This window comes from Variovorax sp. GW821-FHT09D05 (genome assembly GCF_059416325.1).
In genome coordinates, this window is sequence record NZ_JBWKOZ010000005.1 from 240,989 (window position 1) to 352,018 (window position 111,030).

Here is a 111,030-nt window from a genome sequence, read left to right on the forward strand (position 1 = left end):
GCGTGTTTTTTTACCCCCCCCCCCCCCCCCCCCCCTTGATTTCAAGAATCGAAGCATCCTATTCGATGTATGTAAGGATTAGGGCTGGTTTGATTCAAATGATTCACGGATCGTTCTACATATTTCCCAAGGGTAATGAGTTTGCTTTGTTGGTGAATAATGGGAAGTACGCAATGGTTGCTGGGCCCCGTTTTTTGTAGAAGCGATTCTGAAAGATAGCGTAGAGGCTTCCTGGAATTCGGTTCGAGTTGATGATCAAATTGATCAACTATGGCTTTATTTTTTGTGGCGAGCGATGATTGCGTACGGAATGAAGTAAAGCGGTAATGGCTTTAGGTTTGCCATCGGCAGCCGCAGCTTCCACAAATTGATGAAAACTGAACGTCCTGCTCCACCGCCTCTCGTTGAGCCGCTGCGATCCTGGTCTAGCCTAAATCGCTATCTCGCGAATGGCACTGAGTATTAGAAAATCCATAGTGATAACCAGAGTACGTGGTCACGGGACAAATTTCATATGTCTCTCCGAAGACTGGTGGGGGCTAAAGCGCCGTGACCGCGATAGCGATAGCAGGTTGCTAAAGCGCAACCAGTTCAATGCAGCTCCAACACCGCATCAGCCACCGCCTCGATCCCCTGATCCGACAAGTCCTCCGCCACCACGCTCCGGCGCTGCACCCAGGCCCTGAAGTGCAGCTCCTGCGACTTCTGGTAATGCGGGTCGTAATGCAACGCCATCAGCTCCGCAAACAGATGCGGCAGATCGGCCTCATGCGCCCACTGCTGCCAGCGCGCCACCGTCTCCTTCCCCTGCATTTCCTTCAGCACGCCCATCTTGTCGGCCAGTGCCTCGCGGTCGTCGCCGAGGTAGGCGTAGTCGCGCAGCAGATAAGCCAGCCGCGCCTCGGGCGTGGCTGCCACCTCGATGCACGGCGCCGCCCGCATCCGCGCCACCAGCGACAACGGCAGCGACAGCCGCCCGATGCGGATGCTCTCTCCCTCCACATACAGCGGGCGCGAGAGATCGACGGTTTCGAGTACCGCTGCGATCAGCGTCTCGAAGTGCTTCTGCGAAGGCTGCGCCACACCCGGCAGCGAGCCGAGCAGCGAGCCCTTGTGGCTGGCGAAATCTTCCAAATCGAGCACCTGCGCGCCGCGCGCGGCCAGCGCGTGCAGCACGCGCGTCTTTGCGCTGCCGGTAGCGCCGCAGATCACGCGCAGGTCGAGCTTTGGGGTAAGCGTGTCGATCTGCGAGATCACGTGCCGGCGAAAGCTCTTGTAGCCGCCGGCGAGCTGCTGCGCGTCCCAGCCGACGAGGCGCAGCCAGGTGACCATCGAGCCGCTGCGCATGCCGCCGCGCCAGCAGTAGACCAGCGGCTTCCAGTTCTCGGGCCGGTCGGCCAGCGTGTCGCGCAGATGCCGTGCGATGTTGGCCGCGACCATCGCGCCGCCGATGCGCCGGGCTTCGAAGGCGCCGGTCTGAACGTAGACAGTGCCGACGATGCGGCGCTCGTCGTCGTCGAGCACGGGGCAGTTGATGGCGCCGGGGATGTGGTCGAGCGCGAACTCGGCCGGGGAGCGGGCGTCGACCAGCGTGTCGAAGGCGTGGCGGTCGCCGACCCGCACGGGCTGGCGATGACTCATGGCAGGAACCTCATGCCCCGATTGTCGGGTACTCAGGCGTATGCAGGTCCAAGGCCACGGCGCAAGCGAGCGCTCGCAAAGTCCACCAGCGTGACCAGCACGAACATCGCGATCAGCACCGTCATCGCCTGCTGCTGCTGGAAGATCGACAGGTGGAAGTACAGCAGCTGCCCCAGCCCGCCGCCGCCCACGAAGCCCAGCACGGCTGCCATGCGGATGTTCATCTCCCAGCGGTAGAGCGCGTAGGCCACCCACTGCGGCAGCACGATGGGCAGGCTGGCGTAGCTGAAGGCGGTGACGGGGTTGGCGCCCGAGAGCGTCAGCGCGTGCTCGGGTTCGCGCGGGGCGTTTTCCAGCGCTTCGGCAAACAGGCGGCCCAGCACGCCGGTGGTGTGCAGCGACAGTGCCAGCGCGCCAGCGAAAGGGCCGATGCCGGCGGCGAGCACCATCAGCGCGGCCCACACGAGTTCGGGCACGCTGCGCAAGAAGTTCAGAACGAAGCGCGCCACATGGCGCGGCAGCCAGCCGGCGCGGCCCGAGGCTGGCAACGCGAGCACCGCGCCCGCGATGGCCGCCAGCACTGTGCCAAGGGCGGACACGGCCAGCGTCTGCAACGCGCCGTTGCCGACCTTGGAGAGAAACTCGGGCGACACATCGGGCGGGAAGAACTCGGCGATGAACTTGCCCATGAGCCGCAGCGACTCCGACGAGCCCAGCGCGCGATAGTCGATGCCCAGATACACAAAGCTCGCAATCACCGCCACACCGATCAGCAACAGGGCAATGCGGCAACGCCAGCAAGGCGGCGGGCGTGGGGGCAGCATCGTCGTCATGCCAGCAGCCTCCGCAACGCATTGCTCAGCAGGTCGGCCAGCAGCACGAGCGCCAGGAACACCAGCAGGATGCTGCTGGCCTCGCCGCCGTTGAGCATCTTCATCGACTGGTCCATCAACTGCCCCAGTCCGCCTGCGCCGACGAAGCCCATCACCACCGACGCACGCACCGCGCATTCCCAGCGGTACACGGTGTACGAGGCCAGTTCCTGCGCCGTGTTCGGCAGCAGCCCATAGCAGAGCGCCGAGAGCCGGCCGCTGCCGCTTTCGAGCAGGGCTCGCGCGGGGCGTGTGTCGGTCGATTCGAGGATCTCGGCGTAGACCTTGCCCAGCATGCCGCCGTAGGTGATGGCCAGCGCCAGCACGCCCGCGGCGGGACCGAGCCCGAGCGCGCGCACGAAGAGCAGTGCCCAGACAATTTCGGGAATCGCCCGCAGCACCATCAGCAGCCAGCGCGCGGCCTGCCGCACGATGCCCGCCTGCACGCGGCCGGGGCCTGGGCCAATGCGCGAGATGGAGAGAGCGCGTGTCGTCACGAAGCCCAGTGGCGCGCCGATCAGCAACGCCAGCGCGGTGCCGGCCGTGGCCATCGCCAGCGTTTCGAGCGTGGCCTTGAAGAGCAGCGCGAGAAAGGCGGCCGAGCCGTCGGGTGGAAAGAAGCCCGCCAGGAAGCCGCCGATGACCGCGAGGTTGCCGCCGGCGAACAGCGCCCACGGCTTGAATTCGGACAGCGCCAACATCGGCCATGCGATGACGAGCGCGGCGACGCATCCAGCCAGCCGGCGCGCGGCGTGCGGGTCGCGGTGGGCGATGGCGGTGCTCGTCAAGGGCAGTCCGGCCGATGGAAAGCCGCTTCCATTGCCGCACTTGCCGGCTGCGGCCGCTGCGTTGCGATGCCGCCTTCGCTCGCATAGAGCGCGTCGAGCATCGCGGCTGTTACTTGCGCGGCGGGCAGATCGAACATCACCTGCCCGTTGCGCATGCCGACGATGCGCGGAAACCAGCGCAGCGCGAGGTCCACCGCATGCAGCGAGGCCATCAGCGTGGCGCCCGTCGATTCGCTTTGCGCGACAAGCTGGCCGATGGCGGCGTCGGCCAGTGTGGGGTCGAGTGCGGACACAGGCTCATCGGCCAGCAGCAGGGCGGGGCGCTGATACAGGGCCCGCGCAATGCCCACGCGCTGCAGCTGGCCGCCCGAAAGGCGGTCGCAGCGGTCGAACAGGCGGTCTTCCAGCGACAGGCGCGACAGCACTTCGTGCGCACCGGCAATGTCCGAGGGATGGAAGAGCGAGCCCAGCGCGCGCAGTGTCGACCACTCGCCGAGCCGACCCGCGAGCACGGCTGTGACCACGCGCAGGCGCGGCGCAATCGGCGGCGACTGGTGCACGGTGCCGATGCGGGCGCGCAGCTTCTTCAGTGCCGCGGCTGGCAATTGCCAAGGCCTGGCGCCCAAGGCTTGAACCTCGCCCTCCGTGGGCCGCAGCGCCGCGCCGAGCACGCGCAGCAGCGTGGTCTTGCCGGCGCCCGAGGGCCCGATGACGGCGATGCGTTCGCCGTCGTGCGCGGCCAGCGTCACCCCGGCCAGCGCTCGCTGGCCATTGGGGTGCACGACACCCGCGCCTTCCAGCGAAAAACTCATCCGCGCAAACTCACTTGATCAGGCCAGCCGACTTGCCCGCCGTCTCGATGCCGTCGTAGTTCGACGACTTGGTCGGAATGAACTTGCTAGCCCGCTGCAGCGCCATGATTTCCTTCTGCGCCGGGTTGGCCGGGTCGAGCTTCAGGAACGCGTCGGTCAGCTTCTTGGTAATGGCCGCATCGAGCCCCGGGCGCACCGTCCAGTTGTAGTCGTAGTAGGTCGGCGTGGTTGCCAACACGCGCACCTTGGCGGCGTTGGGGTTCTTCGACTCGACCAGCTTGTCCCACACCGATGCGTTGAGCACGCCTGCCTCGGCGCGCGATGCGGCCACGAAGGCCACCGTGGCGTCATGCGCGCCCGAGAAGGCGACCGTCTTGAAGTCCTTCTCGGGGTTGATGCCGGCCTGCAGCAGGAAGTAGCGCGGCATCAGGCTGCCCGAGGTGGACGAGGGCGCGCCGAAGGCGAAGGTCTTGCCCTTCAGGTCGGCCAGCGTCTTGGCGGTGCTGTCGACCGGCACGATGAACTTGCTGGTGAACACCTCGTCTTCCGCGCGCTGCACGATCGGTACCGCGCCGCCGTTGGTGCGAATGCGTGCCTGCACGAAGGTGAAGCCGCCGAGCCAGGCCAGGTCGATCTTGTTGGTGGCCAGGCCTTCGACCACGGCGGCATAGTCAGTCACGGGCGTGAACTGCACGTCCATGCCGGTTTCCTTCTTGAGGTAGTCGCCCAGCGGTGTGAACTTGCGCTGCAGCTCGGTGGGGGCTTCGTCGGGAATGGCCGAGACGCGCAGCACGCCCTGGGCGAGGGCGCCGAAGCTGGCGACGGAAAAGGCCAGCGCGAGCGCCACCTGGGTGAGAGTCTTCTTCATGGATGTGCCTCGAAAACGTGCAGCGGGTGTGGGAGAGGAAAGGACGGGATTGTAGAAAGCAGGGCCGCTTCGATAATCGGCCCATGAACCCAACGCTCATGAACCCGCTCGCGCCTTTGCGCCTCACGAGCTTTTCGCATGGTGGCGGCTGCGGCTGCAAGATCGCGCCCGGCGTGCTGTCGCAGATCCTCAAGAACCATGCGGGCAGCATGATCCCGCCCGAGCTCATGGTGGGCATCGAGACCGCCGACGACGCGGCGGTCTACAGGCTCAACGACCAGCAGGCGCTGATCGCCACCACCGACTTCTTCATGCCCATCGTGGACGACCCCTACGAGTTCGGCCGCATCGCCGCGACCAACGCGATCAGCGACGTGTACGCGATGGGCGGGCGCCCGATCATGGCGTTGGCCCTGGTGGCCATGCCGATCAACCAGCTGCCGGTGGAAGTGATCGCCGAGATCGTGCGCGGCGGGCAGGACGTGTGCCGCGCAGCCGGCATCCCGATTGCCGGCGGCCACACCATCGACTCGGTCGAACCGATCTACGGGCTCGTCGCCATGGGCCTCGTGCACCCCGACCGCGTGCGGCGCAATGCCGATGCGAAGGCGGGCGACGTGCTGGTGCTGGGCAAGCCGCTGGGCGTTGGCGTGCTGTCGGCCGCGCTCAAGAAAGAAAAGCTCTCCGAGACCGGCTATCGCCAGCTGATCGAGAACACGACGAAGCTCAACACGCCCGGCATCGCGCTCGCGGCGCTCGACGGCGTGCATGCGCTGACCGACGTGACGGGTTTCGGCCTCGCTGGCCACACGCTCGAACTGGCGCGCGGCGCGAAGCTCAAGGCGGTGATCGAATGGTCGAAGGTGCCGCTGCTCGACAACGTGGTGGTGATGGCCGCCGAGGGCATGGTCACCGGTGCCTCGGGGCGCAACTGGGCCGGCTACGGCGCCGACGTGGAGCTGGCCGCCGGCCTGCACGCCACCACACAAAACCTGCTGAGCGATCCGCAGACCTCGGGCGGCCTGCTCGTGAGCTGCGCGCCTGAAGCGGTCGATGCCGTGCTGAAGATCTTCCGCGACGAAGGCTTTGCGCAAGCGGCGGTCATCGGTCGTGTAGAGGCCGGTGAGCCCTCGCTGCGCGTGGTGCCCTGACAGAGCGGTCCTATGCCGACTCGTCGAATGCCCGCTCGACGGCGGAAGGGGGAAGGAGTCGAACCTTCCCGGCGACGACTGGCGCCACCCACTGGGTTTGAAGCCCAGCCGCCCCACCAGGGACGATCCCCTCCCATGACTCTTGTCGTTCACGGCCTCGCCCCGAACAACGTCGTATCGGGCCGCAGCAAGTGCGTGTCCTTCACGCGCCGCGTATAGCCCACACGGTCAAAAAATTCGAGCAACTGGATTGCGCGCTTGCGTCCCAATCCCGTCGCATCGCGAAAACTCGCGGCCTGCAAGCCTTCAGGGCCATCGAGGCAATCGCGTGCCAACGCCGCCAACCGCTCGATGGTTGCCAACGGATAGTACAAGTCCTTCACCACCTGAAAGGTCTCGCCACGCCGCGCGAGACTCGCGAGCGTCTGCCGCACCATCGGCTCGCCCACCGCGCAGTCCTTCGCAAGATCGCGCACCCATGGCGGATCGAAGCCGCCATCGGCCAGCCTGGGCAATAGCTTCTGTGCGAGCTTCTGTTCGGCTTCACCGAGGCGCGCCGCGTGATCGGGCAGATGCAGCCAGGTGCCGCTGCGCACCAGCGCACCGCGCGCGACCAGCGCATCGAGCGCATGGCGCCACAGCGAGTCGTCCGCGCGTGGACCGGCCAGCCGCTTGAGGCGGCGCGCATCGGGTCCGACTTCGTCTGGCGCGGTGCGATGGAAGTCCGCGAGGCGCCCGGTGATCTGTTCTTCAAGCGTGTCCAGATGCGTCTGCGCGATGGCCGTGTGGTCGATGCGCACGGCATCGCCAGGCAGCGGCATCGCACCTTCATCGGCCAGCGAGAGAGCGCGCGCTGTTCGCGCGGTGTCGACGCCCAGCGGCGTGTTGTGCAGCAGCGCGGCCACGCGGGCATCGCGGTCGTCGATGGCCCAGGCCGCCAGCGTGCGCAGGCGCTCGGGCGTGCGGCGGTAGCGCACTGGCGCGAACGGATCGAGCACGCGCACGCCGGCCACGGTGCGCGTGGCAGAGGCATCGCGCAGCACGCCGCGGTCGCCATGCCATGCGCCGACTGCTTCCCGCAGCACCAGCTGTGCAAAGGCCGTTTCGCCGGGCGCGAGTGCATCGCGGTCGAGCAGCGCGACAGACGCCATCACATCGCTCGCGCCGAGGTGCGCGTGCACCGTCGCGCCTGAGCGCAGAGGCTTGGCCTCGTCGGGCCACAGCGTGAGGAGCACGTCGATGCGGTCGGTGGCAAGCGCGATGGACGGTGTGCAGACCCAGTCGCCGCGATGCATCTCGTCCTTGGTGACGCCGGCCAGTGCCAGCGCACAGCGCTGGCCCGCGCGCGCCGATTCGGCCTTCTGGTTCTGCGCATGGATGCCGCGCACGCGCACCGTGCGGTCGCCAGGCACCACGCGCAGTTCGTCCCCGATGCGCACCGTGCCGCTGAAGACCGTTCCCGTGACCACGGTGCCGACGCCCGACAGCGTGAAGGCGCGATCGACGGCGAGGCGAAACGCCAGGTCGTCTTCGCGCGCGTGCTCCTGGCGCGCCACGTCGAGCAGCCGCTCCCGCAACGCATCGATGCCTTCGCCGGTCGTCGCCGACACCGCCAGCATGGGCGCCTGCGCAAGCGGCGTGGGCGCGAGCAGCGTGGCGATGTCCGCGCGTACCTCGGCGAGCCGCGCTTCGCGTACGGCCTCGTCAATGCGGTCGATCTTGGTGATGGCCACAGTCGCCTCGCGAACGCCCAGCAGCGCCACCACCGCCAGATGCTCGCGCGTCTGTGGCATCACACCGTCGTCGGCAGCCACCACCAGCAGTGCGTGGTCGATGCCCGTGGCACCGGCCAGCATGGTGTGCAGCAGGCGCTCGTGGCCGGGCACGTCGACGAAGCCGAGCGACACGCCATCGGGCGCATGCAGGTAGGCGTAGCCCAGCTCGATGGAAATGCCGCGGCGCTTTTCCTCGGGCAGCCGGTCGGTGTCGACGCCGGTGAGCGCGCGCACCAGCGTGGTCTTGCCGTGGTCGATGTGGCCTGCGGTGCCGATGATCATCGTGGGGGCGTCGTCACATGAAGTTGCGGGTGTGCAGCTCGGACAGCCGCTGCGCCTCGTCACGGTCGAAGCCCAGCCGCGCGAGACGCGAGCGCCGTCCGGCTGCCATGTCGCGCTGCAGCTGCTGCACGGCCGCGTGGCCACGCGCGACGGCAGTGGGCGAGAGTTCGCCGGCCGCCAGCAGCACCAGCGCGTCGAACACCTCCTCGTTGAGGCCCGCCGTGCTGGCCAGCGTGTCGTAGCGCACCTCGATGGCGTTGCGCAGCCGCGCCTGGTAGTCGGGCTGCACCGAGAGCCGGTATTCGAGATGCGCCATGCCGAAGGCGACGTGGCGTGCCTCGTCGCGCGCCGTGAGCCGCGCGATCTGCCGCGTCACCGGGTCGGGCGCATGCGCATGCAAAAAGTTGAGCAGGTTCACGAAGCTGCCCTCGCCGAGCACGGCCAGCAGGAAGGTGGCGACGGAGAAATCGGGCGCATCGAACAGCGTGCGCAGCGAGGCCTGACCGCCGGCGGTCGACAGCGCAGGCTGGTGGCCGCGCAACGTGGCGCGGCGCGTGAAGACTTCGACGTGCCGCGCCTCGTCCGCGCATTGCAGCGCGAGCAACTGCAGCACCTCGCGGAAATGCGGATGGATCTGCCCGAGGTGGCGCGCCGGCACCAGCAGCGCGGCGTTCTCGTTTTCGATGAGATAGGTCATCACCTGCACGACCGCTGCTTCCACGGCGGGCGACAGGTCGAAGGGCGCGTCCCAGTCGATGGCCGTGCCCGGGTCCCATTGGGCTGCTGCTGCCTGCCGGTAGAGCTCGCCCGCCGTCGCCGCCCACACTTCGTCGCGGCGGTGCAGGGCGAAGAAGAAGGGCGGGCTGCCGGCCTCCACCGTGGCACCGCGCGCGGCCAGGCCCCAGCCGGGCGCGGCGTCTTCGGCGGGCGCACCGTTGGCGTCGCCCTGCGCAGCGCCGGTCGATTGCGCGCCGAGCCAGCGGCCCTCGGCATGCGGGCCGCGCGTGACCAAAGCCTCCTCCGCCGTCTCGAAGCGCAGCGGATGCCCCTGGCTGCGGCACCAGGCTTCCAGGTGCATCTGCCAGTCCGGCGATTGCCCGCGCACGCGCAGCTCGCCGCCCACCGGCCTTTCAGCCAGCGCGCGGCGAATGAGCAGCAGGGCGCCTTGGTCGAGGCCCAGCGACTCAATATCGATAGTCGGGGTTGGTGATGCGGCCATCGCCGTCGTAGAAATGCTCGTCGTCCACCGCGCGCTCGAGCAGCGCGTAGCCGCTGGTGCGTCCGGCGCGCCATTCGCGCAGGCCTTCGAGTTCGAGCAGTGGGCGCACCTGCGGGTCGTCCCAGCGCATCGCCATCAGCAGCGACACGAAGCTGTCGATCAACGTGGCCGGCGCGCCGGGGCTGGTGGTGAAGTTGCAGTGGTCGTACGCGCCGGTGCGCGCCAGCACGCGCGTGCTGCCCGAAGGCAGCGTGCCGTCGAGGCCGAAGGCCAGGTGGTTGCCGTCGATCAGGCAGCAGGCGTCGACCTCGCCGGCCATCAGCGCGATGGCCGCATCGCGCTCGCCGCCGATGTGGTCGCCATGCTTGCCGCCGAGCACGTCGAAGTAGCGCACCTGGAAGTCACGCGACTTCACCAGGCCTTCGGTGCGCAGGTGGTCGAGCGGAATCAGCGTGGCCTGCGGCGAATCGAGCGCACCCAGCCCGACGGTCTTGCCGCGCAGATCGGCCAGCGACTGCACCGGGCTGTCGGCCCGCACGACGATGGCCGAGCGCAGGTCGCAGTCGGTGTCGCGCATCGCCACGGCCTGCACCTGCTGGCCGCGGCTGCGCGCGATGCGGTCGGCCCGCACCCACGCCAGCGGCGAATTCCACGCCAGGTGCAGCGTGCCGTCGAACTGCGCCTCGACCTGGCTTTCGTAGTTCGAATACAGCACGTAGTCGAAGGGCAGGCCGTTCTTCACGAAGAAGGTCTTGAAGCCCTCCCAGATGGTGACGACCTTGGGCGCGTAGGCCACGGCGCCCATGATCAGCGTCGACTCGGACATGGCGCGGTTCCTCAAAACAGCGGCAGGCCGGTGATGGCCTTGCCGATGAAGTCGTACAGCACGTCGGAGGTCGGTGCCATCACGCTCGATGCGCGCGCATCGCGGAACAGCCGCTCGATGCCTGCCTCCTTGCGGAAGGCCGCGCCACCGCATACGCGCATGGCGATGTCGGTGACTTCGAGCGCGGCTTCGGCGGCGGCCGCCTTCACTTCGAGCACGCGCAGCATGGTGTCGGGGCGGCTCGCGCCGATGGCCGCCACGGTGTCGTCGAGCAGCGCCTGCACCATGTCGGTCTTGATGCGCGCACGTGCCAGGTAGGCGCGAATGGTCGGGAGGTCGGCCAGCGACGAATCGAGGTGCACGTGCTTCGTCTGGCTCACATGGCCGATGGCACGGCTCAGGGCGCCTTCCATCAGGCCCGTCGAGCAGGCGGCGCTGAGCACCGAGAACCATGGCAGCACCACGCCCATCATGGCGTCGAAGCCCTTGCCGTCTTCGCCGAGCCGGGCGCTGGCCGCGATGCGCACATCCTTCGCGGTGATCGGCGTGGAGGCGTTGCCGCGCAGCCCCAGTCCGTCGAAGCGGCCGGGCTGGCTCAGGCCGTCGGACTTCGCATCGACCAGCCACAGCGTGCTGGCGCCTTCGGCCGCGAGCGGCTTGCTCGACCACACATAGCTGTCGGCCTCGAAGGCGGAGGTGACCCAGCTCTTGCGGGCATCGAGCACCACGTTCGCGCCATCTGCGCGGGCGGTGCCGGTGGGGGCCCAGAAGTGGCTGCGCGAATCGGCTTCCGAAAAGGCCAGCGTGCTCAGGTGCTTACCCTCGGCAATCGCGCGGCGCGTGGCCTCGGGGCCGAACTGTTCGAGCACGGCGGTGGCGCAGTAGTGCATGCACACGACCATCGCGGTGGACGGGCAGGTCTGCGCGATGCGAGAGACCACCTGCGCGGCTTCCTTCAGGCCCAGGCCCTGGCCGCCGACCGACGTGGCCGAGACAAGCCCGAGCAGGCCGGCCTGGCCCAGCGCCTGGATCGTCTCTCGTGGAAAGCGTCCCTCGCTGTCGGTGCGCTGGGCCGAGGGCTGCAGCGTTTGCGTTTCGATACCGGCGAGCACTTCGAGGGGATTCATCGCTTTTTCCTGGAGTACGGGTTGAGGGAGTCGGTCTATTGCAGCCGCTCGCGCAGGGCATCGAGCTGGGCCGTGAAGGGCGCGCTGTCTTCCAGGCAGCGCAGGTCGAGCAGCAGGCGGTCTTCCGCGATGCGGCCAATCACCGGCAGCGGCAGGCCACGCAGCGCGGTGGCGAGGGCGTCGAGCGCGGTGCCCGTGCCCTTCTTCGACGTGCCGGCCGGCGCGAGCGCCAGCCCGGCCGAGGGCAGGCGTTCGACCGGCAGCGAGCCGGAGCCGATCTGCCCGAGCAGCGGCACGACTTCGACGGTGAAGCGCGGCGACACCGCTGCCTGCACGGGCGCCTTCAACGCCTCGGCCATCTCGCGGATCGCATCGGCGGGCCGCGTGAGCAGCCGCAGCGTCGGCAGGTCTTGCGCAAGACGCTCGGGCCGCAGGTACAGCGACAGCGTGGCTTCGAGCGCGGCCAGCGGCAGCTTGCTCATGCGCAGCGCGCGCTTCATCGGGAACTTGCGGATGCGGCCCACGGCGGCCTTGCTGCCGACGATCAGCCCGGCCTGCGGACCGCCCAGCAGCTTGTCGCCCGAGAAGGTGACCACGTCGCAGCCGGCTGCAAGCATCTCCTGCGGCAGCGGCTCGCGCGGCAGGCCGTAGTGCGCGAGGTCGACCAGCGAGCCGCTGCCCAGGTCGGTCGCCAGCGGCACGCCGCGCGCATGCGCGATGCCGGCGAGCGTGGCTTCGTCGACTGCGGCGGTAAAGCCCTGCACGGCGTAGTTGCTGGTGTGCACCTTCATCACCAGCGCGGTGTGTTCGTTGATGGCGCGCTCGTAGTCCTGCGGATGCGTGCGGTTGGTGGTGCCGACCTCGACCATGCGCGCGCCCGCGCTGGCCATCACGTCGGGCATGCGGAAGGCGCCGCCGATCTCCACCAGCTCGCCGCGCGAGACGATCACTTCGCGATCGCGTGCCAGTGCCGCGATGGTGAGCAGCACGGCGGCCGCGTTGTTGTTGACCACCGTGGCGGCCTCGGCGCCGGTGATGCTGCACAGCAGTTCTTCGACCAGCGAGTCGCGATCGCCGCGGCTGCCGGTGGCGAGGTCGTATTCGAGGTTGTTGGGCGATGTCATCACCGCCAGCAGCCGCTGCAGCGCCGCGTCGGCCAGCAGTGCGCGGCCGAGGTTGGTGTGGATGACGGTGCCGGTGAGATTCAGCACGGCGCACATGCGTGGTGCGAGGCGGGCCTGGATGCGCGCTGCAAGCGCATCGCCGAGTGCGTCGTGCCGCACCTCGGCGGCCATCAGCTTGCCCGCCACAGCCCGCGCGCGAAGCCCTTCGAGCAGCGCACGGGCCTCTTTCACCACCAGCGTATGGCCGTGCTCGGCCAGCAATGCGCCCGGCACGGCGAGGCGCAGCAGTTGATCGACAGAAGGCAGATCCTGGGGCCTTGCCGTCGAGCCGTGGACCACGGACTCTTCGGGCGCTGCCATCAGCCGCCTCCGCCGTCGTCGGGGATTTCGGGGTCGCCGAACAGCAGCATCAAATTGTGGCCGCTGCGTTGATGGCCGGCTTCGGACACCAGCAGGTCGAGCGTGACGCTGGCGAGGTCGTCGGCGACGGGCTCGACCTCGGGGTCTTTCTCCATCGCGATCTGCTTGAGGTAGTGGCCGCAGCTGTCGCAGCACTCGGCCTTCACTGCGCCTTCGCGCGCGCCGGTGGCCGGCAGCTCCACGCCGGGTTGCGGGGAGAGCGATTCGAAGTGAATGCCCTTGGTGCTCTCGCAGTGCGTGCACTTGATGCGCACGTAGTGCCACTCGGTGCTGCACAGCGAACAGTGCAGGTAGCGGAAGCCCGCTTCGTCGGCACCGATGCGCGTGATGCTCACGGTGGGCACGCTGCCGCAGCAGGGGCATTCGTTGCCGGGATCGGTGCGGCCGAAGATGTTCTCGCCTTCGCGGTCGGCCACCTGCAGCACGAGCTGAGCCCAGTAGGCCTGCAGCCCCGCGGCAATCAGTGGCGCGGCTGCGAGGTCGAGGCCGAACATGATGCGGCGCGAGAGCCGGTCGGCCTGCTCGTTGATCCACGCATCGTCGGCCGCCACCACGCGGTCGAGCGTGTCGCGTGCAGGGCCTTCGGGCAGCCGTGCGCGGAAGAGGTCGAGCAGACGGCGAAGCTCCTGCAGCCACACCGGATCGCGCGTCCAGCCGAAAGCGGGCATCGGCGGTTTCAGCACCTTCGATGCGGCTTCGAGTGAATCGGATTCAGGCAACGTGACCGGTGCGTAGTCCTGCAGCACCTGGTGCTGTGCCTGCGCAAGATCGGCGATGAAGATCAGGTACTCCCGCATCGAATGCGAAGCCGCGAGCTGGCGCAGCCGCAATTGCCGGTCGGAGAACACGAGGGACCGAACCGGCAAACGCAGGAACGGCATCTGCCGTCCGGCCTGCATCGCGATCTGTTCAGGATCGAGGATGCGGGTGGTCCGGATCGGCGGTGGGCTGCCGGTGGAACTCGTCATCGGGGCAGTATCACTCACCTCGCGTCATTTTGCGATGCCACAGGGGATGGTTGAGCTTGGCCCAGCCTTCCGTGACCGTGCCGCGCGTCATCGCGCGCAGCGTGCCCTTGACCCAGATGGCCGCGTAGATGTGCGTGATGACCGAAATGATCAGCACCACGGCCGACACCGAATGCACTACCACCGCGATGCGCCGCAGGAGGATCGGGAAGAACCCGACGAACCACGGGCTCCAGAACATGAAGCCCGTCACCAGCAACAGCAGCAGGCTGACACCGAAGGCCCAGAACACCAGCTTCTGCCCCGCGTTGTACTTGCCCACCGGCGGCATGCTCGACTTGTCGCCCTTGAGCATCTTCGGCGCGTTGGCGATCCACTCGCGGTCGCCGCGGTCGAGGATGTTCTCGCGCCACATCGCGCCGAACAGGAACACGAAGCCCAGCACCATCAGCAGCCCCATGAACGGATGCAGGATGCGCGTCCACGGCCCGCCGCCGAACAGCGTGCTCAAAAAGAACAGGCTCGGGTGGAAGAAGGCCAGGCCCGAGAGCGCGGCCGCGAAGAACATGATCGCGACGAACCAGTGGTTCATGCGCGTGGCGTCGCGGTAGCGGCGAAGGTAATAGCGTGTCATCGCGTTCTCCTCATGCACGGGGCGCGGTGGATGGTGCGGGGGGTGACGCAGGCGGCTCTTCGATCACCACCACGTCGTCGGGCTTGCCATCGCGGTCGGCATCCGGATGCTCGTCCTTCGGCTCGATGGGGCCGGTCTTCATGTAGTGGAAGAAGCTGCCCACCACGGCGCCGATCATGGCGACCATCGCGAGCGGCTTGGCCACGCCCTTCCACAGCGACACCAGCGGGCTGATGTGCGGGTCCTTCGGCAGGTCGGCGTACAGGCCTGGCCGGTCGGCGTGCTGCAGCACGTACATCACGTGCGTGCCGCCCACGCCGGCAGGGTCGTACACGCCGGCGTTGGAAAAGCCGCGCTCCTTCAGGTCGACGATGCGCTCCGAGGCGTACTCGTGCATGTCTTCCTTGGTGCCGAAATGCAGCGCGCCCGTGGGGCAGGCCTTGACGCAGGCCGGCTCCAGGCCCACGCCCACGCGATCTGAGCACAGCGAGCACTTGTAGGCCTTGTTGTCGGCCTTGCTGATGCGCGGCACGTCGAAGGGGCAGCCGGTCACGCAGTTGCCGCAGCCCACGCAGTGCTCGCTGATGAAGTCGACGATGCCGTTGCTGTACTTGACGATGGCACCCGGCGCCGGACACGACTTCAGGCAGCCCGGGTCGTCGCAGTGCATGCAGCCGTCCTTGCGGATCAGCCATTCGAGCTTGCCGGCCTCGGGTTCGACTTCGGAGAACTTCATCACCGTCCATGAGGAAGGCGTGAGATCGACCGGGTTGTCGTAGGTGCCGTGCATGGTGCCCACGTCGTCGCGCAGGTCGTTCCACTGCATGCATGCGACCTGGCAGGCCTTGCAGCCGATGCAGGTCGACACGTCGATCAGCTTGGCCACCTGCTGCACCTGCGGGCGGTTGCGGATGTCGGGCGACGGCGTGGTCGTGGCCGATCGGGCAGCGATGTCCAGGGTTTGAAGGGAAGACATCGCTCAGGCCTTTTCGATGTTCACGGTGAACGACTTGTACTCGGGCGTCTGTGTGTTCGCGTCGCCCACGAAAGGCGTGAGCGTGTTCACCAGATACCCCGGCTTGGCCACGCCGACGAAGCCCCAGTGGTTCGGCAGCCCCACCGTGTGAACGGTACGGCCATCGACCTGCAGCCCGACGATGCGCTTGGTGACCAGCGCCACGGCCTTGATGAAGCCGCGCTTGCTCGACACCTTCACCATGTCGCCATTGGCGATGCCTTTGTCCTTGGCAAGCTCCTCGCCAATCTCGACGAACTGCTGCGGCTGGATGATGGCCGAGGTGCGCACGTTCTTGGTCCAGTAGTGAAAGTGCTCGGTGAGCCGGTAGCTGGTCGCCACGTACGGGAAGTCCTTCGGCACGCCGAGACGCTCGAGGTCGCCCTTGAAGATGCGTGCCGCGGGGTTGGCGCGCGCCTTCTCGTTGTTCGGGTGCATCAGGTTGTTGACCAGCGGCGACTCGAAGGGCTCGTAGTGCTCGGGCAGCGGTCCTTCGGCCATGCCCGTCGGCGCGAAGAGCCGGGCCACGCCCTCGGCTGTCATGATGAACGGGCGCACCGCGTCGGCTTCCGTCGGGTTCGCATCGGGCCGGATGTCGGGAACGTCGGCGCCGGTCCACTGCTTGCCGTTCCACGCGATGAGGCCGCGCTTGGCGATCCACGGCTTTCCGGTGGCCGGATCGGTCGAGGCTCCGTTGTACAGAATGCGCCGGTTCGCGGGCCAGGCCCACGCCCAGTTCTGCACCATGCCGATGCCGTACGGGTCGGCGTTGTCGCGCCGTGCCATCTGGTTGCCGGCCTGTGTCCATGCGCCGCTGTAGATCCAGCAGCCGCTGGCGGTGCTGCCGTCGTCGCGCAGCAGGCCGAAGCCCGAGAGCTGCTCGCCGGCTTTGACCGTTGGCGGCTTGGTCGGGTCCTTCGGGTCGAGCAGGTCGGTCAGCGCGCGGCCGTTGTATTCCATCGCCAGTTCCTGTGCGGAAGGCGAGTGCGGAATCTTGTAGGGCCAGGTGAGGTTGACGATCGGGTCGGGATACGCACCGCCGTCCTTCGCGTAGGCCGTGCGAATGCGGTTGAAGATGCCCGCGATGATCTCGATATCGCCCCTGGCCTCGCCCGGCGGCTCCGCGCCCTTCCAGTGCCACTGCAGCCAGCGGCTGGAGTTGGTGAGCGAGCCGTCTTCCTCCGCGAAGCAGGTCGATGGCAGGCGGAACACCGTGGTCTGGATGTCGGTGGTCTTGACGTCGTTGAACTCGCCGAAGTTGCGCCAGAACTCGCTGGTCTCGGTCATCAGCGGATCGATGGTGACGAGGAACTTGAGCTTGGACAGCCCATCGACGATCTTCTTCTTGTCCGGGAACGAGCCCACCGGGTTGAAGCCCTGGCAGATGTAGCCGTTGAGCTTGCCCTGGTTCATGAGCTCGAAGGCCTGCAGGATGTCGTAGAGCTTGTCGATCTTCGGCAGGTAGTGGAAGGCCCACTCGTTCTCCGCCGTGGCCGCGTTGCCCCACCACGCCTTCTGCATGCTGACGAAGAACTTCGGGTAGTTCTGCCAGTAGCTCATCTGGTTGGGACGCAGCGGCTTCAGCGCGCGGGTCTTGTAGTAGACGTCCAGCGTCTGCTCGCTGTCACGCGCCAGCGACATGTAGCCGGGCAGGGAGTTCGACAGCAGCCCCAGGTCGGTCAGGCCCTGGATGTTGCTGTGGCCGCGCAGCGCGTTCATGCCGCCGCCGGGCACGCCGATGTTGCCCAGCAGCAGCTGCACGATGGCGCCGGTGCGGATCATCTGCGAGCCCTGGCTGTGCTGCGTCCAGCCCAGTGCGTACATGATGGTCATGGTGCGCGTGGACGTGCTGGTGCTCGCGATGTACTCGCACACCTTCAGGAACTTGTCCTGCGGCGTGCCGGTGATGCGGCTCACCAGCTCGGGCGTGTAGCGCGAGTAGTGCCGCTTCATCACCTGCAGCACGCACTGCGGGTCCTGCATGGTCATGTCGACCTTGGCCATGCCCTGCTCGTCGAGCGCGTAGCCCCACGACTTGGGGTCGTAGTTGCGCTTCTCGGCGTTGTAGCCGCTGAACAGGCCGTCCTCGAACTTGTAGTCAGGCCCGACGATGAACGGCGCGTTGGTGTAGTTGCGCACGTACTCCGTCTGGATCTTGTCGTTGCCCAGCAGGTAGTTGATGACCCCTGCGAGGAACGCGATGTCCGAGCCCGCGCGTATCGGGGCGTAGTAGTCGGCCATGGCGGCCGAGCGCGTGAAGCGCGGGTCGACCACGACAAGGCGCGCTTTGTTCTGCTTCTTGGCCTCGATGACCCACTTGAAGCCGCACGGATGCGCCTCCGCGGCATTGCCGCCCATGATCAGCACGACATCCGCGTTCTGGATGTCCTGCCAATGGTTGGTCATCGCGCCTCGTCCGAACGTCGGGGCCAGACTGGCCACCGTAGGTCCGTGTCAAACGCGTGCCTGGTTGTCGAACACCAGCATTCCGGTCGAGCGGAATGCCTTGTGCGTGATGTAGCCCGTTTCGTTGGACGAGGCCGAGGCGCAGAGCATGCCGCTGCTGGTCCAGCGGTTCACGGTCTTGCCCTCGGCGTTGGTGGTCTGGAAGTTGGCGTCGCGGTCGGCCTTGAGCAGCTTGGCGATGCGGTCGAGCGCCTCGTTCCAGCCGATGCGCTTCCATTCGGTGCTGCCGGCCTCGCGCACCTCGGGGTACTTCAGGCGGTTGGGGCTGTGCACGAAGTCGAGCAGGCCCGCGCCCTTGGGGCACAGCGTGCCGCGGTTCACGGGGTGGTCGGCATCGCCCTCTATATGGAGGATGTCGGACACCACGTTCTTCGCCTTGTCGCCAAGGCTGTACATGATGAGCCCGCAGCCCACCGAGCAGTACGGGCAGGTGTTGCGGGTCTCGGTGGTGCGCGCGAGCTTGAAGTTGCGGGCCTCGGCCAGCGCGGCGGTCGGCGAGAAGCCGAGCGCCACGATGCTGGAGCCGACCAGCCCCGCACTGCTGACGCGGAAGAATTGCCGGCGGTTCATGTCCATGACGTGACCTCCTGCAGCGGTGAAGTGGGGTGTTTCATCGTGATCTTCTTTTTGCCGGGAAACTTGATTGAATGAATCAGTCGGGCCGCGCTACTTGGGCGCCGCAGTGCCGTCGCCACCGCTCGGCGCGGGCGCCGCGCCGCCGGAAGAGCCGCCACCGCCCGGGCCGCTCATGCCGCCGATGGCTGTGCCGCCTTCGGACGGGCCTTTGTGGGAAGCGGAGGATTCGACCTTGTCGCCGGACTCGGCGGGCTTGATGCCCGTCGGGCTCGCGCCGGTGGTGCCGCCTTCGGCCTTCGGCGTGGGGACCTTGGGATCGCAGGCACTCGCCAGCATGCCTGCGACAAGGCACAGGCCGACGATCTGCAAACGCTGACATCGGGGCATCGACACTCCTTGGGAAGGACGGGTCTGACAACGGGCTGTTTTTATGGCCTCGTTTTTCGCTTGCCGGGAGTGCCCGGTTTGCGACAAACGGGATACGTTTGTCGCATCATGCGACAGCATCCTGTCGGGATCAAGGGCCGAAAGGGCGCAATAACCCTTGAATCCAGCCGTGCCCCTGACCGTCGGCTATCGTTCGCGCCATGAATGCCTCCCTCCGCCTGGGTTGGCGCACGCTCTGGCGCGACCTGCGCGCCGGCGAACTGCGCCTGTTGATCGTTGCCGTGGTGCTGGCCGTGGCCGCGCTCACGGCTGTCGGTTTCTTCGCCGACCGCCTGCAGGGCGGGCTCAAGCGCGACGCGCGCCAGCTGCTGGGCGGCGACGCAGTGATCGTCAGCGACAACCCGACGCCCGAGGCCTTCGTGGCGCAGGCGAAATCGCTGGGCCTGGAAGGCAGCGGCACCTACGGCTTTCCGACCATGGCGCGGGCCGGGGACGCGCAGGGCGGCGCCAGCAAGCTGGTGGCGCTGAAGGCCGTGGCCGCTGGTTACCCACTGCGTGGCAACCTGCAGACCTCCACCACCGTCGACGGGCCGGGCGCCATCACGCGCGACATCCCGCCGCCGGGCGAGGTGTGGGTCGATGCCTCGCTGCTCGACTCGCTCGCGCTCAAGGTCGGCGACACGATGCTGCTGGGCGACACCGGCCTGCGCGTCGGCCGCGTCATCACGCTGGAGCCCGACCGTGGCGCCGGCTTCATGAGCTTCTCTCCGCGCGTGATGCTCAACCAGGCCGACGTGCCGCGCACCGGGCTCGTGCAGCCCGCCAGCCGCGTCGGCTATCGCTACGCGGTGGCGGGCGGCGACGCGGCGGTGAAACGCTTCAGTGACTGGGCCGACGCCACCATCAAGAAGGGCGAGCTGCGCGGCGTGCGGCTCGATTCCTTCGAGGGCGGCCGCCCCGAGATGCGCCAGACGCTGGACCGCGCCGAGAAATTCCTGAGCCTGGTCGCGCTGCTCGCGGCGCTGCTGTCGGCCGTGGCGGTGGCGCTGGCCGCGCGCGGCTTCGCGGCCAGCCACCTCGACGACTGCGCGATGCTGCGGGTGCTGGGCCAGAGCCAGCGCACCATCGCCGTGGCCTATTCCTTCGAGTTCGCTGTGATCGGCATCGTGGCCAGCGGGCTGGGCGTGGCGATCGGCTTCGCGGTGCATTACGTGTTCGTGCTGCTGCTGGCGGGGCTGGTCGAAACCGCGCTGCCCGCGGCTACCTTGTGGCCCGTCGCCTTCGGGCTCGGCATGGGGCTCACGCTGCTGTTCGCCTTCGGCCTGCCGCCTGTGCTGCAACTGGCCCGAGTGCCGCCACTGCGCGTGATCCGGCGCGACGTGGGCGGGCTCAAGCCGGCATCGCTCGCGGTGCTGGGCGTTGGCGTGGCGGGCTTCGCGGCGCTGCTGATGGCGGCCAGCAGCGACATCAAGCTGGGGCTGATCGCGGTCGGCGGCTTCGCGGGTGCGGTGGCGGTGTTCGCGCTGCTGAGCTGGCTGGCGGTGAAGGTGCTGCGACGCAGCGTCAACGAAACGACGGCGCCGCGCTGGCTGGTGCTGGCCACGCGGCAGATTTCGGCGCGGCCGGCGTACGCGGTGGTGCAGGTCAGTGCGCTGTCGGTCGGCCTGCTGGCGCTGGTGCTGCTGGTGCTGCTGCGCACCGATCTCGTCGCGAGCTGGCGCCAGGCCACGCCGCCCGATGCGCCGAACCGCTTCGTCATCAACGTCATGCCCGACCAGAGCGACGCCTTCCAGAAGTCGCTGCGCGACGCGGGCGTGGGCAAGTTCGACTGGTACCCGATGATCCGCGGCCGGCTGATTGCCATCAACGACAAGCCCGTGACGCCCGACGACTACGCCGAAGACCGCGCCAAGCGCCTGGTGGACCGCGAGTTCAACCTGAGCAACAGCGTGAATGCGCCCGCGCACAACACCATCACCTTGGGCAAGTGGACGCCCGATGCGACGGGCGAAGTGAGCGTGGAAGAGGGCTTGGCCGAGACGCTGGGCCTCAAGCTCGGCGACATGCTGCGCTTCGACATCGGCGGCATGCAGAACGAGGCTCGCATCACCTCGCTGCGCAAGGTCGACTGGGGCTCGATGCACGCCAATTTCTTCGTGATGTACACGGTGGCCTCGCTGGCCGACGTGCCTACCACCTACATGGGCGCCTTCCGCGCGCCCGAGACCCGGGGCTTCGACAACGCACTGGTGCGCAGCTACCCGAACGTGACCAACGTCGACATGAGCGCCACCATCAACCAGGTGCAGCGCGTGCTCGACCAGGTGATCCGCGCGGTCGAGTTCCTGTTCGGCTTCACGCTCGCGGCCGGGCTGGTGGTGCTGTTCGCGGCGGTGACGGCCACGCGCGAGGAGCGGGCGCGCGAATTCGCGGTGATGCGCGCGGTGGGCGCGCGCGCCAGCCTGCTGCGGCAGGTGCAGCGCGCCGAGCTCGTGGGCGTCGGGCTGCTTGCGGGCTTTCTCGCGAGCATCGTGGCTTCGGTGATCGGCTGGGCCCTGGCGCGCTTTGTGTTCGAGTTCACCTGGACTGCTTCGCCGATCGTGCCGGTGGCGGGCGCACTGGCCGGCGCGGTGCTGGCGCTGGGTGCGGGATGGTGGGGCCTGCGCGACGTGCTGCGCCGCCCGGTGGTCGACACGTTGCGACGCGCTGCCGAGTAGCCATCTTTTTCTTCGGGGTCGAGCCGAACGGGGTCGTGGAATGCAATACATTCCCCGACCCCGTATTCAATTCACTCGGAAGAATCTTTCTACATGCGCTTGGCGTCATTCCAGATCACCAACTTTCGCTCGATCAACGACAGCGGCCTCATCGACTCCACACAGATCACGGCGATCCTCGGTCGAAATGACAGCGGCAAATCGAACCTGCTGCGCGCACTCCACAGCCTGAACCCCGCAGAGGGCCTGGCCGAACTCAGCCCCATCAAGGACTTTCCCCGCCACCGGCGCCTGGAAGAGTGCACCGGTGACACCCCCGTCGTCTTCACACGCTGGAGCCTGGACGAGAGCGAGCAGGCAGAGCTGGCCGCGATCCTGCCGCGCGCGGCAGGCGTGCGCCACGTTACCGCGGCCCGCGGCTATGGCACGGCGCGCCAGGCCGGGCTCGAAGGGCTCACGGCGCTGTCGCTCGACGTGAGCGACATCAAGGGCAAGGTCCGCAAGATCGTGCCGGCCGTGAAGGCCGCCGCCGAAAAGGTAGCCGAGGAAGCGAAGGCCACGCTCGAGCAGGAGGCCGACACCTTCGACGCCGCGATGATCATGAGCCCCGACTACATCAAGTGGTCGGCCGGCGCGGTCAAGGCGGCGCAGGCCCTGCGCAAGGCGCTGGCCGTGGCGGGCGCCGAACTCAGCGACAAGCAGGAGCAGATGCTGGCCGAGCTGGAAGACATGGCCCTGTCCATCTCCAACGACACGCCCGCGCTCGCCCGCGCGCAGGCCTGGGTGATCGGGAAGCTGCCGCGCTTCGTCTATGTCGACGAATACCCGGCACTGCCCGGCCGCCAGAACATTGCCGAGTACCTGGGGCGTCAGGGCTGGGGCCAGCTCACACCCGAGCAGCAGAGCTTCGGCAAGCTGTGCAAGGTCGCGGGGCTCGATCCGCAGCAGCTGCAAAACCTGCTCGAAAAGAACGACCAGGCCACGCGCAACCAGCTCGTCAACCGTGCCGGCTCGGTGGTGACGGCAGAGATCCGCCGCCTCTGGAAAGATCGTCCGCTGAAAGTGCGCTTCAACCTCGATGGCCAGTACCTCGACACGCTGGTGTCCGACCCTAACGGCACCTACGAGGTCGAAGTGAACCTCGACGAGCGCAGCCGCGGCTTCCAGTGGTTCTTCTCGTTCTACATCGCGTTCTTCGCAGACACGAAGGGTGGGCGCGCGGAAGACGCGGTGCTGCTGCTGGACGAACCCGGCCTGCACCTGCATCCGCACTCGCAGGCCGACCTGCTGGCTCACTTCGAGAAAGACTTCGGCAACCAGATCATCTACACCACGCACTCGCCGTTCATGGTGCCTGCGCATCGGCTCGACTCGGTGCGCACGGCCAGCCTCGGCGAGACCAGCGGCACCACTGTGAGCAATGCCGCGGAGGGCGACGAGCGCACGCTGTTCCCGCTGAAGGCTGCACTGGCACTGAGCCGGCTTGGGAGCGAGCCGGTGGCTGTGAAGGCGGAGCCGACGAAGCCGGCGGCTGCAAAAACGGTGACTGCAGAGGGCGTGAAGCCTGTCAGGGCGGCCAAGCCCGCGGAGGTGATGCCTGCCGCCGTGGCCGCGCCTGCCGAAGTGGCGCCCGTTGCCGCAGTCGTTGAGCCTGTCGCCGAACCGGTCGTCGCGCCGGTCGCGGTGCCACCCATCAACGTGGCTGCGACTCCTGTGCCGATGGCTGCGCCTGCCGAGGCGGTCGCCGAGCAGGTGGAACCGGGCTGATCATCCGCGCGTGGCCTGCCTCGTGACCGGGGTGGGCGGGACTTCGTCGCCCTCCTTGAACATCCGCTCCCCCGCAAAGTCCACAAACGCCCGCACCTTCGGCGACAACTGCCGGCTCGACGGCCACAGCGCCGAGAACTGCCCCTGCCGCACGAGGTGCGTGGCCAGCACGCGCTGAAGCTCGCCTCGGTACAGCGAATCGCGCGCCAGGAAGTCAGGCATGTAGGCCACGCCGAGTCCGGCCACGGCCGCGCCCAGCATGGCTTCCATGTTGTTGCACAGCAGGCCGGGCGGCAGTTGCGCGGGCAGCCCGGGCAGGTCCCATTCCTCGACCTTGCCGCCGGTCACGAACTTGTAGCGCAGGCAGGCGTGCTGTATCAGGTCGGCCGGCACCTGCGGCACGCCGTGGCGTTCGAGATAAGCCGGTGACGCCACCAGCACGAACTGGAACGGGCCGAGCCGCCGCGCCACCAGTTGCGAATCGACCAGGTCGCCGCTGCGGATCGCCACGTCGACGCCCTCGGCGATCACGTCGACCAGCCGGTCGTTGAAGTCGAGGTCGAGCTCGATCTCGGGGTAGCGCGCCTTGAAGTCCGGCAGGATCGGCAGCAGGAAGCGGTAGCCGATGGTCGGCAGGCTCACGCGCAGCCGGCCGCGCGGGGCGGCGACGGCGTCTTGCATCATGGCGCGCGCATCGTCCAGCTCGTCGAGGATGCGGCGGCAGCGTTCGTGGAAGAGCGCGCCTTCCTGCGTCAGCCGCGTGTGGCGCGTGGTGCGGTTGAAAAGGCGCACGCCGAGCTGCTGCTCGAGCCGTGCGACGTTCTTGCCCACCGCCGAAGCCGAGATGCCCAGCTGCCGGCCGGCCTTGGCAAAGCTCAGCTGGTCGGCCGCACGCACGAAGGATTCGAGTCCGCTGAAGCTGTCCATGGATTAGCAACCCTGGGTTGGGAGTGTGAGGATCAATAGCGCCATTTTCATTCCATTGATTCCTTTCTATCTTCTGTGGCTTCCTTTCTCCTGCGTGAAAGCCTTCGATGTCCACGTCTTCTCCCAACAAGAACTGGCTGCTGGCCGCCGTCTGCCTGGCAGCGCTGGGCATGCCGCTGAGCTTCACCGGCCCGGCGGTGGTGCTGCCCGCGATCCGCGATGCGCTGGGCGGCAGCCCGGTGCAGCTCAACTGGGTGACCAACGCCTTCATGCTGAGCTTCGGCGCCACGCTGATGGCGGCCGGGGCGCTGGCCGATGCCTATGGGCGCAAGCGCGTGTTCCTGCTGGGGCTCGCGGTGGTGGCGCTGAGCAGCTCGCTGCTGACGCTGGCCCCCGGCATCGTCGCCTTCGATCTGGCGCGGGCCCTGCAGGGGCTGGGCTCGGCCGCGGCCTTTGCGGCGGGCACGGCCGCGCTGGCGCAGGTGTTCGACGGCGCGGCGCGCACGCGGGCCTTCAGCCTGATCGGCACTTCGTTCGGCGTGGGGCTGTCGTGCGGCTCCATCCTCTCGGGCTGGCTTGCCGAGAGCTTCGGCTGGCAGGCGGTGATGCTGAGCCCCGGCGCGGTCAGCCTCGTGGCGCTGTGCATCGCCGCGCCGAGCATGCGCGAGTCGCGTAATCCTGATGCCATGGGGCTCGACATGCCGGGCACGGCGACTTTCACCGCCGCGCTGAGCCTGCTGACGCTCGGCGTACTGCAGGCGCCCGACAGCGGCTGGGGCAGCCCGTGGGTGCTTTGCGCGCTGGCGGGCGCGGCGCTGATGGGCACGGCTTTCATCGCCATCGAGCGGCGCGTGGCGCATCCCATGCTCGATCTGTCGCTGTTCCGTTTTCCGCGCTTCGTGGGCGTGCAACTGCTGGCTGCCGCGCCGGCCTATGGCTTCGTCGTACTGCTGGTGCTGCTGCCGATCCGCTTCATCGGGCTCGAAGGGCGCAGCGCGATCGAGGCGGGGACTTTCATGTTCGCGCTCTCGGGGCCGATCCTCGTCGTGCCGACGCTGGCGGCATCGCTCGCGCACCGGTTCTCGGCGGGCGTGATTTCGGCCGTGGGGCTGCTGGTGTGCGCGGCGGGGCTGTTCTGGCTCAGTCGTTGCGCGCCGGGCACGCCGCTGCACGACATCGTGTGGCCGCTGTTGTTGATCGGCGCCGGCATCGGCCTGCCCTGGGGCCTGATGGACGGGTTGGCCGTGAGTGTGGTGCCGCGCGAGCGGGCGGGCATGGCATCGGGCATCTTTAACACCGTGCGGGTGGCGGGGGAGGGGATTGCGCTGGCGCTGGTGGGGGCCGGACTGACGGCACTTGTGACGGCGCAACTGGGGCATGCCGCCGCCGCATCGCAGGCGGCGCAGCGCGTCACGACCGGGGACTTGTCCCAGGCGCTGGCCCTGCTGCCCGGCATGGACCGCGCGGCGCTGCTGCATGCCTACGGTGCCGCATTCGGCACGCTGCTGTGCGTGCTGGCAGGCGTGACGGTGGTGACGGCGCTGGTGGTGTTTGCGTTCCTGCGTGGCGAGACTCACGCTGAGGCTGGTGCCGTGGCGCTGGAGTCGACGGCCTGTTGAGACCTGCTCAGGTTTGCGCTGCCGCTTCGAAGATGTCGCGCAGCCACTGCGTGAACACTCGCACCCGCGACGACAGCTGCCGGTTCTGCGCATAGAGCACCGAAACCGGCATCGGCGGTGGCGCGAAGCCGGGCAGCAGCACCTTCAGTCGCCCGTCTGCAAGTTCGCTGGCCACGCGATAGCGCGGCACCTGCACCAGTCCCAGGCCCGCGACGGCCGAGCCGGTGTACAGGTCGGCGCCCGTCACCGAGACGATGCCGCCGAGCTGCACGGTCGTCACCTGGCCGTCGACCGTGAATTCGAGCGGCACCGCCTTGCCCGTGGCGCTGGAGATGTAGTGGATGGCGCGGTGCACCGACAGCGCTTCCACGCTCTCGGGCTCGCCGCGCTGCGCCAGGTAGGCCGGGCTCGCGACCGTGACCTGCGGCAGCAGCGCCACGCGCCGCCCGACCATCGATGAATCTTGCAGCGTGCCCGCGCGCAGGACGCAGTCGACGCCTTCGCGTACCAGGTCGACCAGCCGGTCGTCCTCGCCGATGTGCAGTTCCAGGTCGGGATATCGCGCCAGGAACGCCGGCAGCGCGGGCACCACGAAATGCCGCGCCAGCGTGCCCTGCAGGTTCACGCGCAGCAGCCCCTTGGGCGCCTCGTCGCGGAACAGGCCTTCGGCCTCTTCGACGTCGGCCAGCAGCCGAACGCAGCGGCGGTAGTAGGCCTCGCCGTCCTGCGTGAGGCGCACGGTGCGGGTGGTGCGCTCCAGCAGCCGGGTGCCCAGGCGCTGCTCCACGCGCTTGATGAGGTTGGTGACGGTGGCGCGCGGAATCTGCAGGTCTTCGGACGCCTGCGTGAAGCTCTGGCGCTCGGCGATGCGCACGAAGGCCAGCATTTCCTGGAAGCGGTCCATGGCCGGGCTCCGAATCTATTGTTGAAGTAAATGGAATGGTAATGGCGATTCAAGGCTGATTATCTTTGGATGGGAACGATCGATCATTCGTCTCACCAACCAACCACTGCAAAGGAAACAGCCATGAACAAGCCCTCCAACTCCAAAGTCGCCCTCGTCACCGGCGCATCGCGCGGCATCGGCGCCGCCATTGCGCGGCGGCTCGCCAAGGACGGCTTCGCGGTCGCCGTCAACTACGCGTCGAGTCCGGCGCAGGCCGACGCCCTCGTCGCCGAACTGCAGGCCGCTGGCGGCAAGGCCTTCGCGGTCAAGGCCGACGTGGCCAGCGCCGGCGAAGTGCGCGCCATGTTCGACGCAGTCGAGGCGCAGCTCGGCAAGGTCGACGTGCTGGTCAACAACGCCGGCGTGCTCAAGACCGTGCCGCTGGCCGAGCACACGGACGCGCTCTACGACCAGACCTTCGACATCAACGTGCGCGGTACCTTCAACACGCTGCGCGAAGCTGCCACGCGCCTCAACGAGGGCGGGCGCGTCGTCAACTTCTCGAGCACCACGCTCGCGCTGAACATGCCCGGCTATGCGATCTACAACGCCACCAAGGCGGCGGTCGAGGCCTTCACGCACGTCTTCGCCAAGGAGCTGCGCGGCCGAAACATCACGGTGAACGCCGTGGCGCCGGGCCCGATCGCCACCTCGCTGTTCCTCGACGGCAAGACCGAAGAACAGATCCAGACCTTCGCGAAGATGCCGCCGCTGCAGCGCCTCGGCCAGCCCGAGGACATCGCTTCGGTGGTGGCCTTCCTCGCCGGCCCGGACGCGGGCTGGGTCAACGGGCAGGTCCTGCGCGCCAACGGCGGCGTGGCCTGAGCCATTCGCTTTCTCGGATCAACCCAACCCATACGGAGAAACCTCATGCAAAAGCAGATCATCCTGGTCACCGGTGCTGGCACCGGCATTGGCAAGCTCAGCGCGCAATCGCTGGCCGAAGCCGGCCACGTCGTCTACGCGTCGATGCGCGACATCGCGGGCCGCAATGCCGGCCGCGCCGCCGAACTGCGCTCGCTCGCTGCGGCGAAGAACATTCAGCTCCACCCACTCGAACTCGACGTGCTCTCGCAGGACTCGGCCGATGCCGCCGCCGCGACCATCGTGCGCGAGCAGGGCCACCTCGACGTGGTGATGCAGAACGCCGGCCACCTCGTGGTCGGTCCGACCGAGGCCTTCACGCCCGAGGAGATCGTGAAGGTGTTCGACACCAACGTGCTCGGCGCGCAGCGCGTGAACCGCGCGGTGCTGCCGTACCTGCGCAGGCAGGAGTCGGGGCTGATGCTGTGGATCAGCAGCACCACCACCAAGGGCGGCTTTCCGCCGTTCATGGGCCCTTATGGCGCGGCCAAGGCGGCGATGGATTCGCTGGCGGTCACGCTGGCCTACGAGATCGCTCGCTTCGGCATCGAGACTTCCATCGTCGTGCCGGGCGCCTTCACCAGGGGCACCGACCATTTCCCGAGCGCGGGCAAGCCGGCCGATGCCGCGACCGCCGCCGCCTACAGCCGCTACGACGGCGTGATGGACCAGATCGGCGAACGCCTCTCGGCGCTGACGCCCGACAACGCCGACCCGCAGGCCGTGGCCGACGAGATCGTGCGCATCGTGGGCCTGCCCGCCGGCACACGGCCGATGCGCTCGCTGATCGACTTCGTGGGCGACGGTGCGACGGAGGTGTTCGAGGTGTCGGAGCGTGTGCGCATCGAGTTCGCGAAGCGCATCGGCATGGGCGATCTGCTCGAAGCGAAGGTACGGCGCTAAGAGGCCAGGAGGAGGCTAAGGGAAGCGTCATAAAAGGTGGGTCGGTCTTCCTGTCCAATAGCGGCATGGAAAACCCACCCCACGACCTCGCGGAACGCGTGACCGAGCTCGAGATCAAGTCGAGCTACGCCGAAGACCTGCTCGACCAGCTGAACATGACGATCTACCGCCAGCAGCAGCAGATCGACCGGCTGATCCTGCAGGTGACGCAACTCAAGGAGCAGGCGCAAAGCGCGGGTCAGGACGGCGCTGCGCGCAACCCGCGCGACGAGCTACCGCCGCATTACTGAGTCAGGAAGATCAGCCGTGCGAGTGCCAGAGCACGGCGAAGAAATGGCAGGTGCTGCCCGCCAGCACGAACAGGTGCCACACCGAATGCGCGAAGCGCACCTTGTTGTCGAACAGGAACACCACGGCGCCCGCCGTATAGAAGAGCCCACCGGCCACGAGCCAACCCAGCCCTGCCGGTGACATGCGCTCGTACAGCGGTACCGCAGCCATCAGCGCCATCCACCCCATCGCCACATAGAGCCCGGTCGACCACAGCGGATGCTGCAGCCGGTTGAACAGCTTGGCGCTCACGCCCAGCACGGCCGCCGCGCAGATGGCGCCGAACAGTGTCCACCCCAGCGGCCCGCGCAGCACGCCGAAGAGAAAGGGCATGTAGCTGCCCGCGATGAAAAGGTAGATGGCCGCGTGGTCCAGCCGGTTGAACCAGGCCTTGGCCCGGCCCATGGGCAGTGCGTGGTACAGCGTGGAGATCAGGTACAGCACGATGGCCGTGCCCGCGAAAAGACAGGCGCCGACCACGCCCGCGGCCTGCCCCTTCTGCACCGCGTTGTAGACCAGGATGGGGAGCGCGGCGATGGCCAGCGCCAGGCCCAGGCCGTGGCTCAGGGCATTGAAGAGTTCTTCCATCGCCGTCTGGTCGCGGGCTGCCAGCACGGAGGTGCGCTGCGAGGGTTGCGTCTGGGAGGGAGCTGTCGTCATCGGAACCTCATGCAGATGGAGGGATGTAGTGGTTGCCTACTTGACCTGCTGCTTGCCCAGCTTGCGCGCCAGCGTACGCCGGTGCATGCCGAGCCTGCGCGCGGTCTCCGAGATGTTGAAGCCGGTTTCGGCCAGCGTCTCGTGGATGCGCTCCCATTCGAGCGTCTTGATCGAGGTCGAGCGGTTGGTCAGCTCGACCTCCGTGGTGCCGGCGGCGCGGCCGAAGGCGGCCTCGATGTCGTCGGTGTTCGACGGCTTGGCCAGGTAGTGGCAGGCGCCGAGCTTGATGGCTTCCACGGCGGTGGCGATGCTGGCGAAGCCCGTCAGCACCACGATCAGCATCTTGGGGTTGTGCCGGTGCAGCATCTGCACGGCGGCCAGGCCCGAGGCCTCGCCGTTGAGCTTCAGGTCGACCACCGCGTAGCCGGGCGAGGCGGTGGCCAGCAGGGCGTCGACTTCCGCGAGGTTGCCTGCCTGCGTGACGGCATAGCCGCGGCGCTCGAAGGAGCGGCCGAGCGCGCGCGCGAAGGCATCGTCGTCCTCGACGATCAGCAACTGGCGCTCAGCTTCGGTTTCGGTCATTGCCTTCCACTTCGATGGTCTCGCCGTCGAGGACCTTTTCGTCGTCCTCTTCCGCCTCTTCTTCCAGCACGATGGCCGCGAGCGGCAGCGTGATCTTCACGATGGCGCCGCCCTCGGGCCGGTTGGCCGCCGCGACGCGGCCGCCGACAGTGCGCGCCACGTTCACGACCAGGAACAGCCCGAGCCCACCGCCGGGGCGGCCCTTGCTCGACTGATAGGGTTTGCCGAACTCCTTCAGGATGGCCGGCAGGAAGCCGGGGCCTGCGTCCGTGACCGTGATCGTCAGCGCGTCGGCGTCGTGCGCCGCCTCAAGGCGCAGCCAGTGCGGCGACGCCTCCAGCGCATTGTCGAGCACGTTGCAGATCATCTGCTTGAGGGCCGAGTCGGAGACCATGGGCAGGTCCCGGCCAAAGCGGTTGTCGTACTCGAAGTCTTCCACGGGGCGGGTGGTGCGCCACTCTTCGATCAGGTCGTCGAGGAAGGTGCTGACCGTGGTTTCTTCCGACGATTCGCCGCGCGCCTCGCCGGCCGACAGCAGGATGCCGCTCACGATGCTCTTGCAGCGCTGGATCTGCAGCTCCATCTCGGCCACCTCGGTCAGCAGCTCGGGGTCGGAGCTGAAATGCGGCAGCCGGCGCCAGTCGCCCAGGATCACCGCCAGCGTGGCCAGCGGCGTGCCCAGCTCGTGCGCCGCGCCCGAAGCCAGCAGGCCCATGCGCACGATGTGTTCTTCTTCCGAGGCGCGCTGGCGCAGGTCGGCCAGCCGGGCGTCGCGCGCGCGCAGGTTGCGGCCGATGCGGGTGATGAAGATCACGAGCAGCGCCGCGTTCAGCGCGAAGCACACCAGCATGCCCTGGATGTAGGGGCTCCACAGGCCGCGGTTGTGGTCCAGCGGCAGCGCGAGCGGACGCGAGAACAGCGCCAGCCCGGCGAAGCAGATGCTGGTGATGACCACGATGGTCCAGGTCGACCAGGGCTTCAGCAGCACCGCGCCGAGCGTCACCTGCAGCAGGAACAAAAACACGAAGGGGTTGGTCGCGCCGCCGCTCAGGTAGAGCTGCGCCGTGAGCGTGGCCACGTCGACCAGCAGCGCGAGGAACAGTTCGCCGTTGGTCACGCGCCGGTGGCTGCGCGAACGCAGCAGGCTCACCATGTTGAAGAGCGCGAGGCAGGTCAGCACCTGCAGCATGTGGTCCAGCGGCAACCGGATCGCGAAGCCGTAGTGCACCACCAGGATGGTGACGACCTGCCCGACCACGGCGAACCAGCGCAGCTGGATCAGCTGCTGCATGTTCTGGTGGCCGGTGGCGTTGTCGAGGCTCGCGACGCCGGCGCGGGGGGCGTGCAGTTCGCCCGCGACCGCGGCGGTGTCAGTCGTCGCGGCGAGCATCTTGGGCGGGGCGGGCTTCGGCATGGGCCGCATTTTCGTCGCTGCGCCGCACGAACCAGGCCGCGACCAGCACCATCAGGGCGAGGCCGTACCACGTAAGGGCATAAACCAGGTGGCTGTTGGGAAAGGCGATGACCGTGAGGCCGGCGGCGGGCCATGCGGGGGTGTCGATGGTGGCCGTGGCTTGCGCGGGTGCGGCCTCGGCATCGACGAAGTAGGGCGCGACGTCGTTCAGGCCGCGCGCCGCGGCAATGGCCTGCACGTCGCGCGAGAACCAGCGATCGGCGGCCGCGTCGTTCTTGCGCAGGAAGCCGCCCTTGGGCTCGGTGAGGCGCAGCAGGCCGGCCACGGTGGTCTCGCCCTGCGGCTCTGGCGCGGTGCGGGCCGGGCGTTCGCGTGCTTCAGGCGGCACGAACCCGCGATTGACGAGCACCACGGTGCCGTCCGCGCTGCGCAGCGGGGTCAGCACCCAGAAGCCGGCGCCGAGCTTGGTGCTGGCTTGCACCAGCGTCTCTTTGTCGTGGAGAAAAGTGCCGGCAAGGCGGACATGCCGATATTCATCGTTGGCCGCGTTGACCGTGGGCCATTCGGTTCGCCCGGGCGCCGCGGCAGCCGGGGCATGCACGCGCTGTTCGACGCGGGCGATGAGATCGAGCTTCCAGGCCCTGCGCTCGACCTGCCAGGTGCCGAGCGCGAAGAAGCCGGCAAAGGCGAGGGCTGCGCCGACCGCCAGCGCCACCCGCGCGGCGGTGGAACGCTGGCGGACCGCTGCCGCCATCAGGGCATGTTCTTCATGTCGTGCATCGAGGCCGGCATCATGTTGGTGTTCATGTGGTACATGACCCACAGCGAACCGGCCAGCGTGATGACCACGAGCACGAGCGTGAAGATCAGCGCCAGCATGTTCCAGCCGCCTTCGGACTTGGCGTCCATGTGCAGGAAGTACACCATGTGCACCACGATCTGCACCACGGCGAAGGCCAGGATGACGAGGGCGGTGGTGTTGGGCTTGTCGAAGACCTTGGCCATCACGAGCCAGAACGGAATGGCGGTGAGGATCACGGCCAGCACGAAGCCGGTCATGTAGCCCTTGAAGGTGCTGTGGCTCACAGGGCCATCGTCGTGGCTGTCATGGCCATGTGCGCCGTGGCCGGCGGTTTCGGTGTGCGCGCTCATTGCAGCGATCCCATCAGATACACGAAGGTGAAGACGCCGATCCAGACCACGTCCAGAAAGTGCCAGAACATCGACAGGCACATCAGGCGGCGGCGGTTGGCGGCGGTGAAGCCGTGCTTGGGCAGCTGGATCATCAGCACGATGAGCCAGACGATGCCGAAGGTCACGTGCAGGCCGTGGGTGCCCACCAGTGCGAAGAACGACGACAGGAAGGCGCTGCGCTGCGGGCCCGCGCCTTCGTGGATCAGGTGCGCGAACTCGTACAGCTCCAGGCCGATGAAGCCCGCGCCCAGCAGGCCGGTGATGGCCAGCCAGACCAGCACGGCGCCCATGCGGCGCTTCTGCATCTCGAGCACGGCAAAGCCGTACGTGATGGACGACAGCAGCAGCAGCGAGGTGTTGATTGCCACCAGCGGCAGGTCGAACAGGTCGGCGCCCGAGGGGCCGGCCGCGTAGCTGCGGCCCAGCACGCCGTACACCGCGAACAGGCACGCGAAGATGAGGCAGTCGCTCATCAGGTAGAGCCAGAAGCCCAGCAGCGTGCCGTTCTCGGGGTGGTGGTCTTCGTTGCGGACGTTGAAGACCTCGAACGCGGGCGCGTTCGACGCTTGGCCGGCGCTGCCGGCGGAAAGAGCGGTGGTGTTAGACATGGGCAGCTAGCAGGCGCGTGCGCGCGTCTTCGGTGCTGACGACTTCTTCCGTGGGGATGTGATAGTCGCGCTTGTAGTTGAACGTGTGGATGATCACTGCGGCGAGCATGGCGACGAAGCCGATGCCGGCCACGAGCCACATCTGCCAGATCATTGCGAAGCCGCCCACCGCGGCCAGCGCCGCGATGATGAAGCCGGCGGCCGTGTTCTTGGGCATGTGGATCGGGCTGAAGCCTTCCAGCGGACGCTGGTAGCCGCGGGCCTTCATGTCGGACCAGGCGTCGTTGTCATGCACGCGCGGCGTGAACGCGAAGTTGTAGGCCGGCGGGGGCGACGAGGTCGACCATTCGAGCGTGCGGCCGTTCCACGGGTCGCCCGTGGTGTCGCGCAGCGATTCGCGGCGAATGAAGCTCACCACCAGCTGGATGATGAACGAGGCAATGCCCAGCGCGATCAGCACGGCGCCGAAGGCGGCAACCTGGAACCAGATCTGCAGCGACATGTCCTGGAAGTGGTTCATGCGGCGGGTGACGCCCATCAGGCCCAGGATGTACAGCGGCATGAAGGCGAACCAGAAGCCGACGATCCAGAACCAGAACGAGCACTTGCCCCAGAACGGGTCGAGCTTGTAGCCGAAGGCCTTCGGGAACCAGTAGGTGATGCCCGCCAGCATGCCGAACAGCACGCCGCCGATGATCACGTTGTGGAAGTGGGCGATCAGGAAGAGGCTGTTGTGCAGCACGAAGTCGGCCGGGGGAACGGCCAGCAGCACGCCGGTCATGCCGCCGATCACGAAGGTGATCATGAAGCCGATGGTCCACATCATGGGCAGCTCGAAACGGATGCGGCCGCGGTACATGGTGAAGAGCCAGTTGAAGATCTTCGCGCCCGTCGGGATCGAGATGATCATCGTCGTGATGCCGAAGAACGAGTTCACGCTGGCACCGGAGCCCATGGTGAAGAAGTGGTGCAGCCAGACGAGGTACGACAGGATGGTGATCACGACCGTGGCGTACACCATCGAGGCGTAGCCGAAGAGGCGCTTGCCGGAGAAGGTGGAGACCACTTCCGAGAAGATGCCGAAGGCCGGCAGGATCAGGATGTACACCTCGGGGTGGCCCCAGATCCAGATCAGGTTCACGTACATCATGGCGTTGCCGCCGAGGTCGTTCGTGAAGAAGTTGGTGCCGACGTAGCGGTCGAGCGACAGCAGGGCCAGCACGGCGGTCAGCACCGGGAAGGCTGCAACGATCAGAACGTTGGTGCAGAGCGCGGTCCAGGTGAACACGGGCATCTTCATCATCGTCATGCCGGGCGCGCGCATCTTCACGATGGTCGCCAGCAGGTTCACGCCGGATAGCAATGTGCCCACCCCCGCTATCTGCAATGACCATATGTAGTAGTCGACCCCCACGTCGGGGCTGAAGAGAATGCCCGACAGCGGCGGGTAGGCCAGCCAGCCGGTCTTGGCGAATTCACCGACGAACAGCGACGCCATCACGAGGCCGGCGCCGAAGGTGGTCATCCAGAAGCTGAAGTTGTTCAGGAACGGGAAGGCCACGTCGCGCGCGCCGATCTGCAGCGGCACCACGAAGTTCATGAGGCCCGTGACCAGCGGCATCGCCACGAAGAAGATCATGATCACGCCGTGGGCGGTGAAGACTTGGTCGTAGTGGTGCGGCGGAAGGAAGCCGGCGTTATCGCCGAAGGCCATCGCCTGCTGGGCCCGCATCATCAGCGCGTCGGCGAAGCCGCGCAGCAGCATCACCAGGCCCAGGATGATGTACATGATGCCGATCTTCTTGTGGTCGATGCTGGTGATCCAGTCGCGCCACAGCATGCCCCACAGCTTGAAGTAGGTCAGTGCGCCGAGGACGGCGATGCCGCCCAGCACCACGCCCGCAAAGGTCGCGAGCAGGATCGGTTCGTGGAAGGGAATCGCCTCCCATGAGAGGCGGCCGAAGACGAGCTTCGTCAGGTCTAGGTTCTGCAACATCTTATTCTTCGGTGGTGCACATCGCGGTGACGTACTTGCGCTTGGGCGTGTCGAGTGAATCGACCTGCCAGGCTTGCTTGGTGGCAACGTTGAAGGCGCCGGGCTTGCCCATGCCGCCGTCGGCGTCGATGGCCATCATTTCCTTCATGCACATCTTGTTGCGGTCCACGCACAGGTTGAGGATGGCGTCGTACAGGGCAGGGTCCACGGCGGCGTAGTGGCGCACGGGCTCGCGCTCGCTGGGCACTTCAAGCTTCTTGTAGAGATCGCGCGTGAGTTCGCCGTCCTTGCCGGCCTTGACCTTCTGGACCCACTGGTCGAAGTCGCCGTTGCTGAGGCCGTGGAACTTGAAGCGCATGCCCGAGAAGCCGGCGCCGCTGTAGTTGGCGGAGAAGCCTTCGAACTCGCCCGGCTTGTTGATCACCGCGTGCAGCTTGGTTTCCATGCCCGGCATGGCGTAGATCTGGCCGGCCAGCGCGGGGATGAAGAACGAGTTCATTACCGAAGAAGCCGTGATCTTGAAGCTGATCGGGCGGTCCACCGGGGCGGCCAGCTCGTTCACCGTGGCGATGCCCTGCTCGGGGTAGATGAAGAGCCACTTCCAGTCGAGTGCCACCACTTCGACCACCAGCGGCTTGGTTTCGGCCGGAATCGCGCGCTGGGCGTCGAGGCGGCGCAGCGGCTGGTAGGGGTCGAGCGTGTGGGTGCTGATCCAGGTGATGGCGCCCAGCGCGATGATGATGAGCAGCGGCGCCGCCCAGATCGCCAGTTCGAGCTGGGTCGAGTGGTCCCAGTCGGGGCTGTAGGTGGCCTCTTTGTTGGATTGGCGATAGCGCCAGGCAAAGAAGATGGTCAGGGCGATCACCGGGATGATGATGATCAGCATCAGCACGGTGGAGACGACGATGAGGCGTCCCTGCTGATTGGCGATGTCGCCGGATGGGTTCATCAGCACCGTGTTGCAGCCCGCCAGGAGCATGGCGGAAAGCAACAGGAGTGATCGGCGAAGGTTCTTGAGGATGTGCATGCCGAAGGAAAAGAGGTGCAGGGGCGACGCAAAAAGACCCCACAATCTACGCCTGAAGACGGGTTTCGCCTATTGGACGTTTTGTCCTATGGCGGTAAATGTGATTCGGTGCGACGCTCTGGGATCTCCATGGTCTTATGGTGTCGCGCCCCGGCGTGACACCTGAATTACAGCAAGCAATGACGACGTCCAGCATCAGTCCGCAAGGCGCACAGCCGCTGCCGAACTCGCCCGAGCACGGCGGCGCCCGGCAGGGCGACGACCACTCGCACATCGCCCCCGGCGAGATCGCGGTCGGCGTGATCATCGGCCGCGCCTCCGAATATTTCGACTTCTTCGTCTACGGCATCGCCTCGGTGCTGGTGTTCCCGGCGGTCTTCTTTCCGTTCGAGCAGCACCTCGAGGGCGTTCTCTATTCGTTCCTGATCTTTTCCTTCGCCTTCATCGCGCGTCCGTTCGGAACTGTCATCTCGATGGTCATCCAGCGACGATTCGGGCGAGAGGCCAAGCTCACGTCGGCACTTTTCGTGCTGGGCACCTCCACCGCCGGCATCGCCTTCCTGCCGGGCTATGCGAGCCTGGGCTTCACGGCGATCGTGCTGCTGTCGGTGTTCCGTTTCGGCCAAGGCCTGGCGCTGGGCGCTTCCTGGGACGGCCTGCCGTCGCTGCTTGCACTGAATGCCCCGGCCAACCGCCGCGGCTGGTACGCCATGCTGGGCCAGCTGGGTGCGCCCATCGGCTTCTTCATTGCCAGCGCGCTGTTCGCTTACCTGTATTCGAGCCTGCCGTCCGAGGACTTCCTCGACTGGGGCTGGCGCTACAGCTTCTACGTGGCCTTCGCGATCAACGTGGTGGCGCTGTTCGCCCGCCTGCGCCTGGTGGCCACCGACGAATACTCGCGCCTGCTCGAAGAGCGTGAACTGGAGCCCACCAGCGTGAGCGAACTGGTTCGCTCTCAGGGCGCCAACCTGCTGATCGGCGCCTTCGCCGCGCTGGCCAGCTATGCGCTGTTCCACCTGATCACGGTGTTCCCGCTGTCGTGGATCACGCTGTATTCCGACCAGTCGGTCACCGAATTCCTGATCGTGCAGATGATCGGCGCGGTGCTCGGCGCCGCCGGCATCGTGGCCTCGGGCCTGCTGGCTGACCGCATCGGCCGACGCTTCACGCTGGGCGGCCTGGCTGCCGTGATCGCGGCTTTCAGTGGTTTCGCCCCCACGCTGCTCGATGGCGGCCGCGTCGGGCAGGACATCTTCATCCTGCTGGGCTTCGTGATCCTGGGCCTGTCGTACGGCCAGGCGGCCGGCGCCGTGACCTCGAACTTCGCACCCAAGTACCGCTACGTTGGCGCGGCACTCACGGCCGACCTGGCCTGGCTGATCGGTGCGGCGTTCGCGCCACTGGTTGCCCTCGGCCTGTCGGCCCACTTCGGTCTGGCCTACGTCAGCATCTACCTGCTGTCGGGTGCCATCGCCACGCTGGGCGCGCTGGGGCTGAACCGGGCACTGGCGCGGGACTGACGACTTGCACAAGGCAGCCAACTGCCGCCGTTTCTTTCAAAAGGGGCCGTTTCGGCCCCTTTTTCATTAGGATGCCCCGATGTTCGCCGCCGCAATCTTCGACATGGACGGGCTGCTGATCGATTCGGAGCGGCCCATCATGGCCGCCTGGATCGAGGCCGCCCGCACGCTCGACATCGAGCTTTCGCACAGCCAGTACCTGCAGGTCGTCGGGCTGGCCATGACCGAGTCCGAACACATCCTCGCGTCGCTGCTGGGCGGTGCGGATGCCTACAACCACGCCGTGGCTCATGTCCGCCAGCGCCTGCAGCTGGAGCGCTCTGACGGTGCGCCCCTGTTTCCCATCAAGCCCGGCGCGGCCGAATTCCTGAGCGCGCTGCGCGAACGCGGCACGCGCTGCGCCGTGGCCTCGTCATCGACCAGCGGGCAGATCCAGGCCTGCCTTGGCAGCCTGGGCGTGCTGCACCATTTCTCGGCTTTTGCGGGCGGCGACGAGGTTGCGCGCGCCAAGCCCGATCCGGCGCTCTACCTGCTCGCGGCCGAACGGCTGGGCGTGGACCCGGCGGAATGCATCGCCTTCGAGGACAGCGAGAACGGCGCCAAGGCGGCGCTCGCGGCGGGCATGCGTGTCGTGGTCGTGCCCGACCTCAAGCACCCGCCCGCATCCATCATCGAGCGGGCCTTCCATGTGCTCGAGTCGCTGCACGAAGCGGTGCCGCACCTGCCGCGCTGGTTTCCCGCCGAGGCAGCAGCAAGGCCCTCATGATCAAGATCGGCACGCTCTGCCATGTGGTCGACAGCTGCCTGGCGTCGCCCTTCACGGAGCGTGCGGTGGGCCGGATCGTTGAAGTGGTCTCGCCGCCCTACGAGGCGCCGAGCGAGCGCTACCTGCCCGGCACGTACTACGACGTGCTGTTCGAGGGCTGGACCTTTTATTGCCGCAGCGACAAGCTCGTACCCATTTCCGACCCCGATGCCGAGATCGAACGCTGGGAAGACGCCTTCCTCGACGAGCCTTCGCCAGCCGTTCAGAGCACTTCGTCGCGCAACTGCGGGAACACCTTCGACACCTTCGCGAGCAGGTAGTCGCCATAGCGCCCGCTGAAGGCGTGCACGTTGGCGCGGTCCCAGCGCTCGGCGCTGTCGTCGCGCGCCTCGGCGCCTGCGAGGCCTTCGATGCGCTGCACGCGCGCCTCGAAGTTCGGATCGAAGAACAGCGGAAACGACAGCCGGTCGCGCCCCGAAGTGTTGCGCTTCACCCGGTGCGGCGTCGACTTGTAGAGCCCGCCGGTCATGCGGTCGAGCATGTCGCCGATGTTGCAGACGAACGAACCCGCCACGGGCGGCGCGTCGATCCAGCCACCTGGCGTGTGCACCGCGAGGCCGCCGATCTGGTCCTGGTGCAGGATCGTGAGCAGCCCGTAGTCGGTGTGCTCGCCCACGCCCCACTGCACGTCGAGGCCTTCGGGCACGGCCTGCGTCGGATAGTTGAAGAGGCGGAACAGGATCAGCGGGTCGGCCGTGTAGCGTTCGGCGAAGTAGTCCGCGTCCAGGCCGAGGCTCAGCGCGATGCCTTCCATCAGCCGGTGACCCAGCTGCGTGACAGCCGCCATGTAGTCGAGGATGGTCTCGCGAAAGCCCGGCACGTCGGGAAACAGGTTTGGCCCGTGCACTGGCGTTTTCGCCTGCACCAGTGGGTGCGTGGCGGGCAGTTCGGTGCCGAGGTAGAGGCCTTCCTTCCAGTCGGGCCGGCCCGAGGTCAGCTCGCCGCCGAGCGGGAAGAAGCCGCGCCAGGCGCGTCCGCCGAGGGCCATGCGCCACTGCATCTTGGTTTCTTCGGGCAGCTCGAAGAAGCGGTGGCTCAGCTCTTCGAGCCGCTTCACCAGCGCCGCATCGACGCCGTGGCCCGTCACGTAGAAGAAGCCGTGGGCGCGGCAGGCGGCGCCGATCTGCGCGGCGACGGCGTCGCGCCCGGGTGTGCCGGCAACGAGCGGCGCGACGTCGATGAGGGGGAGGGTGGTGTCGGTCATGCGTCTCTCGCGAAAGGCGATCGGATGTCGGACAGGAACTGCTGCGCACGCGGATGCTGTGGCCGGTTGAAGAAGTCGTCCGGCGTGGCGCGCTCCAGCACCTTGCCTTCGTCCATGAACAGCACGCGGTCGGCCACCTCGCGCGCGAAGCCCATTTCGTGCGTCACGCAGACCATCGTCATGCCGTCGCGTGTCAGGTCGCGCATCACCAGCAGTACCTCGCCGACCATTTCGGGGTCGAGCGCGCTGGTGGGCTCGTCGAACAGCATCAGCGGCGGCTGCATCGCGAGCGCGCGTGCAATTGCCACGCGCTGCTGCTGGCCGCCCGACAGTTCGCTTGGCCATGCGTTGGCCTTGTTCGACAGGCCCACGCGATGCAGCAGCGCCATCGCGCGCTCATCGGCCTCCTTGCGCGTGAGGCCGCGCAGCTGCATCGGCGCCATCGTGCAGTTCTGCAACACCGTGAGATGCGGGAACAGGTTGAACTGCTGAAAGACAAAGCCGATGCGCGAGCGGAAGGCGTTCACGTCCAGGCCCGGCGCATGGATGTCCTGCCCGTCGACGACGATGCGGCCCGATTGAATGGGCTCCAGCCGGTTGAAGGTGCGGATCAGCGTCGACTTACCCGAGCCCGAGGGTCCGCACACCACGACGACTTCGCCCTTGTGGATGGTCTCGCTGATGTCGACCAGCGCGTGGTAGCTGCCGTACCACTTGTTGACTTTTTCGAGTTCGATCATGCGGACACCTTGGCGGTGGCTGTAGAGATGCCGCGGCGCGCGAGCCGGCGTTCCAGCCAGTAGGCGAAGCGAGACAGGCCGAAGCAGAGAATGAAATACGTCCCGCCCAATATCAGGTAGATCTGCGCGGGCTTGGTGAACACCTGCGTGTTGATCTGCGTCGCGATGAACGACACCTCGGCCAGCCCGATGATGTAGCCCAGCGAGGTTTCCTTGATGGTCGAGACGAACTGGTTCACCAGCGAGGGCAGCATGCTGCGCAGCGCCTGTGGGAGCACCACGAGCCGCATCGCGCGGCCATAGCCCAGGCCCAGTGCGCGGGCCGTTTCCATCTGCCCGCGCGGCAGGCCCTGGATGCCGGCGCGCACGATCTCGGCGAGGTAGGCGGCATCGAACACCACGAGCGCGATCAGCATGGTGGTGAACTGGTCGGTCTTCACGCCCGTGACGCTGGGCAGGAAGAAGTAGGCCCAGAAGATCACCATCAGCAGCGGCAGCCCGCGCACCACGAACACGAAGCCCGTGACCGGCCAGCGCAGCCAGCGCCACGGGCTCACGCGCGCCAGCCCGAGCACGATGCCCAGCGGCAGTGCGAGCACCAGCCCGCAGGAGGCCAGCAGCAGCGTGAGCACCAGCCCGCCGAGCGGGCCGTTGGGGTACTGCCCGATGAGGAAGTAGACCCAGTAGTCGTTGATGATCTGCAACATCGCGTTGGCGCCCTCAGATGGTCCGCACCGGGTAACGGTGGTGGTACCAGGTCGCCAGCCCGGTGATGGCCAGCGACACCGTCAGGTACGCCGCGCTCGCGAACGCAAAAGACTCGAAGCTGCGGAAGGTCGCGCTCTCGACCTGGCCCGCCTGGTACATCAGCTCGGCCACGCCGATCACTGTGGCGATGGAGGTGTTCTTCCAGAGGCTCAGCGTCTGCGAAATGAGCGGCGGAATGGTCACGCGCAGCGCCTGCGGCAGCACCACGCGGCGCATGGTGGCCAGGTAGCTGAAGCCCATTGCGCGGCCGGCTTCGAACTGCACCGAAGGAATCGCGCGGATGCCGCTGCGGATGTCTTCCGCCATGAAGGCCGCCGTGTACAGCGCCAGCGCAATCACCGCGCTGTAGGCCTCGATATGCCCCGCGTAGAGCCATTGCTTGATGCCCTCGGGCAGCAGCTCGGGTGCGCCGAAGTACCAGAACAGCATGTGCGCGAGCAGCGGGATGTTGCGGATCGACTCCACGTACGCAAAGCCGAGCCAGCGCAGCGGCGCGAAGGGCGACAGCCGCAGGAGCGCCACCACCAGTGCGATGGGCAGCGCCAGCACCAGCGCGGCCGCGAGCAGCTGCAGCGACAGCAGCAGGCCCGCGATGAGCATGTCGTGGTACTTGCCGGTCAGCAGCAAGGAATAGTCGAACAGGGGCATGGGGGGCGACAGTATCACCGCCGCGAAGGGCCGGGGCCGCGTGCCCCCATCCCGGCCTTCCCCCGGCGGGGGAAGGAGAAACGCGGGCTCAGTCGATCTTGTCGGAGTCGAGCTTGAAGTCGCGCGTCTGGAAGCCAGAAGCCGTCGTCGGGCCGTACCACTTGATGAAGATCTTCTGCGCTTCGCCCGACTTCTCGAGCTCGCGCAGCGTGTCGTCCACCACGGCCTTCAGGCCGGTCTCGCCCTTCTTGATGCCGATGGCCAGCGCCTCGGTGCTCAGGTTCTGCTTGAGCACCACGTACTGCGCCTTCTGCGGGCCCAACTTGGCGTAGCTGCGCAGCAGCGCGGCCTCGTCGTCCACATAGCCCACGCCCTTGCCCTGCTGCAGCGCCTGGAAGGCCTGCTGGCTCGTGTCGAAGGTCACGACCTCGACGTTGGGCACGGCCTTGCGGATGTTGGGCTCCTGCGTGCCACCGCGGATGGTCAGCACCTTCTTGCCTGCGAGCTGCGGCACTTCGCTGATGCCGCTGTCTTTCTTCACGATGGCCTTCTGGCCGGTGACGAAGGTGGTGAGAGAGAAGTCGATCTGCGCCTCGCGCTCCTTATTGTGCGTGAGGCCGGCTGCCACCAGGTCAACGTGGCCCTGCTGCAGCTCCGGAATGCGCGCGGCCACAGCGATCTGCTTGAGCACCGGCTTCACGCCGATCTTCTTGGCGATGGCGTTCACCAGGTCGACTTCGTAGCCGACGATCTGACGCGTCTTCGGATCGACGAAGGTCGCGGGCTCGTCGGTGCCGAGCACGCCGACGACCAGTTCGCCCTTTTTCTTGATGTCGGCCAGCTGGTCGGCGTGGGCGACGGTGCCGAGCAGGAAGGTGGAAGCGGCGACGGCCGCGGCGAGCAGGGTGTGGCGCATAGGTTGTCTCTCTCCTAAAGGAAATTCAGGGTCGAACCATATCAATAAAACCCCTGATTATTAAATCGTCAATCGACATATGCATATGGACAAGCTGAAGGCGGTTATTACGGCCTGGGTTAAATTCGCGGCGCCAAAAACGCGCTCCCGCCGTTTTCTTCCCGCATCTCTCATCCAGCGAGATCCTCATGATCATCAAACCCCGCGTGCGCGGCTTCATCTGCGTCACGACCCATCCCACCGGCTGTGAAGCCAACGTCAGGCAGCAGATCGACTACGTCAAGGCCCAGGGGCCCATTGCGGGCGGCCCGAAGAAGGTGCTGGTGATCGGCGCATCGACCGGCTACGGCCTGGCCGCGCGCATCACCGCCGCTTTCGGCAGCGGTGCCGACACGCTCGGCGCGTTCTTCGAACGCCCGGGCAGCGAAACCAAGCCCGGCTCGCCCGGCTGGTACAACACCGCCGCTTTCCATCGCGCCGCGACAGCCGAAGGCCACTACGCGAAGAGCATCAACGGCGATGGCTTCTCCGACGCGGTGAAGCAGCAGGTCATCGACACCATCCGCGCCGACCTCGGCCAGGTCGACCTCGTCGTCTACAGCCTGGCAGCGCCGCGACGCACGCATCCGAAGACCGGCCAGGTCTTCAACTCGGTGCTCAAGCCCATCGGCAAGTCGGTGAACCTGCGCGGCCTCGACACCGACAGCGGGGCCGTGAAGGAAACGGTGCTCGAACCCGCGACGCAGGAAGAAATCGACAACACCGTGGCCGTGATGGGCGGTGAAGACTGGCAGATGTGGATCGACGCGCTGCAGCAGGCCGGCGTGCTGGCCGACGGTGCGAAGACCACGGCGTTTACCTACCTGGGCGAGCAGATCACGCACGACATCTACTGGAACGGCTCCATCGGCGCCGCCAAGAAGGACTTGGACCAGAAGGTGCTGGGCATCCGCGCGCAGCTGGCCGCCAAGGGCGGCGATGCGCGCGTGTCGGTGCTGAAGGCGGTCGTCACGCAGGCCAGCTCGGCCATTCCGATGATGCCGCTGTACCTGTCGCTGCTGTTCAAGGTGATGAAGGCGCAGGGCACGCATGAGGGCTGCATCGAGCAGGTGCACGGGCTCTTTGCCGAAAGCCTCTACGGCAGCACACCGCACATCGACGAGGACGGCCGCCTGCGCGCGGACTACAAGGAACTGGCGCCGCAGGTGCAGGCTCGCGTGCTGGAGCTCTGGCCGCAGGTGACCGGCGACAACCTCGACGAGCTCACCGATTTCGCCGGCTACAAGACCGAGTTCCTGCGCCTCTTCGGCTTCTCGGTGGAGGGCGTGGACTACGAGGCCGACGTGAACCCCGACGTGGCCATTCCCGGCCTCGTGCAGCTCTAGCAAGCGCCCGGAGGGATACTCCAGCCCATGCAGATTCAAGAAAAGCCGCCCGCCGGCACGCCGTTCGACTGGATCGGCGGCGAACCGAAGGTAGAGGCGCTGGTCGAGCGCTTCTACGACCTGATGGACCTCGAGCCCGCCTATGCGCAGTTGCGCGCCGTCCACGGCACCAGCCTCGACAACGCGCGCCAGCGCCTGTTCTGGTTCCTGTGCGGCTGGCTCGGCGGCCCGCAGCACTACACCGACCGTTTCGGCCATCCGATGCTGCGGGCGCGCCACCTGCCGCAGAGCATCGGCGGCCACACCATCGGCATCAAGGAGCGCGACCAGTGGCTGGCCTGCATGGACCAGGCCATGGGCGAGACGGGCGTGCCGGAAGACTTGCGCGAGCGCCTGCGCGACTCCTTCTTCAAGACCGCCGACTGGATGCGCAACCGCGGCGAGTGACTGACCGATCACACAACGATTTCGAAAGACACTTCTCTCATGAATTCCATCGTCATCATCGGCGGCGGCCATGCCGCGGCCCAGCTCTGCGCCGGCCTTGCCGAAGCAGGGCAGGGCGCGCGCGTGCACTTGGTCTGCGAAGAGGCCTGCGAGCCGTATCACCGCCCGCCGCTGTCCAAGGCCTTTCTCAAGAGCGCGGAAGAAACCACGCAGCCGCACAAGGCCGCCGACTGGTACCGCGAAGCGGGTATCACGCTGCACCTGGGCGATGCCGCCGTTGCCATCGACCGCGAGGCGCACACCGTCACTCTGCGTTCGGGCGCGATCCTGCCGTGGCAGCAACTGGTGCTGGCCACCGGCACCCGCGCGCGCCAGATGCCGGATCTGAAGCCGGGCCTGGAAAACGTCGCGAGCCTGCGCGCGGCCGACGAAGCGCATCGCCTGCGCACGCGGCTCGCGGCGGCCGAACATGTGACGGTGCTCGGCGGCGGCTTCATCGGGCTCGAAGTGGCGGCCACTGCCAAGGCGCTCGGCAAGTCGGTGCAGGTGATCGAGAGCGCGCCGCGGCTGCTGGGGCGCGCGGTGTCGCCCGAGCTGTCGGCGCACGTGCTCGCCACGCACCGCGCGGCCGGCATCGACATCGTGCTCGGCGCGCAGACCGGCGCGTTCGAAGTCGAAGGCGACCGGCTGGTGTCGGTGCAGGTCAACGGCGTGAAGCAGCCTGTCGACCTGCTGCTGCTCGGCATCGGCGCAGTGCCCGAGACCGCGCTCGCGCAAGCGGCCGGCATCGAATGCGCGGACGGCATCGTGGTCGACGGCCACATGCAGACCAGCGCGGCCGACGTGCTCGCGGTGGGCGACTGCACGCGCTTCCCAGACCGCCGCGCGGGTCGCGCGCTGCGGCTCGAATCCGTGCAGAACGCCAACGACCAGGCGCGCACCGCAGTGGCCACGCTGACCGGCGCGGCGCGCGCGCACGACGCGGTCGCGTGGTTCTGGTCCGACCAGGGCGGCATGCGCCTGCAGATGGTCGGCCTGATGCCGGCCGAAGGCACGCCGGGCCTGAGCAGCGTGCGCCGCGCGGGGCCGAAGCCCGATGCGTTCTCGCTGTTCCATTACGTCGACGGGCAGCTCGTGTGCGTGGAGTCGGTGAATGCGCCGGTCGATCACATGATGAGCCGCAAGCTGCTCGAAGCGGGGCGCAGCCCCGATGCGGCGGCAGTGGCGGATGCGTCGGTACCACTAAAGAATCACCTGTCGTGAACCTGTCGTAAGAGTGCCGCAGGTCAGGCCCGGTTCACTGGCCTGTCACTCGGCTTTCAGAGACTGGTCTTCCTCTAATTTGCAGGGAGACCTCTCGATGAAGAACGATGCAGCGGCCACGTCGCTTTCGCGTTTTGTCCCCATGACCACCTGTGCCGCCGTCCTGGCCGCCGCGCTCACCGCCTGTGGCGGCGGCAACGTCGTCATTCCGCCGGTGACGTCGAACCCCACGCCCACCACGCCCGCACCGGTGGCCAAGGGCACGCGCACCACGGTGGCCCTGCTCGAAACCACCGACCTGCACTTCAACGTGCTGAGCTTCGACTACTTCAAGGTTGCCGAAGACAAGTCGTACGGCTACGAGCGCGCGTCCACGCTGATCAACGCGGCGCGCAAGGAGTTCGCCAACACGATGCTGTTCGACAGCGGCGACACCATCCAGGGCACGGCGCTGGCCGACTATGAGGCGCTGATCAACCGCATTCCGTGCACGCAGCCGCTGTCGATGTACAAGGCGATGAACGCCACGGGCTTCGATGCCGGCACGCTCGGCAACCACGAGTTCAACTACGGCCTGGAGTTTCTCAATCAGGCAATCGGCGGCGGGCTCGATGTCGATGGCGTGGACGCCACCAAGAAGTGCGTCGGGCCGAGCTTTCCGCTGGTGCTGGCGAACGTGCAGAGCGTGAAGACCGGCAAGCCGCTGCTCGCGCCGTACGTCATCCTGAACAAGCAGTTCACCGCGACCGGGCCCGACGGCAAGAGCGTTACGGTGCCGCTGAAGGTTGGCGTGATCGGCTTCACCACGCCCGGCATCATGAACTGGGACAAGCGCTACCTCGAAGGCAAGCTGCGCACTGAGGGCACGGTGGAAGCGGCAACCCGGTACATCCCCGAACTGCGCGCCAAGGGCGCCGACATCGTGGTCGCGCTGCAGCACGGCGGGATCGACGGATCGGCCTACTCGCCGACGATGGAGAACTCGGCCCTGTACCTCGCTAAGGTGCCGGGCATCGACGCGCTGATGATGGGCCACCAGCACGCCGTTTTCCCCGACCGCAGCGCCAAGCCCGGCTTCACGCAGGCTGGCGTGGACAACACGGCCGGCACCGTCAACGGTGTGCCGGCGGTGATGGCTTCGTCGTGGGGCAAGTCGCTGGGCCTCATCAAGCTGGAGCTGGAGTACGACGGCAAGGCCTGGAGCGTGGACAAGAGCAAGACCGTGGTCGACGCGCGCTCCACGCAGACAGGCAAGGACAGCGCCAACAAGGCCGTGTACGTCGATGCCGACCCTGCGATCGCTCCGCTGGTCGATACGCAGCACAAGGCCGCGATCACCTACGTGAAGACGCCTATCGGCAGTACCGACTTCCGCATGAACACCTTCTTCGCGGACGTGGGCGACCCGGGTGCGATCCAGATCGTGAACCAGGCGCAGGCCGACTACGTGAAGGCCTACATCCAGGCCAACCTGTCGCAGTACGCGAGCCTGCCGGTGCTGTCGGTGAGCGCGCCCTTCAAGTCGGGCTACGAAGGCGGTCGCGACTACACCGACGTGGCCGTGGGCAACCTGGCGATCTTCAATGCGGCCGACCTGTACCTGTACCCGAACACGGTGTATGCGGTGAAGGTGACGGGCGCGGAAATCAAGAGCTGGCTCGAAGCAGCGGCCAAGCGCTTCAACAAGATCAGCCTGACGGCCACGGCCGACCAGCAGCTCATCAGCACCTTTCCGGGCTACAACTTCGACATGTTCACCACGCCCGACGTGCAGTACGAGATCGACGTGACGCAGGACGTGGGCAGCAGGATCAAGAACCTGACGTACCTGGGCGCTGCGATCGACCCGGCGAAGGAGTTCGTCATCGCGACGAACAACTACCGTGCGACGAGCGGTGCGAGCTTCATCCCCGCGCTGGACGGGCGCGCGACGATCTATGCATCGCCGGATGCGAACCGCGACGTGTTGATCGACTACATCAAGGCCAAGAAGACCATCACGCGTGCAACCAACGGTGCGGCGCGCAGCTGGCGTTTCACGCAAGTGACGACGGCGGGGAATGTGGTGTTCACGTCGGGGCAGGGCCAACTGAGCGCTGCGACGGATGCCGGATTGACGAACATCTCGCTGCTGACGGCCGATGACGGCAGCGGCAAGGGCCGCTCGGTCTACAAGCTCGATCTGAGCCAGTAAGGCAAAAGAGAAACCGGCGTCCCGTGCGGCTCAGCGCCGCGCGGGCGCCAGCAGCACGACGAGGGCGCCGGCCCCGCCTTCAGCAGGCTTGGCCTGTACGAAGGCGATCACTTCGTTCTTCTGGATCAGCCAGCGCTGGGTCTTGGTCTTCAGCACCGGCTGCTTGCCCGGCGAACCCAGCCCCTTGCCGTGCACCACGCGCACGCAGCGCAACCCTTGCTTGTAGGCCGTGCGGATGAAGCCGCCGAGCGCCTCCCGCGCCTCGTCGCTGCGCAGCCCGTGCAGGTCGACCTGCGCCTGGATCGCCCAGTCGCCCTTGCGCAGCCGCGCCGTCACATCGGTGCCGATGCCGGGGCGGCGGAAGCTCATGGCGTCGTCCACATCGAGCAGCGTGGTCACGTCGAACTCGTCGGAGAGCGACTCGCGCAGCACGCGCTGCTCGTCGAGCTGGTGCTGCACAGGGATGGGCGCGGGCGGCTCCGGTGCGAGCGGCACGGCGGCTTTGCGGCGCAATGGTTCGGTGGCGCCGATGGCCCGGGCGAACAGGTCTTTCTCGGCGGCGCGCTTGCGTTCTGCCGCTGCCTTGGCGGCCGCCTCGGCGGCTTCGCGCTCGCGGGTTTCGGCGAGCGCGCGCTGCACCTGCTTGAGGTCGGCGAGGTTCTTGAGCGAGGGAGCGCGCGAGCCCATCAGAGCAGCCCTCTCTCGGCCATCGAAAAACTCTGCCCGGGGCTCACGATGATGTGGTCGAGCACCCGCACGTCCACCAGCGCCAGGGCGGCTCGCAGCGTTTGCGTGAGCGACTCGTCGGCACGCGAGGGCTCGATGTTGCCGCTCGGGTGGTTGTGCGCCAGCACCACGGCTGCGGCCTGGTGGTGGATGGTGCGCGTGACGACCTCGCGCGGGTAGACGCTGGTCTGCGTGAGCGTGCCGCGGAACATTTCTTCCAGCGCGATCATGCGGTGCTGCACGTCGAGGAAAACCACCGCGAAAACTTCGTAGGAGCAGGAGCCGATGTGCAACTGCAGGTATTGCTTCACTGCGCCGGGCGAGTCGAACACCGTGCGCTCCTTGAGCCTTTCGCCCATGGCACGGCGTGCCAGTTCGAGCACGGCGATCAGCTCGGAGCGCTTGGCGCTGCCGCCCATGCCCTTGACGGCCTTGAGGTCTTCGGCGCCGGTGTGCAGCAACCCCGAGAGCCCGCCGAAGCGCTCGAGCAGTTGCTGTGCCAGCTGCAGCACGTTCTTGCCCGCAACTCCGGTGCGCAGCAGCAGGGCCAGCAGCTCGGCATCGGCCAGCGCGGACGCTCCCCGCGAGATGAGTTTTTCGCGGGGACGGGCGTCTAGGGGGAGATCCTTGAATGACATGAAACCCTGGGGGTGAAACCTTGGCGGAGCCGGGTGGAAGCCCCGGTCCTTAAAATGAGGCCCAGTTTATCGGGACACCCACCTTGTCTTTGCCCACCTCCGCTGCCCCCATGTCCCAAGTCGTGACTTCCGGCTCCTTTCTGACCCTGCATTACCGGCTGGCCGGCCCGGCGGGCGACATCATCAATACTTTCGCCGACAAACCCGCGACCCTGTCTCTCGGCACCGGCGAGCTTTCTCCTGCCATGGAGCAGCGCCTGATGGGCCTGGAAGAGGGCACGCACGCCACCTTCGAGCTGCCCGCCGGCGAGGCTTTCGGCGACCGCAACCCCGACATGCAGCAGTGGGTGGCCAGGAAGCTGCTCGCGCAGATGGGCGACCCCGACGAGCAGTACGCCGTTGGCGACGTCGTGCAGTTCCCCACGCCCGACGGCACCGGCAGCTACGCCGGCGCGGTGATCGAGTCGAACGAGACCGGTGTGCGCTTCGACTTCAATCATCCGCTGGCCGGCCAGCCCGTCACTTTCGAAGTGAAGCTGATCGGGGTGCTATGAACTCCGAGATCTCAGAAGTCATCCTGGCCGAGCCGCGCGGCTTCTGCGCGGGTGTCGACCGCGCCATCGAGATCGTCGAGCGCGCCATCGCCAAGTTCGGCGCGCCGATCTACGTGCGCCACGAGATCGTGCACAACACCTATGTGGTGAACGAGCTCAAGGCCAAGGGCGCGATCTTCATCGAGGAACTGTCCGACGTGCCTCCCGGCGCCACGCTGGTGTTCAGCGCGCACGGCGTGAGCAAGGCCGTGGAGCAGGAGGCGCGCGACCGCGGCTTCGAGATCTTCGACGCCACCTGCCCGCTGGTGACCAAGGTGCACGTCGAGGTGGCCAAGCTCGCGAAAGAGGGCTACGAGTTCATCATGATCGGCCACAAGGGGCACCCTGAGGTCGAAGGTACGATGGGCCAGCTGTCGAGCGGCATCCACCTTGTAGAGGACGTGGGTGACGTGGCGAAGGTCTCGCCAACGCAGACCTCCAGGCTGGCGGTAGTCACCCAGACCACGCTGAGCGTGGACGACGCCGCCGAGATCGCCGCCGCGGTGCGCGCGCGCTTTCCCGAGGTGCGTGAGCCCAAGCAGCAGGACATCTGCTACGCCACCCAGAACCGCCAGGACGCGGTGAAGATCATGAGCCCGCAGGTCGACCTCGTGATCGTGGTCGGCAGCCCCACCAGCTCCAACAGCAACCGGCTGCGCGAACTGGCGCAGCGGCTGGGCACCCAGAGCTACATGGTCGATTCGGCCGAAGAGCTGAAACCCGAGTGGTTCGAGGGCAAGACGCGCATCGGCCTCACGGCTGGCGCCTCGGCCCCCGAAGTGCTGGTGCGCGAGGTGATCGACCGCGTGCGCGCGTTCGGCGCGGTGTCGGTCCGCAAGATGGACGGCATCGAGGAAACCATCAAGTTTCCGCTCCCCAAGGGCCTCAAGCTCGACGACATTCCGCCTCCAGGACACATCTCTTGAACGATACGAAAACAACCGACTGGCGCTCTGAAATAGACAGCGCCGCCCGAAGGCTGAGCGAACGCGCCGGCCACTTCCTGCGCGAAACCCCGCTGTGGAAGCTGCCGGCAAGCGCCTTCGGCATTGAGGTGCCGGGCGCGGAGATCTGGCTCAAGCTCGAGCACATGCAGGTCAGCGGCAGCTTCAAGGCGCGCGGCATGATGAACCGGCTGCTGGCCAACGACATTCCGCAAAGCGGCGTGGTCGTGGCCTCGGGTGGCAATGCGGGCATTGCCACGGCTGCCGCTGCGCGCGCGCTGGGTGTGCCTTGCCAGGTGTTCCTGCCCGGCGTGTCGCCCGAAGCCAAGCGCGCGCGCCTGCGTGCGCTGGGGGCCGAAGTGGTCGTGGTCGGCGAGCTGTACCCCGATGCGCTGGCCGCCTGCCTGACGCGCCAGAAGGAATCCGGCGCCTTGCTCACGCACGCCTACGACCAGCCCGAAGTGGTGGCCGGCGCGGGCACGCTGGGCCGCGAGATCGAGCAGCAGGGCGGTCTGCCCGATTCGGTGCTCGTGAGCGTGGGCGGTGGCGGCCTGATCGGCGGCCTTGCCGGCTGGTTCGAGAAGCGCGCCCGCGTGGTGGCGCTCGAACCCGAGAAAGCGCCCACGCTGTTCCGTGCCCGCGAAGCCGGCGAGCCGGTCGACGTGGAAGTGGGCGGCATCGCGGCCGATTCGCTCGGCGCACGCCGCATCGGTGCCATTTCCTGGGAGATCACGCAGCAGCAGGTGCAAGACGCGCTGCTGCTGTCCGACGAATCCATCCGCGCAGCCCAGCAGTGGCTCTGGAAAGAGCTGAAGCTGGCGGTGGAGCCGGCCGCCGCGCTGCCGCTCGCTGCACTACAGACCGGCGCCTACGTGCCGCGCGAAGGCGAGAAGGTGTGCCTGATCGTCTGCGGGGCGAACGTCGATCCTGCGACGGTTGCCTGATCGGTTCTTACTTCTCGCAGTTCACCATCCAGGCGACGCCAAATTTGTCGGTGAGCATGCCGAAGCCCGTGGCCCAGAACTGCGGGCCGTAAGGCATCGTCACTTTGCCGCCTTCGGCCAGCGCGTCGAACAGCTTCTTGCCTTCGTCGACGTTGTCGGCTTGCACCGATAGAGAGAAGCCCTTGTAGCCCTCGAAAGGCCACTCGGGTGGCGCATCGGAGGCCATCAGCTTGTGGCCGCGGGCCTCGAGCGTGGCGTGCATGATCTTGTCCTTGTAGGAGGCCGGCGTCTGGGCCCCCGCCGGGCTTTCGCCGAAGGTCATGCTGAAGACGACCTTGCCGTCCAGCGCCTTGGCATAGAACGCGAGCGCTTCGGCGGCATTGCCGTTGAATGTCAGATAGGCTTCCATCGTTTTTCCCTTCGAGGTGGGTGGGACCGCGATGCTACGCCCACCTAAAATCACCCCATGCTTGACATCACCCTGCTCCGCAAAGACCTGGCCTCCGCTGTGGCTGGCCTCGAAAAACGCAAGAAGAACCAGCCGTACCTCGACGTGTCGGCGTTCACCGCGCTCGAGGCCGAACGCAAGACGCTGCAAACCCGCACCGAGGAAATCCAGGCGCGCCGCAACACGCTGAACAAGCAGATCGGCCCGCTCAAGGCCAAGGGCGAGTCGGTCGATGCGCTGATGGCCGAGGTCAATGCGCTGAAGGCCGAGCAAGAGTCGCAATCGAAGCGCCTCGAAGAAATCCAGCCCGAATTGCACTCGCTGCTGCTCGCCGTGCCCAACCTGCCGCACGCCAGCGTGCCGGTCGGCGAGGACGAGACAGGCAACGTCGAAATGCGCCGCTGGAGCCCGCAAGGCGGCGCCGGCGCCAATGCCACGTCGCTGGCCTTCGCGCCGAAGGACCACGTCGACCTGGGCGCGCCGCTGGGCCTCGACTTCGAAATGGGCGCCAAGCTCGCGGGTTCGCGCTTCACCGTCATGAAGGGCCCGATCGCCCGCCTGCACCGCGCGCTCGCGCAGTTCATGCTCGACATCCAGACCGAGAAGCACGGCTACAGCGAGTGCTACGTGCCCTACATCGTCAACGCTGCCACGCTCAGCGGCACCGGCCAGCTGCCCAAGTTCGAAGGCGACCTGTTCGCCGCGAAGAAGGGCGGCCAGGACGGCGAACCCGCGCCCGACCATTCGGCGCTGTACCTCATTCCCACCAGCGAAGTGCCGCTGACCAACTTCGTGCGCGACGAGGTGGTGGCCGAGTCGCAACTGCCGATCAAGCTGACGGCCCACACGCCGTGCTTCCGCTCCGAGGCCGGCAGCGCGGGCCGCGACACGCGCGGCATGATCCGCCAGCACCAGTTCGACAAGGTCGAAATGGTGCAGATCGTGCACCCCGAGAAGAGCTACGACGCGCTCGAACAGATGACCGGCCATGCCGAAGCCGTGCTGCAGGCGCTGGAGCTGCCGTACCGCGTCGTGCTGCTGTGCACCGGGGACATGGGCTTTGGCTCCACCAAGACCTACGACCTTGAAGTCTGGCTGCCGGCGCAGGACACCTACCGCGAGATCAGCTCCGTCTCGAACTGCGAGGCCTTCCAGGCGCGCCGCCTGCAAGCACGTTTCAAGAACGCGCAGGGCAAGAACGAGCTCGTGCACACGCTCAACGGCTCCGGCCTCGCTGTGGGCCGCACGCTGGTGGCCGTGCTGGAAAACCACCAGAACGAGGACGGCTCGATCAACGTGCCTGCGGCGTTGCGTCCGTACCTCGGCGGGCTTGAAGTTCTGCGCGGTTGATCGCAGGGAGCTTCAAAAGCCCAATTTTTGTCTGCTATAATCGCAGGCTCGACAGCACCGGAGAGGTGGCAGAGTGGTCGAATGTACCTGACTCGAAATCAGGCGTACTAGCGATAGTACCGAGGGTTCGAATCCCTCCCTCTCCTCCAAATACGCTTGCAAGCGGTTGATTGCTGAAAGCCTTCTGGCCTTTCATTCTTCTGCTGGCAAAGCCACTATCAAAAGCCGCAGTGATTTTTCACTGCGGCTTTTTTCTTGCAGCTGACCCGATCAGAAGTTGTGCGAAATGCCCAACTGCAGCCCGCGCGCTGCGCGTCCCGGCGTGCTGGCCGGCGCCGAGTCGGCAACGGTGTAGGCCGCATTGCCGCGGTTGCGGACGAGCGAGTAGGTGCCGTACAGCGCGGTGCGCTTGCTGAGGTAGTGCACGTAGCCGACGGCATATTGCGTCGCGTCGTCGCTGTCGATGCCCGGTCCGGAGCGGTTGGAGCGTGCCACCGAGGCCTTGATCACGCCCGGGCCGACCGGCACGCTCAGGCCCAGCATCACGTTGACCTGCTTGTCGCCCTCGGTCTTTTGCCGGTAGTAGTTCGCGTAGAGCTTTGCCAGCCCGAAGTCGTAAGTGCCGCCCAGGCTCGCCACGCTGTAGTCGTTGGGGCCGACCGGTGTCACGCCGTAGGCAGCCGCGACATCGACCGTGCCGTTGGTCCAGCCCAGCCGCCCGCCGCGGTAGCGGGCGCCGTCCTCGCCTTCGGGCAGGGCGTACATCGCCTGGCCGTAGAAGCCGCCCAGGTTTTTGGGCAGGAAGTAGCCCACGGAGTTGTTGGCCCGCGCCAGCGTGCGCGCGCCGCCGAGGCCGAAGGGCCAGCCTTCGACGATGTTGGCCGAGCCGCCGACGCCCACGGTGCCGAAGGGCGAGAACTGCGAGATGTTCCAGAACGTGGGCGTGTAGTCGCGCCCGAGCCGCAGCTCGCCGACGCTGTTGTGCGACAGGCTCACCGTCGAGCGCCGGTGAAAGCCGACGCCCTGGACCTCGCCCGTGTCGGGCAGCAGCGCCATCTCCAGCCAGAAGCTCGCGGCCAGCCCGCCGCCCAGGTCTTCCGTGCCGCGAAAGCCGAGCCGGCTGGGGAAGATGTTGCCTCCCTGGTCCATCGACTTGACGGAGCGCCCGTCGCTCTTCGTGTACGTGAGGTTCATGTCCAGCGTACCGAAGAGCTGGACGCTCGATTGAGCTGTCGCGCCAGCGCTGGCGGCGATGCAGAGCGCGCCCGCAATGGTGTGCGGCAGCCGGCGGCGAAAGGGTGGGGTGGTTGTTGTCTTCATGCGTGTCTCCTCGTTGTAGAAATGGCGTGCGGAAATGGCGTGGGTCAGCGCGTGGTGCTTGCGCTGCAAGCACCACGGCGTGAAAACCTCAGAAGAAGAATGGGGAGCGGCGTTCGTTCAGCCGCGCCGGGGCATCGTCAGTCGATGCGTATGCCCTTGGCCTTGATCAGCCGGCCCATGGTCTGGGCCTCGCGTTCGATGATGGCGCGGGTGTCGGCGGAATTCGTCGTCATCGGCTCCAGTCCGGCATCGGCGATCTGCCGCGCCATCTCCGGCGAACGCGTCACGGTGGTGATTGCCCGGTTCAATTGCTCGACGATGGCCTCGGGCGTGCGCGCGGGCACCCAGAAGCCGAGCCAGGTCGACACGTCGTAACCGGGATAGCGCTCTGCAACGGTCGGCACGTCGGGCAGTGCCGCGCTGCGCTGGCTGCCGGTATAGGCCAGTGCCTTCACCCGGCCCGCCTTGATGTTCGGCAATGCCGAGATCGGGGGCTCGAAGCCCAGCATCACCTGCCCACCGATCACATCGGGCATGGCGCCCTGCTTGTAGGGAACGTGCAGCATCTCGATGGACGCTGCTTCCTGCAGCAGCTCAAAGCCCAGGTGCGAGGTGCTGCCCGAGCCGTAAGACGCGAAGCTCACGTGACCCGGCTGGCGCTTGGCCAGTGCGACCAGTTCTTCCGTATTGCGCGCGGGCACCGCGTTGTTCGCCACGATGAATGAGCCGCCCTTGAGTGCCTGCGTCACAGGCACAAGATCTTCCTTCGGGTTGTAGGGAAGCTTCGAGAGGAGAAACGGCGTCATCGCGAACGGGTTGCTCGTCGAGAACAGCACCGTGTAGCCGTCGGGCGTTGCCTTGGCCACCGCGTCCGTGCCGATGGTCGACAGTGCGCCCGGTTTGTTCTCCACGATCACGGGCACCTTCAGCAATCGCGAGAGCTGGTCGGCATAGCTGCGCGCGAAGATGTCGGAGCCGACGCCGGGTGGCGTTGGCGTCACGATCTTGATGGCTCGTTGGGGCCATGGCGCGCTCTGTGCAAGCGCAGTGCCCATGATGCATTGCAAGCCGGCGGCCCATAGCAAAGCCAGAGTGGTGATCCTCTTCATATGTCTCGTCTCCTGATAGTTGTGGGCGCATCCTAGGGAGACAAATCCATATCTGGAAATACTCATTCGAGATGCTTTTTTATACCTCCTTCGTATTGATGAATGAGTATGCGAGGCCCGCCGAAGAGTTCAGCGCTGCGCGAAGACCTCGATCTCGACGCGGCGGTTCGGCGCGAGACAGTCGATCAGCTCTGCCCGCCGTGTCTGCGCGCATTGCACCTTCGGTTCCGACTCGCCCTTGCCCTGCACCTGCATGTTCTGCGCGGGCACGCCAGCTTGCACGAGGTAGTCGCGTACGGTGTTGGCGCGCGCCAGCGAGAGCGCCTGGTTGTAGGTGCTGCTGCCGAGCCGGTCGGTGTGGCCAGTGACCCTGATCGTGTCCACCGATTTGACGCTGCCCTTGATGTCGCTTGCCAGGGCGTCCAGCTTGCGTCGCCCTTCAGGCAGCAAGTCGGCCAGCGAGCGGCCGTCGAAGCGGAAGAGGCCGTCGGCACCGAGCGTCGTCTTCGCAGGAGCAACCGCCGGCTGAGCGGCCGCGGCAGGCCTCGTCACCACGGTTGGCTTGAGCACATCCGCGCAGCCCGGCCCCTTCCAGTACATCCCGTTGGTCAGCACGTCTGCATTGAAGCGAACCATGTACTGGCAGGTGATGTACTCCGGGCCCGCACCCGTGCGGAAGTGAAAGATGTAGTTCCATTCGCGCACGCCGCCCAGCCCTTCGCTGAAGTGCGGAAAACTCAGCAGTTCGCGTACCTGGTCTTTGCCCAGGCCGGTGCGCATGTTGCGCAAGGCCTCGACGCTCGGGAACGCGCCCTGCTGCCATTTGGCCGAGTTCAGCGCGGGAAAGTCTTCGTCCTTCGGCGGCGCCGGGTTCTCCGAAGCGGCTCGGGCCTGCATCTCCGGCGTGATGGTGTAGCTCGGGCTGGCGCAGCCGCCGGCCAGCAGTGCCGCGAGGCAGAGAACAGTGAAAGGGGCCTTGGCTTGAAGAAGCTTGTTCATGATGGGGTGCGTCCAGTTCATTCGTACGGCGATCAGTTGAAGACCCATTCCGCGCCTACGGTGGCGCCCACGCCGGCACGGCTGGTGGCCACGCCGCCGGTGATGCTCCAGGCGTTGTTCTCGGATGTGCGCCGGAAGCTGACGCCCACCGCGCTCTGGCCCTTGAAGGAGCCCGCGCCGATGCGCATGACCGTCTTTCCCGGAACGTAGCTTCCGGGCATCTGCAGCGCCATGGCCGCGGCAACGCCTGCATAGGCGTTCTTCTCGACTCCGTCGAGGCGGTCGCTGAGGGCGTTGATGCGGTTGTTCAGGCCGCCGCTGACCGCATTGAGCTGGTTGACGTTGACCGCGTCGGTGCCCGCCACGCCCGGCGCCACGTTGTGCACGGTGACGGGGCCGGTGGCATTGCTGCCGCCCATGGTCACGCTGTTGTAGTTGGTCGTGCCGTCCGCGTTGGTGTCGTACTTGACCGTCGACTGATCGATCACTGCCACCTGGCCTTGCACGCCCCGCAGTTGCGAGACGTTGACCGCGTCGCTGTCGGCCGTGCCCGCGGCCACGCCGGTGATCTGGCGGAACTGGCCGCTGGCGGCATTGCCCACCGACACGGCCGCCAGCGTGCTGGTGGTCGCGCCTATGGCGATGCGCTGCGCGTCGGTGGCGGTGGGCGGCACATAGCCTGCCACGCCTGCCGCAGTCGAAGCCACCGAGCCAGCTCCCAGCGCCACGCCGCCGGCCTGTGTCACGCTGGTGCCCGCGCCCAGCGCCACGCCCTGCACCGCGGCGGCCGACGACTGCGTGCCCAGCGCGATGGAGTCGGCCAGGTGCGAGGTTGCACCCTGGCCGATTGCAATGCCGCCCGGTGCGCTCTGCTGCACGATGGCGCCATTGCCGATGCCCACGCCGTTGTTGCCGTTGACCACCGTCTGCGGGCCGACCGCCACCGATTCCGTGCCGATGGCCAGCGAGTCGGCCGCCGTGGAGTTGGCGTGGAAGTACTGAATGGGCGTGACGGCAAACGACTGCAGCGCGCCGCTGAGCTGGCGCACCGTGACGGCGTCCTGCGCCTGCGTGCCGTCGGCCACGTTGGTGATCTGGCGGTAGGTGGTGGCGCTGCCGACGGAGAGGGCGCCGAGCAGCGTACGGTCGGTCGTGTTGAAGGGGATCAGCGAACTGCCCGCGGGGATGTTGCCGGTGCTGCCTGCGACTGCGCGGTCGGAGACGGAGCCTGAACCGATGGCCACGGAGCCGGCGACAGTTGCACTCGCATCCTTGCCCGATGCGATGGCATCGGCGCCAGTCGCGCCGAGGTTGTCTTCGTTGCCGCCACCGGTCGAGTTGACGCTGTAGTACCTGGTCTTGTTGGCTGTGACCGTGGTGCTGAGGTTCTCGATCGACTGGTTGGTGGCAAACAGCTGCGAGCCGTTGATGGCATCGGTCGAAGAGCCGGAAATACTGCCGGCCGCCACGTTGGTGATCGTGCGCTCGGCGCCCACCGCGCCGACGCTGACTGTGCTCGTCGGCGTAGTGCCGGCAAAGTTGTAGGTCGTGCCGTTGATGGTGGTGCTGGCCGTGCCGACTGCCACGCCCGTCGTGGAGCCGGAGCCCAGTGCCACGTCGCCAGCGTTGTTGGCCACTGCGTTCGGTCCGATGGCGACTGAATTCGTCCCCAGCGCCTGCGAGTCGGCCAGCGTCGAATTGGCGTGGAAGTACTTGATGCCCGCGCCGGTGTTGATGTCGTTGATCGTGTTGCCAAGGACGGTGATGTCGGTCGTGTTCTTGGTGACCTGCAGATTCGTTGCATTCAACTGCGAGCCGTTGACCGCATCTGTCGACGTGTTGGAGAGCCTGCCGGCCGCCACGTTGGTGATCGTGCGCTCGGCACCCACTGCACCGACGCTCACCGTCGAGGCCGGTGTCGTGCCGGCAAAGTTATAGGTCGTGCCGCCGATCACGGCGCTGGCCGTGCCGACTGCCACGTCCGTCGTGGACCCCGAGCCCAGCGCCACGGCGCCGGCGTTGTTGGCTACCGCGTTCGGGCCGATGGCGACGGAATCCGTCCCCACCGCTTGCGAATCGGGCAGGGTCGAGTTCGCGTGGAAGTACTTGATGCCCGCGCCGGCGTTGATGTTGGTGATGTCGTTCGTGTTCTTCGTGACCTGCTGGTTCGTGCCGAACAGCTGCGAGCCGTTGATCGCATCGGTCGACGTGTCGGAGATGCGGCCAGCCGCGACATTGGTGATGGTGCGCTCCGCACCCGAAGCGCCGACGCTGACCGTGCTCGTCGGCGTGGTGCCGGCAAATTTGTAGGTCGTGCCGCCGACCACGGCGTTGGGCGTGCCGACCGCCACGTCCGTCGTGGAGCCCGAGCCCAGCGCCACGTCGCGAGCATTATTCGCCACTGCCGTGTCGCCGAACGCGACCGCGCCCGCGGCCAGCGCCTTGCTGGTGCTGCCGATGGCCACGCTGCCCTGGCCGACCACGGTGTTCTGGTAGCCGATGCCGACTGCGCCCTGAGCCGCCGTGCCGGGCACGCTCACATCCTGGCCGCCGCCGCCGACCTTGTTGGTGTTGCCCATGGCCACCGAGCCGTTGCCGGTGGCGGTGTTGTCCAGGCCATTCGCGATCGCGCCGTTGCCGGTGGCGGTGTTCGGGTCGCCGATCGCCACGGCGCCATTGCCGCTGGCGACGTTGCCGGAGCCGATGGCTACCGCCTTGCCGCCGGTGGCCCTGGAACTGTTGCCGATCGCGACTGCATCGGCGGAGTCGGCGACGGTGTTGGTGCCCATCGCTATCGCATTGAGCGCCGAGGCATTGGCGCTGTTGCCGATAGCGACCGCCTGCGCTGCGGACGCATTGGCGAGTGCGCCCACTGCAGTAGCGTTCTGGCCGCTCGCTGCTGTGCCGAATCCCAGTGCGGTTGCGCGCGTGACGGTTGCCGCAGCGTTGTTGCCCATCGCCACGGTCCCGTCGGCCGCGGCGTTGGCTCCCGACCCCGCCGCGACCGAGCCGACGCCACTCGATAGGGCTTGGTTGCCCATGGCCAGCGAGAAATCCGCCGAAGCATTGGCGAGGTTGCCGAGCGCTGCCGAGCTTGTTCCTGCCGCGTTGGCCGACGTGCCGATGGCTGCGGCATCGGCGCCTACGGCGTTGCTCCCCCAGCCGCCAGCGAACCCGCGCAAGCCGCTGGCCGTCGAGCTGACACCGACCGCTGTGGAGTTCGCTCCCGAAGCATTGGCAAAGGTGCCCAGGGCGCTGGCGCCGGCCGCGGTGGCATTGGCGGAAGCGCCGAGCGCGACAGCATTGACGTTGTTTGCGAGCGTGCCCGTCCCCAGCGCCATTGCAGAGGTACCCGAAGCGACCGCAGTCGACCCGACAGCCACTGCGCTTTGTCCGGTCGCCTGGCTCTGGAAGCCCATGGCTGTGGTGTTGAGCTGGGACGCCGTCACATCCGTGCCGATGGCGACGGCGCCGACTGCAGTGGCCCCCGTTCCCGCGCCGGTACGCGAGCCGATGTAGACCGAATTCAGCTGGGACGCGATCGACTGGAAGCCGACGGCGATGGCGTTCTGAGCGCTTGCGGTTGCGGTGTTGCCCTGGGCAACGGAATCCAATGCGGCCGCATTTGCCTGGAATCCAAGGGCGAGGCTGCGCAACCCGGTTGCTCTCGCGGTAACGCCGATGGAGGTTGCGTTATCCCCGCTGGTGAGGGCCTGACTGCCAACGGCGATGGCATTGCCGCCGCTTGCTGTCACGTCCGTGCCGATTCCGATGGAGCCCCCACCCAGTGCGCCCGTGGTGGGCCCGGTGCGGGCGCCCAGATAGATGGAGTTGACGCCCGCGGTATAGGCCTGAAAGCCCAGAGAAATGGAATTCTGTGCAGAGCTGAGGGCGTTGTACCCCACTGCGAGCCCGCCGAGTTGCTGGGCTTGCGAGAGCGAACCAAGCGCCGTGGCCCCGATCCCCGAAGCCTTGGAGCTGAGGCCCATGCATGAAGCGGTGTCGTTGTACGCGTTGAAAGGCGCCCCGCTGCAGTCCACCGACTGCGCCTGCGCCAGCGAGGACCACCCGGCCCCGCCCATCGCCAGCAGCGCCGTCATGAGCCCCGCGCGCAGGCGCCCCGACGGAGGCAACGAAAGCGCGGCGCGACTCCCGCCGCGCTTGCCGCAGGCACGGGTGTTTTCCGACGCCGCTACCCAGGCGCCAAGAGATTCGTTCCAGAGCGAGCGATAAGTTGTGTTCATGAGCCCCATCCATCCGTTGGAAAACTATTGAATGGTCGTGAGGCCATTCCACTTAAGAAACACTTGGAAATTATTATTTCTAAATAAATCTTAAAAGGAGGGCGGGTATTTGCAACTAGCCATGTCGCATTTTGGAGTCATTGTGTCAAATTGATTTGTATTTTAAATCGAGCGTTATCGATGAATAGTAATATGAAAATACTAGTGAATTAAATGAATATCACAGTTGTTTTATTTTTTCAATGTAGTTATTTTTCTGAATCACTATTTTGATATCGGTGGCAACAAAAAAGTGATTCCTCTTATTGGTGCGTATTTGATTTTGTTGAAGTTTTTTCTTAATTTCAGGTTTCCTGGGAATAGTCATTCAGCCGGGCCTACCTCCTAGAATCGGGCAGTAGCGCTCGAACAATGGCGCGCGAATCAGGGAGTTCCAGATGGCCAACCGTTCCTATCTCTACAGCGTCAGCAATCGGCCCGGCGCATATGCCGACCGCCCGGAAACAATTTCGGGCCTGTCCGAATGGCCTTACGACGTGCCGTTCATATACAGGCTTCTCATGTCGGGCGATCCGCAGCTGTGTGCCTCGCTGGTGTCGGATGGCTTCGATGACGACGAGCCGGAGCACAAGGTCAGGCTCCATGCGATCAGCAGCATCTTCGATCCGGGCTTCGAGCGCGTGCGGCGCTTCATCGACATCGTGCGGTTTCTCCTTGCGGCGCAAGCATCAGCACCCGAGCCGCAACCTGCCGTTTCAGCGCAGCCGGTGTCTTTCCTCGGGCGTCTCAAGCGGCTGGTTTCGCCACAGACAGAAGCGGCCCCTGCTGTACCGGCGAGTGCGTCCACGGCGCCGGTGCATCTGCCCATCTGGCTTGACGAGACGATCGCCTTCCTCGAAGCCCATCGCGACCGCTACCTGCTGCTGGAGACGATCGAGCTCGACACCATGTCCGAATCAGATGAGGCGGCGCTGCGAGCCTGCGTGGAGCAAGAGATCGCGCGGTGTCTGCGCGTGGGCGCCGCCATCGATGCCCTGCCGGCCGACATTGCCGAGGCGGGGCGACAGCTGAAACAGGCGACCACGCAGAAGTGCGCCGCCCCGCTCGACGCCTTTTTCGGGCTGCGGCTGGACGATGACTGCGACAGCACCCGCACCGGCGCCACGGAGCATCCGCTCGGCTTGCAGTGGTCGGAGGTGCTGTATTTCGGCCTGTGGAACCGGGCCGAATTCGAGGCGGAGCGCGGCCAATCAGCCAGTCAGTAGTCAGCTGCCTGCTGACCGGCGCGTCACCGTGCCCTGAAATTCCCCGAAGGACGCAAGCAGCGGCGTTGCCTTCCGGCACAGGATCTGCACGTCTTGCGATTGAGTTCGCTCAAGACAGAGGGCCACAGCGTGCGCGTTGTCCGGCTGAAGCTGCCAGAACTGCCAGCGCGCTGCGGAATCCTCGAGGCCGTCCTCGAAGTCGATTGCCACGCGATTGGCGTCGTCGAAGCTGAAGGAAAACCGGTCCAGCGGCAGAGACAGCCCCATTCCGCGCGCCTTGATATAGCTTTCCTTGAGCGTCCAGAGATCCCAGAAGCGTGAAGGCTGAAGCCCGGCCGGAAGCTGCTGCAGCACCTTCGCCTCCCTGGCGGAGAAGAAGTTCTCCGCAATCTCCAGCGGGGCGGCCCTTGCCGTGTGCTCGACGTCCACGCCCACTTCGCGCTCCACTGTCAGCGCCGCCACGATGAGCGAGGCGCTGTGCGAAATATTGAAGCGAAGGCGCTGCGCCTGCGGCAGTGCATTGGCGATCCGGGGGCGTCCATAAGCGTTGTTCTCGAATTGCCAGTCCTGCGGGGCGATGGGCGCATAGCAGGAGAGAAGCGAGCGGATCAGCCCCCGCGTCATGAGATAGCGGCGCCGGTCCCGGGCGAAGTGAAAGCGCCCGTGCCTTTCGCGCTCTTCGGGCGCCAGCAGGGCCATGCCCTTTTCTTCGCAGGTGGCGTCGTCGTCCTGTTCGGGGACGTACAGGTGCCACAGGTGAACCTGGTGCGAGTCGATCTGCAGTTGTTGCATCCGCAATTCTTGCTCGGGTGGCGCGATCTTCCATGACGCCAGCGCTCTTATTTTCCGGCCTTCAGTTCGGCTTAAGGTTGCCGGCTGATACTCGGGTGGACGGTCTGCTGGCGTTGGTAGAGGTCGCTCAGGCACCCGCCCATTGGTGGCGGTTCCTCGAGGCTGGCGATCGTCACATTTTCAAGTGGCCCCGTTTCCGCGCCCGGTATTTCGTCGACGAATGGACGACCCGGCGTCGCCGCGGGGACGATTCCCAGGCCTGACAGGCTCCTATGCCCGGGCCTGGGAGGCCCGGGAGATTGCCCCCAGCCAGATCGGCTCGTTCGACGTGTCCGGAAATCCCGAGTCGTCCACGGTGCCTGCAATCGGCGAGCCCGGCACATGGCGAAGCTCGTAGCCCCGTCCGTACACCGAGTGCAGCATGAACTCGCTGTCCTTGTGCAGCGACAGCTTGCGGCGGATGTTCGCCACGCAGCAGTCGAGCACCCGGCTCCTGCGCTCGACCTGCGAGTCCATCCACAGCGAGCCCAGCAGCCAGTCGCGCTCCAGCAGCCGGCCGGTATTGCGAAACAGCAGCAGCGCCAGCTCGAATTCGCGCGGCTTCAGGCGGATGTCCTGCCCCTTGTGCACCACCACCTTGCGGCTGCCGATGAACTGGTAGTCGCCGAACAGCGCATTCACCGATGGCGGATGCAGCAGCGTCTCATTGCGCCGCAGCGCTTCGCGCACGCGCAGTTCCACCTCGAAGTCGTCGACCGGCAGCACCGCGAAATCGATGCTCGCGCCCTGCGCTTCGGGCTCCGCTGCCTGCAGCACCTCGGCCAGCAGCTCGCGCTGCAGCGCATTGGCGACCAGGAAGATCGGCAGGCGCAGCGCCTTGCACATCGACGTCAGCACCGGCCACGCGCCCTCGTCCTTCAGCACCACCAGCAACAGGTCGAAGTGGCTCCCTTGCGTGCCGCGCGTTACCGCGCGCAGAAAGTCGTCGCTGCTGTCGAAGGAAACCGGCGCGCAGCCCATCAGGCTCAGCCGTTGTCCCCATGCCTGCGCCTGGGCCTCGTCGCAACCCACCATGGCCACCTGGCGCGAGCCGCCGTGAGCGTCGTTGTTCATGATGTCGAGGGGTTCCGTGTGTTGGTGATGGTGAGGGTGGAAGGGCTGCTTCAGCGGTCGCCCGCGCGCGGCAGCTTCCAGCCGATGCCGGCGTTGAAGCCCCAGTCCCGGCCTGCATTGGCGATGGCCATGCCCCAGGCCATCTGCCCGTCGCCCGACAGGGTCTTGAAGCCGAGGCTCGCCGCCGTGTAGCCCTTGTAGGTGCCGACGGCCAGGCCCACCGTCTTCTCGCCGGGGTAGAGCGTGGGCACGTACGCAGCCGTCATAGCCACGGCCATCGCCGTACCTGAGTACGCGATGCGCTCCACGTCGCGCAGGGCAGCGGGCACCTGTTGCAGCTGGCCGAGGTTGACCGCGTCGCCCGGCAGGACGCCCGGCGCCACGTTGGTGACAAGCACGCCGTCTGCCGCGCTCGCCACGCCATGCAGGGCGGTGGCGCACAGCCACAGCATGACCAGCAGCCCGGCCCGCACGGCGATCAGCCCGCCGCGAGGCGGTTGCCGCTGCCCGCCTGTGTCTTGCGCACGCCGTCCGGTCCGTAGAACAGCTGCGCGCTGGCCTGCAGGAAGTGCAGGGCCTGTTGCGTGAAATCGAGATGCGCGTAGACCATCGAGCCGTTGCGCAGGTTGTGGCCTCTTGCCTGCCCGGCAAGCTCCAGCAGTGCAGCCCAGGCTTGCGCCACGTCCGCGCCGCCGGCTGCTGCGGCAGCATCGGCACCCACGCGGCCAGGCTCGAAGCCCAGCGCCGCCTGCATGGCTTCGCGCTGCGTGTCCAGCTCGGCCATGCGGTCGAGCAGCACGGTCTTCTGGCCGGCAATGGCCGCCAGGTCGGTGAACGCGCCGTCCGACATTGCCTGGGCCTCGCGGTCCAGCACCGACAGGAATTCCTCGATGCAGGCACTCTCGGTGCGCAGGTGGGTCAGCAGGGTGGGCTTCATTCGTTGCCGCCCTTGCCGCTGTTCGGGTCGAGCCTGGGGTCGAGCAGGTCTCGCACGCTTGCCAGCAGGCCGTCGGCGATGCGCTCGGGGCGGATCTGGTAGCGCCCCGCGCGGATGTCCTCGCGGATCGCCGCCACGCGGGCCGCATCGAAATCGCTGGCAGTGCCTGCGGCGCTGGGCAGCGAATGAACGTGCGCGGAAGCCGGCGCCGCCTCCTTGGGGCGCTGGGCGGCATCGGCGCCGGTCACCGTAGCCGCGCCCGGCGCGGGCGTTGGGCGATGAGGGGGCGTGGCCGAAGGGGCGGGTTGATCGATTTTCAAGGTGATTCCTCAGGGGCTGACCCGTATATCGGCAGCTTGGGCAAGAACTTTAGGCAGGGCGTGCACGAAGCTGCTTACTGGGCGAGCTGGATCTGTCCCTCTTCGTCCGCCACGCCGCTGACCAGCCGCCCGTCGCGGGTCTTGGCCTGCACCACGGCACCGACGACGGCCCCGGTCATGGCCTTGCCCTCGGTGCTGACGACGAAGCCCTGGCCCTGCGCCACGACTTTCACCGCCTGCCCCTGCTGGATGACGGTAACGCCGCGTACCAGCTCCTTGCGCAGCGGCGCGCCCGGCGCCACCCGGTTGACCGTCACCACGCCGGCCAGCTCGGCCGCGCTGGTGATGACCGAGCGCGGCAGCCGCGTGAGGTCGCCGGTGCGCTCGGTAACGTCGCCCGCACCCAGCGGTCGGCCCGAATCGATGGCGCGCGCGGCCACGAAATAGCTGCCTTCCACCGCGACGTGTGCCTGCACGTAGCGCGTCCACGGCCGCTCCGCCTGGCAGCGAACGCCCACCGACACGCGCCCCCAGGGTGTCGCGCCCGGCGGCAGAAAGGCTTCGGGCGCATCGCAGGCGGGCAGGTTGGAGGTGCTGCGTGCGTCGATGTTGATCGTCACCTTGCCCGGCAAGCCCGCCGTCTGCACCCGCAGGTATTTCTCGATGACCGTATTGACATCGGCGGCATTGGCAGCGGCGGCGAACGCGGACGCCATGCACACCATGGCCACCAGTGCCGGCAGGCTGCGGTTGCGAAGCTTGAAGAGGGTCATCGGGTGTGTCGGAAAAGAGGGCCTGGATTGCGGCGCGCCACAGCAAGAGGGCGCATGCCGCCGCCCGGAAATTCTAGAAATCCGCCCGCCGATCGAAGGTGCGAGCAGCAGGCGAAAACCCCCTTTGTTCGGGCGATTGCAAACGCGATGCATGCATAGACTCGCTTTCCATCTGTCGCTGCGCTTGCGCATTGGCGACGCCTCAACGGATGGAAAAAAGATGATCGACAAGCTGGATGCGGCGCTTCGTTTCAACCGCGAAGCCCTCAACCTCCGCGCCGAGCGCCAGGAAGTGCTCGCGGCCAATATCGCCCATGCAGACACGCCCAACTACAAGGCGCGCGACTTCGACTTCGGCTCGCGCCTGAGCGAAGCCGTCGAGCGCGGCCGCGCGTCGGCGCAGTCGGTGTCGCTGGCCACTACCTCGTCGCGCCACCTTGCAGGGCAGGCGCAAGCCGCGTCCGACAAAGACCTGCTCTACCGCGTGCCCAACCAGTCGAGCCTCGACGGCAACACCGTCGAGATGGACGTCGAGCGCATCGCCTTTGCCGACAACGCGCTGCGCTACGAATCCAACCTCACCGTCATCAACTCGAAGATCAAGTCGCTGCTCTCGGCGATCCAGCAGTAACAAGAAAGAAGAGCGGCCGCCACCATGCCCTTCAACAGCACTTCCATGAACATCTTCAACGTGGCGGGCTCCGCCATGACCGCGCAATCGCAGCGCATGAACGTGACCGCCAGCAACATGGCCAACGCCGAGAGCGTGGCCGGCCCCGACGGCATGCCCTATCGCGCGAAGCAGGTGGTGTTCCAGGTCGAGCCGTCGGCATACGGCGCCGGGGACATCGGCGGCGTCAAGGTCGCGGGCGTCATCGAAGACCAGTCGCTGCCGCGGCTCGTGTTCGATCCGAAGAGCCCGCACGCCAACGCCGAAGGCTACGTGGCGATGCCCAACGTCAACGTGGTCGAAGAGATGACCAACATGATTTCCGCCTCGCGCAGCTACCAGGCCAACGTCGAGGTGCTCAACACGGCCAAGACGCTGATGGTCAAGACGCTGTCCATCGGCCAGTAAACCTCTCGCCAGATTCATCAGATTCACCAGAACAGAACAGGCACCACGCCATGGCCATCTCCGACACCTCGTCCATCACCGGTCAGAACGCCACTTCAGCGGCGACCAGCAGCAACGTCTCGAACGAAGACAGCGAGCAGCGCTTTCTCAAGCTGCTCGTCACGCAGCTGAACAACCAGGACCCGCTCAACCCGATGCAGAACGCCGAGCTCACCTCGCAGCTCGCGCAGATGAGCACCGTGAGCGGCATCGAGAAGCTCAACAGCACGCTCTCCGGCCTGGTGAACCAGACCAGCTCCAACCAGCTGCTGCAGGCCACCTCGCTGATTGGCTACAACGTGCTGTCGCCGGGCGACACGCTCACCACCAAGGCTCCCGAAGAGGGCAAGGAACCTGCCTCGCAGGCCTTTGCCGTGGAGCTGCCGGGCACCGCCTCCGACGTCGACATCAAGATCGTCGACGGCACTGGCAAGGTTGTTCGCACCATCAGCGCCGGCTCCATGACCGAAGGCGTCAATGCCGTCACATGGGACGGCAAGGACGACACGGGCGCCGTGGTGCCCGCGGGCGCTTACCGCTTCACCGTCGAAGCCACCAACGGTAGCGCGACCGTGAAGGCCACCTCGCTCACCTTCTCGCAGGTGGCCGCGGTCAAGCAGGGCACCAACGGGGTCTCGCTCGAACTGATGACGGGCAACAACATCAGCCTGTCCGACGTGCGGCTGTTCCTCTGAGCTTTTTTCTCAAAACGCATTCAACGCAGCATCGAACCAAGGAACCAACATGGCTTTTTCCCAGGGCATCAGCGGACTCGGCGTGGCCGCAGCCAACCTCGACGTCATCGGCAACAACATCGCCAACTCGGGCACCGTCGGCTTCAAGTCGGCCGCCGCCACCTTCCAGGACGTGTACGCGGGCTCGCGCGTCGGCCTGGGCGCATCGGTGTCGGGTGTGACGCAGAACTTCACGCAGGGCGTGACGCAGTCGAGCAGCCGCCCGCTGGATGTGGCCATCCTCAACGGCGACGGCTTCTTCCGCCTGAGCAGCCCCAGCGGTGAAGTCATGTACTCGCGCAACGGCCAGTTCACGCGCGACAAGGACGGCTACATCGTCAACGCATCGGGCCTGCGCCTCACCGGCTTCGGCGTGAACGCCAGCGGCGGCATCAGCGGCGGCACGCCGGCGGCCATCCAGATCCCGACCGCGGCCATGACGCCCAAGGCCACGACCGGCATCAACGCCGAGTTCAACCTCGACGCGCGCCTCACCACGCCCACCAAGACGCCCTTCAACGCGGCCGACTCCGACACCTTCAACTACTCGAACGCCGTCGGTCCCATCTACGACTCGCTGGGCAACCCGCACGACGTGTCCGTGTACTTCGTGAAGAGCGCCACCCCCGCCAACACCTGGAGCGTGTACGGCACCTCCGACGGCGCGGCGCTCAACGCCGGCGCAGCGCTCACCACGCTGACCTTCGACTCCGCCGGCAAGATGACCGCGCCGGCCAACGGCCAGCTGAACATCGGCCCGATCACCTTCACCAACGGCGCCGCGGCGCTGAGCGCCACGGTCGACCTTTCGGGCACCACGCAGTTCGGCGCGGCCAACGCCATGAGCAAGCTCGCGCAGGACGGCTACCGCTCGGGCGAACTCACCTCGTTCTCGATCAACGCCGACGGCACCATCACCGGCAAGTTCTCCAACGAACAGACCAAGCTGCTGGGCCAGATCGTGCTGTCGTCGTTCGCCAACCCGAACGGCCTGGAGCCCAAGGGCGACAACGTGTGGGCCGAAACACAGGCCTCGGGCAATGCGCTCACCGGCACCCCGGGCGAAGGCACCAAGCTCGGCGCGCTGCAGTCGGGCGCGCTCGAGTCGTCCAACGTCGACCTCACCTCCGAGCTGGTCAACCTGATCGTCGCGCAGCGCAACTACCAGGCCAACGCGCAGACCGTGAAGACGCAGGACCAGGTCATGCAGACGCTGATGAACATCCGCTGACGCGGCAACAGCAACGCAGAACGACTGACACCAGGAGCACCCAGTGGATCGAATGTTGTATGTCGCCATGAGCGGCGCCAAGCAGGTCATGGAACAGCAGGCCTCGGTTGCCAACAACATGGCGAACGTTTCTACGCCGGGCTTCCGCGCGCAGATTGCCAACTTCCGCGCGGTGCCCGTGGTCGGCCAGGAGGCGCCCACGCGCGCCTTCGTGGCGGCCACCACGCCCGGCGCCGACTTCACCCACGGCCCGCTGACCGAAACCGGCCGCGAACTCGACGTGGCCGTGAGCGGCGAGGGCTGGCTGGTGGTGCAGACGGCCGATGGCGGCGAGGCCTACACCCGCGTGGGCAACCTGCAGATCAGCGCCGACGGCCAGCTCACCACCATGGGCGGGCGCCCGGTGGTCGGCGACAACGGCGCGCTCACCGTTCCGCCCGGCTCCAGCGTGAGCATTGCCACCAACGGGCTGGTGGGTTCGCGCGACGCATCTTCGACCACGCTCACGGGCATTGCCGAAGTGGGCCGCCTCAAGCTGGTCAACCCGCCCGTCGCCGATCTCGAACGCGGCGACGACGGCCTGTTCCGCATGCGCGCCGGCCAGCCGCCCGCCGAGGCCGACGAGGCCGTCACGCTGGTCACCGGCGTGGTCGAGGGCAGCAACGTCAACCCGGTCGAGGCCATGGTGGCAATGATCGCCAACGCGCGCAGCTTCGAGATGCAGATGAAGTCGCTGCAGACCGCCGACACCAACGCGCAGGCGGCCAACAAGCTGCTGGCCTACGGCTGATCCGCTGATCCGTAGCAGCCCGCCCCGCAACACACCCGCAGGATTCTTCAAAAATGATTCGCTCCCTCTACATCGCCAAGACCGGCCTCGACGCGCAGCAGACGCAGCTCGACGTGGTTTCGAACAACCTCGCCAACGTCGGCACCACCGGCTTCAAGCGCAGCCGCGCCGTGTTCGAAGACCTGGTCTACCAGAACCTGCGCCAGGTCGGCGGCCAGTCGTCGGACCAGACCCGCCTGCCTTCGGGCCTGCAGGTCGGCACCGGCGTGCACGTGGTCGCCACCGAGCGCATCCACTCGCAAGGCAACCTCACCAAGACCGACAAGCCTACCGACGTGGCCATCAACGGCAGCGGTTTCTTCCAGGTGCTGATGCCCGACGGCACCACCTCGTACACGCGCGACGGCTCGTTCCAGACCGACCGCGACGGCCAGCTCGTTACGGCCAGCGGCTTTCCCGTGCAGCCGGCCATCACCATTCCGGCCAACGCCACCAGCATCACCGTGGGCCGCGACGGCATCGTCTCGGTGGTGCAGGCGGGCAGCACGAACACCGTGCAGGTCGGCCAGCTTCAGCTTGCGACGTTCGTCAATCCGACGGGCCTGCAGAGCAAGGGCGAGAACCTGTATGCGGAAACCGACGCTTCCGGTGCGCCCAACCAGGTGAACCCCGGCATCGACGGCGCTGGCGTGCTGAGCCAGGGCTACGTCGAAGCCTCGAACGTGAACGTGGTGGAAGAGCTGGTCAACATGATCGCGACGCAGCGTTCGTACGAAATCAACAGCAAGGCGGTCCAGACTTCGGACCAGATGCTGCAGCGCCTGGCCCAGCTGTGATGTTGCGGGGTGTGCGTCTTCTTCGTGGGAGTGGCGCGGCCGCGAGGGCGCTGCTGCTGCTTGCCGCCGCAGTGCTGGCCACGGGCTGCGCGCAGATTCCGCGCGAGCCGCTGGTGCACCAGCCGATGACGGCGCGCGCCGACAACTACGCGGCAATGCAGCCGCGCCGCGCGCCCGGCGCGATCTTCCAGGACGGCCCCGGCGCCAACGCGCTGTTCGAAGACCGCCGCCCGCGCAACGTCGGCGACATCCTGACCATCGTCATCAGCGAGAAGGTCAACGCCACCAAGAATTCCGGCGCCAACGCCAGCCGCACGGGCAGCACGACGGGCGTGTTCTCCGCGATTCCCAAGCTCATCGGCGGCCTGCTCGACGGGCAGGGCACGAATCTCTCGGGCACCAACAAGCTCGACGCCAAGGGCGGGGCCAACGCCAACAACACCTTCAACGGCGTGATCACGGTCACGGTGACGGACGTGATGGGCAACGGCAACCTGCTGGTGAGTGGCGAGAAGCAGATGGGCATCAACCAGGGCACCGAGTACATCCGCTTCTCGGGCGTGGTGAACCCGCGCACCGTGTCGGGCAACAACACCGTGCCTTCGACGCTGGTGGCCGATGCGCGCATCGAGTACTCGGCCAAGGGCTACATCGACGAGGCGCAGACCATGGGATGGATGCAGCGCATCTTCCTCAACGTCATGCCATTTTGAATATGAAAAACCCCCAGGCTTCGCGCACTTCGTGTCGCTACTCCCCCCCCCTTGCAGGGGGCAATGCCTGCGGCCCGGCGAAGCCGGTTCCGCGGCATTCCACGAATTTTTCGGCTCGCTTGCGCATCGCGGCGTTGGCCGTGTTGGGTGCTTTGTTTTTTGCGCCTGTGCATGCGGAGCGGCTCAAGGAGCTCGCCAGCATTCAGGGCGTGCGGGACAACCCGTTGATCGGGTACGGGCTGATGGTGGGTCTGGACGGCACTGGCGACCAGACTATGCAGACGCCGTTCACCACGCAGAGCCTGAACAACATGCTGCAGCAGCTGGGCATCACGATTCCGCAGGGCGTGAACATGCAGCTGAAGAACGTGGCGGCGGTGATGGTGACGGCCACGCTGCCTTCGTTCGCGCGGCCGGGGCAGAACATCGACGTGACTGTTTCTTCGATGGGCAATGCGAAGAGCCTGCGCGGGGGCACGCTGCTGATGACGCCGCTGAAGGGTGTCGATGGGGCGACCTATGCGGTGGCGCAGGGGAACATGGTGGTCGGCGGCGCGGGTGCCGCGGCCAACGGGAGCAAGGTGCAGGTCAACCAGCTGAGCTCAGGTCGCATTCCGGCTGGCGCGCTGGTGGAGCGCACTGTGGAAGCGCCTGTTGGTGCCGAAGGCACGTTCTCGATCGAGCTCAACCGGTCGGACTTCGGCACCACGCAGCGCGCGGTCGATGCAATCAACCGGCAGTTCGGTTCGGGCACGGCCGAGGCGGTCGATGCGCGTTCGATTCGCGTGCGTGCGCCGGAGCCGCAGCAGCGCGTGGGTTTTCTCGCGCGGCTCGAAGATATTGAAGTGACGCCCACGCAAGCCGGGGCCCGGGTGGTGGTCAATGCGCGCACCGGGTCGGTGGTGATGAACCAGGCCGTTCGCGTGAAGGACTGCGCCGTTGCGCATGGCAACCTGTCGGTGGTCATCAACACCGAGCCAGTCATCAGCCAGCCGGGAGCGCTTTCGGGCGGCAGCACGGTGGTGGCGCAGACATCGCAGATCTCGGTGAACCAGGGCGGCGGCGCGATCCAGATGGTGCGCGGCGGTGCTTCGCTGTCGGACGTGGTGAAGGGCCTCAACAGCCTGGGCGCGAATCCGCAGGACCTGGTGTCCATCCTCCAGGCCATGAAGTCGGCCGGCGCACTGAGCGCCGAGCTGGAAATCATCTGAGGTCGATGCGATGACGCTACCGGCCACCACCGACCGCAGCGGCGCGCTCGACCAGCGCTTCGCGCTCGACGTGCAGGGCGTCGATGCCCTGCGGCGCACCGTGCGCACCTCGCCGGAAGAAGGGCTGCAGCAGGTCTCGCGGCAGTTCGAGGCGCTGTTCATGAGCATGGTGCTCAAGAGCATGCGCGAGGCAACGCCCTCCAGCGGGCTGTTCGAGAGCCAGGACCAGAAGGTGTATCTCTCGATGTTCGACCAGCAGCTCACGCAGAACCTTTCGGGGCGCGGCGTGGGGCTGGCCGAGGCCATGCTCGCGCAGCTGCGGCGCAGCATGCCGTCGGGTCCGCCCGATGCGGATGCCGACGCCGAAATCGGCACCAAGCCCATGTCGCTCGAACCGCGCGGCGGCTTGCCGTACGGTCCGCGCGCGGGCATTCCCATTGGCTCGGCACCGACCGCCCGCGTGGGGGCCGACCTGAGCGTCTATCAATTCAACAGCGAGCGCCGCGCACCCGGTGCTGGTAGTGCGAATGCCTCGCTGCAGGGGCAGGTCGATGATTTCGTCGGCCGCATGGGCGCTTCCGCGCAGGCTGCCAGCACGGCCAGCGGCGTGCCCGCGCCGCTGATCCTTGCGCAGGCCGCGCTCGAGTCCGGCTGGGGCAAGCGGGAGATTCGCGCCGACGACGGCACGCAGAGTTTCAACCTGTTCGGCATCAAGGCCGACCGCAGCTGGAAGGGCGCAACGGTCGAAACCACCACCACCGAATACGTCGACGGCGAGCCGCAGAAGGTGCGCGCCAAGTTCCGCGCCTACGCCTCGTACGAAGAAGCCTTCACCGACTACGCGCGCTTCATCACCCGCAACCCGCGCTACGCGAACGTGCTGGCCACCGACGACCCGACCGAGGCCGCGCACGGCCTGCAGCGCGCGGGCTACGCCACCGATCCGCGCTACGGCGAGAAGCTCGTTCGCATCATGCAGAAATTCGGGTGAGCCGCGCTCGCGCACACCACATCAAGGAAACCCCATGGCAAAGACCCAAGAAACCGCAGCAGGCAGCCGCCTGGAGGTCGTGACCTTCAAGCTGGGCGAAGAGGAATACGGCATAGACATCCAGAAGGTGCAGGAGCTGCGCGGCTACGACGCGGTGACGCGCATTGCCAATGCACCGGAGTACATCAAGGGTGTGGTGAACCTGCGCGGGATCATCGTGCCGATCATCGACATGCGCATCAAGTTCAAGCTGGGCGACCCGACGTACGACCAGTTCACGGTGGTGATCGTGCTGAACATCGCAGGTCGCGTGGTGGGCATGGTGGTGGACAGCGTGTCGGACGTGATCACGCTGACGGGCGAGCAGATCAAGCCGGCGCCGGAGATGGGCTCGGTGCTGGACGCGGACTACCTGATCGGGCTGGGCACGCTGGACGAGCGGATGCTGATCCTGGTGGACATCGACCGGCTGATGTCCAGCGACGAGATGGGCCTCGTCGAAAAGATCGCCGCCTGACGGCCGAGCGCGCACGCCAACGCCAATCAGAACAACGACACACAGAGGTTCCGCGAGGAGACGCACATGAAAGACTGGAAGATCGGACGGCGCCTGGGTGCCGGCTTTGCACTGGTGCTGGCGCTGGTGGTGATCACCGCGGCCATCGGCGTGCTGCGCCTGCAGGGCGTGGGCGATGCGACGGAGGCCATGGCCGGACAGTCGCTGACAAAGGAGCGACTGGCGGCCGCCTGGCAGCTGGGCACCAACACCAACAGCGTGCGCACCTTCTCCCTGCTCAAGAGCGACGACGTGGCCGTGCAGGAGTATCTGCAGAAGAACATCACGGCCACCAGCGCTGTCATCACCGAAACGCAGAAGAAGCTCGAGGCCATGCTGGCGTCGCCAGAAGAGCTGGCGCTGAGCGCCGACATCAAGAAGAAGCGCGGCGAATACGTCGAGCTGCGCAACCAGATCCTCAAGCTCAAGGCCGACGGCCGCAAGGAAGAGGCCACGAAGTTGACCGACACGCAACTGCTGCCCGCGCTCGACAGCTACGACGCGAGCATCCGTGCCATGGTGGGCCACCAGCAGAAGGAGATCGACAGGACCGCTGCCGGCATCGGTGCGCAGTACCGGTCGGGCCGGGCCTGGCTCGTCGGGCTGGCTGCTTTCGCGGTCGTTGCCGGATCGGTGATCGCATGGCTGCTGACGCGCAGCATCGTGCAGCCCATCGCCGAGGCACTGCTGATCGCCGAGACCGTGGCCTCCGGCGACCTGAGCCAGGAATTCGAGACCGAGCGCGGAGGCGACTTCGGCCGGCTGCTGCGCGGTATGGGCGAGATGGAAGACACCCTCACCGATCTGGTGACGCGCATCAAGGCTTCGACCGATTCGATCGCGGTGGCCTCGCGGCAGATTGCGGCCGGCAACCAGGACTTGTCGTCGCGCACCGAGCAGCAGGCCAGCTCGCTGGAACAGACGGCGGCTTCGATGGAAGAGCTGACTTCGACGGTGAAGCAGAACGCCGACAACGCACGTCAGGCGAACCAGTTGGCCGTCTCGGCCTCCGAGGTCGCGGTGAAGGGCGGCAGCGTTGTCTCGCAAGTGGTCGACACCATGAGCTCGATCAATGCGTCGTCGAAAAAAATCGTCGACATCATCGGCGTGATCGACGGCATCGCGTTCCAGACCAACATCCTGGCGCTGAACGCGGCGGTCGAAGCCGCACGCGCCGGCGAGCAGGGCAAGGGCTTTGCCGTTGTCGCGTCGGAAGTGCGCAACCTGGCGCAGCGCTCGGCAGCGGCGGCCAAGGAAATCAAGACGCTCATCGGCGACTCGGTCGAAAAAGTCGAGGCCGGCAGCAAGCAGGTTGGTGAAGCCGGCCGCACGATGCAGGAAATCGTGGGCAGCGTGCGCCGCGTGACCGACATCATGGGCGAGATCACCGCTGCCAGCCAGGAACAAACATCAGGCATCGAGCAGATCAACCAGGCCATCACGCAGATGGACCAGGTCACGCAGCAGAACGCCGCGCTGGTCGAAGAAGCCTCGGCCGCTGCCCAGTCGCTGCAGGAGCAGGCCGACAACCTCGTGCGCGCCGTCAGCACCTTCAAGCTCGACGCCGACGTCGAAGAAGTAGAGACGGTCTGAAGCACCCATGCGCACACGTCTCAGCCCCAGGCTTGCCCTGCGCCTCGGCGTGGGCTTCGCCATTCTGTTGCTCTTGCTGGCCGTCGCGCTGAGCCTCGGCTTCAAGGCCGGCGCCGGCTACGAATGGGCGCGCCTGACGGTGTGTGCATTGGGCGTGGCTGCATTGCTCACCGCCGGTGTCGTCGCGTGGCTCGTCACGAGTTCGGTCACCCGTTCGACCCACGACGCCGCGAAGGTCTCCGACCGGCTCGACAGGGTCTTCCAGCACGTCAATGCCCAGGATTCCTGAAAACAAGCTCTCCACCCCATGAACTCATTCATCAATCTCAAGATCGGTACCCGTCTCGGCGCGGGCTTTGCCACCGTGCTCCTGCTGCTGGCCGGCATTGCCGGCCTCGGCCTCAGCGCGATGTCGAACATCCAGTTGCGGCTGGACGGCATCGTCAACGGCAACAACGTCAAGGTGGCCTCGGTCAACAAGATGCTGGACGCGGTCCGCGACATCGCCATCCTCGATGGCAACCTGATCCTGCTGACCGACACCGACGCCATGCGCGAAGAGTCGAAGAAGGTTACCGCCGCGCGCGACCGCTTCACCGAAAACCGCGCCGTGCTGGCGAAGCTGCTGGCCACTTCCGATGGCAAGGCGCTGCTCGCGCGCATCGACGAGAAGGTGGCCGTGCTTGTGCCGCTGAGCGCTCAACTGTCCGAATTCGCGTTGCAGAACAGGAACGACGAGGCAACTGCAATCTTCATCTCGAAGTTCCAGCCGGCCACGCGGGCGCTGCTCGAGGAGCTCGACGCCATGAGCCAACGCCAGGGCAAGCTTTCGCAGGAGGCCGAGGAAGAGGCCCACGCCGGCTACGTATGGTCGCGCAACCTGATGCTGGCACTGGGCGCCCTCGCGGTCCTGCTTGGTGCGGCCATTGCATGGCTCATCACGCGCTCGATCACCCGGCCCATCGGCGAGGCCGTGCAGGTGGCCGAGAAGGTGGCGGCGGGCGACATCAGCTCGCGCATCGAGGTGCAGTCGAAGGACGAGACCGGCCGGCTGATGCTCGCGCTCAAGGAAATGAACGAGAGCCTGGTGAAGATCGTCAGTGAAGTGCGCACGGGCACCGAGACGATTGCGACGGCTTCGAACCAGATCGCCTCGGGCAATCAGGACTTGTCTTCGCGTACTGAAGAGCAGGCGAGTTCGCTGGAGCAGACGGCTGCTTCGATGGAAGAGCTGACCTCGACCGTGAAGCAGAACGCGGACAACGCTCGTCAGGCGAACCAGCTTGCAGTCTCGGCCTCGGAAGTGGCTGTGAAGGGCGGCAGTGTCGTCTCGCAAGTGGTCGACACCATGGGCTCGATCAATACGTCGTCGAAAAAGATCGTCGACATCATCGGCGTGATCGACGGCATTGCGTTCCAGACGAACATCCTCGCGCTCAACGCCGCAGTCGAAGCTGCCCGCGCGGGCGAGCAAGGTAGGGGCTTTGCGGTGGTGGCTTCAGAAGTTCGCAGCCTCGCGCAGCGCTCGGCAGCCGCCGCCAAGGAAATCAAGACGCTCATCGGCGACTCGGTCGAAAAGGTCGAAGAGGGCAGCAAGCAGGTTGCAGAAGCCGGCCGCACGATGGACGAAATCGTCGGCAGCGTGAAGCGCGTGACGGACATCATGGGTGAGATCACTGCCGCAAGTCAGGAACAAACCTCCGGCATCGAGCAGATCAACCAGGCCATCACGCAGATGGACCAGGTCACGCAGCAGAACGCCGCACTGGTTGAAGAGGCCTCGGCTGCAGCCCAGTCGTTGCAGGAACAAGCCAGCAGCCTCGTGCGCGCGGTCAGCGTCTTCAAGATCGACGTAAACGCCGTCGCCACCACGCGGCCCAGCTTCACGCGCATCACGCCGATTCCGAAGCCAGCCAAGCCGGCACCGAAGCGCCCCGCCAAGGCCTTGCCCACCCGACGCGAGCCTTCTGGCGCTCCGCAACTCGCCATGGCCGGCAACGCCAAGGGCGACTGGACCGAGTTTTGAGAAAAAAGGACTCAAGTTCAGCGATCCGATGCCGATAACAGGATGAACCCGTTCCCTGTTATCGAAGGAAGAGAGCAATGAGTCTGAACAAGGCAAGAGATCCACTGCAGAAAGCCGCCTCGGCTTCGCCAGCGTCCACCGGCGTGAACCGCCTGGAGGTCGTGACCTTCAAGCTGGGCGAAGAGGAATACGGCATAGACATCCAGAAGGTGCAGGAGCTGCGCGGCTACGACGCGGTGACGCGCATTGCCAATGCACCGGAGTACATCAAGGGTGTGGTGAACCTGCGCGGGATCATCGTGCCGATCATCGACATGCGCATCAAGTTCAAGCTGGGCGACCCGACGTACGACCAGTTCACGGTGGTGATCGTGCTGAACATCGCAGGTCGCGTGGTGGGCATGGTGGTGGACAGCGTGTCGGACGTGATCACGCTGACGGGCGAGCAGATCAAGCCGGCGCCGGAGATGGGCTCGGTGCTGGACGCGGACTACCTGATCGGGCTGGGCACGCTGGACGAGCGGATGCTGATCCTGGTGGACATCGACCGGCTGATGTCCAGCGAAGAAATGGGGCTCGTCGAAGCCGCTGCCACTGCCTGACACCGGCGCCATGGCCACGTGGCCAGGCTCGGCCCCACACATTCACCTTTCAAGGCCTGCACCATGAAATTTCTCTCGAACCTCCGCATCGGCAACCGGCTGGCCATGGCTTTCGCCATCGTGCTGGGCTTGACCGTGATCTCGACCGCGATCGCCCTGGTTTCCTCGCGCAACAACGCGGAAGCCACCCGGGTCATGATGCAGAGCCCGCTCGCGAAGGAGCGGCTCATCTCCGACTGGTACGTGCTTACCTACTCGGCCATCGCCCGCACCTCGATGATCGCGCGCACGACCGACGAGACCCTGCCGGTCGTTTTTGCCGACGTGATCTCCGACAGCGTGAAGAAGGGCAGCGAGACCATTGCCAAGGTCGAGAAACTGCTGGTGACCGAGGAGGAGAAGGCCGTCCTGAAGTCCATTCTCGATTTGCGCGCGAAGTACCAGACCGCCAAGGACGACGTGGGCAAGGCCAAGGCCAGCGGCAATGCGGTGGACACCGCGCGCGCCTTCAAGGAGTCGTTCCAGCCGGCCGCCAAGGCCTATGAAACCCGCGTGCTCGACCTGCTGTCGATGGAGCGCCAGGCCATCGACGACATGAGCCAGGCCATCGACGCGGCGAACACGCGCAGCTTCAACCTGCAGCTGCTGCTGACGGTGCTGACGGTGGTCAGCGGCGGCATCTTCGCGTTCTTCATCTCGCGCAGCATCGTGCGCCCGCTGGCGCAAGCCGTGCAGGTGGCCGAGACCGTCGCTGCCGGCGACCTGAGCATGCACATCGAAGTGGAAAGCCGCGACGAAGCAGGGCAGCTGATGCAGGCGCTGAAGAACATGAACGCGAACCTGGCGAAGGTGGTGGGTGAAGTGCGCACGGGCACGGAGACGATCGCCACTGCTTCGGGGCAGATCGCTTCGGGCAATCAGGATCTGTCTTCGCGCACGGAAGAGCAGGCGAGTTCGCTGGAGCAGACGGCTGCTTCGATGGAAGAGCTGACCAGCACCGTCAAGCAGAACGCCGACAACGCGCGTCAAGCCAACCAGCTTGCGGTCTCTGCTTCGGAAGTCGCAGTGAAGGGCGGCAGCGTTGTCTCGCAAGTGGTCGACACGATGGGTTCGATCAATGCGTCGTCCAAGAAGATCGTCGACATCATCGGCGTGATCGACGGCATCGCGTTCCAGACCAACATCCTCGCGCTGAACGCGGCGGTCGAAGCGGCACGTGCCGGTGAACAAGGCCGTGGCTTTGCTGTCGTCGCCTCGGAAGTCCGCAGCCTGGCTCAACGCTCAGCCGCTGCCGCCAAGGAAATCAAGACTCTCATCGGGGATTCGGTCGAAAAGGTCGAAGAGGGCAGCAAGCAGGTGGAAGAAGCTGGCCGCACGATGGACGAAATCGTCGGCAGCGTGAAGCGCGTGACCGACATCATGGGCGAGATCACCGCTGCCAGCCAGGAGCAAACGTCAGGCATCGAGCAGATCAACCAGGCCATCACGCAGATGGACCAGGTCACGCAGCAGAACGCCGCACTGGTCGAAGAGGCTTCGGCAGCCGCTCAATCGCTGCAGGAGCAGGCCGGTGCCCTCGTGCAGGCCGTCAGCATCTTCAAGCTCGACGAAGGCCGCCACGCCGCGCCTCGCACGCAGGCCAGAACGCAGCCGGCCAAGCACGTCGGGTCGTCGTTGCCTGCGACACCGCAGCTTGCGGTGGCCGGTGCCGGTGACTGGCGCGAGTTCTGAACCATAAGCTCTCTGTAGTTATGAAAACCGCGAACCCCGCGAGGCGCGATCCCGCCTTCGTCTCCCTGGCTCGCACCATGACCCTCGGCGCCGTCGCAGGCATGCTCCTGGTGGTGACGCTGGTGCTGGCCGTTTTCTACGCGCTGGCCTCTTCGCAGCAGCAGCGCAGTGCCGCGCAGTACGCCAATGCCAAGGCCGAAGCCATCGCCCGCTCGCTGGACATCTTCGACCAGACCATGCGCCTCACGGCGGAGAACGCCTTCGGCGTCTTCCGTCGCCAATTCGCGTCCAGCTTCGTTCTCGACGGAGCCGCGCAGGGAGCGCTGAGCAGTGACGGCACGCCCATCGACGCCAAGCGCATCGCGGAGGTGGATGCCTTCGCGCGCGATTTCCCCGGCGCCAATGCCACGGTGTTCGTAGCGCAAGGCGAAGATTTCCGCCGCGTCACCACTTCGGTGAAGAAGGAAAGCGGCGAACGCGCCGTCGGCACGCTGCTGGATCGCAAGAGCGGCGCCTATCCGGTGCTGCGCGAGGGCAAGCGCTTCGTGGGGCGCGTCATGCTGTTCGGGCGCCCCTACATGACGGTCTACGAGCCGGTGCGCGATGCGGCCGGCCGCGTCGTCGCGGTGCTCTACATCGGGCTGGACATTTCCCAACAGCAGGCTTCCTTCGGCGAAGCCGTGGGCAAGACGCGGATCTTCGAGACCGGCGGGCTCTACATCGTCAACCCCAGCGGCGGTGCCGATGCGGCGACGCTGGTCTTTCATCCGACGGCGGCCGGCAAGAAGCTGAGCGAGCTTCTGCCTGGTGACGAGTCGGCCGCCTGGCTGTCGCGGGTCGCGGCGCCTGACGCCATGTGGATCGACGACGCACGGGCGGTGCTTGCATCCGCAGCGAACGGGCAGCGGCGCTATGCCTCTGTGGCCAGGAGCGAGGCGACGGGCTGGCTGGTGGTGGCCGAGCTTTCCGCTTCGGAGGTGCTCGCAGGGCTCTATCGCCAGATGGCCTGGATCGGCGCCTGCATTGCGCTGGCGGCCCTCGTGTTGGGGGCGGCGCTGATCGTCTTCATCCGCCGCACCGTGCGGCCACTGAGCGTGCTGAGCGAGCATGTGCAGGCTCTCGGCCAGGGCGACCTGTCGCAGCGGTTGGACTCGGCCCGCCGTGACGAGATGGGCGTGATCACCCGCGCCGTGGAAAGCATGCGCGAAGGCCTGGCCGGCGTGGTGGGCGGCGTGCGCGAAGGCACCGATGCCATCGCCACCGCCTCGGGCCAGATCTCCGCCGGCAACCAGGATCTTTCGACGCGCACGGAGGAACAGGCGAGCTCGCTGCAGCAGACCGCTGCATCGATGGAAGAGCTCACCAGCACCGTGAAGCAGAACGCCGACAACGCGCGGCAGGCCAACCAGCTGGCGCTGTCGGCCTCCGAGGTGGCGCTCAAGGGCGGCGATGTGGTCAGCCAGGTGGTGGACACCATGGCCTCGATCCATGCCTCGTCGAAAAAGATCGTGGACATCACAGGCGTGATCGACGGCATCGCCTTCCAGACCAACATCCTGGCGCTCAACGCCGCGGTGGAAGCAGCGCGCGCGGGAGAGCAGGGCAGGGGCTTTGCCGTGGTGGCCGCCGAAGTGCGCAACCTCGCGCAGCGCTCGGCCGCAGCGGCCAAGGAAATCAAGGGTCTGATCGATGACTCGGTCGGCAAGGTCGATGCGGGCACCGCCCTGGTGGGCGAGGCCGGAAGGACCATGGAAGAAATCGTGGGCAGCGTGAAGCGGGTGACCGACATCATCGGTGAAATCAGCGCCGCGAGCCACGAGCAGACCTCGGGCATCGAACAGATCAACCAGGCCATCACGCAGATGGACCAGGTCACGCAGCAGAACGCGGCACTGGTCGAGGAAGCCTCGGCCGCAGCCCAGTCGCTGCAGGAACAGGCCGGCAGCCTCGTGCAGGCCGTCAGCATCTTCAAGCTCGGCGAAGGCCGGCAACACACGGTATTGGCCTTCTCGGCCTGAAAAATGATCAAGTCTTTCTACAACCTCAAGATCGCGACCAAGCTGCTTGCGTCGTTCATCGCCGTCCTCGTGCTGACGGCCTGCCTCGGCGTGATTTCGGTGATGCAGCTCGGCAAGGTTCACGAGATGTCCACCGACCTCTCGACCAACTGGCTGCCGGCCACGCGCTCGCTGCTGGAGCTGAAGGGCATGGTGGCGAGCTACCGGGCGCAGGAGACGGAGCATGCCTTGTTGGGTTCGTTCACCGAAATGACTGCGCACGAGAAGGCGATGGACGAGTCGTGGGCGGTGCTGCAGAAGAAGCGCGCCGAATATGCGACGCTCATCTCGGAGCCCGAGGAGCGCGAGCTCTATCCGGTGTTCGAGAAGCTGCTGGCGCAATACGCGCTCGAGCACAACAAGATCGTCGCCATCTCCAATACGCAGGACATCGACCAGGCGGCCAATCTGATTCGCGGCAAGTCGCAGACTTTGAGCCGCGAGATGAACGCGACGCTGGACAAGCTGACGCAGGTGAACCTGGCAGGCGCCCTTCGCGCGGGCCAGACGGCCGACGCGGTGCACGGGCGAGCCAGGCTCTGGGTGCTGGGCCTGCTGCTGGGCAGCATGGCGCTAGGCCTGGGGCTGGCGCTGTGGATCGCACGCATCGTCGCGCGGCCGCTGGCGGAAGCCGTGAAGGTGGCGCAGTCGGTGGCGGCAGGCGACTTGACCAGCCGCATCGAGGCACGGACGACGGACGAAACCGGGCAATTGCTGGAGGCTCTGAAGGGCATGAACGACAGCCTCGTGAAGATCGTGAGTGAAGTGCGCACGGGGACCGACACCATTGCCACGGCTTCGAGCCAGATTGCTTCGGGGAATCAGGATCTGTCTTCGCGCACGGAAGAGCAGGCTAGCTCGTTGGAGCAGACGGCTGCCTCGATGGAAGAGCTGACCTCGACGGTGAAGCAGAACGCGGACAACGCGCGGCAGGCGAACCAGCTGGCTGTGTCTGCCTCTGAAGTTGCCGTGAAGGGCGGCAGCGTTGTCTCGCAAGTGGTCGACACCATGGGTTCGATCAATGCATCGTCCAAGAAGATCGTCGACATCATCGGTGTGATCGACGGCATCGCATTCCAGACCAACATCCTCGCGCTGAACGCGGCAGTCGAGGCGGCACGCGCCGGCGAGCAAGGCCGTGGCTTTGCTGTCGTCGCCTCCGAAGTGCGCAGCCTCGCTCAGCGCTCGGCTGCCGCCGCCAAGGAAATCAAGACCCTGATCGGCGACTCGGTCGAAAAGGTCGAAGAGGGCAGCAAACAAGTTGCAGAGGCTGGCCGCACGATGGACGAAATCGTCGGCAGTGTCCGCCGCGTGACGGACATCATGGGCGAGATCACCGCTGCCAGCCAGGAGCAAACGTCAGGCATCGAACAGATCAACCAGGCCATCACGCAGATGGACCAGGTCACGCAGCAGAACGCAGCGCTGGTCGAAGAAGCTTCGGCCGCAGCCCAGTCGCTGCAGGAGCAGGCTGGCAGCCTCGTGCAGTCCGTCAGCATCTTCAAGCTCGACGCCAACGCCGCGGCCACAACACGCCCCGGCTTCACGCGCATCACCCCGATCGCCAAGCCCGTCAAGCCCGAGCCGAAGCGCCCCGCCAAGGCCTTGCCCACCCGCCGCGAACCCGCCGCAGCCCCACAGCTCGCTGTAGCTGGGGATGCAAAGGGCGACTGGACGGAATTCTGAGTCTGCTGGAGGAAATCAAATGAACTTGAAGAACCTGAAAATCGGCACCCGCCTGGGCCTCGGCTTTGCGGTCGTGCTGCTCCTGATGTTGGTCATTGCCGCCACCGGCATGCAGCGCCTTGCGAGTGTGGGCAAGGCCACGGAAGACATGATGCAGAACGCGCTGGTCAAGGAGCGCCTGGCCAACCAGTGGTCCAACCTGCTCGGGCCGGCAATCGTCAATTCGTTCGCGATGGTCAAGGCGACAGACCCCAAGGCGGTCGCCTACTTCGAGAAGGGCCGGGCCGACAAGTCGGCGCTTATCAACCCGGTGCAGAAGAAGCTCGAGGAACTGCTGACCTCTCCGGAAGAGAAGAAGCTGTATGCCGGCGTGGCCGATGCTCGCGGCGTCGTGCTCGCGACCATCGGGAAGATCAACAAGCTCAAGACCGAGGGGAAGAACGAAGAGGCCATGGAAATGGCCGACAACCAGTTCGCGCCCGCACTCACCGTCTACGAGGAGGCCGTGGCCAAGCTCGCGGCGTATCAGCGCGACCGCATCGACGAACTGGCGCAAGACATCGAAGCCAACCATACGACCGGCGAGACCACGTTGATGGTGCTGTCGGGCATTGCGCTGGTGCTGGGGGCGTTGTTTGCATGGCGCCTGACACTGGGCATCGTGCGTCCGCTGGGGCATGCGGTGGAAGTGGCAGAGACGGTGGCCGCGGGCGACCTGAGCACGCATATCGAGGTGGAAAGCCGCGATGAGACAGGGCAGCTGATGCACGCGCTGCGAGAGATGAATGCGAGCCTGGCGAAGGTGGTTGGTGAGGTGCGTACGGGCACGGAGACGATCGCCACTGCTTCGGGGCAGATCGCCTCTGGCAATCAGGATCTATCTTCGCGCACGGAAGAGCAGGCGAGTTCGCTGGAGCAGACGGCTGCTTCGATGGAGGAGCTGACCAGCACCGTCAAGCAGAACGCGGACAACGCGCGGCAGGCGAACCAGTTGGCCGTCTCGGCCTCCGAGGTCGCCGTGAAGGGCGGCAGCGTCGTCTCCCAAGTGGTGGACACCATGGGCTCGATCAATGCATCGTCCAAGAAGATCGTCGACATCATCGGCGTGATCGACGGCATTGCCTTCCAGACCAACATCCTGGCGCTGAACGCGGCGGTCGAAGCCGCGCGTGCGGGTGAACAAGGCCGTGGCTTCGCAGTGGTGGCCTCGGAAGTCCGCAGCCTCGCACAACGCTCCGCTGCTGCAGCCAAGGAGATCAAGACCCTGATCGGCGACTCGGTAGAAAAGGTCGAAGAAGGCAGCAAGCAGGTGGAAGAAGCTGGCCGCACGATGGACGAGATCGTCGGCAGCGTGAAGCGCGTGACCGACATCATGGGCGAGATCACCGCTGCCAGCCAGGAGCAAACCTCGGGCATTGAGCAGATCAACCAGGCCATCACGCAGATGGACCAGGTCACGCAGCAGAACGCCGCACTGGTTGAAGAGGCTTCGGCAGCCGCTCAATCGCTGCAGGAGCAGGCCGGCAGCCTCGTACAGGCGGTGAGCGTCTTCAAGCTCGATGCCAACGCCGTCGCCACCACACGCCCCGGCTTCACGCGTATCACCCCAATCCCGAAGCCCGCCAAGCCAGCACCCAAGCGCCCCGCCAAGGCCTTGCCCACCCGGCGCGAGCCTTCTGGCGCCCCGCAACTCGCCATGGCCAACGACGCCAAGGGCGACTGGACCGAGTTCTGACCCGATCGACCCTCAACTTTCGGCTGGCGCTGCCGATATAGACCCAGAGGCATCCAGGCGATGCCACCTCATTTCACACACCTCATCGACAGGTAAAGCCATATGTCCGGAAGTTTGTTCTACACGGGTCTGAGCGGCCTCGGCGTTGCACGCACCGCGCTGATGACCACGGCCCACAACACAGCCAACGTGTACACCGCCGGCTACAGCCGCCAGGTGGCAGAGATCGCCACGGGCAACGCCACTGGCACAGGCTCGGGCTTCATCGGCTCGGGTGCCAACGTCACGACCGTCTCGCGCAGCTACGACCGCTACCTGACGGCGCAGCTCTCTATTGCGCAGTCGACCTCGGCTGCGCTTGCCACCAACAGCACGCAGATCAACCGCATCGACACCCTGCTGGCCGACAAGACCTCGGGCATCGCGCCGCTGATGCAGAGCTTCTTCACCAGCGTGCAGGGCGTGGCCAACACACCGGCCGACCCGGCGGCGCGCCAGCAGATGATCAGCTCGGCGCAGGCGCTGGCCAGCAAGTTTCGCGCGACCGACCAATACCTGTCGGACCTGAACTCCTCCGTCAATGAGCAGATCGTTGGCAGCGTGGACCAGATCAACACCTACGCCAGCAAGATCGCCAGCCTCAACCAGCAGATCAGCCAGATCAGCGCCATGGCCGGCGGCCAGCCTCCCAACGACCTGCTCGACCAGCGCGACCAGCTCGTGAGCGAGCTGAGCCAGGTGGTCGACGTGAAGGTGCTGCAGCAGGACAACGGCAAGTACAACGTGTTCATCGCCACCGGCCAGTCTTTGGTGACGGGCGACTACGCCGCCACTATGGCCGCGGTGAACTCCGCCGCCGACCCGTCGCGCAAGGCCGTGGCGCTGCAGGGCTTTGCCGGCAACACGACCGAGCTGTCAGATGGCGTCATCACCGGCGGCACGCTCGGCGGGCTCATGAGCTTTCGACGTGACACGCTCATTCCCACGCAAAACTCCATCGGCCGGCTCGCCATGTCGGTGGCCGACGCCGTGAACGCGCAGAGCAAGCTGGGCGTGGACCTCAGCGGCGCACTGGGCAAAGACTTTTTCACGCAGTCCGTGCCGGGCGTGCTCTCCAACGCAAAGAACGCGGGCAACCTCGAGCTCACCGGCACGCTCTCGAACGCGTCGCAACTCACGACCAGCGACTACAACGTGAGCGTCACCGACGTGGCCGGCACGCTGACCTACTCGGTCACCCGCCTGTCGGACAAGCAGTCGATGGGCTCCTTCACCACCTTCCCCATTACCTTCGACGGCGTGAGCCTCGCGGCCGCCAGCGGTACCGCGCAGGCCGGCGATTCGTTTCTGGTGCAGCCCACGCGCACCGGCGCGCGCGACCTTGACGTGCTGACGCTCGACCCCGCCAAGGTGGCCGCGGCATCGCCCATCGTCACCGGCAATACCGTCGGCAACAAGGGCTCCGGCGCGCTGGGCGCGGCCACGGTGGATGCGAGCTACCCCGCAACGCCGCTGGGCGGCACCGTCACGCTGAGCTACGACGCGACCACCGGCAACCTGACCGGCTTTCCGGCCACCTCGGCCGTGACCGTCACGCTGGCCGATGGCACCAGCACCAGCTACGCGGCCGGCACGCCCGTGCCCTACACCGCCGGCGCGAAGATGAGCTTCGACGGCGTCACCGTTGCAATGACCGGCGCGCCCGCGCAAGGCGACACCTTCACCATCGGCAAGAACACCGCGGGCGTGTCAGACGGCAGCAATGCGCTGCTGCTGGGCGCGCTGCAGCGCAAGACCACCATGGCCAACGGCACCGCAACCTTCAACGGCGCCTACTCGCAGATCGTCAGCGAAGTCGGCAACCGCGCCATGGCCGTCAAGGTGGCAGCCACCACGCAAGACAGCGTTACCAGCCAGATCAAGGCCAGCCAGCAGGCCATCTCGGGCGTGAACCAGGACGAGGAAACCGCCAATCTGCTGATGTTCCAGCAGATGTACCAGGCGAATGCGAAAGTGATCCAGACCGCCTCGACCATCTTCGACACCATCCTCGGCATTGGCAGCTGAGCCAGCCCAACGTCAAGCAGATTCAACAAGGCAAAGCGATGCGCATCAGCACCCAATCCTTCTACGAACAGAACGTACTGGCCATGGGCCAGCAGCAGCAGAAACTGTTCAGGGTCCAGCAGCAGCTGGCGACCAACTCAAAATTTCTCTCGGCCGGCGACGACCCTGTGGGCGCCGCTCGCGCACTCGGCGTCAGCCAGACGCTCTCGGAAATCTCGCAGTACGCCACCAGCCGCCAGCGCGCGTCGCGATCGCTCTCCACCGAGGAGAACGCGCTCAACTCGGTGACCTCGATCCTGCAGAACATCAAGGCCCTGACCGTGCAGGCCGGCAACGGCACGCTGTCGGACGCCGACCGCGCATCGCTCGCCACCACCATCCAGAGCAGCTACGACCAGCTGGTGGGCATCGCCAACTCCGACGACGGCAACGGCCAGTACCTGTTCGCAGGCTTCAAGAGCGGCTCCCCGCCCTTCGTGGCCACGGCCAGCGGCGGCGTGCAGTACGTCGGCGACCAGGGCCAGCGGCTGATGCAGGTCGACGTGGCGCGCCAGATGTCTACATCGGACGACGGCCGCAGCGTCTTCCAGTCGGTGCAGGGCGGTGCGGGCTATGTGGCGTCAGGCGCCGCGGGCAACACCGGCACCGGCGTGTTCGGCTCTGTCAGCGTGACCGACGCCACCGCGCCCAACTACGGCAAGGACTTCACCATCACCTTCAGCGCCACCGACTACACGGTGACGACCAAGGACACGCCGCCGGTGGTCGCAGCCACCGGCCCGATCTCTGCGGACACGCCCATCAACTTCGGCGGCGTGCAGATCAAGATCACTGGCACGCCGGCGGCTGGCGACAGCTTTGATGTGTCTACCGCGAAGAATGCCGGCACCGATGTGTTCGCTGCCATCGGCGAGCTGGTGAGTGCGCTGCGCACGCCGCTGAGCGGTGGTGGCGCGGCTGCGCAGGCGAAGCTGCAGAACGCGCTGGCCACAGCCAACGTGAAGGTGACGAATGCGCACGACAACGTGCTGACGGTGTTGTCGTCGGTGGGCTCAAGGCAGAGCGAGATCGATGCGCTGGACTCGGGTGGTGGGGATCGCAAGCTGCAGGAAGAGTCTTATCTGTCTTCCATTGAAGACCTGGATCCGTATAGCGCGATTGCGGAGTTTTATCAGCGGCAGTCTTCGTTGCAGGCTACGCAGATGACGTTTGCTAAGTTGAATAGCATTTCGTTGTTTAACTATTTGTAGTGGGGTGGGCACGAGGTGGGCGTGCCTTGCGTTGGTTCGGTTGCGAAGGGGTAAATCCGACCTTGGCCCCGGATGTGTTCGGCGTGTGGCTAGCGTGAGGAGGCATCACGAAGACATTGAAAGGGCCATCCGCGTCGATGGCGCATTGGGCGTGGGAGGCCGGTGCATGGTTGTGCATCTGGCTTGATTCGGCTGGCCGCCCGCACTTTTAAGAAATAAGTCGGCACATACCCCGTGGGCGCCAAGCCGTGATTGTTGGTCACGTGGAGTTCAATGAACTTACGCCGCGCGTGGATGACGTCCCCTCTTCTTCGGCCATACCACATTGAGTCGTGCAGCAACAACATAGGCCGAGTTGCTTGAAGACTTTCACACCCAAATACTGAAACGGTTTGATACTCCGTCCAATCTAAAGAGGGAGGTCACCGTGGCATTTTCCACAAGCCGACGCTGGCGAGGTACCGGTTCGCCAACACAGAAACGACACCGAACCCGGGCACGACGAGCATCTCGGAGGTGAAGTTCAACCTGCGGTATCCGGGGCAGTATGCGGATGAGGAATCAGGCCTCAGCTACAACTACTTCCGCAGCTATGACGCCAGGACGGGACGGTACAGTCAGCCAGATCCGATTGGACTTGACGGGGGGTGGAATCGATTTGGGTATGTGGATGCGAATCCGATAAGAGGCACCGATCCTTTTGGGCTAGCCAACTCAGCGGCCATCGGGTGGATGAAGCCAAAGCCTTCTGGATCTCCCGCCGGCACCACCTTACAAATTGGACTCTCTGGCAATTTGGGGGCAGCAGTGATAGGCCTTGCCGGCGAGGTTGGCTTAGCCACTACACCGCAGTTTGATGACGCTTGCTTCTATGCACAGTTCTGCGGGGTTGCTGGTCCACAACTTGTTGCTGCCTGCGGTATCTCATACTCGGTCGGCGATGGATTTCCTTCGAGCGGTGTCTCGACTTCCAAAGGTGTGACTTGGTTTGGAGGGGCTGGACTGGTGGGCGCAGGCCAAGTTACTGTGAACGACTCGACGCAAATGCAAGGCACGAGAGGTGGGACGCGCGGTCAGTTTGGCGGGGGTGCTGGTGTAGGCTATGTCGATTGCGTTCAAAAAACGTGGTGCTTAAGGAGGTGATATGTCCAATCGTCAGGGTTTTCTTCTTGGCTTAGTGGTCTTAGCTGTGCTCATCCCGTTAGTTGTCGTTCTGTACCGAAAACTCTATGCGGGCAAGCCACAGACGGGGCTTCACATTCAGACTGCAGGCATCTCCTTGGCTTGGATCGGAGGGGTAATCGCTCTTGCACTCGATCAAGTGGAACTCGGCGCTAAGGCTATTTTTCTGGGCTTCCTGATTGGTATCGTCGGATTGTTCGTTCACACACAATCAACTCGCAAAGAAAAAGACCGGCAGGATTGAGATCAAGTAACTGAACTCCTCAAACGAACAGCTTCTGAACACAACCATCTCAACGAAGCGACGGGCCTTGGGCACATGAGCCTTCAAAAAATGCGAGCTGGAATGGGGCGAGTGGCAGCATGAAATTTCTGAAATGGGCTGCCGTAGTAGTGCTGGTGGTTCTCCCTCTTTCTGAGGTCGCAGGCCACTTGATCATCAAGCAGACCGACGCGTACCAGACGCTGAGAAATTTCGTTCAAACCTCAGACGGCATAAGAGAAAAAGTAGGCGATCGTCCGAAGATGAGCCTTCATTTCTTCGGGTACTCGATCCGAATGTCGGGGCCAAGTGGAAACGCGGAGTTTTCCGCTTCCGTGGAAGGCTCCAGTGGGACTGGCGAGTTGCATGCGAGCCTCGTAAAAAGTGGTAATTGGAGGATCGTGTCGATGAGCCTCGATGGCCAGGAGATTCAGGTGGCAACTATCAAAGAGTCCTCCGCGGTGGTTGCTGAGAAGTAGAGCAGTGGGCTGTCGCCAGTTTCGTGGACGTCGGCCCAAGCTCTTTTTAGTTTTCTCGAATCCTGTTGGACTGGCATCGATAACCTCGAAGGTGTTCATCGCGCACCGCCTTCACTCAAGGCAACACGCAACGACTGCATCGTGGTGTCGGCCGTTTCGACCCGCCGCTGCAGTTCCTCATTGACCACCCGCACCAGCGCGCTGAGTTCGGTGCGGGTCGGATACACCTCTTCCGTATCGTTCACACCCTGCGGAACGATGAGCTTTTCGAGACACGCGTAGGCACGATGCACAGCGTGAAGGCTGTCGATGTCATCGCATGCCTGCAGCACAAGCGATTCAACGCTGGCGGCTTCAGAAGATTCGGGAAATGAAGAGACGTGCGCGGACGCGCGAGCGGATGCAGCCATGAAAGGCCTCCAAGTGATTGCGGTTTGCTGAAACCGCCGCACCCGAGACCAATCGAGGCGGCAGCTCGATGGGTTGGTCTACCGGGCAACCACTTGCGTGAAACCGGCCGGGCTCGCGCCCGCCCATCGAGCCGCCAAAAAAATGGAAGCACGAATGACGAAGCCGCAGACCCTGCGGGGAACTGCGGCTTGCGTCGCAGTGATTGCACGGGAGACCAATCCCGATCACGCCTGTTTTTGACATGACGGGCGCAGTATAGCCACGCAGACATCTGCGATCGAGAGGAGCGAGATGCCCCTATGGCCCGCAGTTCCAACCCAAATGCCGGGTGGAACCTCCTCATTTCAGCCCGTTGAGTGAAACCCTTCGTCCCACAGCGCAGGCCATGGAAAGGCTTCCTCATACTGCATGGCCAATGCCAGCAGTTCGGCATCGTGGCCGGCCGATGCGACCAGCTGGATGCCGGTCGGCAGGCCCTCTGCATGCGCGCTTGGCAATGCAATGGCCGGCAAGCCCGCGGCATTGGCGAAGGCGGTGAAGACGGCATGTCCGCGCGGGCCGACTTCCGTGTCCGCTATCCGCTCGGGGTGGCTCTGCTCGCAGGGCCAGGGCAGGGCGGCCGTCGCGGGTGTGAGGATGAAGTCGTAGCGGGCGAAGACGACTTCCATCTGTCGCTCGAGCTCGCGCACTTCCGCCAGCACGTCGAACAGGCCGGACGCATCGAGCTTCAGGCCGGCGTCGAAATTCGCCTGGGCGACCGCGCCGCAGCGTGAGAGATCCGGGTGAACGCCCTCGGGCAATCCGAACTCGGGCCATTGCCATGCGCGCTGGAGCATCCAGGCGAGCCCTGCATTGGAAAGCGTCGGCCACAGCGCGTTGATCGCCTCCGACCAGTTCACCTGCTGCTGTGCTTCGTCCACCGCATGCCCCAACGCGGCGAAACCCTCGGCCGCGCGACGCACCGACGCGGCAATGTTGGGGTCGACGGCATGGGTGCCGAACCGGGGCACGAAAAGAATGCGAGCCGACGTGGGCTGGCCGGCCTCCAGGCGCGATCCTGCGATTGCCGCCGTCAGATGCCGTACGTCTTTCACGCAGCGACCGATTCCGCCGGCCACTTCGTAGTCGAGGAATATCTCGGGCAAGCCGCGCTCCCTGCGCACGAGGCCGCGCGAAGGCTTGAATCCCACAAGACCGCAATGCGATGCAGGCCGCCGGATGGAGCCGCCGCCATCGGTAGCCAGCGCCAGCGGCCCCAGGCCCGCCGCGACCGCCGCCGCGGCACCGCCCGACGATCCGCCCGGCGTCAGCGCGGTGTCCCAGGGGTTGCGGGTCGTGCCGTGCAGGGCGTTGGAGGTGTAGCCCTGCATTGCGAATTCAGGCAGGTTCGATTTGCCGAACAGCACGGCGCCTGCCGCGCGCAGGCGCGCCACGGGCAGCTCGTCGTGCGATGCGACAAAGCCCTGCAGCAGCCTGCTTCCCCACGACGTGGGAAGACCCGCGACGTGCATGTTGTCCTTGACGCTCACTGGCACGCCGTCGAGCGGGCCCAGCGGCCGGCCGGTGGCCCAGCGTGCCGCGCTGGATGCCGCCGCGCGCCGCGCACCTTCCCGGTCGAGTGCCACGAAGGCGTTGAGCGACGGCTCGCAAGCCTCGGTGCGTGCCAGGCACGCCTGCAGCGCGTCGAGGGGCGTGAACAACTGCTTTGCGTACCCGGCGGTCAACTGCGCCGCACTGAGGCGCCATGGCTCGTTCATGTCGTGGGCGCGCCTTACTGCGGCAAATCGCCGGCGGGGCGGCCCAGCCACTTGACGGCCAGCTTGTCGAGTTCGCCGCTCTTCTTCGCATCGAGCAAGATCTCGTTGACCTTGAGCCGCAGCGCGTCCTCTCCCTTGGCCACGCCGACGAAGTTCGGGGAATCCTTCAGCACGAACTTGAGCTCGCTCCCAAGTTGCGGGTTCTTCGCCATCATGGTGCTCGCCACCTGGGCGCTGGTTGCCACCAGCTGCGTCTGTCCGGCGACAAAGGCCGAGATGGTCGCGTTGTTGTCCTCGAAGCGGCGCAACTCCACGTTGGCTGGCGCCACCTTGGTGAGTTCCGCGTCGTCCACGGAGCCGCGCGTGACGGAGATGGATTTGCCCGCGAGCTCAGCCGGCGCTTTCACGGACAGCGTCTTCGGGCCGAACACGGCGATGAAGAAGGGCGAGTAGGCCACCGTGAAGTCGATGACTTTTTCGCGCTCCGGGTTCTTGCCCAGCGTCGAGATCACGAGGTCGGCCTTCTTGGTCTGCAGATAAGGGATGCGGTTCGCCGTCGAGACCGGAATCAATTCGACCTTGGCGCCGAGCTTGCCGGCGATCAGCCGCGCGACTTCGATGTCCAGCCCCTGGGGCGCCATGTCCGGGCCGACCGAGCCGTAGGGCGGAAAGTCGGTGGGAATCGCGATCCGGACCGTCTTGCTCTTCGTGATCGTGTCCAGCGCGTTCTGTGCGTGCGAGGCACCGGCTGCGAGAAAGGTGAGGGCGGCTGCGAGGCCGAGGGAAAGGTGGCGTTTGCTGAACATGGTGGCGTGCTCCAGGGTTGGGATGGGCGTTGAGAAGAAGTCGGCAGGGAAATCAGGGGCGCGTGGCAGGGGATGCTTCACCGGGGCGCAGACACCGGCGTGAGCGCGAGCCGCAGCTCGGCCAACGGGTCGGGCGTCTGGTCTGCGGGCACCCGCAGCTTGAGTTGCCAGGTCGACAGGTGGGCGAAGACGCGCTGTTCGGCCAGGGCCATGTCGCCGGCTTCCAGCGCCTCGACGATGGCGCTGTGCTCGCTGAAGGAGTGCGCAGCCTCGTCTTCCGACTGGTAGCGCAAGGCGATCAGCATCGTGCGTGCGGTGAGGTCGCGAACCGTGGCCGCGAGCACGCTGTTTCCCAGGCATTCGGCCAGGCAGACGTGAAAGTCTCCCAGCAGGAAGCTGCGCGCTCCCACATCGGTGCCTTCGACCGCTTCGCGCTGACGCTTCAGGTGCGTGCGCAGCCGCTGCAGCGCCTTGGAGGCCGGAGGCTTGCTGCACCGGATGAGGCCGGTCTCGATCACGAGGCGCGCGTCGAAAGCGGCCTGGGCTTCCTCCGGCGACAGCTCGACCAGGTACCACCCGCGACGCGCGCTGGCCTTCACCATGCCGCGAACCGACAAGGTGGTGAGCGCCTCGCGCACCACCGCGCGCGGTGCATCGAAGAGGTCGCACAGTTGCTGTTCGCCGAGGCGGGCACCCGGTGCGAGCTTCTTGGCGAGGACGGCCTCGACGATGCGCTCGCTGATGTCGGTGGAAGATGGCATGAATCTGATCAAGCAGATCTCATGCCATCTGATTAATCAGTTTGATGCACCAGTTTGGATCTTCATGCGATCCGGGTCCTTTGCATCACCTTCGAATCAGGGCCGCAACCCCTGCGTGACCCGCAACATATTCCCCACAGCCTCCCCAAACCGCGGCTCCAGAAACGCCCCCAGATTCGGCATCAACAGCTGCATCATGAAAATCCCCGCCAGCAGCGTCAGCGGAAACCCCACCGCAAAAATGCTGAACTGCGGCGATGCCCGGTTCAGGATGCCCATGGCCAGGTTCAGCGTAAGCAGCGCGGTAATCAGCGGCAGCGCCAGCATCAGCCCGCTGGCAAAGATGTCGCCCCCGGCCAGCACCAGGAACATCCACCCACCAGACGCAAGCGGCGCATCGGCAATCGGCAGTGTTTGAAAGCTCTCAGCCAGCGCATTCACCATCAGCAGATGCCCGTCGAGCGCCAGGAAGATCAGCATCGCCAGCATGTTCAGCAGGCGCGAAACCACCATGGTGCTGCCGTGGCTCATCGGGTCGAAGAACGATGCGAACGACAAGCCCATCTGCAGGCCGATGTATTCGCCTGCGGCCAGCACGGCGGTGAACACGAGCCGCACGGTGAAACCCATGGCCACGCCGATCAGCACCTGCTGCACGATGATCCACACGCCGCCGGCGGACACCACCGGCACCGTGGGCAGCGCCCCGATGGTGGGCGAGATGACGAAGGCCAGCATGGCGGCAATGGCTACCTTCACGGGCCGCGGCACCCACGCTTCGCCGAAGATCGGCGCGGTGCTCACCAGTGCGAGCATGCGCACAAAGGGCCAGAGGAAGGCCACCATCCAGCCCTCGAGCTGGGCCGAGGTGACCGAGATGATCGACGGGGTCACGTCACCTCAAATCACGTCACGCCAGCATCTGCGGAATGCCGGCGAACAGCGCGCGGATGTAGTCGAGCATGCGGTCGAGCATCCATGGACCTGCAATCACCAGCGTCGCGAACACGGCGAGCAGCTTGGGAATGAAGGACAGCGTGGCCTCATTGATCTGCGTGGCCGCCTGGAAGATGCTCACTATCAGGCCGATGATCAGTGCCACCAGCAGCAGCGGCGCGCCGATGAGCAGCGAGATTTCCATGGCCCGGTAGCCCATGGTCATGACGGATTCGGGGTTCATCTCTGCGTACCTAGAGGTAGAAGCTTTGCGCGAGCGCGCCGATGAGCAGTTGCCAGCCGTCGGCCAGCACGAAGAGCATCAGCTTGAAGGGCAGCGCGATGGAAGCAGGTGGCACCATCATCATGCCCATGGACATCAGCACGCTGGCCACCACGAGGTCGATGATGAGAAACGGTATGAAGATGGTGAAGCCGATCTGGAATGCGGTCTTCAGCTCGCTGATGACGAAGGAGGGCAGCAGTATGCGCAGCGGCACGTCTTCGGGACCCTGCATCTCGGGCACCTTGGCGAGCCGGGCGAACAGGGCCAGGTCGTTCTCGCGGGTCTGCTTGAGCATGAAGGTCTTGAAGGGCGCTATGCCGCGTTCCAGCGCGGTGTCGGCGCCGATCTTGTTCTCGGAGAAGGGCTTGTAGGCCTCGTTGTAGGCCTTGTCGAGCACCGGCGACATCACGAAGAAGGTGAGGAAGAGCGACAGCCCCACCAGAATCTGATTGGGCGGCGATGTCTGCGTGCCTATGGCGGTGCGCAGCAGGCCCAGCACGATGAGGATGCGCGTGAAGCTGGTCATCGACAGCAGCAGCGCGGGCAGGAAGGTGAGCGAGGTCAGCAGCACCATGGTCTGCACGCTCAGCGACCAGGTCTGGCTGCCGCCGGGGCCGGGCGTGCTGGTGATGCCGGGCAGGCCCTGCGTCCATGCAACGGCGGGCAGCAGCGTGGCGGCGAGCAACAGCAGCGCGGCGCGCATGCCGCGGCGCAATGCGGGGTTCTTCATGGGGCAGGACGATGCGGCTTGCCCGAGAGGGCTTCACGCAGTTTGCGGGCAAAGAGTTCGACAGGTGTGGGTGCGACCGATGGCGACGCGGAGGCTGCAGCGGCCGCATGGGCCTGCGCCGGCAGCGTGTGCAGCGTGTTGACCTGGCTCGGCGTAACGCCCAGCACCAGCCAGGTGTCGCCCACTTCCACCACGACCACGCGCTCGCGCTGGCCGACTGCGGCGCTCGACACCACCTTCACCAGCTGGCCGCTGCCCAGGCGCTGAAGGCCGAAGCGCCGCGCGAGCCAGGCGCACAGAAAAATCAGGCCGACCACCGCCGCCATGCCGAAGCCGGCCTGCAGCAGGCCCGATGCGCCGACAGCGGCTGGAGCCACGTCGTGAACGGGCGTGGGCACGGTGGGAAGGCTCATGCGCGCGCGAGCTTCTGCATGCGCTCGGAGGGCGTGACGATGTCGGTCAGGCGAATGCCGTACTTCTCGTTCACCACAACCACTTCGCCTTGCGCAATGAGGTAGCCGTTGATCAGCACGTCCAGCGGTTGGCCGGCCAGGCCGTCGAGCTCCACCACCGAGCCCTGCGACAGCTGCAGCAGGTTCTTGATGGTGATGCGCGTGCGGCCGATCTCGGCGGTGAGCTGCACCGGCACGTCGAGCACGCGAGCGATATCTACCGGCGTGGTGGACGAGTGCGCGGGGGCCGGCGCGTCCTGGATCTGCTGGAAGACCTGCGCGGTGGCTGGCGCGAATGTGGGTGCGGGGGCGGGTTCGGATGCGGCAGGGGCCGAGGCGGCCGTCTGCTCGGCCAGGGCGCTGGCCCAATCGTCCGCGTCGCTGCTGCCGGAAGAGGTGTTGTCAGTCATGGTCGTTCTTCAAATCGCTGTCTTGGTGGGAGATCATGTGTTGCACGCGCAGCGCGTAGCGCTCGTTGGAGGTGCCGTAGCCGCACTCCATCACCGGCACGCCGCCGACCTTGGCGACGACCGTCTCGGGCAGCTCGATGGGAATCACGTCGCCGATCTGCAGCTTCATGACTTCGCCCAGCGTCGATGGCATGGTCACGAAGTCGGCCACCAGCTCGACGTCGGCGGCCTGCATCTGGCGCGACATCTGCTTGACCCAGCGCTTGTCGACCTCGACCTCGTCCTGGATCGGGTTGGACAGCAGGTCGCGGATCGGCTCGATCATCGAGTAGGGAATGCACACGTGCAGGAAGCCGCCCACCGGGCCGAACTCGATCTGCAGCGTGGTGTTGATCACCACCTCGTTGGGCGCGACGATGTTGGCGAGCTTGCCGTGCATCTCGGCGCGCACGTAGTCGAAGTCGAGCGGAAACACCGGCTGCCACGCATCGCCATAGCACTGCAGTGACAGGTCGAGCAGGCGCTTGATGATGCGCTGCTCGGTGCGCGTGAAGTCACGGCCTTCCACGCGCACGTGGTAGCGGCCGTCGCTGCCGAACAGGTTGTCCACCACGAGAAACACCAGCTTCGGGTCGAACACGAAGAGGGCGGTGCCGCGCAGCGGCTTCATGTGGATCATGTTGATGTTCGCGGGCACCGGCAGGTGCCGCACGAACTCGCCGTACTGCTGGATCTGCACGGGCCCCACCGAGATGTCGGGGCTGCGGCGCATGAAGTTCAGCAGCGCGCCGCGCAGGCCGCGCGCAAAGCGGTCGTTGATGACCTCCAGCGTGTGCATGCGGTTGCGCACCACACGGTCGGGCGCGCCGAGGTCGTAGGCCGGCAGGCCGTCCTTCGGCGGTGCGGGGGAGGCCGCCTGGTCGAGGTCTCCGCCGGTGACGCCTTGCAGAAGCGCATCGACCTCGTCCTGGGAGAGCACCTGTTCATACGCCATGGATCGCTTGTCCGAAGGAAGAGGTGGTCACTGCACGACGAACGTGTTGAAGGAGACGCTGGAGATGCCCAGTTCGGGCGTTTCCGGGGCCAGCGGGGTGCTCAGCGCCTTGCGGATCTCCTCGGCCAGCTTGGCCTTGTCTTCCGGCGCCACCACCGATTCGGGCGCGCGGTTCGACAGCAGGAGCAGCAGGCGGCTGCGCACCTCGGGCATGAACTCGACGAGCTGCGCCTTGGTCTGCTCGTCGCGCACGCGCACCGCCATGCCGATCTGCAGGAAGCGGCCGCGGCCTTCCGACTGCAGGTTGACGGTGAGCGGCTCGAGCGTCAGGAAGATGGGCTTCTCGGGCGTCGGCGCCTTGGCCGTTTCGGTGGAGGCGGCGCCCATGAAGCGGGGCAGGAAGACATACGCAGCCGCGCCGCCGGCAGCGATCAGGCCTACGGCGATCACGATTCCGATCAGCAGCTTCGAGGAGCGGCGGGGGGCCAGCGTTGCGGAGATGGCCGGTGCGACAGTTGCGGCGGGTGATGAGGTAGCCATGGTTAAGCGGTTTTTCTTGTCCGATCTATTCTTTGCGAAGTCCCTCGCGAACGAACGGCCGAACAAGCGCACAAAGGCGTTTCATATCCGTTCATTGCGGGGCGCCGCACAGGGCGCCGTCGCGGGCGGGGGGGCGAATGTGTTGCCGGGGCTCAGGCGAAGGTGTCCACCCCGGCTGCGTTGTTGGAAGCACCCGCGCGCACGGCGGCGAGGGGCGCAATTGCCGGGGCGCTTGCCGTGGTGCGGCCTGTGCCGGGGTAAGGGGAGGCCGCCTGCTGCCGCGCGGCGTTCTGCTGCTGTTGTTGGCTTTGCTGCTGTGCGAAGGCGGCGTCGTTGCCGAAGGGCTGGCGGGTTTCCGCGCCGACCGAGGTCTGGCCCAGCGTGATGCCTTGCTCCGACAGCGAAGTGCGCAGCTGTGGCAGCGCGGCCTCGATGGCCTTGCGCACGCTCTCATGGGCCGACACGAACATGGCCTGCGCCTGGTTGTCGCCCATCGACAGCGTCACCTTGAGCGGGCCGAGGCCGGCTGGGTTCAGGTTGAGTTCGGCCGTGTGATTGCCGCTGGTGCTCATGCGCGCCAGCTGCTGGCCGAGGGCCGGCGCCCATTTGTCGCTGCCGACTTCGGGGGCGATGGTGTGCACGGGGGCGCGTGTGGCGGCCGTGTCGTTCGCGCTGTCTGATGAAGCGGTTGCTACAGCGGCGGGCTGCTGGAGCGCGATGGGTGCCACGGGTGGCTGGGCGTCCGTGTCGCTGGCGGTCGCGGCTGCCACTGCTGCAATGGGCGCGGCCTTGGCTTGTGCATCGTCGGCCGCTTCGGGTTGCTGCGCGGCGCTGGCCAGTTGCTCGGCGGTGGTGGCGCTCACGGGGGCGCGCGATGCGGCGCTGCGGCCGGTCGCGGCGGTGCCGATCGGCGAACCGGCGGGAGCGGATGCGGGCTTCGCGATGCCGACGGACATGGTCTGTGCCGCGATGGCGGCGCGGGCGAGTTCGTGCAGCGAGGAGGCTGGCGCGGTGTCGGCCTGGAGTTGCGCAGCCTGGGTGGCGGGCAGTGCGGCCGTCGCGGGTTTCGTGGCGGCATCTTTCGAGACCACAGCGGCTTCGGGTGCGGCCGATGCATCGGCGACGGCTGCATCAGCGCCAAGCGTCTTCGCGGCAGCGGCCTGCAGGGCCGGGTCCAGCGGAATGTCTGCCGCACCGGCGGGCGACGTTGCGGCGGTGGGATCGGCCGCGCCCTCACCCTTCTGCTGTTGAGCAGAGCGCCCCGCGAGCGTCAGCGCATGCAGCGGCGTGTGCGCCGTCCCGAGAAAGGCGAGGTTCGGATCGGCGGGCAGCGCGTCTTCTTTCTTCGTGTCTTCATCCGCGCCGGGCTTGCGCACCGGCTTGCGGTCGATGGCGGCGACATCCTGTGCGCCGTCTTTCGGCACCGCGTCGCCGTGGCTGCCGTTGTTCGCGCGCGAACGCTCCAGCGCCGCGCCAAAGCTGCGGCCCTGGTCTTCGTCCGCGCCGCGGTTGCGCACGCCGGTCTGCGCGGCAGGCTGGCTGGTGGCGTTCGTCATGACGGGGGGCGTGATCATGGGAGTCATGTCGGTTCCTGCGTGGAGATTCAATCAGTGGACTCAAAGAGTCGGGTGCGAGGCGCGGTCGAAGAACTTGCGCGCCGCGCGCTCGTCGCTGTCGCGCTGCTCGCGCTTGGCCTCGGCCATCATTTCCTGCATGCGCACGCGCTCGGCCAGCGTGTCGAAGGAGCTCAGGCGGCGCTTCTGCTGCTGCCAGTCGGTGCGGCCGGTGTCGAGCCGGGTCTCGGTCTGCGCCGCGATGGCGCGCTGCTGCTCGATGGCGCCGTCCAGCGTGCCCAGAAAGTTGCGGTAGTTGCGCCACTGCGAAGAAGGCAGGCCGTCGCGCATCAACGCGTCGAGCTGGTCGTGATAGTCCTGCCGGTACTGCAGCAGCAGTTCGAGCTTCTGGCTGGCGTTGAGGTGCGCGTTCTGCAGCGCGCCCAGGCGCCGTGCGGCGTCGTCGGTCTGCGTGTGCGCCAGGTCGATCAGCATGCCGAGAGGGAGCTTGCGTGTCATTTCGTGAATCTCTGCGGTGTTGTTGTCGTGGATGCGCGCTGCTCGGTCGCGAACAGGCCTTCGAGGTGCCCGATCGATTCGGCGTAGCCCGCGCGTTCGTCCATCGACTGCTGCAGGAAGCCTTCGATGCGCGGGTACATCGCGATGGCCTGGTCGAGCTGCAGGTCGTGTCCGGGCGCATAGGCGCCCACGCTGATCAGGTCGCGGTTGCGCTGGTAGCGCGAGAGCATCTGCTTGAAGCGGCGCACCGAGTCGTACTGCGAAGACGGAATCAGCGCGGTCATGGCGCGGCTGATGGAAGCCTCGATGTCGATGGCAGGGTAGTGCCCGGCCTCGGCCAGCGTGCGCGAGAGCACCACGTGCCCGTCGAGAATCGCGCGTGCCGAGTCGGCAATCGGGTCCTGCTGGTCGTCGCCCTCGGACAGCACCGTGTAGAAGGCGGTGATCGAGCCGCCGCGCCCCTGCGCATCGCGTGCGCCGTTGCCCGCGCGCTCCACCAGCGCCGGCAGCTTGGCAAACACCGACGGCGGATAGCCCTTGGTGGCAGGCGGCTCGCCCACGGCCAGCGCAATCTCGCGCTGCGCCATCGCGTAGCGGGTGAGCGAGTCCATGATGAGCAGCACGTCCTTGCCGCGGTCGCGGAAGTATTCGGCCAGGCAGGTTGCATACGCCGCACCCTGCAGGCGCAGCAGCGGCGAGTTGTCGGCGGGCGCGGCCACCACCACCGCGCGGGCCAGGCCCTCTTCGCCCAGCGTGTTCTCGATGAAGTCCTTCACCTCGCGGCCGCGTTCGCCGATCAGGCCGACGACGATGACCTCGGCGCTGGTGTAGCGCGCCATCATGCCCAGCAGCACGCTCTTGCCCACGCCGGAGCCGGCGAACAGGCCCATGCGCTGGCCGCGGCCGACGGTGAGCATCGCGTTGATGGCCCGCACGCCAACGTCGAGCACCGAATCGATGGGCGCGCGCGACAGCGGGTTGACGGGCGGCGTGCTCAGCGGCACCTTGCGCGCGATGTCGAGCGGACCGAGCCCGTCGAGTGGGCGGCCGGCTGCATCGACCACGCGGCCGAGCATGCCTTCGCCCACGGGCAGGCGCTTGGTGTGGGCGTTGCCGATCATGCCGGCTGCATCGGGCTCCGGCGAGCCGGGCCGCGCGAACACGCGCGCTCCGGGCACGAGGCCCGCCACTTCGGTCTGCGACATCAGGAACAGGCGGTCGCCGGCGAAGCCAACGACCTCGGCTTCGGCGTGACGCTGCGGATGGCCGGGCGGCAGTTCGATCAGGCAGTCGCTGCCCACGGGCAGTTGCAGGCCCACGGCTTCGAGCACCAGACCGACGGCGCGGGTGAGGCGGCCCGAGGCGATGGTGGTCTCGCAATGCGCGACGTTGGCGCGCGCTTTCTCCAGCGCAGCGCGCACCGACTGCAGATGGGCGTTGGGGGCGGCGGTGGTCTGCATAGGCGTCAGAGCGAGTCGGCCTGCCCGTCGGCGTCGCCGTGCAGCGAGGCGGTCACGCGCTTCCAGCGCGTGCCGAGCGTGCCGTCAAGTTCGCCGGTGGCGGACTGCACGCGGCAGCCACCGCGCGCAATGGTGTCGTCAGCGCGCACTTGCCAGCCGGCGGCTTCGATCTCATTGCCGAGGCTGTTCTTCACCAGTGCCACGTCGTCGGGGTTCAGCAGCAGGCGCGGCTCACCGCGCAGCGCGGGCTCGGTGTTGAGCAGGTCGCGCACCACGGGCAGCACCCATTCGGGCTCGGCCTTCAGCGTGCGGTGCACCACCTGGCGCGCCACGTCGAGCGCGAGCGCAAGCACGGTGTGGGAGAGTTCTTCTTCTGCGCGGCGCAATGCATCGGGCAGCGACTGGGCCAGCGCGCGCAGGCGTTCGGCATGCACGCTGGCGGCCGCGAGGCCGGTGGCCAGCCCTTCGGTGTGGCCGACCTTGCGGCCTTCGGCAAGCCCGGCGGCGCGGCCCTCGGCCTCGCCGTCGATGCGGGCTTCCCTGCGGATGCGCGCGATGTCGGCAAGGTCGACCCTGGGGGCGGGCGGTGCAGGCGGCGGGCCGTTGCGCTCCGCGCCCTTGCGGCTGGCGGGTGCCTTGCCGTCGATGGTGCCCATCTCCCAGCGCTCCCAGGCCGAAAGCGTGGGAGTGGGCGAGGGCGCAGGCTTCGGTCCGGCCGCCGCATGGCGCGCGGCGGCGTGGATGGCGGCAAGCCGTTCGCGCGACTCGCCGAAGGCGCCGTTGGTGTCAGACGAAGTCATCGGTACCAGGCGCCGCGATCACGATTTCGCCAGCCTCCGCCAGACGGCGGGCGACTTGCAGGATGGCCTTCTGCTCGGTCTCGACCTGCGACACGCGCACGGGGCCGCGCAGCTCCATGTCTTCGCGCAGCGTCTCGGCGGCGCGCTGCGACATGTTGTTGAGGAACTTGTCGCGCAGCTCCATCGGCGCGCCCTTGAGCGCGATGATGAGCGAGTCGGACTCGATGTCCTTGAGCAGGCGCTGGATGCTGCGGTCTTCGAGGCCCAGCAGGTTCTCGAACACGAACATCTCGTCGACGATGCGCTGGGCCAGCGCCTCGTCCTGTTCGCGCACATGGGCGATGGCTTCTTCTTCCACGCCGGTGCTCATCAGGTTGACGATCTCGGCCGCGGTGCGCACACCGCCCAGGCGGCTGCGGCGCACGCCCTGGCCCGCGAGCATCTCGGTGAGCACGTCGGTCAGCTCGTTCAGTGCCGATGGCTGCACGCCGCCGAAGGTGGCCACGCGCATGATCACGTCGTGGCGCAGCCGCGCCGGCAGCTTCTCCAGCACTTCCGATGCCTTCATGCGGTCCAGGTGCACGAGCAGCGTTGCCAGGATCTGCGGATGCTCGTCGCGGATGAGTTCGGCCACTTCGCCGGCCTCGAGTTCGTTGAGCCGCTCGATGCCGCCGTGCGGCTCGTCGGGCTGCAGGATGTCTTCGAGCAGGTTGCTGGCGCGGTCGTCGCCCAGCGCCTTCTTCAGCACGGCGCGGATGTAGCTGGTCGAGCCCAGGTGCAGGGCCGACAGCTGCTCGGTCTCGTGGCGGAATTCGGATAGCACGGCGGCCAGCTCGTCCTTGGAGACGGAGGTGAGCTTCGACATCGCAAGGCCCAGCGCCTGCACCTCGGAGGTGGGCAGCTGGTGCAGCGCGGCGGCGGCGCGGTCTTCGCCCAGCGCCATCAGAAGAATGGCGCTCTTGCGGGTTCCCATTTCGCTATTCATCGTTGTGCATCCAGTGCTGGATCAGGGTGGCCACCAGCTTCGGATCCTTGTCGGCGGCCTGGTGGGCGTATTCCATGTCGGCCTTGCGGCGGTTGGCCTCGCGCTCGCGCAGGCTTTCGTCGGGGGAGGGCGCGTTCGGGTCCGGCTCCGCGACCGGCGCGAAGGCGGGGCCGGAGGACGCCGCGGGTGCAGGCGCGGGAGCCAGGTGCCGGCGCATCAGCGGACGCAGCACGGCGAACCAGGCGAAGAGCGCGAGCAGCCCGTACAGCAGGTACTGGCCCAGCGTCTTGCCGAGCTCGACGTTCTCGCGGTCGCGCCAGAACGGCACCTCGGGCGCGGGAGCGCTGTCGGCGTCGCGGGCGAAGGCGCTGTTGACCACGTTGAGCGAGTCGCCGCGATCCTGGCTGAAGCCCATGGCTTCCTTCGCGAGGTTGCGGATCTGCTCCAGCTCGGCTGGGGTCAGTGCGCGGCTGCTGCTCTTGCCGCTCGCGTCCACCGCATCGCGGTTGTTCACCACCACGGCGACCGACAGGCGCTTCACGCCACCGGCGGCCTGTTGCACGTGGCGGATGGTGCGGTCGAGCTCGTAGTTGGTGGTGGTGTCCTTGCGCGTGCTGCTCGGGCCGGTGGGGGCGGTGCTGGCCGTGGAGCCTGCCACGCCCGGTGCACCCGGAGCGCCGGGTGTTCCCGGTGCGGGCGGCGTGCCCGGTGCGTTCGGTGCACGCGGGCCGGTGATGGGCGCGGTCGGGTTCACCGGCGGCTGGTTCGACAGCGCGCCCGGCACGCCGCCGGGTTGCCCGCCACCGTGCTGCGCCGATTCGCTGCTCTGCTGGCTGCGGATGGCGACCTGCGTCGGGTCCTGGTTGGGCTTGTATTTCTCGTCGGTGTGCTCGACCACCGAGAAGTCGATGTCGGCCGCCACCTGCGCGCGCACATTGTTCGCGCCGACGATGGGCTGCAGGATCGCCTCGATGCGGCGGATGTAGCCCTGCTCGATCTCCTGCGCGTACTTGAGCTGGCTCACGTCCAGCCCGCGGTCGCCGCCGCGCGCCGAAGACAGCAGGTTGCCGCGCTGGTCGACCACGGTCACGCTCTTGGCGTCGAGGTCGGGCACGCTGCTGGACACCATGTGCACGATGGCGCTGACCTGGCCTTCGTCGATGCTGCGCCCGCGTGCCAGCGCGAGCACCACCGAGGCCGATGGCTTCTTCTGGTCGCGCACGAAGAGCGAGGGCTTGGGCAGCGCCAGGTGCACGCGCGCCGACTCGATGGCGCCGATGGATTCGATGGAGCGCGCCAGCTCGCCTTCGAGCCCGCGCTGGTAGTTGACCTGCTCGGCGAACTGGCTGGTGCCGAACTTCTGGTTGTCCATCAGTTCGAAGCCGACGCCGCCGGCCTTGGGCAGGCCCTGCGCCGCGAGCTTCAGGCGCGTCTCGGCCACCTTGTCGCCCGCGATCAGGATCGCGCCGCCGCCGTCGGCGAACTTGTAGGGCACGTTCATCTGCTGCAGCGACGCGATGATCGCGCCGCCGTCGCGGTCCGACACGTTGGTGTAGAGCACCTTGTAGTCGGGCCCGCGGCTCCAGAGCATGAACGCGGCCGCGGCGGCCACCAGGGCCGCGCCTCCGATGATCAGCGGCAGCCGGGGCTGCGCGCGCATGCGGTCCAGTAGCGCAGGCTGGCCGTTGTCGGCCGCAGGCAAAGCACCCGCGGGCGCCGCCGTGCTCATGGGTGCACCTTCGTCGTGGCGGTTGCCGTTGCCATGGTGGGAGTGGAGATTCGGTGTAGAGATTTCATTCCGGATGGCCCGTGATGTCGTCCGCGGCCTGTTCGTTTCGCCGACGATTGTCAACAGTCACCCGGAATTCGAATGCCCGAACAGCCGGGGTTTTTGCCCTCAGTTGCGCGCTTGAATCGGGGTCTTCCCTTGATACGCTGCAAGCAGGCAGGAGGGCTTTTGCCCCTCCATGTCAAGTCACGCAGAAGTGTTCAAACAAAGGAAGAGGGATCTCCCATGTCGATCAGTGCCATCGAATCCGTACTGCAGCAGATGCGCGCCACCGCGCTGCACACGGGCATTGCGCCCGCGGCCGCTGCCGGTACGCCGGTCGAAGCCGGCGGTTTCGCAGCCGAGCTCCAGCGCTCGCTTTCCAACATCAGCGGCGCGCAGCAGCAGGCCTATGCGCAGGCCGAGTCGTTCGAACTGGGCAAGCCCGGTGTCGCGCTCAATGACGTGATGGTCGACCTGCAGAAGGCCAACGTCGCGTTCCAGACCGGGCTGCAGGTGCGCAACCGCCTGGTGACCGCCTATCAGGAAGTGATGAACCTGCAGGCCTGAGGGTGCGGGTTGGTGGCATGGGCAGCCTGTGCAACTTTTTTGTACGTTGCCCTAAAGGTTCGTGAGACCCCGCCGATAACCAAGTTAACGATGGCTTGAGTCTCACAGTGGAAGCGGGTCCAGCGTTACGGCCGAAGGCCGGAGTCCACAACCTTTTTTCATCAATCAGGAGTCGAACATGGCGCAAGTCATCAACACGAACAGCCTCTCTCTCATCACGCAGAACAATCTCAACAAGTCGCAGTCGGCGTTGAACAGCGCCATCGAGCGCCTGTCTTCGGGCATGCGCATCAACAGCGCCAAGGATGACGCTGCCGGCCAAGCCATTGCCAACCGCTTCACGGCCAACATCAAGGGCCTGACGCAAGCAACGCGCAACGCCAACGACGGCATCTCGATCGCCCAGACGACCGAAGGCGCGCTGACCGAAGTCAACAACAACCTGCAACGCATCCGCGAACTGTCGGTGCAAGCCGCCACGGGCACGAACTCGGCAAGCGACCTGGACTCGATCCAGTCGGAAATCGGCCAGCGCCTGGACGAAATCAACCGCGTCTCGGAACAGACCCAGTTCAACGGCGTGAAGGTCCTGTCGGCTGACGCCGGCAAGCTGACCGTTCAAGTCGGCGCGAACGATGGCGAAACCATCGACATCGACCTGCAAGAAATCAGCGCCAAGACCCTCGGTCTGGACGGCTTCAACGTCAACAACACCGGTTCGAAGAACAAGACCGCCACGGCTTCCGACCTGCTGGTCGCCGGCTTCACCGCGGGTGCCACCACGAACGGCATCACGGCTTACAGCCGCACGCTGACCACGGCCGCCAACGGCGCCACGGCCAACGACGTGCTGGCCAAGATGCAGGACGGCGGCACGGTCACCATGACCGGCGGCGCAACCTACACCTACAGCGCGGCGACCAAGAGCTACACCGCCACGGAAGCTACCCGCAGCCAGGCCAACACGCTCGCTTCGCTGACCCCGCCGGCCGGCACCAGCGTGACCGCCACGGTCAAGCTCGGCAACCGTTCGATGGACGTCAAGATCGACAGCAACGGTGCAATGACCGACGCTGCCGACGGCTCGGCCCTGTACCTCGACGCGTCGAAGAACCTGACCAAGACGGGCGCTGGCGCGACTTCCGCTGCCACGCTGTCGGCAGTGCTCGAGCAAGCCACCGGCATGTCCGCCACTGGCGACTCGATCACCATCGGCGCAACCGGCGCTTCGTACACGGTGGTGACGGCAGCTGCCGGCGCCAGCACCTTCGCGGTTGCCGGCGAGCGCGCCACGGCCGACCAGGTCGCAGCCAAGATCAACGCTGGCGCAGGTTCCATCGACATCGACGGCGCTGGCGCTACCGCGGCCTACGCAGTGGCAGCAGCCGGCGGTGCCGTGACCGGTGCCTACATGGGCGTGAGCGGCCTGACGACGACCGCCGCCGAATCGATCAACCTGAACGCCAACGGCGTGGCGACCGATTCGCAAGGCAGCACCGTGTATGCCGATTCCACCAAGCCCGGCAAGGTGACGACCAACGCAGTGAGCGATGCCAAGTCGACGGTCGACCCGCTGAAGGCACTGGACGCCGCCCTGTCGAAGGTCGACAAGCTGCGCAGCTCGCTGGGTGCGGTGCAGAACCGTTTCGACTCGGTGATCGCCAACCTCGGCACCACGGTGACCAACCTGTCCTCGTCGCGTTCGCGCATCGAAGACGCTGACTACGCAGTTGAAGTGTCGAACATGACGCGCGCCCAGATCCTGCAACAGGCAGGTACCTCGGTGCTGTCGCAAGCCAACCAGACCACGCAAGGCGTGCTGTCGCTCCTGCGTTGATCGACAAGGTCTAGTTAGTCAGAAGCAAAGGAATGCCGGGCCCCTCCCGCAAGGGTGGAGTCCGGCTGGCGCAGGTCCCCGGAGCAAGCCGGGACCACTTGCGCTGCCCTCTGCGGCCATGCCCCAAGGGTGAGGCCCCAGAGGACAGCGAACCAGCAAGACAAGGTGGAAATGATGTTGAACCCCGTGCCGGCTACCCCCGTGATGGAGAACCAGTGGACGCAGCTGCTCGTCGGCGGCGCCGCGGCCGTGCGGGGCCTGGTGGCCGGTGCGAAGGGCGACGCTGCGGCCGACGCGAAGGACGACGCCACGCCGGTGCAGGTCGAGCAGGCGGTGCACCAGGTGAACGAAGCCTTCGCGCTGCGCGAGGTCGGCCTGCAGTTCGAGGTCGACAAGGACACAGACAAAGTCATCGTCAAGGTGGTGGACCGCGCCAGCGGCGAGGTCATCCGCCAGATTCCCAATGAAGACGTCGTGCGCATCGCGAAGCTGATGAGCGACGGCAACGGCTTGCTGGTGGACCACGCGGCCTGAGGCCGAACCAGATTCTTCATTCGTAGCAGAACACCCAATTCAGGAAAGCTTTCACATGGCAACCATCAGCAGCCTCGGCGTCGGCGCCAATCTCGACCTTGCCAGCTTGCTCACGCAACTCCAGACCGCCGAGAGCCAGCCCCTGGTGGCACTGCAGGCGAAGGCCAAGAGCTACACGAGCAAGCTGTCCGCCTACGGCACGATCCAGAGCGCGCTCAGCACACTGCAGACGGCCGCCAAGAAGCTGGGCGACCCGACGCTGTTCCAGAGCGTGACCGGCACGCCGACCGTCAGCGGCATCCTGTCGGCATCCGCCACGGACGTGAGCGCCGCCGGCAACTACACCATCGACGTGTCGCAGCTCGCGCAGGCGCAGACCGTCATCACCGCGGGCCAGGTCGACACCAAGACCGCGATCGGCAACGGCAAGATCACCATCGACTTCGGCGCGATCACGGGCGGCACGCTCAACGCCACGACCGGCCAGTACACCGGCGCCACGTTCACCGCGGATGCGAGCCAGACCGCGAAGTCGATCACCATCGACCCGACCAACAACACGCTGGAAGGCATCCGCAACGCGATCAACGGCGCCAATGCCGGCGTGACGGCCACCATCGTGAACGACGGCAGCGGCTCGCCCAACCGGCTGGTGCTGACCTCCACGCAGACCGGTGAGAAGTCGAGCATGCGCATCTCTGTCGACGGCGATGCGACGCTGCAGAACCTGCTGAACAACGACCCGGCCGGCACGCAGAACCTGAAGCAGACGGCAGCGGCGCAGAACGCCAAGCTGAACGTCAACGGCATCGACGTCACCAGCGCGAGCAACACCGTGAAGGAAGCCATCCAGGGCGCCACGCTGACGCTGGTGAACACCGGCAAGACCGGCCTGTCGATGAAGGAAAACACGGCCGGCGTGAAGACGGCGATCAACGATTTCGTGAAGGCCTACAACAGCCTCCAGAGCACCGCCGCGTCGCTGACCACGTACGACGCCGACACCAACACCGCCGCCGCGCTGGTGGGCGACAGCACGCTGCGCAACCTGCAGACGCGCATCCGCCAGGCGCTCACCACGCCGCAGGCCGGCGGCACCAACGACATGAAGGTGCTCACCGAGATCGGCGTGGCCTTCCAG

Annotated in this window: 106 protein-coding genes and 2 tRNA genes (1 of these 108 running past the window's edge); 47 read left to right on the forward strand and 61 right to left on the reverse strand. The window is 66.3% G+C overall.

Going from position 1 to position 111,030, the window contains the following annotated elements; genetic code table 11:
* Positions 1–591: 591 nt before the first annotated feature.
* The 5 genes from mnmH to AC07O3_RS15470 are packed head-to-tail and all read right to left on the reverse strand — an operon-like array spanning position 592 to position 4,981.
* The gene (gene mnmH / locus AC07O3_RS15450) at positions 592–1,641 is read right to left on the reverse strand and encodes a tRNA 2-selenouridine(34) synthase MnmH (RefSeq protein ID WP_495339738.1); all 1,050 of its coding nucleotides are present in this window, start codon (positions 1,639–1,641) and stop codon (positions 592–594) included.
* 32 nt (positions 1,642–1,673) lie between these two features.
* A complete protein-coding gene (gene phnE, locus AC07O3_RS15455) occupies positions 1,674–2,474 on the reverse strand; it encodes a phosphonate ABC transporter, permease protein PhnE (protein ID WP_093077384.1) in 801 nt (266 codons plus the stop codon).
* Complete coding sequence (locus AC07O3_RS15460; RefSeq protein WP_354337709.1) at positions 2,471–3,301, reverse strand: PhnE/PtxC family ABC transporter permease; 831 nt, start codon at positions 3,299–3,301, stop codon at positions 2,471–2,473. The genes phnE and AC07O3_RS15460 overlap by 4 nt, the downstream gene beginning before the upstream one ends.
* Entirely contained in the window at positions 3,298–4,113 is an 816-nt protein-coding gene (locus AC07O3_RS15465) for a phosphonate ABC transporter ATP-binding protein (protein ID WP_440532419.1), read from the reverse strand. The genes AC07O3_RS15460 and AC07O3_RS15465 overlap by 4 nt, the downstream gene beginning before the upstream one ends.
* A 10-nt stretch (positions 4,114–4,123) precedes the next feature.
* Positions 4,124–4,981 (reverse strand): putative selenate ABC transporter substrate-binding protein, encoded by an 858-nt coding sequence (locus AC07O3_RS15470; protein WP_097198241.1) that lies wholly within the window; start codon positions 4,979–4,981, stop codon positions 4,124–4,126.
* A gap of 83 nt (positions 4,982–5,064) precedes the next feature.
* Between AC07O3_RS15470 and selD the strand changes: the two genes are divergently transcribed.
* Positions 5,065–6,132, forward strand: a complete 1,068-nt coding sequence (selD, locus tag AC07O3_RS15475; RefSeq protein WP_495339739.1) for a selenide, water dikinase SelD — start codon at positions 5,065–5,067, stop codon at positions 6,130–6,132.
* A 42-nt stretch (positions 6,133–6,174) separates the two neighbouring features.
* Here selD and AC07O3_RS15480 read toward each other — a convergent pair.
* From AC07O3_RS15480 to AC07O3_RS15530, 11 genes are all read right to left on the reverse strand, one after another.
* A tRNA-Sec gene (locus tag AC07O3_RS15480) sits at positions 6,175–6,267 on the reverse strand.
* A 14-nt stretch (positions 6,268–6,281) separates the two neighbouring features.
* Positions 6,282–8,189 carry a selenocysteine-specific translation elongation factor gene (selB, locus tag AC07O3_RS15485; RefSeq protein WP_495339740.1) on the reverse strand — a complete coding sequence of 636 codons (1,908 nt, stop codon included), beginning with the start codon at positions 8,187–8,189 and terminating at the stop codon, positions 6,282–6,284.
* A 13-nt stretch (positions 8,190–8,202) separates the two neighbouring features.
* Positions 8,203–9,408 carry a ferritin-like domain-containing protein gene (locus AC07O3_RS15490; protein ID WP_495339741.1) on the reverse strand — a complete coding sequence of 402 codons (1,206 nt, stop codon included), beginning with the start codon at positions 9,406–9,408 and terminating at the stop codon, positions 8,203–8,205.
* Positions 9,374–10,234, reverse strand: coding sequence for a phosphate/phosphite/phosphonate ABC transporter substrate-binding protein (locus AC07O3_RS15495; RefSeq protein ID WP_495339742.1), 861 nt, complete (start codon positions 10,232–10,234; stop codon positions 9,374–9,376). Before AC07O3_RS15495 ends, AC07O3_RS15490 begins: the two co-directional genes overlap by 35 nt.
* Positions 10,235–10,245: 11 nt before the next feature.
* Positions 10,246–11,361, reverse strand: coding sequence for an acyl-CoA dehydrogenase family protein (locus tag AC07O3_RS15500; RefSeq protein ID WP_093077371.1), 1,116 nt, complete (start codon positions 11,359–11,361; stop codon positions 10,246–10,248).
* 35 nt (positions 11,362–11,396) lie between these two features.
* Positions 11,397–12,845, reverse strand: coding sequence for an L-seryl-tRNA(Sec) selenium transferase (gene selA / locus AC07O3_RS15505; RefSeq protein ID WP_495339743.1), 1,449 nt, complete (start codon positions 12,843–12,845; stop codon positions 11,397–11,399).
* Positions 12,845–13,873 (reverse strand): formate dehydrogenase accessory protein FdhE, encoded by a 1,029-nt coding sequence (fdhE, locus tag AC07O3_RS15510; RefSeq protein ID WP_495339744.1) that lies wholly within the window; start codon positions 13,871–13,873, stop codon positions 12,845–12,847. Before fdhE ends, selA begins: the two co-directional genes overlap by 1 nt.
* A 10-nt stretch (positions 13,874–13,883) precedes the next feature.
* Positions 13,884–14,507, reverse strand: a complete 624-nt coding sequence (locus AC07O3_RS15515; RefSeq protein WP_097198248.1) for a formate dehydrogenase subunit gamma — start codon at positions 14,505–14,507, stop codon at positions 13,884–13,886.
* Between the two features lie 10 nt (positions 14,508–14,517).
* Entirely contained in the window at positions 14,518–15,483 is a 966-nt protein-coding gene (gene fdxH / locus AC07O3_RS15520; protein ID WP_495339745.1) for a formate dehydrogenase subunit beta, read from the reverse strand.
* 3 nt (positions 15,484–15,486) lie between these two features.
* Complete coding sequence (gene fdnG / locus AC07O3_RS15525; RefSeq protein ID WP_143696751.1) at positions 15,487–18,564, reverse strand: formate dehydrogenase-N subunit alpha; 3,078 nt, start codon at positions 18,562–18,564, stop codon at positions 15,487–15,489.
* Positions 18,565–18,654: 90 nt separating this feature from the next.
* Entirely contained in the window at positions 18,655–18,951 is a 297-nt protein-coding gene (locus tag AC07O3_RS15530) for a hypothetical protein (protein ID WP_093178653.1), read from the reverse strand.
* 200 nt (positions 18,952–19,151) lie between these two features.
* Between AC07O3_RS15530 and AC07O3_RS15535 the strand changes: the two genes are divergently transcribed.
* Together AC07O3_RS15535 and AC07O3_RS15540 are read left to right on the forward strand one after the other, a co-directional pair.
* Positions 19,152–21,668: an ABC transporter permease gene (locus AC07O3_RS15535; protein ID WP_495339746.1), complete on the forward strand. Its 2,517-nt coding sequence runs from the start codon at positions 19,152–19,154 to the stop codon at positions 21,666–21,668.
* A 93-nt stretch (positions 21,669–21,761) separates the two neighbouring features.
* Positions 21,762–23,435, forward strand: coding sequence for an AAA family ATPase (locus AC07O3_RS15540; protein ID WP_495339747.1), 1,674 nt, complete (start codon positions 21,762–21,764; stop codon positions 23,433–23,435).
* Here the strand turns inward: AC07O3_RS15540 and AC07O3_RS15545 are convergent, their stop codons facing one another.
* Complete coding sequence (locus AC07O3_RS15545; RefSeq protein WP_093057990.1) at positions 23,436–24,362, reverse strand: LysR family transcriptional regulator; 927 nt, start codon at positions 24,360–24,362, stop codon at positions 23,436–23,438.
* 107 nt (positions 24,363–24,469) lie between these two features.
* Between AC07O3_RS15545 and AC07O3_RS15550 the strand changes: the two genes are divergently transcribed.
* Positions 24,470–25,981, forward strand: a complete 1,512-nt coding sequence (locus AC07O3_RS15550) for an MFS transporter (RefSeq protein WP_495339748.1) — start codon at positions 24,470–24,472, stop codon at positions 25,979–25,981.
* A gap of 7 nt (positions 25,982–25,988) precedes the next feature.
* Here the strand turns inward: AC07O3_RS15550 and AC07O3_RS15555 are convergent, their stop codons facing one another.
* Positions 25,989–26,885: a LysR family transcriptional regulator gene (locus AC07O3_RS15555; protein WP_495339749.1), complete on the reverse strand. Its 897-nt coding sequence runs from the start codon at positions 26,883–26,885 to the stop codon at positions 25,989–25,991.
* Positions 26,886–27,008: 123 nt separating this feature from the next.
* Between AC07O3_RS15555 and AC07O3_RS15560 the strand changes: the two genes are divergently transcribed.
* The 3 genes from AC07O3_RS15560 to AC07O3_RS15570 all read left to right on the forward strand — a co-directional run bounded on the left by AC07O3_RS15560 (position 27,009) and on the right by AC07O3_RS15570 (position 28,984).
* Complete coding sequence (locus tag AC07O3_RS15560) at positions 27,009–27,752, forward strand: SDR family oxidoreductase (protein WP_495339750.1); 744 nt, start codon at positions 27,009–27,011, stop codon at positions 27,750–27,752.
* A gap of 45 nt (positions 27,753–27,797) precedes the next feature.
* A complete protein-coding gene (locus AC07O3_RS15565) occupies positions 27,798–28,694 on the forward strand; it encodes an SDR family oxidoreductase (protein ID WP_093057986.1) in 897 nt (298 codons plus the stop codon).
* A gap of 65 nt (positions 28,695–28,759) precedes the next feature.
* A complete protein-coding gene (locus AC07O3_RS15570; RefSeq protein ID WP_007839244.1) occupies positions 28,760–28,984 on the forward strand; it encodes a SlyX family protein in 225 nt (74 codons plus the stop codon).
* A 10-nt stretch (positions 28,985–28,994) separates the two neighbouring features.
* Here AC07O3_RS15570 and trhA read toward each other — a convergent pair whose 3' ends face one another.
* Genes trhA through cyoA form a run of 8 tightly spaced genes read right to left on the reverse strand, consistent with a single transcriptional unit; the run spans position 28,995 to position 36,505 of the window.
* Positions 28,995–29,684 carry a PAQR family membrane homeostasis protein TrhA gene (trhA, locus tag AC07O3_RS15575; RefSeq protein ID WP_177142429.1) on the reverse strand — a complete coding sequence of 230 codons (690 nt, stop codon included), beginning with the start codon at positions 29,682–29,684 and terminating at the stop codon, positions 28,995–28,997.
* A 36-nt stretch (positions 29,685–29,720) separates the two neighbouring features.
* Entirely contained in the window at positions 29,721–30,266 is a 546-nt protein-coding gene (locus AC07O3_RS15580; RefSeq protein ID WP_093057984.1) for a response regulator transcription factor, read from the reverse strand.
* Complete coding sequence (locus AC07O3_RS15585; RefSeq protein ID WP_177142428.1) at positions 30,247–31,680, reverse strand: ATP-binding protein; 1,434 nt, start codon at positions 31,678–31,680, stop codon at positions 30,247–30,249. Before AC07O3_RS15585 ends, AC07O3_RS15580 begins: the two co-directional genes overlap by 20 nt.
* The gene (locus tag AC07O3_RS15590) at positions 31,637–32,434 is read right to left on the reverse strand and encodes an SURF1 family protein (RefSeq protein WP_495339751.1); all 798 of its coding nucleotides are present in this window, start codon (positions 32,432–32,434) and stop codon (positions 31,637–31,639) included. Before AC07O3_RS15590 ends, AC07O3_RS15585 begins: the two co-directional genes overlap by 44 nt.
* On the reverse strand, positions 32,434–32,832 hold the full coding sequence (cyoD, locus tag AC07O3_RS15595; protein ID WP_093057982.1) for a cytochrome o ubiquinol oxidase subunit IV: 399 nt from the start codon (positions 32,830–32,832) through the stop codon (positions 32,434–32,436). The genes AC07O3_RS15590 and cyoD overlap by 1 nt, the downstream gene beginning before the upstream one ends.
* Positions 32,829–33,482, reverse strand: coding sequence for a cytochrome o ubiquinol oxidase subunit III (gene cyoC / locus AC07O3_RS15600; RefSeq protein ID WP_093057981.1), 654 nt, complete (start codon positions 33,480–33,482; stop codon positions 32,829–32,831). The genes cyoD and cyoC overlap by 4 nt, the downstream gene beginning before the upstream one ends.
* Complete coding sequence (gene cyoB, locus AC07O3_RS15605) at positions 33,475–35,478, reverse strand: cytochrome o ubiquinol oxidase subunit I (protein WP_093057980.1); 2,004 nt, start codon at positions 35,476–35,478, stop codon at positions 33,475–33,477. Before cyoB ends, cyoC begins: the two co-directional genes overlap by 8 nt.
* 1 nt (position 35,479) lies before the next feature.
* Positions 35,480–36,505: a ubiquinol oxidase subunit II gene (gene cyoA, locus AC07O3_RS15610; RefSeq protein WP_093077606.1), complete on the reverse strand. Its 1,026-nt coding sequence runs from the start codon at positions 36,503–36,505 to the stop codon at positions 35,480–35,482.
* A 179-nt stretch (positions 36,506–36,684) separates the two neighbouring features.
* On the opposite strand from cyoA, the gene AC07O3_RS15615 reads away from it, so the two are divergent.
* The 3 genes from AC07O3_RS15615 to AC07O3_RS15625 all read left to right on the forward strand — a co-directional run bounded on the left by AC07O3_RS15615 (position 36,685) and on the right by AC07O3_RS15625 (position 39,111).
* Positions 36,685–38,025, forward strand: coding sequence for an MFS transporter (locus AC07O3_RS15615; RefSeq protein WP_093057978.1), 1,341 nt, complete (start codon positions 36,685–36,687; stop codon positions 38,023–38,025).
* A gap of 79 nt (positions 38,026–38,104) precedes the next feature.
* On the forward strand, positions 38,105–38,791 hold the full coding sequence (locus AC07O3_RS15620; RefSeq protein ID WP_495339752.1) for an HAD family hydrolase: 687 nt from the start codon (positions 38,105–38,107) through the stop codon (positions 38,789–38,791).
* On the forward strand, positions 38,788–39,111 hold the full coding sequence (locus AC07O3_RS15625; RefSeq protein ID WP_093178640.1) for a hypothetical protein: 324 nt from the start codon (positions 38,788–38,790) through the stop codon (positions 39,109–39,111). Before AC07O3_RS15620 ends, AC07O3_RS15625 begins: the two co-directional genes overlap by 4 nt.
* On the opposite strand, the gene AC07O3_RS15630 is transcribed toward AC07O3_RS15625, so the two are convergent.
* The 5 genes from AC07O3_RS15630 to AC07O3_RS15650 all read right to left on the reverse strand — a co-directional run bounded on the left by AC07O3_RS15630 (position 39,054) and on the right by AC07O3_RS15650 (position 43,127).
* Positions 39,054–40,055, reverse strand: a complete 1,002-nt coding sequence (locus AC07O3_RS15630; protein ID WP_495339753.1) for an isopenicillin N synthase family dioxygenase — start codon at positions 40,053–40,055, stop codon at positions 39,054–39,056. The genes AC07O3_RS15625 and AC07O3_RS15630 overlap by 58 nt on opposite strands.
* The gene (locus AC07O3_RS15635; RefSeq protein WP_097198262.1) at positions 40,052–40,795 is read right to left on the reverse strand and encodes an amino acid ABC transporter ATP-binding protein; all 744 of its coding nucleotides are present in this window, start codon (positions 40,793–40,795) and stop codon (positions 40,052–40,054) included. The genes AC07O3_RS15630 and AC07O3_RS15635 overlap by 4 nt, the downstream gene beginning before the upstream one ends.
* Positions 40,792–41,502 (reverse strand): amino acid ABC transporter permease, encoded by a 711-nt coding sequence (locus AC07O3_RS15640; RefSeq protein ID WP_081265922.1) that lies wholly within the window; start codon positions 41,500–41,502, stop codon positions 40,792–40,794. Before AC07O3_RS15640 ends, AC07O3_RS15635 begins: the two co-directional genes overlap by 4 nt.
* A 13-nt stretch (positions 41,503–41,515) precedes the next feature.
* On the reverse strand, positions 41,516–42,211 hold the full coding sequence (locus tag AC07O3_RS15645; protein WP_097198263.1) for an amino acid ABC transporter permease: 696 nt from the start codon (positions 42,209–42,211) through the stop codon (positions 41,516–41,518).
* Positions 42,212–42,299: 88 nt separating this feature from the next.
* The gene (locus AC07O3_RS15650) at positions 42,300–43,127 is read right to left on the reverse strand and encodes an ABC transporter substrate-binding protein (protein WP_307616205.1); all 828 of its coding nucleotides are present in this window, start codon (positions 43,125–43,127) and stop codon (positions 42,300–42,302) included.
* 188 nt (positions 43,128–43,315) lie between these two features.
* Here AC07O3_RS15650 and fabV point away from each other — a divergent pair, with 188 nt between their 5' ends.
* From fabV to AC07O3_RS15670, 4 genes are all read left to right on the forward strand, one after another.
* Positions 43,316–44,512, forward strand: coding sequence for an enoyl-ACP reductase FabV (gene fabV / locus AC07O3_RS15655; RefSeq protein WP_495339754.1), 1,197 nt, complete (start codon positions 43,316–43,318; stop codon positions 44,510–44,512).
* A gap of 27 nt (positions 44,513–44,539) precedes the next feature.
* Entirely contained in the window at positions 44,540–44,959 is a 420-nt protein-coding gene (locus AC07O3_RS15660) for a group II truncated hemoglobin (protein ID WP_093057971.1), read from the forward strand.
* 39 nt (positions 44,960–44,998) lie between these two features.
* Complete coding sequence (locus AC07O3_RS15665; RefSeq protein ID WP_495339755.1) at positions 44,999–46,222, forward strand: NAD(P)/FAD-dependent oxidoreductase; 1,224 nt, start codon at positions 44,999–45,001, stop codon at positions 46,220–46,222.
* Between the two features lie 142 nt (positions 46,223–46,364).
* Entirely contained in the window at positions 46,365–48,416 is a 2,052-nt protein-coding gene (locus AC07O3_RS15670; protein WP_495339878.1) for a bifunctional 2',3'-cyclic-nucleotide 2'-phosphodiesterase/3'-nucleotidase, read from the forward strand.
* 30 nt (positions 48,417–48,446) lie between these two features.
* Here AC07O3_RS15670 and AC07O3_RS15675 read toward each other — a convergent pair whose 3' ends face one another.
* On the reverse strand, positions 48,447–49,103 hold the full coding sequence (locus tag AC07O3_RS15675; RefSeq protein WP_093057969.1) for a Smr/MutS family protein: 657 nt from the start codon (positions 49,101–49,103) through the stop codon (positions 48,447–48,449).
* On the reverse strand, positions 49,103–49,780 hold the full coding sequence (gene radC, locus AC07O3_RS15680; RefSeq protein ID WP_495339756.1) for a RadC family protein: 678 nt from the start codon (positions 49,778–49,780) through the stop codon (positions 49,103–49,105). The genes AC07O3_RS15675 and radC overlap by 1 nt, the downstream gene beginning before the upstream one ends.
* A 110-nt stretch (positions 49,781–49,890) precedes the next feature.
* On the opposite strand from radC, the gene AC07O3_RS15685 reads away from it, so the two are divergent.
* From AC07O3_RS15685 to AC07O3_RS15695, 3 genes are read left to right on the forward strand one after another with little or no spacing between them, the layout of a single operon-like run.
* A complete protein-coding gene (locus AC07O3_RS15685) occupies positions 49,891–50,334 on the forward strand; it encodes an FKBP-type peptidyl-prolyl cis-trans isomerase (protein WP_093057967.1) in 444 nt (147 codons plus the stop codon).
* Entirely contained in the window at positions 50,331–51,299 is a 969-nt protein-coding gene (ispH, locus tag AC07O3_RS15690; protein ID WP_093077340.1) for a 4-hydroxy-3-methylbut-2-enyl diphosphate reductase, read from the forward strand. Before AC07O3_RS15685 ends, ispH begins: the two co-directional genes overlap by 4 nt.
* Positions 51,296–52,261, forward strand: a complete 966-nt coding sequence (locus tag AC07O3_RS15695) for a threonine/serine dehydratase (protein WP_093077338.1) — start codon at positions 51,296–51,298, stop codon at positions 52,259–52,261. Before ispH ends, AC07O3_RS15695 begins: the two co-directional genes overlap by 4 nt.
* A 7-nt stretch (positions 52,262–52,268) precedes the next feature.
* Here the strand turns inward: AC07O3_RS15695 and AC07O3_RS15700 are convergent, their stop codons facing one another.
* Positions 52,269–52,670, reverse strand: coding sequence for a VOC family protein (locus tag AC07O3_RS15700; RefSeq protein WP_097198271.1), 402 nt, complete (start codon positions 52,668–52,670; stop codon positions 52,269–52,271).
* Positions 52,671–52,727: 57 nt separating this feature from the next.
* Between AC07O3_RS15700 and serS the strand changes: the two genes are divergently transcribed.
* Positions 52,728–54,059 (forward strand): serine--tRNA ligase, encoded by a 1,332-nt coding sequence (gene serS / locus AC07O3_RS15705; protein ID WP_495339757.1) that lies wholly within the window; start codon positions 52,728–52,730, stop codon positions 54,057–54,059.
* A 59-nt stretch (positions 54,060–54,118) separates the two neighbouring features.
* Positions 54,119–54,208: transfer RNA gene (locus AC07O3_RS15710), tRNA-Ser, on the forward strand.
* A gap of 121 nt (positions 54,209–54,329) precedes the next feature.
* Here AC07O3_RS15710 and AC07O3_RS15715 read toward each other — a convergent pair.
* The 4 genes from AC07O3_RS15715 to AC07O3_RS15730 form a co-directional block, all read right to left on the reverse strand.
* Positions 54,330–55,379 (reverse strand): porin, encoded by a 1,050-nt coding sequence (locus tag AC07O3_RS15715; protein ID WP_495339758.1) that lies wholly within the window; start codon positions 55,377–55,379, stop codon positions 54,330–54,332.
* Between the two features lie 137 nt (positions 55,380–55,516).
* The gene (locus tag AC07O3_RS15720; protein WP_495339759.1) at positions 55,517–56,488 is read right to left on the reverse strand and encodes a Bug family tripartite tricarboxylate transporter substrate binding protein; all 972 of its coding nucleotides are present in this window, start codon (positions 56,486–56,488) and stop codon (positions 55,517–55,519) included.
* A gap of 129 nt (positions 56,489–56,617) precedes the next feature.
* Positions 56,618–57,487, reverse strand: coding sequence for an OmpA family protein (locus AC07O3_RS15725; protein WP_495339760.1), 870 nt, complete (start codon positions 57,485–57,487; stop codon positions 56,618–56,620).
* A gap of 32 nt (positions 57,488–57,519) precedes the next feature.
* Positions 57,520–61,731, reverse strand: a complete 4,212-nt coding sequence (locus tag AC07O3_RS15730; RefSeq protein WP_495339761.1) for an ESPR-type extended signal peptide-containing protein — start codon at positions 61,729–61,731, stop codon at positions 57,520–57,522.
* Between the two features lie 437 nt (positions 61,732–62,168).
* On the opposite strand from AC07O3_RS15730, the gene AC07O3_RS15735 reads away from it, so the two are divergent.
* A complete protein-coding gene (locus AC07O3_RS15735; protein WP_495339762.1) occupies positions 62,169–62,996 on the forward strand; it encodes a DUF7822 domain-containing protein in 828 nt (275 codons plus the stop codon).
* On the opposite strand, the gene AC07O3_RS15740 is transcribed toward AC07O3_RS15735, so the two are convergent.
* The 6 genes from AC07O3_RS15740 to flgA form a co-directional block, all read right to left on the reverse strand.
* Complete coding sequence (locus AC07O3_RS15740; RefSeq protein ID WP_495339763.1) at positions 62,997–63,788, reverse strand: 4'-phosphopantetheinyl transferase family protein; 792 nt, start codon at positions 63,786–63,788, stop codon at positions 62,997–62,999. It abuts the gene before it with no gap.
* A 270-nt stretch (positions 63,789–64,058) separates the two neighbouring features.
* Positions 64,059–64,901, reverse strand: a complete 843-nt coding sequence (locus AC07O3_RS15745) for a winged helix-turn-helix domain-containing protein (protein ID WP_495339764.1) — start codon at positions 64,899–64,901, stop codon at positions 64,059–64,061.
* A 50-nt stretch (positions 64,902–64,951) separates the two neighbouring features.
* Complete coding sequence (locus tag AC07O3_RS15750) at positions 64,952–65,374, reverse strand: YadA-like family protein (RefSeq protein WP_495339765.1); 423 nt, start codon at positions 65,372–65,374, stop codon at positions 64,952–64,954.
* A gap of 5 nt (positions 65,375–65,379) precedes the next feature.
* The gene (locus AC07O3_RS15755) at positions 65,380–65,838 is read right to left on the reverse strand and encodes a flagella synthesis protein FlgN (protein WP_495339766.1); all 459 of its coding nucleotides are present in this window, start codon (positions 65,836–65,838) and stop codon (positions 65,380–65,382) included.
* Complete coding sequence (gene flgM / locus AC07O3_RS15760; protein WP_093178608.1) at positions 65,835–66,158, reverse strand: flagellar biosynthesis anti-sigma factor FlgM; 324 nt, start codon at positions 66,156–66,158, stop codon at positions 65,835–65,837. Before flgM ends, AC07O3_RS15755 begins: the two co-directional genes overlap by 4 nt.
* A gap of 74 nt (positions 66,159–66,232) precedes the next feature.
* On the reverse strand, positions 66,233–66,931 hold the full coding sequence (gene flgA, locus AC07O3_RS15765) for a flagellar basal body P-ring formation chaperone FlgA (RefSeq protein ID WP_495339767.1): 699 nt from the start codon (positions 66,929–66,931) through the stop codon (positions 66,233–66,235).
* Positions 66,932–67,151: 220 nt separating this feature from the next.
* On the opposite strand from flgA, the gene flgB reads away from it, so the two are divergent.
* From flgB to AC07O3_RS15880, 23 genes are all read left to right on the forward strand, one after another.
* Positions 67,152–67,562, forward strand: a complete 411-nt coding sequence (flgB, locus tag AC07O3_RS15770; protein WP_093057952.1) for a flagellar basal body rod protein FlgB — start codon at positions 67,152–67,154, stop codon at positions 67,560–67,562.
* A gap of 45 nt (positions 67,563–67,607) precedes the next feature.
* Positions 67,608–68,009: a flagellar basal body rod protein FlgC gene (flgC, locus tag AC07O3_RS15775; protein ID WP_495339768.1), complete on the forward strand. Its 402-nt coding sequence runs from the start codon at positions 67,608–67,610 to the stop codon at positions 68,007–68,009.
* 50 nt (positions 68,010–68,059) lie between these two features.
* A complete protein-coding gene (locus tag AC07O3_RS15780) occupies positions 68,060–68,743 on the forward strand; it encodes a flagellar hook assembly protein FlgD (protein WP_093057950.1) in 684 nt (227 codons plus the stop codon).
* A 49-nt stretch (positions 68,744–68,792) separates the two neighbouring features.
* A complete protein-coding gene (gene flgE, locus AC07O3_RS15785; protein ID WP_093057949.1) occupies positions 68,793–70,013 on the forward strand; it encodes a flagellar hook protein FlgE in 1,221 nt (406 codons plus the stop codon).
* Between the two features lie 43 nt (positions 70,014–70,056).
* On the forward strand, positions 70,057–70,803 hold the full coding sequence (gene flgF, locus AC07O3_RS15790) for a flagellar basal-body rod protein FlgF (RefSeq protein ID WP_093057948.1): 747 nt from the start codon (positions 70,057–70,059) through the stop codon (positions 70,801–70,803).
* A gap of 53 nt (positions 70,804–70,856) precedes the next feature.
* A complete protein-coding gene (gene flgG, locus AC07O3_RS15795) occupies positions 70,857–71,639 on the forward strand; it encodes a flagellar basal-body rod protein FlgG (RefSeq protein ID WP_093077317.1) in 783 nt (260 codons plus the stop codon).
* Positions 71,639–72,352 carry a flagellar basal body L-ring protein FlgH gene (locus AC07O3_RS15800; protein WP_371127402.1) on the forward strand — a complete coding sequence of 238 codons (714 nt, stop codon included), beginning with the start codon at positions 71,639–71,641 and terminating at the stop codon, positions 72,350–72,352. Before flgG ends, AC07O3_RS15800 begins: the two co-directional genes overlap by 1 nt.
* Positions 72,353–72,471: 119 nt before the next feature.
* Positions 72,472–73,563 carry a flagellar basal body P-ring protein FlgI gene (locus AC07O3_RS15805; RefSeq protein ID WP_093178601.1) on the forward strand — a complete coding sequence of 364 codons (1,092 nt, stop codon included), beginning with the start codon at positions 72,472–72,474 and terminating at the stop codon, positions 73,561–73,563.
* Between the two features lie 10 nt (positions 73,564–73,573).
* Positions 73,574–74,554 carry a flagellar assembly peptidoglycan hydrolase FlgJ gene (gene flgJ, locus AC07O3_RS15810; protein WP_495339769.1) on the forward strand — a complete coding sequence of 327 codons (981 nt, stop codon included), beginning with the start codon at positions 73,574–73,576 and terminating at the stop codon, positions 74,552–74,554.
* Positions 74,555–74,588: 34 nt separating this feature from the next.
* Positions 74,589–75,071, forward strand: a complete 483-nt coding sequence (locus AC07O3_RS15815; RefSeq protein WP_258353368.1) for a chemotaxis protein CheW — start codon at positions 74,589–74,591, stop codon at positions 75,069–75,071.
* 66 nt (positions 75,072–75,137) lie between these two features.
* On the forward strand, positions 75,138–76,703 hold the full coding sequence (locus AC07O3_RS15820) for a methyl-accepting chemotaxis protein (protein WP_495339770.1): 1,566 nt from the start codon (positions 75,138–75,140) through the stop codon (positions 76,701–76,703).
* Positions 76,704–76,710: 7 nt separating this feature from the next.
* The gene (locus AC07O3_RS15825) at positions 76,711–76,992 is read left to right on the forward strand and encodes a hypothetical protein (protein ID WP_093057943.1); all 282 of its coding nucleotides are present in this window, start codon (positions 76,711–76,713) and stop codon (positions 76,990–76,992) included.
* Positions 76,993–77,010: 18 nt separating this feature from the next.
* Positions 77,011–78,729, forward strand: coding sequence for a methyl-accepting chemotaxis protein (locus tag AC07O3_RS15830; protein ID WP_495339771.1), 1,719 nt, complete (start codon positions 77,011–77,013; stop codon positions 78,727–78,729).
* Positions 78,730–78,806: 77 nt separating this feature from the next.
* Positions 78,807–79,331, forward strand: a complete 525-nt coding sequence (locus AC07O3_RS15835) for a chemotaxis protein CheW (protein ID WP_489018275.1) — start codon at positions 78,807–78,809, stop codon at positions 79,329–79,331.
* Between the two features lie 63 nt (positions 79,332–79,394).
* Positions 79,395–81,062 (forward strand): methyl-accepting chemotaxis protein, encoded by a 1,668-nt coding sequence (locus AC07O3_RS15840; RefSeq protein WP_495339772.1) that lies wholly within the window; start codon positions 79,395–79,397, stop codon positions 81,060–81,062.
* A 77-nt stretch (positions 81,063–81,139) separates the two neighbouring features.
* Positions 81,140–83,080 carry a methyl-accepting chemotaxis protein gene (locus AC07O3_RS15845; RefSeq protein ID WP_495339773.1) on the forward strand — a complete coding sequence of 647 codons (1,941 nt, stop codon included), beginning with the start codon at positions 81,140–81,142 and terminating at the stop codon, positions 83,078–83,080.
* Positions 83,081–83,083: 3 nt separating this feature from the next.
* Positions 83,084–84,805: a methyl-accepting chemotaxis protein gene (locus AC07O3_RS15850; protein WP_489018281.1), complete on the forward strand. Its 1,722-nt coding sequence runs from the start codon at positions 83,084–83,086 to the stop codon at positions 84,803–84,805.
* A 19-nt stretch (positions 84,806–84,824) separates the two neighbouring features.
* Positions 84,825–86,540, forward strand: coding sequence for a methyl-accepting chemotaxis protein (locus tag AC07O3_RS15855; protein WP_489018283.1), 1,716 nt, complete (start codon positions 84,825–84,827; stop codon positions 86,538–86,540).
* Between the two features lie 102 nt (positions 86,541–86,642).
* Positions 86,643–88,607 carry a flagellar hook-associated protein FlgK gene (gene flgK / locus AC07O3_RS15860; protein WP_489018285.1) on the forward strand — a complete coding sequence of 655 codons (1,965 nt, stop codon included), beginning with the start codon at positions 86,643–86,645 and terminating at the stop codon, positions 88,605–88,607.
* A 38-nt stretch (positions 88,608–88,645) separates the two neighbouring features.
* A complete protein-coding gene (gene flgL, locus AC07O3_RS15865) occupies positions 88,646–89,857 on the forward strand; it encodes a flagellar hook-associated protein FlgL (protein WP_093077303.1) in 1,212 nt (403 codons plus the stop codon).
* A 516-nt stretch (positions 89,858–90,373) separates the two neighbouring features.
* Positions 90,374–91,000 carry an RHS repeat-associated core domain-containing protein gene (locus tag AC07O3_RS15870; protein WP_257014598.1) on the forward strand — a complete coding sequence of 209 codons (627 nt, stop codon included), beginning with the start codon at positions 90,374–90,376 and terminating at the stop codon, positions 90,998–91,000.
* Position 91,001: 1 nt separating this feature from the next.
* A complete protein-coding gene (locus AC07O3_RS15875; RefSeq protein WP_307617357.1) occupies positions 91,002–91,283 on the forward strand; it encodes a hypothetical protein in 282 nt (93 codons plus the stop codon).
* A gap of 119 nt (positions 91,284–91,402) precedes the next feature.
* Positions 91,403–91,780, forward strand: coding sequence for a cytochrome c oxidase assembly factor Coa1 family protein (locus AC07O3_RS15880; protein WP_093077298.1), 378 nt, complete (start codon positions 91,403–91,405; stop codon positions 91,778–91,780).
* A 95-nt stretch (positions 91,781–91,875) separates the two neighbouring features.
* Here AC07O3_RS15880 and AC07O3_RS15885 read toward each other — a convergent pair whose 3' ends face one another.
* The 17 genes from AC07O3_RS15885 to fliF all read right to left on the reverse strand — a co-directional run bounded on the left by AC07O3_RS15885 (position 91,876) and on the right by fliF (position 106,909).
* The gene (locus tag AC07O3_RS15885; protein ID WP_093077297.1) at positions 91,876–92,190 is read right to left on the reverse strand and encodes a hypothetical protein; all 315 of its coding nucleotides are present in this window, start codon (positions 92,188–92,190) and stop codon (positions 91,876–91,878) included.
* A 345-nt stretch (positions 92,191–92,535) separates the two neighbouring features.
* A complete protein-coding gene (locus AC07O3_RS15890; RefSeq protein ID WP_495339774.1) occupies positions 92,536–93,948 on the reverse strand; it encodes an amidase in 1,413 nt (470 codons plus the stop codon).
* A 14-nt stretch (positions 93,949–93,962) separates the two neighbouring features.
* The gene (locus AC07O3_RS15895; RefSeq protein ID WP_426389956.1) at positions 93,963–94,754 is read right to left on the reverse strand and encodes a transporter substrate-binding domain-containing protein; all 792 of its coding nucleotides are present in this window, start codon (positions 94,752–94,754) and stop codon (positions 93,963–93,965) included.
* A 77-nt stretch (positions 94,755–94,831) separates the two neighbouring features.
* A complete protein-coding gene (locus tag AC07O3_RS15900) occupies positions 94,832–95,515 on the reverse strand; it encodes a GntR family transcriptional regulator (protein WP_495339775.1) in 684 nt (227 codons plus the stop codon).
* Between the two features lie 96 nt (positions 95,516–95,611).
* The gene (gene fliR / locus AC07O3_RS15905; RefSeq protein WP_489018396.1) at positions 95,612–96,397 is read right to left on the reverse strand and encodes a flagellar biosynthetic protein FliR; all 786 of its coding nucleotides are present in this window, start codon (positions 96,395–96,397) and stop codon (positions 95,612–95,614) included.
* Between the two features lie 28 nt (positions 96,398–96,425).
* Positions 96,426–96,695: a flagellar biosynthesis protein FliQ gene (gene fliQ / locus AC07O3_RS15910; protein ID WP_093058547.1), complete on the reverse strand. Its 270-nt coding sequence runs from the start codon at positions 96,693–96,695 to the stop codon at positions 96,426–96,428.
* A gap of 10 nt (positions 96,696–96,705) precedes the next feature.
* The gene (gene fliP, locus AC07O3_RS15915; protein WP_495339776.1) at positions 96,706–97,467 is read right to left on the reverse strand and encodes a flagellar type III secretion system pore protein FliP; all 762 of its coding nucleotides are present in this window, start codon (positions 97,465–97,467) and stop codon (positions 96,706–96,708) included.
* Positions 97,464–97,880, reverse strand: coding sequence for a flagellar biosynthetic protein FliO (gene fliO / locus AC07O3_RS15920; RefSeq protein ID WP_093077289.1), 417 nt, complete (start codon positions 97,878–97,880; stop codon positions 97,464–97,466). Before fliO ends, fliP begins: the two co-directional genes overlap by 4 nt.
* Entirely contained in the window at positions 97,877–98,329 is a 453-nt protein-coding gene (fliN, locus tag AC07O3_RS15925; RefSeq protein ID WP_093077287.1) for a flagellar motor switch protein FliN, read from the reverse strand. Before fliN ends, fliO begins: the two co-directional genes overlap by 4 nt.
* Positions 98,322–99,323: a flagellar motor switch protein FliM gene (fliM, locus tag AC07O3_RS15930; RefSeq protein WP_093058551.1), complete on the reverse strand. Its 1,002-nt coding sequence runs from the start codon at positions 99,321–99,323 to the stop codon at positions 98,322–98,324. The genes fliN and fliM overlap by 8 nt, the downstream gene beginning before the upstream one ends.
* A 27-nt stretch (positions 99,324–99,350) precedes the next feature.
* Positions 99,351–99,863 (reverse strand): flagellar basal body-associated protein FliL, encoded by a 513-nt coding sequence (fliL, locus tag AC07O3_RS15935; RefSeq protein ID WP_093058552.1) that lies wholly within the window; start codon positions 99,861–99,863, stop codon positions 99,351–99,353.
* Between the two features lie 152 nt (positions 99,864–100,015).
* Positions 100,016–101,437: a flagellar hook-length control protein FliK gene (locus tag AC07O3_RS15940; RefSeq protein ID WP_495339777.1), complete on the reverse strand. Its 1,422-nt coding sequence runs from the start codon at positions 101,435–101,437 to the stop codon at positions 100,016–100,018.
* Between the two features lie 42 nt (positions 101,438–101,479).
* Positions 101,480–101,935 carry a flagellar export protein FliJ gene (gene fliJ, locus AC07O3_RS15945; RefSeq protein ID WP_093058554.1) on the reverse strand — a complete coding sequence of 152 codons (456 nt, stop codon included), beginning with the start codon at positions 101,933–101,935 and terminating at the stop codon, positions 101,480–101,482.
* On the reverse strand, positions 101,932–103,395 hold the full coding sequence (fliI, locus tag AC07O3_RS15950) for a flagellar protein export ATPase FliI (protein WP_093058555.1): 1,464 nt from the start codon (positions 103,393–103,395) through the stop codon (positions 101,932–101,934). Before fliI ends, fliJ begins: the two co-directional genes overlap by 4 nt.
* Before the next feature lie 5 nt (positions 103,396–103,400).
* Positions 103,401–104,195, reverse strand: coding sequence for a flagellar assembly protein FliH (gene fliH, locus AC07O3_RS15955; RefSeq protein WP_307617366.1), 795 nt, complete (start codon positions 104,193–104,195; stop codon positions 103,401–103,403).
* Positions 104,182–105,180, reverse strand: coding sequence for a flagellar motor switch protein FliG (gene fliG / locus AC07O3_RS15960; RefSeq protein WP_495339778.1), 999 nt, complete (start codon positions 105,178–105,180; stop codon positions 104,182–104,184). The genes fliH and fliG overlap by 14 nt, the downstream gene beginning before the upstream one ends.
* Positions 105,173–106,909 (reverse strand): flagellar basal-body MS-ring/collar protein FliF, encoded by a 1,737-nt coding sequence (gene fliF / locus AC07O3_RS15965; RefSeq protein WP_495339779.1) that lies wholly within the window; start codon positions 106,907–106,909, stop codon positions 105,173–105,175. The genes fliG and fliF overlap by 8 nt, the downstream gene beginning before the upstream one ends.
* A gap of 285 nt (positions 106,910–107,194) precedes the next feature.
* On the opposite strand from fliF, the gene fliE reads away from it, so the two are divergent.
* From fliE to fliD, 4 genes are all read left to right on the forward strand, one after another.
* Complete coding sequence (gene fliE, locus AC07O3_RS15970) at positions 107,195–107,518, forward strand: flagellar hook-basal body complex protein FliE (RefSeq protein ID WP_093077280.1); 324 nt, start codon at positions 107,195–107,197, stop codon at positions 107,516–107,518.
* 178 nt (positions 107,519–107,696) lie between these two features.
* Entirely contained in the window at positions 107,697–109,355 is a 1,659-nt protein-coding gene (locus AC07O3_RS15975; RefSeq protein WP_093058560.1) for a FliC/FljB family flagellin, read from the forward strand.
* A 171-nt stretch (positions 109,356–109,526) separates the two neighbouring features.
* Positions 109,527–109,889, forward strand: a complete 363-nt coding sequence (locus AC07O3_RS15980; RefSeq protein WP_093058561.1) for a flagellar protein FlaG — start codon at positions 109,527–109,529, stop codon at positions 109,887–109,889.
* Positions 109,890–109,944: 55 nt separating this feature from the next.
* Positions 109,945–111,030, forward strand: the 5' portion of a protein-coding gene (fliD, locus tag AC07O3_RS15985) for a flagellar filament capping protein FliD (RefSeq protein WP_093058562.1). It continues 357 nt past the right edge of the window; 1,086 of the gene's 1,443 nt are visible here — the first part of the coding sequence; its start codon is at positions 109,945–109,947; its stop codon lies beyond the right edge, outside the window.

What these genes read in the sequence shown, in the direction of transcription:
- AC07O3_RS15855 (WP_489018283.1), top strand. Translation starts at nt 84,825, where the DNA reads ATGAACTTGAAGAACCTGAAAATCGGCACCCGCCTGGGCCTCGGCTTT.
- flgA (WP_495339767.1), bottom strand. Translation starts at nt 66,931, where the DNA reads ATGACCCTCTTCAAGCTTCGCAACCGCAGCCTGCCGGCACTGGTGGCC.
- flgB (WP_093057952.1), top strand. Translation starts at nt 67,152, where the DNA reads ATGATCGACAAGCTGGATGCGGCGCTTCGTTTCAACCGCGAAGCCCTC.
- AC07O3_RS15830 (WP_495339771.1), top strand. Translation starts at nt 77,011, where the DNA reads ATGAACTCATTCATCAATCTCAAGATCGGTACCCGTCTCGGCGCGGGC.
- AC07O3_RS15895 (WP_426389956.1), bottom strand. Translation starts at nt 94,754, where the DNA reads ATGTTCAGCAAACGCCACCTTTCCCTCGGCCTCGCAGCCGCCCTCACC.
- fliQ (WP_093058547.1), bottom strand. Translation starts at nt 96,695, where the DNA reads ATGAACCCCGAATCCGTCATGACCATGGGCTACCGGGCCATGGAAATC.
- AC07O3_RS15820 (WP_495339770.1), top strand. Translation starts at nt 75,138, where the DNA reads ATGAAAGACTGGAAGATCGGACGGCGCCTGGGTGCCGGCTTTGCACTG.
- AC07O3_RS15500 (WP_093077371.1), bottom strand. Translation starts at nt 11,361, where the DNA reads ATGAATCCCCTCGAAGTGCTCGCCGGTATCGAAACGCAAACGCTGCAG.
- fdxH (WP_495339745.1), bottom strand. Translation starts at nt 15,483, where the DNA reads ATGTCTTCCCTTCAAACCCTGGACATCGCTGCCCGATCGGCCACGACC.
- AC07O3_RS15660 (WP_093057971.1), top strand. Translation starts at nt 44,540, where the DNA reads ATGCAGATTCAAGAAAAGCCGCCCGCCGGCACGCCGTTCGACTGGATC.
- AC07O3_RS15900 (WP_495339775.1), bottom strand. Translation starts at nt 95,515, where the DNA reads ATGCCATCTTCCACCGACATCAGCGAGCGCATCGTCGAGGCCGTCCTC.
- AC07O3_RS15850 (WP_489018281.1), top strand. Translation starts at nt 83,084, where the DNA reads ATGATCAAGTCTTTCTACAACCTCAAGATCGCGACCAAGCTGCTTGCG.
- flgG (WP_093077317.1), top strand. Translation starts at nt 70,857, where the DNA reads ATGATTCGCTCCCTCTACATCGCCAAGACCGGCCTCGACGCGCAGCAG.
- fdhE (WP_495339744.1), bottom strand. Translation starts at nt 13,873, where the DNA reads ATGACGAGTTCCACCGGCAGCCCACCGCCGATCCGGACCACCCGCATC.
- AC07O3_RS15685 (WP_093057967.1), top strand. Translation starts at nt 49,891, where the DNA reads ATGTCCCAAGTCGTGACTTCCGGCTCCTTTCTGACCCTGCATTACCGG.
- AC07O3_RS15780 (WP_093057950.1), top strand. Translation starts at nt 68,060, where the DNA reads ATGGCCATCTCCGACACCTCGTCCATCACCGGTCAGAACGCCACTTCA.
- fliP (WP_495339776.1), bottom strand. Translation starts at nt 97,467, where the DNA reads ATGAAGAACCCCGCATTGCGCCGCGGCATGCGCGCCGCGCTGCTGTTG.
- AC07O3_RS15675 (WP_093057969.1), bottom strand. Translation starts at nt 49,103, where the DNA reads ATGGGCTCGCGCGCTCCCTCGCTCAAGAACCTCGCCGACCTCAAGCAG.
- AC07O3_RS15640 (WP_081265922.1), bottom strand. Translation starts at nt 41,502, where the DNA reads ATGTTGCAGATCATCAACGACTACTGGGTCTACTTCCTCATCGGGCAG.
- AC07O3_RS15875 (WP_307617357.1), top strand. Translation starts at nt 91,002, where the DNA reads ATGTCCAATCGTCAGGGTTTTCTTCTTGGCTTAGTGGTCTTAGCTGTG.
- AC07O3_RS15890 (WP_495339774.1), bottom strand. Translation starts at nt 93,948, where the DNA reads ATGAACGAGCCATGGCGCCTCAGTGCGGCGCAGTTGACCGCCGGGTAC.
- AC07O3_RS15470 (WP_097198241.1), bottom strand. Translation starts at nt 4,981, where the DNA reads ATGAAGAAGACTCTCACCCAGGTGGCGCTCGCGCTGGCCTTTTCCGTC.
- cyoD (WP_093057982.1), bottom strand. Translation starts at nt 32,832, where the DNA reads ATGAGCGCGCACACCGAAACCGCCGGCCACGGCGCACATGGCCATGAC.
- AC07O3_RS15665 (WP_495339755.1), top strand. Translation starts at nt 44,999, where the DNA reads ATGAATTCCATCGTCATCATCGGCGGCGGCCATGCCGCGGCCCAGCTC.
- AC07O3_RS15615 (WP_093057978.1), top strand. Translation starts at nt 36,685, where the DNA reads ATGACGACGTCCAGCATCAGTCCGCAAGGCGCACAGCCGCTGCCGAAC.
- fliG (WP_495339778.1), bottom strand. Translation starts at nt 105,180, where the DNA reads ATGAATAGCGAAATGGGAACCCGCAAGAGCGCCATTCTTCTGATGGCG.
- AC07O3_RS15745 (WP_495339764.1), bottom strand. Translation starts at nt 64,901, where the DNA reads ATGAACAACGACGCTCACGGCGGCTCGCGCCAGGTGGCCATGGTGGGT.
- AC07O3_RS15735 (WP_495339762.1), top strand. Translation starts at nt 62,169, where the DNA reads ATGGCCAACCGTTCCTATCTCTACAGCGTCAGCAATCGGCCCGGCGCA.
- AC07O3_RS15590 (WP_495339751.1), bottom strand. Translation starts at nt 32,434, where the DNA reads ATGGCGGCAGCGGTCCGCCAGCGTTCCACCGCCGCGCGGGTGGCGCTG.
- AC07O3_RS15755 (WP_495339766.1), bottom strand. Translation starts at nt 65,838, where the DNA reads ATGAAGCCCACCCTGCTGACCCACCTGCGCACCGAGAGTGCCTGCATC.
- AC07O3_RS15815 (WP_258353368.1), top strand. Translation starts at nt 74,589, where the DNA reads ATGGCAAAGACCCAAGAAACCGCAGCAGGCAGCCGCCTGGAGGTCGTG.
- AC07O3_RS15720 (WP_495339759.1), bottom strand. Translation starts at nt 56,488, where the DNA reads ATGAAGAGGATCACCACTCTGGCTTTGCTATGGGCCGCCGGCTTGCAA.
- serS (WP_495339757.1), top strand. Translation starts at nt 52,728, where the DNA reads ATGCTTGACATCACCCTGCTCCGCAAAGACCTGGCCTCCGCTGTGGCT.
- AC07O3_RS15490 (WP_495339741.1), bottom strand. Translation starts at nt 9,408, where the DNA reads ATGGCCGCATCACCAACCCCGACTATCGATATTGAGTCGCTGGGCCTC.
- fliO (WP_093077289.1), bottom strand. Translation starts at nt 97,880, where the DNA reads ATGAGCCTTCCCACCGTGCCCACGCCCGTTCACGACGTGGCTCCAGCC.
- fabV (WP_495339754.1), top strand. Translation starts at nt 43,316, where the DNA reads ATGATCATCAAACCCCGCGTGCGCGGCTTCATCTGCGTCACGACCCAT.
- AC07O3_RS15580 (WP_093057984.1), bottom strand. Translation starts at nt 30,266, where the DNA reads ATGACCGAAACCGAAGCTGAGCGCCAGTTGCTGATCGTCGAGGACGAC.
- fliE (WP_093077280.1), top strand. Translation starts at nt 107,195, where the DNA reads ATGTCGATCAGTGCCATCGAATCCGTACTGCAGCAGATGCGCGCCACC.
- selD (WP_495339739.1), top strand. Translation starts at nt 5,065, where the DNA reads ATGAACCCAACGCTCATGAACCCGCTCGCGCCTTTGCGCCTCACGAGC.
- cyoC (WP_093057981.1), bottom strand. Translation starts at nt 33,482, where the DNA reads ATGTCTAACACCACCGCTCTTTCCGCCGGCAGCGCCGGCCAAGCGTCG.
- AC07O3_RS15560 (WP_495339750.1), top strand. Translation starts at nt 27,009, where the DNA reads ATGAACAAGCCCTCCAACTCCAAAGTCGCCCTCGTCACCGGCGCATCG.
- fliL (WP_093058552.1), bottom strand. Translation starts at nt 99,863, where the DNA reads ATGGCTACCTCATCACCCGCCGCAACTGTCGCACCGGCCATCTCCGCA.
- AC07O3_RS15730 (WP_495339761.1), bottom strand. Translation starts at nt 61,731, where the DNA reads ATGAACACAACTTATCGCTCGCTCTGGAACGAATCTCTTGGCGCCTGG.
- fliM (WP_093058551.1), bottom strand. Translation starts at nt 99,323, where the DNA reads ATGGCGTATGAACAGGTGCTCTCCCAGGACGAGGTCGATGCGCTTCTG.
- AC07O3_RS15725 (WP_495339760.1), bottom strand. Translation starts at nt 57,487, where the DNA reads ATGAACAAGCTTCTTCAAGCCAAGGCCCCTTTCACTGTTCTCTGCCTC.
- AC07O3_RS15570 (WP_007839244.1), top strand. Translation starts at nt 28,760, where the DNA reads ATGGAAAACCCACCCCACGACCTCGCGGAACGCGTGACCGAGCTCGAG.
- AC07O3_RS15670 (WP_495339878.1), top strand. Translation starts at nt 46,365, where the DNA reads ATGACCACCTGTGCCGCCGTCCTGGCCGCCGCGCTCACCGCCTGTGGC.
- flgL (WP_093077303.1), top strand. Translation starts at nt 88,646, where the DNA reads ATGCGCATCAGCACCCAATCCTTCTACGAACAGAACGTACTGGCCATG.
- AC07O3_RS15630 (WP_495339753.1), bottom strand. Translation starts at nt 40,055, where the DNA reads ATGACCGACACCACCCTCCCCCTCATCGACGTCGCGCCGCTCGTTGCC.
- ispH (WP_093077340.1), top strand. Translation starts at nt 50,331, where the DNA reads ATGAACTCCGAGATCTCAGAAGTCATCCTGGCCGAGCCGCGCGGCTTC.
- AC07O3_RS15565 (WP_093057986.1), top strand. Translation starts at nt 27,798, where the DNA reads ATGCAAAAGCAGATCATCCTGGTCACCGGTGCTGGCACCGGCATTGGC.
- AC07O3_RS15980 (WP_093058561.1), top strand. Translation starts at nt 109,527, where the DNA reads ATGATGTTGAACCCCGTGCCGGCTACCCCCGTGATGGAGAACCAGTGG.
- AC07O3_RS15650 (WP_307616205.1), bottom strand. Translation starts at nt 43,127, where the DNA reads ATGCGCCACACCCTGCTCGCCGCGGCCGTCGCCGCTTCCACCTTCCTG.
- AC07O3_RS15800 (WP_371127402.1), top strand. Translation starts at nt 71,639, where the DNA reads ATGTTGCGGGGTGTGCGTCTTCTTCGTGGGAGTGGCGCGGCCGCGAGG.
- trhA (WP_177142429.1), bottom strand. Translation starts at nt 29,684, where the DNA reads ATGACGACAGCTCCCTCCCAGACGCAACCCTCGCAGCGCACCTCCGTG.
- AC07O3_RS15535 (WP_495339746.1), top strand. Translation starts at nt 19,152, where the DNA reads ATGAATGCCTCCCTCCGCCTGGGTTGGCGCACGCTCTGGCGCGACCTG.
- AC07O3_RS15825 (WP_093057943.1), top strand. Translation starts at nt 76,711, where the DNA reads ATGCGCACACGTCTCAGCCCCAGGCTTGCCCTGCGCCTCGGCGTGGGC.
- AC07O3_RS15845 (WP_495339773.1), top strand. Translation starts at nt 81,140, where the DNA reads ATGACCCTCGGCGCCGTCGCAGGCATGCTCCTGGTGGTGACGCTGGTG.
- fliF (WP_495339779.1), bottom strand. Translation starts at nt 106,909, where the DNA reads ATGAGCACGGCGGCGCCCGCGGGTGCTTTGCCTGCGGCCGACAACGGC.
- phnE (WP_093077384.1), bottom strand. Translation starts at nt 2,474, where the DNA reads ATGACGACGATGCTGCCCCCACGCCCGCCGCCTTGCTGGCGTTGCCGC.
- AC07O3_RS15840 (WP_495339772.1), top strand. Translation starts at nt 79,395, where the DNA reads ATGAAATTTCTCTCGAACCTCCGCATCGGCAACCGGCTGGCCATGGCT.
- fliH (WP_307617366.1), bottom strand. Translation starts at nt 104,195, where the DNA reads ATGACTTCGTCTGACACCAACGGCGCCTTCGGCGAGTCGCGCGAACGG.
- AC07O3_RS15700 (WP_097198271.1), bottom strand. Translation starts at nt 52,670, where the DNA reads ATGGAAGCCTATCTGACATTCAACGGCAATGCCGCCGAAGCGCTCGCG.
- AC07O3_RS15715 (WP_495339758.1), bottom strand. Translation starts at nt 55,379, where the DNA reads ATGAAGACAACAACCACCCCACCCTTTCGCCGCCGGCTGCCGCACACC.
- AC07O3_RS15835 (WP_489018275.1), top strand. Translation starts at nt 78,807, where the DNA reads ATGAGTCTGAACAAGGCAAGAGATCCACTGCAGAAAGCCGCCTCGGCT.
- AC07O3_RS15975 (WP_093058560.1), top strand. Translation starts at nt 107,697, where the DNA reads ATGGCGCAAGTCATCAACACGAACAGCCTCTCTCTCATCACGCAGAAC.
- AC07O3_RS15885 (WP_093077297.1), bottom strand. Translation starts at nt 92,190, where the DNA reads ATGGCTGCATCCGCTCGCGCGTCCGCGCACGTCTCTTCATTTCCCGAA.
- selB (WP_495339740.1), bottom strand. Translation starts at nt 8,189, where the DNA reads ATGATCATCGGCACCGCAGGCCACATCGACCACGGCAAGACCACGCTG.
- AC07O3_RS15550 (WP_495339748.1), top strand. Translation starts at nt 24,470, where the DNA reads ATGTCCACGTCTTCTCCCAACAAGAACTGGCTGCTGGCCGCCGTCTGC.
- AC07O3_RS15555 (WP_495339749.1), bottom strand. Translation starts at nt 26,885, where the DNA reads ATGGACCGCTTCCAGGAAATGCTGGCCTTCGTGCGCATCGCCGAGCGC.
- AC07O3_RS15540 (WP_495339747.1), top strand. Translation starts at nt 21,762, where the DNA reads ATGCGCTTGGCGTCATTCCAGATCACCAACTTTCGCTCGATCAACGAC.
- mnmH (WP_495339738.1), bottom strand. Translation starts at nt 1,641, where the DNA reads ATGAGTCATCGCCAGCCCGTGCGGGTCGGCGACCGCCACGCCTTCGAC.
- flgK (WP_489018285.1), top strand. Translation starts at nt 86,643, where the DNA reads ATGTCCGGAAGTTTGTTCTACACGGGTCTGAGCGGCCTCGGCGTTGCA.
- AC07O3_RS15625 (WP_093178640.1), top strand. Translation starts at nt 38,788, where the DNA reads ATGATCAAGATCGGCACGCTCTGCCATGTGGTCGACAGCTGCCTGGCG.
- AC07O3_RS15940 (WP_495339777.1), bottom strand. Translation starts at nt 101,437, where the DNA reads ATGATCACGCCCCCCGTCATGACGAACGCCACCAGCCAGCCTGCCGCG.
- AC07O3_RS15545 (WP_093057990.1), bottom strand. Translation starts at nt 24,362, where the DNA reads ATGGACAGCTTCAGCGGACTCGAATCCTTCGTGCGTGCGGCCGACCAG.
- AC07O3_RS15515 (WP_097198248.1), bottom strand. Translation starts at nt 14,507, where the DNA reads ATGACACGCTATTACCTTCGCCGCTACCGCGACGCCACGCGCATGAAC.
- AC07O3_RS15495 (WP_495339742.1), bottom strand. Translation starts at nt 10,234, where the DNA reads ATGTCCGAGTCGACGCTGATCATGGGCGCCGTGGCCTACGCGCCCAAG.
- fliJ (WP_093058554.1), bottom strand. Translation starts at nt 101,935, where the DNA reads ATGACACGCAAGCTCCCTCTCGGCATGCTGATCGACCTGGCGCACACG.
- AC07O3_RS15585 (WP_177142428.1), bottom strand. Translation starts at nt 31,680, where the DNA reads ATGCCGAAGCCCGCCCCGCCCAAGATGCTCGCCGCGACGACTGACACC.
- cyoB (WP_093057980.1), bottom strand. Translation starts at nt 35,478, where the DNA reads ATGTTGCAGAACCTAGACCTGACGAAGCTCGTCTTCGGCCGCCTCTCA.
- AC07O3_RS15740 (WP_495339763.1), bottom strand. Translation starts at nt 63,788, where the DNA reads ATGCAACAACTGCAGATCGACTCGCACCAGGTTCACCTGTGGCACCTG.
- flgE (WP_093057949.1), top strand. Translation starts at nt 68,793, where the DNA reads ATGGCTTTTTCCCAGGGCATCAGCGGACTCGGCGTGGCCGCAGCCAAC.
- flgJ (WP_495339769.1), top strand. Translation starts at nt 73,574, where the DNA reads ATGACGCTACCGGCCACCACCGACCGCAGCGGCGCGCTCGACCAGCGC.
- AC07O3_RS15620 (WP_495339752.1), top strand. Translation starts at nt 38,105, where the DNA reads ATGTTCGCCGCCGCAATCTTCGACATGGACGGGCTGCTGATCGATTCG.
- fliI (WP_093058555.1), bottom strand. Translation starts at nt 103,395, where the DNA reads ATGCAGACCACCGCCGCCCCCAACGCCCATCTGCAGTCGGTGCGCGCT.
- selA (WP_495339743.1), bottom strand. Translation starts at nt 12,845, where the DNA reads ATGGCAGCGCCCGAAGAGTCCGTGGTCCACGGCTCGACGGCAAGGCCC.
- cyoA (WP_093077606.1), bottom strand. Translation starts at nt 36,505, where the DNA reads ATGCACATCCTCAAGAACCTTCGCCGATCACTCCTGTTGCTTTCCGCC.
- AC07O3_RS15530 (WP_093178653.1), bottom strand. Translation starts at nt 18,951, where the DNA reads ATGCCCCGATGTCAGCGTTTGCAGATCGTCGGCCTGTGCCTTGTCGCA.
- radC (WP_495339756.1), bottom strand. Translation starts at nt 49,780, where the DNA reads ATGTCATTCAAGGATCTCCCCCTAGACGCCCGTCCCCGCGAAAAACTC.
- AC07O3_RS15465 (WP_440532419.1), bottom strand. Translation starts at nt 4,113, where the DNA reads ATGAGTTTTTCGCTGGAAGGCGCGGGTGTCGTGCACCCCAATGGCCAG.
- flgC (WP_495339768.1), top strand. Translation starts at nt 67,608, where the DNA reads ATGAACATCTTCAACGTGGCGGGCTCCGCCATGACCGCGCAATCGCAG.
- AC07O3_RS15645 (WP_097198263.1), bottom strand. Translation starts at nt 42,211, where the DNA reads ATGCCCCTGTTCGACTATTCCTTGCTGCTGACCGGCAAGTACCACGAC.
- AC07O3_RS15880 (WP_093077298.1), top strand. Translation starts at nt 91,403, where the DNA reads ATGAAATTTCTGAAATGGGCTGCCGTAGTAGTGCTGGTGGTTCTCCCT.
- AC07O3_RS15635 (WP_097198262.1), bottom strand. Translation starts at nt 40,795, where the DNA reads ATGATCGAACTCGAAAAAGTCAACAAGTGGTACGGCAGCTACCACGCG.
- fliN (WP_093077287.1), bottom strand. Translation starts at nt 98,329, where the DNA reads ATGACTGACAACACCTCTTCCGGCAGCAGCGACGCGGACGATTGGGCC.